Annotated in this window: 97 protein-coding genes, 2 tRNA genes, 2 rRNA genes and 12 pseudogenes (1 of these 113 only partly in view); 56 read left to right on the top strand and 57 right to left on the bottom strand. The window is 67.9% G+C overall.

Annotated features, from left to right (window positions below; all coding sequences use genetic code 11):
* The 4 genes from ASD25_RS13275 to ASD25_RS13290 all read left to right on the top strand — a co-directional run.
* The coding region (locus ASD25_RS13275; protein WP_056617469.1) for a cold-shock protein at positions 1–172 on the top strand (172 nt) is incomplete at its 5' end.
* A 216-nt stretch (positions 173–388) separates the two neighbouring features.
* Positions 389–982, top strand: a complete 594-nt coding sequence (locus ASD25_RS13280; RefSeq protein ID WP_056617472.1) for a fasciclin domain-containing protein — start codon at positions 389–391, stop codon at positions 980–982.
* Positions 983–1,204: 222 nt separating this feature from the next.
* Positions 1,205–1,417 carry a cold-shock protein gene (locus ASD25_RS13285; RefSeq protein ID WP_055828885.1) on the top strand — a complete coding sequence of 71 codons (213 nt, stop codon included), beginning with the start codon at positions 1,205–1,207 and terminating at the stop codon, positions 1,415–1,417.
* Between the two features lie 100 nt (positions 1,418–1,517).
* Positions 1,518–1,790 (top strand): hypothetical protein, encoded by a 273-nt coding sequence (locus ASD25_RS13290; RefSeq protein ID WP_056617475.1) that lies wholly within the window; start codon positions 1,518–1,520, stop codon positions 1,788–1,790.
* Between the two features lie 48 nt (positions 1,791–1,838).
* Here the strand turns inward: ASD25_RS13290 and ASD25_RS13295 are convergent.
* The 5 genes and pseudogenes from ASD25_RS13295 to ASD25_RS13310 all read right to left on the bottom strand — a co-directional run.
* The coding region (locus ASD25_RS13295; protein ID WP_156389348.1) for a PLP-dependent aspartate aminotransferase family protein at positions 1,839–2,891 on the bottom strand (1,053 nt) is incomplete at its 5' end.
* Between the two features lies 1 nt (position 2,892).
* Positions 2,893–3,109 (bottom strand): annotated as a pseudogene (locus ASD25_RS29425) (PLP-dependent transferase); the annotation flags it as partial.
* Entirely contained in the window at positions 3,109–3,855 is a 747-nt protein-coding gene (locus ASD25_RS13300; RefSeq protein WP_056617479.1) for a S9 family peptidase, read from the bottom strand. The gene ASD25_RS13300 and the pseudogene ASD25_RS29425, both read right to left, overlap by 1 nt.
* Positions 3,856–4,638: a S9 family peptidase gene (locus ASD25_RS13305; RefSeq protein ID WP_056617482.1), complete on the bottom strand. Its 783-nt coding sequence runs from the start codon at positions 4,636–4,638 to the stop codon at positions 3,856–3,858.
* Positions 4,635–6,038 (bottom strand): cystathionine beta-synthase, encoded by a 1,404-nt coding sequence (locus ASD25_RS13310; protein WP_056617485.1) that lies wholly within the window; start codon positions 6,036–6,038, stop codon positions 4,635–4,637. Before ASD25_RS13310 ends, ASD25_RS13305 begins: the two co-directional genes overlap by 4 nt.
* A gap of 110 nt (positions 6,039–6,148) precedes the next feature.
* On the opposite strand from ASD25_RS13310, the gene rnr reads away from it, so the two are divergent.
* Positions 6,149–8,467 (top strand): ribonuclease R, encoded by a 2,319-nt coding sequence (gene rnr, locus ASD25_RS13315; RefSeq protein ID WP_056617487.1) that lies wholly within the window; start codon positions 6,149–6,151, stop codon positions 8,465–8,467.
* Between the two features lie 169 nt (positions 8,468–8,636).
* Here the strand turns inward: rnr and ASD25_RS13320 are convergent, their stop codons facing one another.
* A complete protein-coding gene (locus tag ASD25_RS13320; protein WP_056617490.1) occupies positions 8,637–9,008 on the bottom strand; it encodes a VOC family protein in 372 nt (123 codons plus the stop codon).
* 88 nt (positions 9,009–9,096) lie between these two features.
* Between ASD25_RS13320 and ASD25_RS13325 the strand changes: the two genes are divergently transcribed.
* Positions 9,097–9,774, top strand: a complete 678-nt coding sequence (locus tag ASD25_RS13325; protein WP_235562723.1) for an NUDIX domain-containing protein — start codon at positions 9,097–9,099, stop codon at positions 9,772–9,774.
* A 157-nt stretch (positions 9,775–9,931) separates the two neighbouring features.
* Here ASD25_RS13325 and ASD25_RS13330 read toward each other — a convergent pair whose 3' ends face one another.
* The 3 genes from ASD25_RS13330 to ASD25_RS13340 form a co-directional block, all read right to left on the bottom strand.
* Entirely contained in the window at positions 9,932–10,552 is a 621-nt protein-coding gene (locus tag ASD25_RS13330; protein WP_056617496.1) for a glutathione S-transferase family protein, read from the bottom strand.
* 16 nt (positions 10,553–10,568) lie between these two features.
* Entirely contained in the window at positions 10,569–11,840 is a 1,272-nt protein-coding gene (locus ASD25_RS13335; protein ID WP_056617497.1) for a NupC/NupG family nucleoside CNT transporter, read from the bottom strand.
* A 78-nt stretch (positions 11,841–11,918) separates the two neighbouring features.
* Positions 11,919–12,797 (bottom strand): branched-chain amino acid aminotransferase, encoded by an 879-nt coding sequence (locus tag ASD25_RS13340; protein ID WP_056617499.1) that lies wholly within the window; start codon positions 12,795–12,797, stop codon positions 11,919–11,921.
* Positions 12,798–12,885: 88 nt separating this feature from the next.
* Here ASD25_RS13340 and ASD25_RS13345 point away from each other — a divergent pair, with 88 nt between their 5' ends.
* The 3 genes from ASD25_RS13345 (at position 12,886) to ASD25_RS13355 (ending at position 15,481) form a co-directional block, all read left to right on the top strand.
* Entirely contained in the window at positions 12,886–13,554 is a 669-nt protein-coding gene (locus ASD25_RS13345; RefSeq protein WP_200943629.1) for a response regulator, read from the top strand.
* A 7-nt stretch (positions 13,555–13,561) separates the two neighbouring features.
* Entirely contained in the window at positions 13,562–14,905 is a 1,344-nt protein-coding gene (locus ASD25_RS13350) for an ATP-binding protein (protein WP_056617503.1), read from the top strand.
* A gap of 81 nt (positions 14,906–14,986) precedes the next feature.
* Entirely contained in the window at positions 14,987–15,481 is a 495-nt protein-coding gene (locus ASD25_RS13355) for a hypothetical protein (RefSeq protein ID WP_056617506.1), read from the top strand.
* On the opposite strand, the gene proC is transcribed toward ASD25_RS13355, so the two are convergent.
* The 3 genes from proC to ASD25_RS13370 all read right to left on the bottom strand — a co-directional run bounded on the left by proC (position 15,478) and on the right by ASD25_RS13370 (position 17,082).
* Positions 15,478–16,278 carry a pyrroline-5-carboxylate reductase gene (gene proC / locus ASD25_RS13360; RefSeq protein WP_056617509.1) on the bottom strand — a complete coding sequence of 267 codons (801 nt, stop codon included), beginning with the start codon at positions 16,276–16,278 and terminating at the stop codon, positions 15,478–15,480. The two genes, ASD25_RS13355 and proC, sit on opposite strands and share 4 nt — an antisense overlap.
* Positions 16,279–16,283: 5 nt before the next feature.
* Complete coding sequence (locus ASD25_RS13365) at positions 16,284–16,730, bottom strand: YbjN domain-containing protein (protein ID WP_056617512.1); 447 nt, start codon at positions 16,728–16,730, stop codon at positions 16,284–16,286.
* A 64-nt stretch (positions 16,731–16,794) separates the two neighbouring features.
* Positions 16,795–17,082, bottom strand: a complete 288-nt coding sequence (locus ASD25_RS13370) for an accessory factor UbiK family protein (protein WP_056617514.1) — start codon at positions 17,080–17,082, stop codon at positions 16,795–16,797.
* Between the two features lie 190 nt (positions 17,083–17,272).
* Here ASD25_RS13370 and lgt point away from each other — a divergent pair, with 190 nt between their 5' ends.
* From lgt to pgeF, 3 genes are read left to right on the top strand one after another with little or no spacing between them, the layout of a single operon-like run.
* Positions 17,273–18,142 carry a prolipoprotein diacylglyceryl transferase gene (gene lgt, locus ASD25_RS13375; RefSeq protein WP_056617517.1) on the top strand — a complete coding sequence of 290 codons (870 nt, stop codon included), beginning with the start codon at positions 17,273–17,275 and terminating at the stop codon, positions 18,140–18,142.
* The gene (locus ASD25_RS13380; protein ID WP_056619095.1) at positions 18,142–19,215 is read left to right on the top strand and encodes a class I SAM-dependent methyltransferase; all 1,074 of its coding nucleotides are present in this window, start codon (positions 18,142–18,144) and stop codon (positions 19,213–19,215) included. Before lgt ends, ASD25_RS13380 begins: the two co-directional genes overlap by 1 nt.
* A gap of 2 nt (positions 19,216–19,217) precedes the next feature.
* Positions 19,218–19,988: a peptidoglycan editing factor PgeF gene (gene pgeF / locus ASD25_RS13385; protein ID WP_056617520.1), complete on the top strand. Its 771-nt coding sequence runs from the start codon at positions 19,218–19,220 to the stop codon at positions 19,986–19,988.
* A 12-nt stretch (positions 19,989–20,000) separates the two neighbouring features.
* Here pgeF and ASD25_RS29430 read toward each other — a convergent pair.
* The 15 genes and pseudogenes from ASD25_RS29430 to ASD25_RS13455 form a co-directional block, all read right to left on the bottom strand.
* A partial coding sequence (locus ASD25_RS29430) for a UDP-3-O-acyl-N-acetylglucosamine deacetylase (protein WP_235562724.1) occupies positions 20,001–20,294 on the bottom strand: 294 nt, incomplete at its 5' end.
* A gap of 1 nt (position 20,295) precedes the next feature.
* Positions 20,296–21,024 (bottom strand): annotated as a pseudogene (lpxC, locus tag ASD25_RS13390) (UDP-3-O-acyl-N-acetylglucosamine deacetylase); the annotation flags it as partial.
* 189 nt (positions 21,025–21,213) lie between these two features.
* A pseudogene (locus ASD25_RS13395) lies at positions 21,214–22,747 on the bottom strand (cell division protein FtsZ).
* Between the two features lie 259 nt (positions 22,748–23,006).
* A complete protein-coding gene (locus ASD25_RS13400; RefSeq protein WP_162252078.1) occupies positions 23,007–26,798 on the bottom strand; it encodes a TonB-dependent receptor domain-containing protein in 3,792 nt (1,263 codons plus the stop codon).
* A gap of 420 nt (positions 26,799–27,218) precedes the next feature.
* Positions 27,219–30,614, bottom strand: a complete 3,396-nt coding sequence (locus tag ASD25_RS13405; RefSeq protein ID WP_162252079.1) for a TonB-dependent receptor domain-containing protein — start codon at positions 30,612–30,614, stop codon at positions 27,219–27,221.
* A gap of 352 nt (positions 30,615–30,966) precedes the next feature.
* Complete coding sequence (gene ftsA / locus ASD25_RS13410) at positions 30,967–32,295, bottom strand: cell division protein FtsA (protein WP_056617529.1); 1,329 nt, start codon at positions 32,293–32,295, stop codon at positions 30,967–30,969.
* Between the two features lie 14 nt (positions 32,296–32,309).
* The gene (locus tag ASD25_RS13415) at positions 32,310–33,197 is read right to left on the bottom strand and encodes a cell division protein FtsQ/DivIB (protein WP_056617531.1); all 888 of its coding nucleotides are present in this window, start codon (positions 33,195–33,197) and stop codon (positions 32,310–32,312) included.
* Entirely contained in the window at positions 33,185–34,120 is a 936-nt protein-coding gene (locus ASD25_RS13420) for a D-alanine--D-alanine ligase (RefSeq protein ID WP_056617534.1), read from the bottom strand. The genes ASD25_RS13415 and ASD25_RS13420 overlap by 13 nt, the downstream gene beginning before the upstream one ends.
* A gap of 12 nt (positions 34,121–34,132) precedes the next feature.
* Positions 34,133–35,035 carry a UDP-N-acetylmuramate dehydrogenase gene (gene murB / locus ASD25_RS13425; RefSeq protein WP_056617537.1) on the bottom strand — a complete coding sequence of 301 codons (903 nt, stop codon included), beginning with the start codon at positions 35,033–35,035 and terminating at the stop codon, positions 34,133–34,135.
* Positions 35,032–36,403: pseudogene (gene murC, locus ASD25_RS13430) on the bottom strand (UDP-N-acetylmuramate--L-alanine ligase). The gene murB and the pseudogene murC overlap by 4 nt, the downstream one beginning before the upstream one ends.
* Positions 36,404–36,581: 178 nt before the next feature.
* Positions 36,582–37,241: an SMC-Scp complex subunit ScpB gene (gene scpB, locus ASD25_RS13435; protein WP_156389307.1), complete on the bottom strand. Its 660-nt coding sequence runs from the start codon at positions 37,239–37,241 to the stop codon at positions 36,582–36,584.
* Positions 37,238–38,056, bottom strand: a complete 819-nt coding sequence (locus ASD25_RS13440) for a ScpA family protein (RefSeq protein WP_056617540.1) — start codon at positions 38,054–38,056, stop codon at positions 37,238–37,240. Before ASD25_RS13440 ends, scpB begins: the two co-directional genes overlap by 4 nt.
* A 4-nt stretch (positions 38,057–38,060) precedes the next feature.
* A complete protein-coding gene (nagZ, locus tag ASD25_RS13445) occupies positions 38,061–39,110 on the bottom strand; it encodes a beta-N-acetylhexosaminidase (RefSeq protein WP_156389308.1) in 1,050 nt (349 codons plus the stop codon).
* Between the two features lie 7 nt (positions 39,111–39,117).
* Positions 39,118–39,882, bottom strand: a complete 765-nt coding sequence (locus ASD25_RS13450; protein WP_056617549.1) for an SPOR domain-containing protein — start codon at positions 39,880–39,882, stop codon at positions 39,118–39,120.
* Positions 39,883–39,958: 76 nt separating this feature from the next.
* A complete protein-coding gene (locus ASD25_RS13455) occupies positions 39,959–41,134 on the bottom strand; it encodes a deoxyguanosinetriphosphate triphosphohydrolase (RefSeq protein WP_056619107.1) in 1,176 nt (391 codons plus the stop codon).
* A 63-nt stretch (positions 41,135–41,197) separates the two neighbouring features.
* Between ASD25_RS13455 and erpA the strand changes: the two genes are divergently transcribed.
* From erpA to ASD25_RS13470, 3 genes are all read left to right on the top strand, one after another.
* The gene (gene erpA, locus ASD25_RS13460; RefSeq protein WP_082572406.1) at positions 41,198–41,575 is read left to right on the top strand and encodes an iron-sulfur cluster insertion protein ErpA; all 378 of its coding nucleotides are present in this window, start codon (positions 41,198–41,200) and stop codon (positions 41,573–41,575) included.
* Positions 41,576–41,653: 78 nt separating this feature from the next.
* Positions 41,654–42,328: a hypothetical protein gene (locus ASD25_RS13465; protein ID WP_156389310.1), complete on the top strand. Its 675-nt coding sequence runs from the start codon at positions 41,654–41,656 to the stop codon at positions 42,326–42,328.
* Positions 42,329–42,381: 53 nt separating this feature from the next.
* Positions 42,382–43,173: a LytTR family DNA-binding domain-containing protein gene (locus tag ASD25_RS13470; RefSeq protein WP_056617554.1), complete on the top strand. Its 792-nt coding sequence runs from the start codon at positions 42,382–42,384 to the stop codon at positions 43,171–43,173.
* On the opposite strand, the gene ASD25_RS13475 is transcribed toward ASD25_RS13470, so the two are convergent.
* Both ASD25_RS13475 and ASD25_RS13480 read right to left on the bottom strand, forming a co-directional pair.
* Positions 43,152–44,480, bottom strand: a complete 1,329-nt coding sequence (locus tag ASD25_RS13475) for a dihydroorotase (RefSeq protein ID WP_056619114.1) — start codon at positions 44,478–44,480, stop codon at positions 43,152–43,154. The genes ASD25_RS13470 and ASD25_RS13475 overlap by 22 nt on opposite strands.
* A gap of 143 nt (positions 44,481–44,623) precedes the next feature.
* Positions 44,624–45,583: a glycosyltransferase family 9 protein gene (locus ASD25_RS13480; RefSeq protein WP_056617557.1), complete on the bottom strand. Its 960-nt coding sequence runs from the start codon at positions 45,581–45,583 to the stop codon at positions 44,624–44,626.
* An 84-nt stretch (positions 45,584–45,667) separates the two neighbouring features.
* Here ASD25_RS13480 and ASD25_RS13485 point away from each other — a divergent pair, with 84 nt between their 5' ends.
* Positions 45,668–46,456, top strand: coding sequence for a folate-binding protein YgfZ (locus ASD25_RS13485; protein WP_056617560.1), 789 nt, complete (start codon positions 45,668–45,670; stop codon positions 46,454–46,456).
* A 59-nt stretch (positions 46,457–46,515) separates the two neighbouring features.
* Here the strand turns inward: ASD25_RS13485 and ASD25_RS13490 are convergent, their stop codons facing one another.
* The gene (locus tag ASD25_RS13490) at positions 46,516–46,788 is read right to left on the bottom strand and encodes a hypothetical protein (protein ID WP_056617562.1); all 273 of its coding nucleotides are present in this window, start codon (positions 46,786–46,788) and stop codon (positions 46,516–46,518) included.
* Between the two features lie 119 nt (positions 46,789–46,907).
* Here ASD25_RS13490 and ASD25_RS13495 point away from each other — a divergent pair, with 119 nt between their 5' ends.
* A complete protein-coding gene (locus ASD25_RS13495) occupies positions 46,908–47,558 on the top strand; it encodes a cyclase family protein (protein WP_056617565.1) in 651 nt (216 codons plus the stop codon).
* Between the two features lie 50 nt (positions 47,559–47,608).
* Here the strand turns inward: ASD25_RS13495 and ASD25_RS13500 are convergent, their stop codons facing one another.
* Positions 47,609–47,890, bottom strand: coding sequence for a DUF6289 family protein (locus ASD25_RS13500; RefSeq protein ID WP_056617568.1), 282 nt, complete (start codon positions 47,888–47,890; stop codon positions 47,609–47,611).
* Between the two features lie 146 nt (positions 47,891–48,036).
* Between ASD25_RS13500 and ASD25_RS13505 the strand changes: the two genes are divergently transcribed.
* A complete protein-coding gene (locus ASD25_RS13505; protein ID WP_056617571.1) occupies positions 48,037–48,636 on the top strand; it encodes a DNA-3-methyladenine glycosylase I in 600 nt (199 codons plus the stop codon).
* An 83-nt stretch (positions 48,637–48,719) separates the two neighbouring features.
* Positions 48,720–49,307, top strand: a complete 588-nt coding sequence (locus ASD25_RS13510) for a ribonuclease HII (protein ID WP_056619117.1) — start codon at positions 48,720–48,722, stop codon at positions 49,305–49,307.
* Here the strand turns inward: ASD25_RS13510 and ASD25_RS13515 are convergent.
* Genes ASD25_RS13515 through pyk form a run of 3 tightly spaced genes read right to left on the bottom strand, consistent with a single transcriptional unit; the run spans position 49,304 to position 52,115 of the window.
* On the bottom strand, positions 49,304–49,573 hold the full coding sequence (locus tag ASD25_RS13515) for a hypothetical protein (protein WP_056617574.1): 270 nt from the start codon (positions 49,571–49,573) through the stop codon (positions 49,304–49,306). The genes ASD25_RS13510 and ASD25_RS13515 overlap by 4 nt on opposite strands.
* 46 nt (positions 49,574–49,619) lie before the next feature.
* Positions 49,620–50,660: a DNA adenine methylase gene (locus tag ASD25_RS13520; protein ID WP_056617577.1), complete on the bottom strand. Its 1,041-nt coding sequence runs from the start codon at positions 50,658–50,660 to the stop codon at positions 49,620–49,622.
* A 15-nt stretch (positions 50,661–50,675) separates the two neighbouring features.
* Positions 50,676–52,115: a pyruvate kinase gene (gene pyk, locus ASD25_RS13525; protein WP_056617580.1), complete on the bottom strand. Its 1,440-nt coding sequence runs from the start codon at positions 52,113–52,115 to the stop codon at positions 50,676–50,678.
* A 153-nt stretch (positions 52,116–52,268) separates the two neighbouring features.
* Here pyk and ASD25_RS13530 point away from each other — a divergent pair, with 153 nt between their 5' ends.
* Positions 52,269–52,451 (top strand): DUF3606 domain-containing protein, encoded by a 183-nt coding sequence (locus ASD25_RS13530; protein ID WP_056617584.1) that lies wholly within the window; start codon positions 52,269–52,271, stop codon positions 52,449–52,451.
* Between the two features lie 4 nt (positions 52,452–52,455).
* Here ASD25_RS13530 and ASD25_RS13535 read toward each other — a convergent pair whose 3' ends face one another.
* The 3 genes from ASD25_RS13535 to ASD25_RS13545 all read right to left on the bottom strand — a co-directional run bounded on the left by ASD25_RS13535 (position 52,456) and on the right by ASD25_RS13545 (position 54,425).
* Complete coding sequence (locus tag ASD25_RS13535; protein ID WP_056617586.1) at positions 52,456–52,803, bottom strand: DUF1428 domain-containing protein; 348 nt, start codon at positions 52,801–52,803, stop codon at positions 52,456–52,458.
* 61 nt (positions 52,804–52,864) lie between these two features.
* Positions 52,865–52,949, bottom strand: a tRNA-Leu gene (locus ASD25_RS13540).
* Positions 52,950–52,997: 48 nt separating this feature from the next.
* Entirely contained in the window at positions 52,998–54,425 is a 1,428-nt protein-coding gene (locus ASD25_RS13545) for a M20/M25/M40 family metallo-hydrolase (protein WP_056617589.1), read from the bottom strand.
* A 145-nt stretch (positions 54,426–54,570) separates the two neighbouring features.
* On the opposite strand from ASD25_RS13545, the gene ASD25_RS13550 reads away from it, so the two are divergent.
* Complete coding sequence (locus tag ASD25_RS13550) at positions 54,571–55,341, top strand: META domain-containing protein (RefSeq protein ID WP_056617592.1); 771 nt, start codon at positions 54,571–54,573, stop codon at positions 55,339–55,341.
* A 2-nt stretch (positions 55,342–55,343) separates the two neighbouring features.
* On the opposite strand, the gene ASD25_RS13555 is transcribed toward ASD25_RS13550, so the two are convergent.
* Positions 55,344–55,583, bottom strand: a complete 240-nt coding sequence (locus ASD25_RS13555) for a DUF3297 family protein (protein ID WP_056617595.1) — start codon at positions 55,581–55,583, stop codon at positions 55,344–55,346.
* Between the two features lie 142 nt (positions 55,584–55,725).
* Here ASD25_RS13555 and ASD25_RS13560 point away from each other — a divergent pair, with 142 nt between their 5' ends.
* From ASD25_RS13560 to ASD25_RS13625, 15 genes and pseudogenes are all read left to right on the top strand, one after another.
* Positions 55,726–56,577, top strand: a complete 852-nt coding sequence (locus ASD25_RS13560; protein ID WP_056617597.1) for an aldo/keto reductase — start codon at positions 55,726–55,728, stop codon at positions 56,575–56,577.
* Positions 56,578–56,649: 72 nt separating this feature from the next.
* Entirely contained in the window at positions 56,650–56,898 is a 249-nt protein-coding gene (locus ASD25_RS13565) for a helix-turn-helix domain-containing protein (RefSeq protein WP_056617600.1), read from the top strand.
* Positions 56,898–57,548 carry a Pr6Pr family membrane protein gene (locus ASD25_RS13570; protein WP_056617602.1) on the top strand — a complete coding sequence of 217 codons (651 nt, stop codon included), beginning with the start codon at positions 56,898–56,900 and terminating at the stop codon, positions 57,546–57,548. The genes ASD25_RS13565 and ASD25_RS13570 overlap by 1 nt, the downstream gene beginning before the upstream one ends.
* Positions 57,549–57,558: 10 nt before the next feature.
* The coding region (locus tag ASD25_RS13575; RefSeq protein ID WP_156389349.1) for a UbiD family decarboxylase at positions 57,559–58,664 on the top strand (1,106 nt) is incomplete at its 3' end.
* Position 58,665: 1 nt separating this feature from the next.
* Positions 58,666–58,921 (top strand): annotated as a pseudogene (locus ASD25_RS33185) (UbiD family decarboxylase); the annotation flags it as partial.
* Position 58,922: 1 nt separating this feature from the next.
* A pseudogene (locus ASD25_RS13580) lies at positions 58,923–59,331 on the top strand (UbiD family decarboxylase); the annotation flags it as partial.
* Positions 59,332–59,502: 171 nt separating this feature from the next.
* Positions 59,503–59,847 carry a hypothetical protein gene (locus ASD25_RS13585; protein ID WP_056617607.1) on the top strand — a complete coding sequence of 115 codons (345 nt, stop codon included), beginning with the start codon at positions 59,503–59,505 and terminating at the stop codon, positions 59,845–59,847.
* Between the two features lie 200 nt (positions 59,848–60,047).
* Positions 60,048–60,665: a hypothetical protein gene (locus ASD25_RS13590; protein WP_056617610.1), complete on the top strand. Its 618-nt coding sequence runs from the start codon at positions 60,048–60,050 to the stop codon at positions 60,663–60,665.
* Between the two features lie 108 nt (positions 60,666–60,773).
* Entirely contained in the window at positions 60,774–62,549 is a 1,776-nt protein-coding gene (locus ASD25_RS13595) for a M14 family metallopeptidase (RefSeq protein ID WP_369816605.1), read from the top strand.
* Positions 62,550–62,552: 3 nt separating this feature from the next.
* Complete coding sequence (locus ASD25_RS13600; protein ID WP_200943630.1) at positions 62,553–62,975, top strand: MAPEG family protein; 423 nt, start codon at positions 62,553–62,555, stop codon at positions 62,973–62,975.
* 66 nt (positions 62,976–63,041) lie between these two features.
* Entirely contained in the window at positions 63,042–64,394 is a 1,353-nt protein-coding gene (locus ASD25_RS13605; protein WP_056617614.1) for a TldD/PmbA family protein, read from the top strand.
* Positions 64,391–65,203, top strand: coding sequence for a 3'(2'),5'-bisphosphate nucleotidase CysQ (locus ASD25_RS13610; protein WP_056617616.1), 813 nt, complete (start codon positions 64,391–64,393; stop codon positions 65,201–65,203). The genes ASD25_RS13605 and ASD25_RS13610 overlap by 4 nt, the downstream gene beginning before the upstream one ends.
* A 2-nt stretch (positions 65,204–65,205) precedes the next feature.
* The gene (locus ASD25_RS13615) at positions 65,206–65,454 is read left to right on the top strand and encodes a DUF4170 domain-containing protein (protein ID WP_235562726.1); all 249 of its coding nucleotides are present in this window, start codon (positions 65,206–65,208) and stop codon (positions 65,452–65,454) included.
* Positions 65,455–65,523: 69 nt separating this feature from the next.
* Positions 65,524–65,739 (top strand): hypothetical protein, encoded by a 216-nt coding sequence (locus ASD25_RS13620; RefSeq protein WP_056617621.1) that lies wholly within the window; start codon positions 65,524–65,526, stop codon positions 65,737–65,739.
* Complete coding sequence (locus ASD25_RS13625) at positions 65,736–65,966, top strand: hypothetical protein (protein ID WP_056617625.1); 231 nt, start codon at positions 65,736–65,738, stop codon at positions 65,964–65,966. The genes ASD25_RS13620 and ASD25_RS13625 overlap by 4 nt, the downstream gene beginning before the upstream one ends.
* 3 nt (positions 65,967–65,969) lie before the next feature.
* Here the strand turns inward: ASD25_RS13625 and ASD25_RS13630 are convergent, their stop codons facing one another.
* Positions 65,970–66,635, bottom strand: coding sequence for a beta-lactamase hydrolase domain-containing protein (locus ASD25_RS13630; protein ID WP_056617628.1), 666 nt, complete (start codon positions 66,633–66,635; stop codon positions 65,970–65,972).
* A gap of 160 nt (positions 66,636–66,795) precedes the next feature.
* Between ASD25_RS13630 and ASD25_RS13635 the strand changes: the two genes are divergently transcribed.
* Complete coding sequence (locus ASD25_RS13635; RefSeq protein ID WP_056617633.1) at positions 66,796–67,803, top strand: sensor histidine kinase; 1,008 nt, start codon at positions 66,796–66,798, stop codon at positions 67,801–67,803.
* A 16-nt stretch (positions 67,804–67,819) separates the two neighbouring features.
* Here the strand turns inward: ASD25_RS13635 and ASD25_RS13640 are convergent, their stop codons facing one another.
* A complete protein-coding gene (locus tag ASD25_RS13640) occupies positions 67,820–68,206 on the bottom strand; it encodes a response regulator (RefSeq protein ID WP_056617636.1) in 387 nt (128 codons plus the stop codon).
* A 128-nt stretch (positions 68,207–68,334) separates the two neighbouring features.
* Here ASD25_RS13640 and ASD25_RS13645 point away from each other — a divergent pair.
* The 4 genes and pseudogenes from ASD25_RS13645 (at position 68,335) to lpxK (ending at position 73,123) form a co-directional block, all read left to right on the top strand.
* Positions 68,335–70,142: pseudogene (locus ASD25_RS13645) on the top strand (ABC transporter ATP-binding protein).
* Positions 70,139–70,828: a lysophospholipid acyltransferase family protein gene (locus ASD25_RS13650; RefSeq protein WP_056617639.1), complete on the top strand. Its 690-nt coding sequence runs from the start codon at positions 70,139–70,141 to the stop codon at positions 70,826–70,828. The pseudogene ASD25_RS13645 and the gene ASD25_RS13650 overlap by 4 nt, the downstream one beginning before the upstream one ends.
* A 1-nt stretch (position 70,829) precedes the next feature.
* Positions 70,830–72,116 (top strand): 3-deoxy-D-manno-octulosonic acid transferase, encoded by a 1,287-nt coding sequence (locus ASD25_RS13655; protein ID WP_235562727.1) that lies wholly within the window; start codon positions 70,830–70,832, stop codon positions 72,114–72,116.
* Positions 72,113–73,123, top strand: a complete 1,011-nt coding sequence (gene lpxK, locus ASD25_RS13660; protein WP_056617645.1) for a tetraacyldisaccharide 4'-kinase — start codon at positions 72,113–72,115, stop codon at positions 73,121–73,123. Before ASD25_RS13655 ends, lpxK begins: the two co-directional genes overlap by 4 nt.
* Here lpxK and ASD25_RS13665 read toward each other — a convergent pair.
* Entirely contained in the window at positions 73,120–74,415 is a 1,296-nt protein-coding gene (locus ASD25_RS13665) for an amidohydrolase family protein (protein ID WP_056617648.1), read from the bottom strand. The two genes, lpxK and ASD25_RS13665, sit on opposite strands and share 4 nt — an antisense overlap.
* Positions 74,416–74,557: 142 nt before the next feature.
* On the opposite strand from ASD25_RS13665, the gene ASD25_RS13670 reads away from it, so the two are divergent.
* A complete protein-coding gene (locus ASD25_RS13670) occupies positions 74,558–75,271 on the top strand; it encodes a murein L,D-transpeptidase catalytic domain-containing protein (protein WP_056617651.1) in 714 nt (237 codons plus the stop codon).
* A gap of 1 nt (position 75,272) precedes the next feature.
* On the opposite strand, the gene ASD25_RS13675 is transcribed toward ASD25_RS13670, so the two are convergent.
* From ASD25_RS13675 to ASD25_RS31250, 3 genes are read right to left on the bottom strand one after another with little or no spacing between them, the layout of a single operon-like run.
* On the bottom strand, positions 75,273–75,932 hold the full coding sequence (locus ASD25_RS13675; protein WP_056617654.1) for a hemolysin III family protein: 660 nt from the start codon (positions 75,930–75,932) through the stop codon (positions 75,273–75,275).
* Positions 75,925–77,202: a phosphoribosylamine--glycine ligase gene (gene purD / locus ASD25_RS13680; protein ID WP_056617657.1), complete on the bottom strand. Its 1,278-nt coding sequence runs from the start codon at positions 77,200–77,202 to the stop codon at positions 75,925–75,927. The genes ASD25_RS13675 and purD overlap by 8 nt, the downstream gene beginning before the upstream one ends.
* 46 nt (positions 77,203–77,248) lie before the next feature.
* Complete coding sequence (locus tag ASD25_RS31250) at positions 77,249–77,410, bottom strand: hypothetical protein (RefSeq protein WP_200943631.1); 162 nt, start codon at positions 77,408–77,410, stop codon at positions 77,249–77,251.
* A gap of 74 nt (positions 77,411–77,484) precedes the next feature.
* On the opposite strand from ASD25_RS31250, the gene ASD25_RS13685 reads away from it, so the two are divergent.
* The 7 genes from ASD25_RS13685 to ASD25_RS13715 all read left to right on the top strand — a co-directional run bounded on the left by ASD25_RS13685 (position 77,485) and on the right by ASD25_RS13715 (position 82,356).
* Positions 77,485–77,904, top strand: a complete 420-nt coding sequence (locus ASD25_RS13685; protein ID WP_156389311.1) for a hypothetical protein — start codon at positions 77,485–77,487, stop codon at positions 77,902–77,904.
* A 36-nt stretch (positions 77,905–77,940) separates the two neighbouring features.
* Positions 77,941–78,390: a hypothetical protein gene (locus tag ASD25_RS13690; protein WP_056617666.1), complete on the top strand. Its 450-nt coding sequence runs from the start codon at positions 77,941–77,943 to the stop codon at positions 78,388–78,390.
* A 68-nt stretch (positions 78,391–78,458) separates the two neighbouring features.
* Entirely contained in the window at positions 78,459–78,965 is a 507-nt protein-coding gene (locus tag ASD25_RS13695; RefSeq protein ID WP_235562728.1) for a cytochrome C, read from the top strand.
* 57 nt (positions 78,966–79,022) lie between these two features.
* Entirely contained in the window at positions 79,023–80,630 is a 1,608-nt protein-coding gene (gene xseA / locus ASD25_RS13700; RefSeq protein ID WP_056617672.1) for an exodeoxyribonuclease VII large subunit, read from the top strand.
* Positions 80,631–80,678: 48 nt separating this feature from the next.
* Positions 80,679–80,879 (top strand): DUF2093 domain-containing protein, encoded by a 201-nt coding sequence (locus ASD25_RS13705; protein WP_056617675.1) that lies wholly within the window; start codon positions 80,679–80,681, stop codon positions 80,877–80,879.
* On the top strand, positions 80,876–81,730 hold the full coding sequence (locus ASD25_RS13710) for a M23 family metallopeptidase (RefSeq protein ID WP_235562729.1): 855 nt from the start codon (positions 80,876–80,878) through the stop codon (positions 81,728–81,730). The genes ASD25_RS13705 and ASD25_RS13710 overlap by 4 nt, the downstream gene beginning before the upstream one ends.
* 110 nt (positions 81,731–81,840) lie before the next feature.
* Positions 81,841–82,356, top strand: a complete 516-nt coding sequence (locus ASD25_RS13715) for a response regulator (protein ID WP_056617679.1) — start codon at positions 81,841–81,843, stop codon at positions 82,354–82,356.
* Here ASD25_RS13715 and ASD25_RS33190 read toward each other — a convergent pair.
* The 3 genes and pseudogenes from ASD25_RS33190 to ASD25_RS13725 all read right to left on the bottom strand — a co-directional run bounded on the left by ASD25_RS33190 (position 82,323) and on the right by ASD25_RS13725 (position 83,961).
* The gene (locus ASD25_RS33190; RefSeq protein WP_369816592.1) at positions 82,323–82,742 is read right to left on the bottom strand and encodes a lysophospholipid acyltransferase family protein; all 420 of its coding nucleotides are present in this window, start codon (positions 82,740–82,742) and stop codon (positions 82,323–82,325) included. The genes ASD25_RS13715 and ASD25_RS33190 overlap by 34 nt on opposite strands.
* 121 nt (positions 82,743–82,863) lie before the next feature.
* Positions 82,864–83,142, bottom strand: a pseudogene (locus ASD25_RS33195) (lipid A biosynthesis acyltransferase); the annotation flags it as partial.
* A gap of 76 nt (positions 83,143–83,218) precedes the next feature.
* Positions 83,219–83,961: pseudogene (locus ASD25_RS13725) on the bottom strand (SDR family NAD(P)-dependent oxidoreductase).
* 108 nt (positions 83,962–84,069) lie between these two features.
* On the opposite strand from ASD25_RS13725, the gene ASD25_RS13730 reads away from it, so the two are divergent.
* Entirely contained in the window at positions 84,070–85,338 is a 1,269-nt protein-coding gene (locus tag ASD25_RS13730) for an EAL domain-containing protein (RefSeq protein ID WP_056617682.1), read from the top strand.
* A 118-nt stretch (positions 85,339–85,456) separates the two neighbouring features.
* Positions 85,457–85,663: a hypothetical protein gene (locus ASD25_RS13735; RefSeq protein WP_056617685.1), complete on the top strand. Its 207-nt coding sequence runs from the start codon at positions 85,457–85,459 to the stop codon at positions 85,661–85,663.
* A gap of 4 nt (positions 85,664–85,667) precedes the next feature.
* Here the strand turns inward: ASD25_RS13735 and ASD25_RS13740 are convergent, their stop codons facing one another.
* On the bottom strand, positions 85,668–86,024 hold the full coding sequence (locus tag ASD25_RS13740; protein WP_056617688.1) for a glycine zipper domain-containing protein: 357 nt from the start codon (positions 86,022–86,024) through the stop codon (positions 85,668–85,670).
* A 112-nt stretch (positions 86,025–86,136) separates the two neighbouring features.
* On the opposite strand from ASD25_RS13740, the gene ASD25_RS13745 reads away from it, so the two are divergent.
* The 3 genes from ASD25_RS13745 to ASD25_RS13755 are packed head-to-tail and all read left to right on the top strand — an operon-like array spanning position 86,137 to position 88,428.
* On the top strand, positions 86,137–87,006 hold the full coding sequence (locus ASD25_RS13745; protein ID WP_056617692.1) for a TIGR01459 family HAD-type hydrolase: 870 nt from the start codon (positions 86,137–86,139) through the stop codon (positions 87,004–87,006).
* Between the two features lie 29 nt (positions 87,007–87,035).
* Positions 87,036–87,497 (top strand): MaoC family dehydratase, encoded by a 462-nt coding sequence (locus ASD25_RS13750; protein ID WP_056617695.1) that lies wholly within the window; start codon positions 87,036–87,038, stop codon positions 87,495–87,497.
* Position 87,498: 1 nt separating this feature from the next.
* The gene (locus tag ASD25_RS13755) at positions 87,499–88,428 is read left to right on the top strand and encodes a bifunctional riboflavin kinase/FAD synthetase (RefSeq protein ID WP_056617697.1); all 930 of its coding nucleotides are present in this window, start codon (positions 87,499–87,501) and stop codon (positions 88,426–88,428) included.
* Here the strand turns inward: ASD25_RS13755 and ASD25_RS13760 are convergent.
* Together ASD25_RS13760 and ASD25_RS13765 are read right to left on the bottom strand one after the other, a co-directional pair.
* Entirely contained in the window at positions 88,421–88,969 is a 549-nt protein-coding gene (locus ASD25_RS13760) for a DUF3828 domain-containing protein (RefSeq protein ID WP_056617700.1), read from the bottom strand. The genes ASD25_RS13755 and ASD25_RS13760 overlap by 8 nt on opposite strands.
* Positions 88,969–89,520: a hypothetical protein gene (locus ASD25_RS13765; protein WP_056617703.1), complete on the bottom strand. Its 552-nt coding sequence runs from the start codon at positions 89,518–89,520 to the stop codon at positions 88,969–88,971. Before ASD25_RS13765 ends, ASD25_RS13760 begins: the two co-directional genes overlap by 1 nt.
* A 266-nt stretch (positions 89,521–89,786) precedes the next feature.
* Here ASD25_RS13765 and ASD25_RS13770 point away from each other — a divergent pair.
* A pseudogene (locus ASD25_RS13770) lies at positions 89,787–91,839 on the top strand (isoleucine--tRNA ligase); the annotation flags it as partial.
* Between the two features lies 1 nt (position 91,840).
* A pseudogene (locus tag ASD25_RS29440) lies at positions 91,841–92,801 on the top strand (class I tRNA ligase family protein); the annotation flags it as partial.
* A gap of 164 nt (positions 92,802–92,965) precedes the next feature.
* Here ASD25_RS29440 and ASD25_RS13780 read toward each other — a convergent pair.
* The 7 genes and pseudogenes from ASD25_RS13780 to ASD25_RS13805 form a co-directional block, all read right to left on the bottom strand.
* On the bottom strand, positions 92,966–93,295 hold the full coding sequence (locus tag ASD25_RS13780; protein ID WP_056617709.1) for a hypothetical protein: 330 nt from the start codon (positions 93,293–93,295) through the stop codon (positions 92,966–92,968).
* Between the two features lie 203 nt (positions 93,296–93,498).
* Positions 93,499–93,891, bottom strand: a complete 393-nt coding sequence (locus tag ASD25_RS13785) for a DUF2589 domain-containing protein (RefSeq protein WP_200943632.1) — start codon at positions 93,889–93,891, stop codon at positions 93,499–93,501.
* A 25-nt stretch (positions 93,892–93,916) separates the two neighbouring features.
* A pseudogene (locus ASD25_RS33200) lies at positions 93,917–94,057 on the bottom strand (DUF2589 domain-containing protein); the annotation flags it as partial.
* Between the two features lie 71 nt (positions 94,058–94,128).
* Positions 94,129–94,665, bottom strand: a complete 537-nt coding sequence (locus ASD25_RS13790) for a DUF2589 domain-containing protein (RefSeq protein WP_056617712.1) — start codon at positions 94,663–94,665, stop codon at positions 94,129–94,131.
* 168 nt (positions 94,666–94,833) lie between these two features.
* Positions 94,834–94,910, bottom strand: a tRNA-Met gene (locus ASD25_RS13795).
* 12 nt (positions 94,911–94,922) lie between these two features.
* Positions 94,923–95,037: ribosomal RNA gene (gene rrf, locus ASD25_RS13800) — 5S ribosomal RNA — on the bottom strand.
* Between the two features lie 82 nt (positions 95,038–95,119).
* Positions 95,120–97,500 (bottom strand): 23S ribosomal RNA (locus ASD25_RS13805); it runs 408 nt beyond the window's last position.

A 97,500-nucleotide genomic window follows, 5' to 3' on the forward strand; every position in this document is an offset into this window, starting at 1 on the left:
CTACGGCTTCATCCAGCCTGACGACGGCGGCAAGGACGTCTTCGTCCACATCTCGGCCGTCGAGCAAGCGGGCCTGCGCGGCCTGGATGAAAACCAGAAGGTTTCCTACGAAATCGAGCGCGACAAGCGTTCGGGCAAGGAATCGGCTGGTCAGCTGAAGACCGAAGGCTGAGTTCACGCGTCGGGCTTTACCGACGCATGATTTCGACGGCGGCGCAGGCGAAAGCCCGCGCCGCCGTTTTTCGTTTCCGGGCGCGCTACGTGCCGACCGACGCCGCGGTTTCAACCCGTGGCCAGACGCCGCAGTTCGGCGAAATCCTGCATCTCCCCGGTCGCTGTCCCCGTCTCTGAGCGGAGCCGTATCGACGGCCGCTCAGGAGAAAAGCCAATGAAACTGATCCAGACGCGCACCGCGCTGATGGCCGCCCTCGCCGTCGGCGCTCTCGCAGCCGCCGGCTGCACCTCGATGGCCGGCATGGACGCCGGCGCCGGCGCACAGGGGACCGTCATGGTCGGCGGCGCCCCGATGTATCCGACAAGGAACATCGTCGAGAACGCCGTCAACTCGCGCGATCACACGACACTGGTTGCGGCCGTGACCGCAGCCGGTCTGGTCCCGACCCTGTCCGGCCCCGGCCCGTTCACCGTCTTCGCCCCGACCAACGCCGCCTTCGCCAAACTGCCGGCGGGAACGGTCGAGAGCCTCGTCCAGCCCGCCAACAAGGCGACCCTGACCAAAATCCTGACCTACCATGTCGTGCCGGGCCGCGTCAGCGCCTCGGACCTGATCGGCCAGATCCGCGCCGGCGGCGGCCGCGCTCGTCTGACGACCGTCGAGGGCGGCACCCTGACGGCCTCCCTGCGCGGCGACTCCGTCATCCTGACCGACGAGATGGGCGGCGTCGCCACAGTGACCCAAGCCGATGTCTTCCAGTCCAATGGCGTGATCCACGTCACCGACACCGTCTCGATGCCAAACTAGGGAGTGCCGGCGGAGACTGCGTTTGCGGCCTCCGCCGGTCCCCTCTCGAATCATCGCCCTTGCTATTGGCCCGGAAAGCGCCCACTTGAGGCTTCGTCGATCTCTTGCGAAACGCTGCTGCCCCTTTGCATCGCGCACCGAGGTCCAAAGCCGATCCCATCCAGACCCGACAGGCCGACCCGGAACCTCTTCCGGCGGTCAACGCCTAACGGAGGTCTCAAAATGGCTACCGGCACTGTTAAATGGTACAACTCCACCAAGGGCTACGGCTTCATCGCTCCCGATGATGGCGGCAAGGACGTCTTCGTCCACGCCTCGGCCGTCGAAACGTCCGACCTGGGCACGCTCAACGAAAATCAGAAGATTTCCTACGAAGTCGAACGCGACTCGCGTTCGGGCAAGGAATCGGCCGGTCGCCTGAAGGCCGCCGAATAGTTTCCGACAAGCGACCCTGCTGAGCTCAAGGCTCAGCTGACGGAAGGGCCGGCTGCCGAACAGGCGCCGGCCCGACTGCTTTTCACTCAAGGAGACTTCGATGACCCCGCTTGCCGACATGATTCCGACCATGAGCGACCCCGACCTGAAGGCCCTGCGCCTGAACGCCCTGCGCCTCTCCGCCTCGACCACCGCCTCGCTGACGCAGATTGCGTCCGCCACCGACGTCATTCCGCTGATCGACGACGAGATCGCCCGCCGCGCCGCCGACAAGACCGCCACGGCCGTCAAGAAGCCCCGCGCCCCGGCCAAGAAGAAGGTCGTCCCGGCGTCCGGTCACCAGACCGCCCTGCCCGACAGCAAGGCCGCCTGAGACCCCTCCCGTCACCCTCGGGTTTGACCCGAGGATGACGCCGCTGGTTCATCCCAGAGCCTGATCCAGATCCGCGATCAGGTCCTCGGTTTCCTCCACGCCGACCGACAGCCGGATCAGGTTGTCGGTCACGCCGCCGGCCTCGCGCACCTCTTTCGGCACCGAGGCGTGGGTCATGATCGCCGGGTGATTGACCAGGCTTTCGACGCCGCCCAGCGACTCCGCCAGGGTGAAGACCTGAACCCGCTCCAGAACCCGCTTGGTCCGCTCCAGATCGCCGTCGATCAGGACGGTGACCATGCCGCCGTACTGGCCGTTCATCTGGCGTGACGCCAGTTCGTGCTGCGGATGGCTGATCAGCCCCGGGTAGATGACCTTGGCCACACCCGTCTTGCGATCCTCCAGCCAGCGGGCGACCGCGAGCGCGTTCTCATTGTGCGCCTTCATGCGCAGGCCCAGCGTCTTCAGGCCCCGGTTGGCCAGGAAGGCGTCGAACGGCCCCATCACCCCGCCGATGGAATTCTGGAGGAACTTTATTTCCTTGGCCAGGTCGGGGTTCGCCGTCACCAGCGCCCCCCCGATGATATCCGAGTGGCCGTTCAGGTATTTGGTCGCCGAATGCATGACCACGTCGGCGCCCAGTTTCAGCGGCTGCTGGCTCCAGGGCGTGGCGAAGGTGTTGTCGACGATCAGCAGCAGGCCGTGCTTCTTCGCGATCCGCGACAGGCCCTCGATGTCAGCCAGTTTCATCAGCGGATTGGTCGGGGTCTCGGCCCAGATCAGTTTCGTCTTCGGCGTGATGGCCGCCTCGACCTTCGCGAGGTCGCTCAGGTCGACATAGGCGAAGTCCAGTCCCATGGACCGGCGCCGCACCCGCTCGAACAGCCGCCATGAGCCGCCGTACAGGTCGTCGCCGGTGACGATGTGCGACCCGGCGTCCAGCAGCTCCAGCGCCGTCGATGTGGCGGCCATGCCGCTGGCGAAGCCGAAGCCGTGGGTCCCGCCCTCCAGATCGGCCAGACAGGCCTCGAACGCCTCGCGCGTCGGGTTCTTGCCGCGGGCGTATTCATAGCCCTTGTTCACGCCCGGGCTTTCCTGGGCNTCCCGCCCTCCAGATCGGCCAGACAGGCCTCGAACGCCTCGCGCGTCGGGTTCTTGCCGCGGGCGTATTCATAGCCCTTGTTCACGCCCGGGCTTTCCTGGGCGTAGGTCGAGGTAGCGTAGATTGGCGTCATCACCGCGCCCGTCGTCGGGTCGGGCCGCTGACCGGCGTGGATCGCGCGGGTCGAGAAACCCTGGCTGTTCTTCAGCTTGGTCATCAATTGTCCTGGTCAGGGCGGCCGATATTGCCGGCGTAAAAGGTTGAGGCGCGGGTGAAGATTTCCGCCCACTCCGGCGGTCTGAACAGATGGCCGGCCCCTTCGATCACTTCAACCCGCGTATTGATTTCGTGTTCGCGCAGGAAGGATACCCAGGTCGCCGTATTGCGGGGCAGCACATGGGTGTCGTTCTCGGCCCGGATGATCAGCACCGGTACGCGCCGCCGGGGCACGCGAGGCGTATAGACATCGACCCCGCCGGCCAGTCCGACGGCCGCCGCCGCCCGGCTGTTGCCCAGTGCGCCGTCGACCGCCACATAAGATCCCAGCGAATAGCCGAACATGGCCGTGCGTCGCCGGTCGACGCCGCGCTCGATGAACCAGTCGATGGCGTGTTCGCCGACATCCCGCCAGGCTTCCATCATGCGCTCGGGGCGCACGCCGTCGTCGGGGAAGGCGTCGGTGAAAAGCGGCGTCAGCACCTGATAGCCGTCCGCCGCGAACCGCATCGCCAGCTCGTGCCACGGTCCCCGGTTGGTGATCCGCGCGCCCGAGCCGTGCATCATCACGATCGCGGCCCGCCGCCCTTCGCCGACCGGTCGGTAGTGGATGGCGCGGATCGGTTTGCCGTGGCTCTCGAAGGTCATCCCCTCATAGGCAGGCAGGGGCGCCGACGGCTCCTGCGCCCGTGTTGCGCCGGCGACGCCTGCGAAGGCGGCTCCCGCCAGCAGACGACGCCGATCCATTCACCGCCCCCGATGAGTTTCCAGAAACGCGCGCGTGCGCCCCATCACAGCGCACCATGTCGGCAGGTCGTACTGATGCCCGTCGAAGTCGAGCTCCTGCACCTCGACCCCGGCGCCGGCCTCGCGCAGATCATCCGCCAGCTGCCGGGTCGCGCGGACCGGCACGGCCTCGTCGCGCCGGGCGTGGAGCAGCAGGAACGACAGGTCGCGCCCGGACAGACTCTCGTCGGCCGACCCTCCGCCGGCCACAAGGATGGTCGAGTGAATGGTCGCATCCGGCTCTGTCGTCGCGCCGAGCGCCACGCCTGCGCCGCGCGAATAGCCCCACAGCGCAACCCGATCGGCCGCCACGCCCGGTTTCGCCGCCAGCTGCGCCGCCGCGTCCAGCGCCGCCCGCCGCCAAGCCCGCGCCGTCACCACCGGCCGACGCCGGTCGGGCGCGGCGGCGTCGAAATAGGCCGGCAGCATCACCCAGTAGCCGCGCGCCGCCAGCTGGATCGCATGGGCGTCGAACAGGATGGAGTTCATCTCGAACCCCGTGCCGCCGTGCAGCATGACCACGCCCGCGCCGTTCACCTCGCCCCGCGGCGTATACAGATAGGCCCGGATCGGACGCCCCCGGCTTTCGAAGGTCACCAGTTCCCGGGAGGCCCGGACCGCCACGTCGTCTGCGCATCCCGGCACCCCCGTGACCACCTGCGCCGACGCCGAACCGCCCGCCAATGCGGCCGCCAGACCGATCAGCGCGATACCCGCCAGCCGGAACCGGGCGGCCTGTCTCATCGATTGAGGCTCAGATGGTTGATCAGATCGGTGCGGGTGATCAGGCCCACGAACTTTTCGCCGTCCAGCACGATCGCCACCCGGTCGCGGTCGAACAGCGGAATCAGGGCGTCGAGGCTCTCGCCGACCTGCACCGTGTCGAGGTCGCGGGTCATGGCGGACGACACCGGCTTGGCGAAGCGATCCCGCCGGGTGATCTCGTCGGTGTTCATCACATGGACCAGATCGCTCTCGTCCAGAATACCGACCAGACGGCCGTCCTGGATGATCGGCAGCTGGGAGACGTCCGCCCCGCGCATCCGCTTGAAGGCGGTGTCCAGGGTGTCGTCCGGCCCGGCCACGACCACGTCGCCCTTCTCGTATTTGCGCGAGATCAGGTCCGACAGGTCGCCGTGCAACGGCTGGTCGCCCAGCCCCTGATCCGCCAGCCAGGCGTCGTTGTAGACCTTGGACAGGTATTTGGCGCCGGTGTCACAGACGAAGGTCACGACCCGCCTCGGCTCCGTCTGTTCGCGGCACCAGCGCAGGGCGCTGGCGATAAGCGTGCCCGACGACGACCCGGCCAGCACCCCCTCCTTAAGCAGCAGCTCGCGCACGGTGGCGATCGCCTCGGCGTCGGGGATGGAATAGGCCTTGTCGATCAGGCTCATGTCGGCCGTGTCCGGCACGAAATTCTGGCCGATGCCCTCGACGGTGTAGCTGCCCTCCGGCCCCGGAACGCCCTCGTTGACGATCCCCGCCAGCGTCGAGCCGACCGGATCGGCGAGAATGACCTTTGCGTCCGAGCCGACGCTCTTCAGATAGCGGGCGATGCCGGTGATGGTCCCGCCCGAGCCGATGCCGGCCACGAAGGCGTCGAGGTCGCCGCCCATCTGCTCCCAGATCTCCGGCCCCGTCGTCTTGAAGTGGGCCTCGGAGTTGGCGTCGTTGGCGAACTGGTTGACGTAGAAACCGCCCGGGATCTGCTGCGCCAGCCGCTCGGCCATGTCGGTGTAATATTCCGGATGCCCGTGCGGCACGTCCGAACGCGTCAGGCGAACATCGGCGCCCATCGCCCTCAAATGCTGGATTTTTTCCTTGGACATCTTGTCCGGGATGACCAGAAGCACCTTATATCCCTTGGCCTGACCCACCAGCGTCAGCGCCAGACCCGTGTTGCCGGCCGTCGCCTCGACGATGGTGCCGCCGGGTTTCAGAAACCCCTCCGCCTCGGCCGCTGCGATCATCGACAGGGCGATGCGGTCCTTGATCGACCCGCCCGGGTTCTGCGCCTCCAGCTTCAGGAACAGACGGCACGGGCCGGTGTCGATCTTCGTCACCTCCACCATCGGCGTCTTGCCGATCAGGTCCAGCAACGAGCCGGTAGGACCGGACAGGACGGGCGTGGCGGCCAACGACATTCAAACAACTCCAGAGGTTCGGGCCGGAAGCTAGGCGCAGCCTCTTTCCATCACAAGCCGCGCACGATTTCGCCTCCGATGAGACGAGTCGTGCGTTATCAAGGACACAAATGAGCAAATCACCCCGCCGGCCCGTCGCCGGACTCCCCGACGAAGAAACGCTGATCGCCTTCCTGCGCGAAGCCGGTTCAGCCGAAAAAACCGATATCGCCCGCCACTTCGGCCTGAAGGGCGGCGAGCGCCGCGCCCTGCGCGAAATGATCCGCGCCCTCGAAGAGGCCGGCAAACTGGGCAAACGCGGCCGCAAGGGCTTCGCCGAGGTCGGCGCCATGCCCGCCGTCGGCGTCGCCGACGTGGTCGAACGCGACGTGGACGGCGAACTGTACGTCCGTCTGGTCGAGGCCTCGGCCGACGCCCCCCGCGCCCTGCTGGTCCCCGACAATGGCGGCAAGACCGGTCCCGCCCCCGGCATGGGCGACCGCGTCCTGGCCAAATTCACCCGCACCGAGGACGGCTGGGAAGCCCGGCTGATCAAGAAGCTCGACGCCGGCGCCAACAAGGTGCTGGGCGTCATCCGCAAGTCCAACAAGGAGGTCCGGGTCGAACCCGTCGACCGCAAGTCGAAGGACGTCCTGCTGGTCCCCCACGCCCAGGCCGAGGGCCTGCGCGACGGCGATCTGGTTCTGGCCGCCATCGAGAAGGGCGACCAGCGCTACGGGCCCAAACGCGGCAAGATCCTCGAAAAGATCGGCCACGAGGGCGACGCCCGCGCCGCCTCCCTGATCGCCATCGCCGCCCACAACGTCCCGATGGGCTTCTCTGAGGCCGTCGAGAAGGAGGCCGAGGATCAGGAGCTGCCCTCGCTGAAGGGCCGCGAGGACCTGCGCGACCTGCCCCTGATCACCATCGACCCCGCCGACGCCCGCGACCACGACGACGCCGTCTATGCGATGCGCGACGACGATCCGAAGAACCCCGAAGGCTGGGTCGTCTGGGTCGCCATCGCCGATGTCGCCGCCTACGTCCGGCCCAATACCGCGCTGGACCGGGAGGCCCGCGAGAAAGGCAACTCGACCTACTTCCCCGACCGCGTCGAGCCGATGCTGCCCGAACGCCTGTCCAACGGCCTGTGCAGCCTCAAGGAGGGCGAGAACCGCGCCTGCATGGCCGTGCGCATGGTCTTCGACAAGGACGGCAAAAAGACCGGGCACAAGTTCGTGCGCGGCCTGATGCGGTCGCACGCCAAGCTGTCCTACGAACAGGCCCAGTCCGCCATCGACGGCCAGACCGACGACACGACCGGCCCGATCATGGAGGCCATCCTCTATCCGCTCTGGAACGCCTACCGGACCATGCTCAAGGGCCGCCTTAAGCGCAGCCCGCTGGCCATCGAGAGCCCGGAACGGCGCATCCGCATGAACGCCGAGGGCCAGATCATCTCGATCGAACCCCGCGTCAGCCTCGAGGCCCACCGGCTGATCGAGGAGATGATGATCCAGGCCAACGTCTGCGCCGCCGAAACGCTGGAGCAGAAGAAGACGCCCCTGCTGTACCGCGTCCACGACGCGCCCAGTCAGGAGAAGCTCTTCAATCTCGGCGACTTCCTCCAGACCATCGGCAAGCCCTGGACCAAGGGCGAGCCGGCCACGACCAAGCGGTTCAACAAGCTGCTGGACGAGACGCGCGGCGGCGACCACGCCGAGGTCGTCAACGAGGTCGTCCTGCGCAGCCAGATGCAGGCCATCTATTCGGCCGAGAACGTCGGCCACTTCGGCCTGAACCTCGACCGCTACGCCCACTTCACCTCGCCGATCCGGCGCTATTCCGACCTGATCGTCCACCGCGGCCTGATCCGCGCGCTGGGCCTCGGCAAGGACGGGCTGACCGACCGAGAGGTCGCGGAACTGCCAGCCATCGCCGAACAGGTCACCATGACCGAGCGCCGCTCCATGGCCGCCGAGCGCGCCGCCATGGACCGCTACATGGCCGCCTTCCTGCAGGAGCGGGTCGGCGCGACCTTCGGCGGCCGCATCACCGGCGTGACGCGCTTCGGCCTGTTCGTCCGGCTGGAGGAAACCGGCGCCGACGGTCTGGTCCCGGTCTCGTCGCTGGGCGGCGAATACTTCACCCACGACGAAAAGCAGCACGCCCTGATCGGCGAACGCACGGGCCAGCGCTGGACGCTGGGCCGCACCGTCGAGGTCAGGCTGAAGGAGGCGACGCCGATCACAGGCGGGCTGGTGTTCGAGATGCTGTCCGAACCGGCGCCGCGCGACCCCAACGCGCCCGCGCCCCGGCTGGGTGCGCGGGGCCGCGGCGGCGGCGACTTCCCCAAACGCGGCGGCGGCCGTCCCGGCGGACCCAAACCGCCCAAGGGCGGCCGGCCCTCGGGCGGGTTGAAGGGCGTCCGCAAGGGCAAGCGGAAGTAACCCCTATGTCCGATCATCCCGGCGAAAGCCGGGACCCAGTGCTCTGGGTGATCAGCAGATTGGAATTGGGCGGCGAACATCGTCCTGAAGCGCCTGCGCCAGGCGGGACAGAACTGGGGCCCGGCTTTCGCCGGGATGCACGGAGTTCAGTGCGGCGCGACAGCGCCCGTCAGCTGCCCGCGAACAGGATGAGGTTTCCCGACGGATCGGCGACGATGAAGGTCCGCGCGCCCCAAGGCTCGGTCCGCAACGCCTGATGGAAGGCGACGCCCATGTCGGCGATCTCGGCGTACAGGCCCTCGATGTCGTCTGAGGTCACGGTGGCGGAGAGGACCTCGCCTTCCGCCTGCCGCAGGGCGTCGGAAAACACCGGCCCGTCGACGTGGCGCAGGTTCAGTTTCGCGCCATCCCGGACCACCTGCGCATAGAAGGCCGGCTCGCCCCAGACGAAGGCGACGGTGAAACCGAGGCTGTCGGTATAGTGCTGCAGCGCCGCCTGCATGTCGGTGACGAACAGCTGGGGTTCGGCGGTCAGTTTCATCGTCCGCTCTCTGGGTGAGGACCCGGTCCGATCCTCATGCTATGCCCCCGGCGTGCGAACACCAGAACCATTTGACGGCGACCAGGACGTGCGCGACGCCCCGCGCGTCGGCGGCGTTCAGCGGCCGAAAGACGCGTCTACCCTGATCCTGACGCGGGTCCGCAAGGGCGCGCCCGAAGTGCTGATGGGCCGCCGTGCGCCCGGCCACGTCTTCATGGCGGCGAAATGGGTCTTCCCCGGCGGCCGTATCGACCGCTCGGACTTCGCAGCGGCCTCGGCCACCGACCTTCCGGCCGCGGAGCTGGCCCGCCTGACCCGTGAAACACCCGCCCGCCGCGCCCGCGCCCTCGCCCTGACCGCCGTGCGCGAGACCTTCGAGGAAACCGGCCTGCTGCTCGCCGAGCCCGCGCCTGTCGCCTCGGTAGCCGGACCGTGGCGTGAATTCCGGGCAGTGGGCGCCCTGCCCGATCTGGCCGCCCTGTCCTACATCGCCCGCGCCATCACCCCGCCCGGCCGCACCCGCCGCTTCGACGCCCGCTTCTTCATGGCCGACGCCAGGGCTCTGCTGCATCCCGAGCCGACCGCCGGCTCTGGCGAACTGGACGAAATCGCCTGGCTCCCCCTCGAAGAGGCCCGAGCCGTAGACCTGCCCGCCATCACCCGCTTTGTTCTCGGCGAGGTGTCAGAGCGGCTGGCCAATCCCGCCCGCCCCCTGCCCTTCGTCCGCATGGTGCGGGGGCGGCATGTGGTCGAACATCAGGACTGACCGTCCCTACGTCCAGAATTGACGCAGGCGCATGCTTCATTGGCCGACGCCCTTTCGGCACCGGTCTTTGACAATCGAATTCAGCTGCTTTCGCCGACCAACCCTCGGGACGGATGAGACTCATGAGACTCTTGAGACTGTTTTTTGACCGTCCCGGTCAGGCCCCGGCCTTCGCCCCCGGCCGTGACCGGCAGGTCTCCAGCCAGCGCGCCAGATGGGTCAGCTCCTCGGGCGGCCGGTATTTGATCAGTCGCGCGAAATCCAGACCGACCACGGCGACGATGTCGGCGATGCTGAACCGGTCCTCGGCGAGGAACTCATGCTCGGCGAGCCGGCGGTCCAGGGTCTTCATGAATTTCTCGGCCGCGACCCGGTTGTAGTCGGCCAGCTGGGGCATCTGCGTTGCTTCCAGCGCGGCTAGCGCCGGATGGGAATGCCTGACGCTGAGCATGATGGGATTGGCGAGGTAGAACTCGCACCGCCGGGTCCACATCTCGATCACCGCCTGCTCGCGCGCATCGACGCCGAACAGGTTGGGCTCCGGATACAGCGCCTCCAGATACCGGCCGATAGCGATCGATTCCGAGATCGTCGTGCCGTCGTCCAGCTCCAGCGCCGGCACATGCGGCACGCCTACACGGGCCCGGTATTCCGCCGTCTTGTGCTCGCCGACCATGATGTCGATCTCGACCAGTTCGACGTCCGCGATGCCCTTCTCCGCCATGACCCAACGCACGCGGCGGGGATTGGGGGCGCGGTGCGAGGTGTAGAGCTTCATCGGGCTGTCTCCGGCGTCAGCGGAATATGGCGGCGGGCATCGCGCCCACAATGGCGGCCGTCATCAGCGTGGCCAGAAAACCGGCGAACAGCCCCTTCCACACCAGACCCAGCACCTCCTCGCGCCGCTCGGGCATCAGCACGCTGAGGCCGGTCACCGTGATGCCCACCGAGCCGATGTTGGCGAAGCCGCACAGGGCGTAGGTCATCAGCATCCGCGTCCGTTCGCTCATCTCGCCCGCCGGCACCTTGCCCAGTTCGATGAAGGCGACGAACTCGGTCAGGGTCAGCTTGACGCCCAGCAGCCAGCCCGCCTTGCCCGCCTCCGACCACTCCACGCCCGTCAGCCAGGCCACCGGCATGAACGCCCAGCCCAGCAGCCGCTCGACCGTGACGTGATCCCCGAACAGCCAGAAGCCGCCCAGCATGACGTTGACCAGGGCGACCAGCGCCACGAACACGATCAGCACCGCCGAGATGTTCAGCACCACCATCAACCCGTCGGCGGTGCCCTTGACGATAGCGTCGATGGCGCTGTCGTACTTCAGCGCCGAGTCATAGTCGGCCACCGCCCCGCCCTCGCCGGGCTTTTCGGGGATCATGATCCGGGCCAGCAGCACGCCCGCTGGCGCCGAGACGATCGAGGCCACCAGCACATGGCCGGCGGCGTTGGTCATCACCGGCGACAGGATGGCGGCATAGGCCACCATCGTCGAACCGGCCACCGTGGCCAGGCCGACGACCATCATCAGGAACAGCTCCGACCGGGTCAGCTTGTCCAGATAGGCGCGGATCACGATAGGGCTCTCGATCATGCCCAGGAAGATGTTGGCCGCCACCGCCAGCGCCGAGGCCCCGCCGAGACCCATGGTGCGCTGGAACAGGATACCGAAGCCGTGGGTGATCCACTTCAGGATCTTCCAGTGCCACAGCAGGGCGGACAGGGCCGAGATCACGAGGATCAGCGGCAGGACCTGGAAGGCGAAGGTGAACAGGGCGCCGTCGTTCTGCACCGCATAGGGCTGGTCGCCCCCGGCCAGATAGCCGAACACGAACTGGGTGCCCCGGTTGGTCGCGGTCGCCAGCCCGTCCACGGCCCCCGTGATCGCCGCAAGCACGTTCTGCGAGCCCGGAATGGCGAACAGGGCCAGCACGAGCGCCGCCTGCACCGCTATCGCCCCCAGCGTCAGCCGCCAGGGGAAGGCCCGCCTGTTCTCGGACAGCGCCCAGCAGGCCGCGATGATGACGACAAGCCCGAGCAGGCTCTGGAGATTCAGCAGGCTGAACATGGACGACCTTCCCCGACCGGCTCCCCGCCGGTCATGGTCCGTTCAACGCCACGCGGGCCCGTCTGGCAATAGTCCGGGCTAGAGCCCGCGCACCAGCCGGCTGTACTCATCCATCAGGCTGAGGCTGATCTCGCCCGGGGTGAAGCGTTCGTCGCCGATCTCGCTCACCGGCGTGATCTCGGCCGCCGTGCCGCACAGGAAGCATTCGCTGAACCCGGCCAGCTCCTCGGGCATGACGTGGCGCACCTCGACCTCGAGGCCGCGGGCGGCCAGCATCTCCAGCACGGTCTGGCGGGTGATGCCGTTCAGGATCGCACCGTCGGCGGGCGGCGTGATCAGCCGGCCGTCCTGCACGAAGAAGACATTGGCGCCGGTCGCTTCGGCCACATAGCCGCGCCAGTCCAGCAGCATGGCGTCGGCGTATCCGCGCGCCTCGGCGTAGTGGCGGTTGATGGTGCCGATCATGTACAGGCCCGCGGCCTTGGCCTCGGTCGGGGCGGTTTCCGGCGAAGGCCGCTTGTAGGGCGCCCAGCACAGGCGGATGCCCTTCGCCTTGGTCTCAGGGTCGAAATAGCTGGGCCAGTCCCAGACCGCGATGGCCACGCGGGTGCGCGTCTGCTGCGCCGAAACGCTGACCTGTTCCGAGCCGCGGAAGGCGATGGGCCGGACATAGGCGTCGGTCAGACCGTTTCGCGCGCAGGTCTCCTTGCAGGCGTCGTTGATCTGCGCCACCGTGAACGGAATCTGGAAGTCGAGCACCTCGGCCGAACGGAACAGGCGGTTCGTATGCTCCGTCAATTTGAAGATCTGGCCATTGTACATCCGCTCGCCCTCAAAAACCGACGACGCGTAGTGGAGCGCATGGGTCAAAACGTGCACATTGGCTTCGCGCCAGGGCACGAAATCGCCGTCCAGCCAGATCCAGCCGTCACGATCGTCGATAGGAACGAAGGCCATTGAATAACGTCTCCCGCGCAAGTCACCGGGTTAGAGCCCTCCGAACCGCTCAGGTCAACGCCTGGAGCAGCGGCCGGATCACATCCGCATGAGCGACGCGCGTCCCTATGGCCGGTCTGGCCCGATCGCGGGGCCGGGCGCCGGGCGGCACCTGCTGGTCGTCGATGACGATGACCGCATCCGCGAGCTGCTGAAGGAGTTCCTCGCCCGCGAAGGCTATCGCGTCACCGGCGCCGCCCACGCGGCGGCCGCCAAGCGCATGATGGAGCTGATCGAATTCGACCTCGTCGTGCTGGATGTCATGATGCCGGGCGAAAGCGGTTTCGACCTGACAACCTGGGTCCGGTCCAAGGCCGAGACGTCGAAGACCCCGGTTCTCCTTCTGACCGCGCGCGGCGACCCTGACGACCGGATCGAGGGCCTGTCGCGCGGCGCCGACGACTATATGTCCAAACCCTTCGACCCGCGCGAACTGGCGCTGCGGGTCGACGCCATCCTGCGCCGCCGGCTGGAGCTGTCGAAGGACGGCAAGCCCCAGCGCCTGACCGAGGCCGAGGCCCAGCTTCTCAAGACCCTCGCCATCCACGCCCATTCGGCGGTCGAGCGCATGAGCCTGTCGCCCGACACCGCCGACATCACCGGCCGCGCCGTCGACGTCCAGGTCACCCGCCTGCGCCGCAAGCTGGAGGCSGACCCSAAGAACCCGCGCTATCTCCAGACCGTGCGCGGCGTSGGCTAYATGCTGGCYCCGGACTGATGCGCCGATGAGGCTGCTTCCCGCCAGCCTCTGGCCGCGTTTCCTGAAGCGGCGTCTGCCGACCTCGCTGTGGGGCCGGTCGCTGCTGATCATCGTCCTGCCGGTGCTGGTCATGCAGGTGGCCGTCACCTGGGCCTTCTTCGACATGCACTGGCAGACGGTGACCGCCCGCCTGTCCGACGGTCTCGCCGGCGACGTCGCCTGGGCCGCCGAGAGCTACGCCGACGACCCGACCCCGCGGAACATGGCCGTCATCTCCGAGCGGGCCCAGCGGTCGATGTCCCTGTCCATCGCCCTGCAGGACGGCGCGGCCCTGCCCGCCGAGAGCCGTCGCGGCCCGGTCGGGGTCGTGGACCGCACGCTGGAGAAGGCCTTGGCCGCGCGGCTGGACCAGCCCTTCTGGTTCGACACCACCCGCTACCCCGCCTACGTCGACATCCGGGTGCAGCAGCCGCAGGGCGTATTGCGCATCATCGCCCCGCGCGAGCGCGCCGTCGCCACCCAAGCCCACATCTTCGTCCTGTGGCTGCTGATCGCCACCGTCCTGCTGATGGGCGTGGCCATCCTGTTCATCCGCAATCAGGTCCGCGCCATCGAACGCCTGGCCGAGGCGGCGGAAGCCTTTGGCCGCGGCGAAACCCAGGAGCGGTTCAAGCCGCATGGCGCGCGCGAGGTTCGCGCCGCCGCCGTCGCCTTCCTCGCCATGCGCGAGCGAATCCAGCGCCACATCGACCAGCGCACGGCCCTGCTGGCCTCGGTCAGCCACGACCTGCGGACGCCCCTGACCCGCCTGCGGCTCGAACTCGCCCTGGCGCCCCCGTTCAAGCGCGCCGACGCCATGCGCGGCGACATGGACGAGATGGAGCATATGATCGACGAATACCTCGCCTTCGCCCGGGGCGAGGCCGGCGAGGCGGCGCAGCCCGTCTCCCTGTCCGATCTTCTGACCGCCGCCGGCGAGGACGCCCGGCGCGGCGGGGCCGAGGTCGAGGTGATCGCGCCCGCCGACCTGACGGCGTCCCTGCGTCCCCTGGCCTTCAAGCGCGCGCTTGCCAATCTGACCGGGAATGCGGCGGCCCACGGCGAACACGTCAGGCTCAGCGCGCGCGCCCTCCCTTCAGGCGGCCTCGAGATCGCGGTCGAGGACGACGGCCCGGGGATCCCCGAGGACATGCACGAGGAAGCCTTCCGGCCTTTCTCGCGCCTCGACGCCTCGCGCAACCAGAACCACAAGGGCGTCGGTCTGGGTCTGGCCATTGCACGCGACGTCGCCCGCGGTCACGGCGGCGACATCACGCTGGAGCGCAGCGACATGGGCGGACTGCGGGCGCTGATCCGGCTGCCCGGCTGATCAAATTTTGCGACTGCGCTGGCAAAGCGTGGCCATAAGAGTCATCTTCCGTACCGACCGGGGGGGTCAGTGAGGATCAAGATGACCAGACTCGCTCTCCTTGCCCCCTTGGCCGCCGGCCTCGCCCTGTTTGCGGCGCCCGCCATGGCCGACCCCGCCTCCGTCAACATCACGCTCGGTCCCGACGTGCTCCGCTCTGCACGCGACCTGGGCGAGGTCGACGTGGAGCAGCAGGCTTCGCGCCTTGCCGACATTGTGCGTCAGACCTTGGCGCGGCGCGGCGCCCTCGACGGGGCCGAGGTCAATCTGACCCTGACAGATCTGAAGCCGAACCGCCCCACCTCGCAGCAGATGGCCGCTGAACCCGGCCTGGACGGGATCCGCAGCATCTCCATCGGCGGCGCGACCATCACCGGGCACGTCACGACAGCCGACGGCCTGATCCATCCGGTCGCCTACGACTGGTATTCGAATAATATTGCGGACGTGCGCGGCTTCACCACCTGGCAGGACGCGGACCGGGCCTATCGCCGTCTGGCCGACAATCTCGCCGAAGGCCGCTACGAGACCCGCTAGAGCGATCGCGCTCGTCGGACAGCGGCGGTGACCGCGGAGGTCGCCGCTCGCTCCAGTTCTCCGGTGTCCGACATGGCGTCCAGACCCGCGCGGGTCGTGCCGCCCGGGGAAGCGATGCGGGCGATCAAGGCGTCAAGCGTTTCGTCCGTCTCGACCCCGGCCCCTGCAGAACGCAGGGCGCCCCGGGCCAGCCGCGACGCCGCCTCAGCCGACAAACCCTCCCCCTGCCCCGCGTCGGCCAGCGCCTGTACGAAGGCGTAGATGAAGGCGGGAGCCGAGCCGGCTACGGCTGTCGCGGCGTCGACCTGCGCCTCGGCATCCAGATCCACGACGTCGGCCACGGGCGAGAACAAGGCGTGCGCTGTCTCCCGCGCTTGTGGCTCGGACGACCATACGGCCGCCACGCCGCGCGCCTGTGCCACTGCTGTCGTGGGCATGACCCGCGCCGCCGGCCGACCCGAGGCTGCAGTTATGTCAGCGGCTGGCACGCCCGCCATGACCGAAACCAGCTGCGTGCGGCGCCCCAGATGAACGATCAGCGGACCGAGGGCGGCCCGCCACATCGCGGGCTTGACCGCCAGCACCAGAACCCGCGCGGCTTCCAGCGCCTCCAGTGGCGGATTGACCCGCGCGCCGAGGGCCCGCGCCTGTTCGGCGACGGGCTTCTCCGACGGCGTGAGGATGATGAGGTCCGACGGCGCCACCGCGCCTGTCTTCAGCCAGCCCTCGACGATCGCAGAACCCAGCCGACCGCAGCCCAGAAGGACGACGGGGCCGGAAGTTGCAGAGGGGATCATGGCCGTCAGGCCGTGCCGACGGTCTCGAACAGGCAGGCGTCGATCGCCTCCTGCGGCTTCTTCGATCCGCGGATCATGAAGTCGAAGGCCGGGTAGTAGCGGTCGGCGGCCTCGACTGCGGCGTCGATCATCGACGCGGCCTGGGCGAGGGTCGGGCGCTCGCCCATCGGCAGGGCCAGCGAATGCCGGAAGACGATCTCGCCGTCCTCGGCCCAGACCTCGAAATGGCCCATCCAGGTACGCTGGTTGATCAGACCGACCAGTTCATAGGCGGCGGCGCGGCGCGACTTGGACGCCTGCAGGTCGAGAGCGCAGCACAGCTGCAGGCAGTCGCCCTCGGGCCGCCAGGCGAACCACAGCTCATAGTCCTTCCAGTCGCCAGCCAGGACGTGTTCCACGACATCCAGCGGATCGTAGGGAACATCGACTTCTTCGGGCCGTACAGCGTCCATCAGGCACTCTCCGGGCGCGACTCACGCCCTGTCATCAGACGGTAGGCGGGTTCGCAGATTCGGCTCAACCGGCTGCGTCCTGAGGGGGAACCGACGCTGTGGACGTTCCCGTGGCAGGCTTTTTTCCAGCCTTTGCAGGGGCTTTCAGCGTCGCGACCTCGGCCCGCAGGGCGGCGATCTCGGCTTTCAGGGCGTCGAACTCGTCACGGCGGACCAGGTCCATTTCCGCGACCATGCGATCGGTCTGGGCGCGGAAGGCGGTCTTGGCCTCTTCTCCCGCGGCCTGGGCCAGACCCATGGCGCCGGTCGTCAGTTTGGCGAACTCGTCAAGGATGGGGTTGCGCGTCTGCATGGGATGCACTCCGGCCCGCACTCGCGAGCGTGGTTAACCGAGGTTCCGCCGATATGGTGAACGAAACCTTGCTGTCGGTGCGATCTATGGCCTGATTTGGGCGCGCGTGAATGACGTGTTGCTGAAATTTCAGGGACGCACGCGGCGACGCTTGCTAAACCGCATGCTGGAACACCCGTCAGGAGCGCCCGTGCAATTTCCCGAGTTCGATCCGGTGCTGCTCAGCATCGGCCCGCTGGATATCCGCTGGTATGCGCTGGCCTATGTCGCCGGCATCGTGCTGGGCTGGTGGTACGCCTCGCGTCTCATGAAGGCCAACGCCCTTTGGCAGCCCGCCAAGCCGCCGGTCACGACGCTGCAGCTGGACGATCTGGTCCTCTACATCACCCTCGGCATCATCCTCGGCGGCCGCCTCGGCTACGCCCTCTTCTATCAGCCCGAGTTGTACGGCCGGCTGTTCACCGGCGCCGACTGGGGCGAACGGCTCTCGCTGTTCCGGCTTTGGGACGGCGGCATGTCCTTCCACGGCGGCCTGATCGGCGTCTCGATCGCGATCGTCTGGTTCGCATGGCGGCACAAGGTGGGGCTGCTCAGCCTCGGCGATCTGGTCGCTCCCGCCGCGCCGATCGGCCTGTTCTTCGGTCGTCTCGCCAATTTCATCAACGGCGAGCTGTGGGGCCGCGAGACAACCGTCCCCTGGGCCGTCCGCTTCTGCAACGACCGGATTTACCGTCTCTACAACGGCTGCCCCGCCGGAGACGTGCCGCGCCACCCCAGCCAGCTGTACGAGGCCGGTCTGGAAGGTCTGGCGCTCTTCGCCGTCCTTTGGTTCGCCGTCCACAAGGCGAAGCTGCTTGGCAAGCCGGGCTATGTGACGGGCATCTTCCTGTTCGGCTACGGCCTGTCCCGCGCCCTGCTGGAGAATGTGCGCCAGCCTGACGCCGGTCTGGACAACCTGCCGCTCGGCCTGACCATGGGCATGATCCTGTCGATCCCGATGATGATCATCGGAGCCGTCCTGATCTGGCGCGCATGGAGCCGGCCGCCCGCCGCCGCCTGATGTCGCTTGCGGACAGACTGTCGCGCGAAATCGCCCTGACCGGGCCGATGACGGTCGCCGATTACGTCGCCCGCTGCCTGCACGACCCCGAGGGCGGCTACTACGCCACCCGCCCCGCCATCGGCGCGACCGGCGACTTCGTCACCGCGCCCATGATCAGCCAGATGTTCGGCGAGCTGATCGGCCTGTGGGCCATCGAGCTGTGGCAGAGGCTGGGTGCGCCCGAGCGCGTCCGGCTGGTCGAGGTCGGGCCCGGCGACGGCACCCTGATGGCCGACGCCCTGCGCGCGGCGAGGCTGGCGCCGGACTTCCTCGCCGCCGTCGATCTGGTCCTGATCGAGCCCAGCCCGCCCCTTCGCGCGGCCCAGGCGCGGATGCTGAACGACAGCGACGTCCACCCCCGCTGGGTCAAGGATTTGAACAGCGTCGAGACCGACGCCCCCGTCATCCTGATCGCCAACGAGGTGCTGGACTGCCTGCCCGCGCGCCAGTTTGTGAAAACGGAGGACGGCTGGGCCGAGCGGCGCGTCGGCGTCACCGACGCGGGCGGGCTGACCTTTGGTCTGGTGCGGATCACCGGCGGCTTCACCCGGCCGGCCTTCGAGGTTGAGCCGGGCCAGACGGTCGAGATTTCGGAGCAGCAGGCCGCCTTCGGCCGCGACGTGGCGAGCCTGATCAAGGCGGCCTCGGGCGCGGCCCTGTTGATCGACTATGGCCGGGCCAAGCCCGAGGCCGGCGACACGCTTCAGGCCCTGAGGCGGCACCAGAAGGTCGATCCGCTCGCGACGCCCGGCGAGGCCGACCTGACCCAGTGGGCGGACTTCCCGACCGTGCAGGAGGCCGCTATCCGCGCAGGCGCTGATGTGACCGGCGCCGTCGGTCAGGGCGAATTCCTGCGGCTTCTGGGGATCGAAGCCCGCGCCGACCGGTTGAAGTCGGGACGGCCGGACGCGGCGCCCGTCATCGAGCGCCAGTTGGCCCGTCTGACCGCCGAGGACCAGATGGGGACGCTGTTCAAGGCCTGCGCGGTCTTCTCGCCCCGCACCCTGGTCGTCCCGGGCTTCGAGGACTGAGCATGACGCTGGAACCCATCACCCATCCGCTGCTCGACAAGGCGGGCGTGCGCCACGGCTTCTTCACGCGTCAGGGCGGCGTCTCCATTGGCATCTACGACAGCCTGAACACCGGCCTCGGGTCCACCGACGACCCTGCCGCCGTCGCCCAGAACCGACAGCGTGTGGCGGCGTATATGGGAGGGCGTCCCGACGACTTCGCCGCCTGCTACCAGATCCACTCCAGCCTCGCCCGCGTCGCCGTGGCCGGCTGGAAGGGCGATCGGCCCGAGGGGGACGCCACCGTCACCGCCACGCCGGGCGTCATCTGCGCCGTCCTGACCGCGGACTGCGCGCCCGTGCTGCTGGCCGATCCCGAGGCCGGGGTCGTCGGCGCCGCCCACGCCGGCTGGAAGGGCGCGCTGGGCGGGATCGTTTCATCCACGGTTGCGTCCATGCAGGCTCTCGGCGCCGAGCCGCGCCGCATAGTCGCTGTCGTCGGCCCCTGCATCGCCCAGGCAAGCTATGAGGTGGGCGCGGACTTCGAGGAGCGGTTCGACCACCACGATCCCGGCGGCGGCCGCTTCTTCGCGCCCGGGGCGACCGCAGACAAACGCTTGTTCGATCTGCCCGGCTTCGTGCTGTGGCGGCTGGAGCAGGCCGGCGTCGGCGACGCGGCATGGACCGGTCACGACACGCGCACGGACGAGGCGCAGTTCTTCTCGAACCGCCGGGCGTTTCTGAACGGGGAGCCGGACTTCGGCCGGCTGATGAGCGCGATCAGCCTGCGCTGATCACAGGCTGGCTCAGCCCGCCATCGCCAGTTCGGGCGCGCTGGTCACTTCACGCCATGCCTGCGGATTGGCCAGCAGTTCGCGGACCAGCAGGTTGTTGATGGCGTGCCCCGCCTTGACGCCCTCATATCGGCCCAGCAGGGGAGCGCCGAGCACATACAGGTCGCCGATGGCGTCCAGCGCCTTGTGCTTGACGAACTCGCGCTCCATCCGCAGGCCGCCGGGGTTCAGGATCTGGTCGCCGTCGATGACCACAGCGTTTTCCAGCGAACCGCCGCGGGCCAGACCGAGAACGACCGCGCGGCGNCTTGTGCTTGACGAACTCGCGCTCCATCCGCAGGCCGCCGGGGTTCAGGATCTGGTCGCCGTCGATGACCACAGCGTTTTCCAGCGAACCGCCGCGGGCCAGACCGGCGCGCCGCAGGGCCTCGACCTCATGGGCGAAGCCGAAAGTGCGGGCGGCCATGATCTCGCTGCGGAAAGTTTCCTCGTCGACGACGAAGTCCACCACCTGATTGCCGATGACCGGCGTGTCGAAGTCGATCTCGAACCGCATCTCATAGCGGTCGCAGGGCAGCAGGGCGGCGGACTTGTCGCCTTCCTGCACCCGGATCGGCTCGAGGATCTCGATATAGCGGACAGCCGCTTCCTGACGGCGGAAGCCGGCGCGGTCCAGCAGCTGGACGAACTGCAGCGCCGAACCGTCGAGGATCGGCAGTTCGGGTCCATCCACCTCGACCACGGCGTTCGACACGCCCAGAGCGGCGAAGGCGGCCATCAGGTGTTCGATGGTCGACAGGCGCACGCCGGCGGCGTTCTCGATCATGGTGTTCAGGCGGGCGTCGACGACCGCCTCGCCCGAGACCGGAATACGGTTGTCGCGGTCCTTGATGTCGGTGCGCACGAAGACGATGCCCGTACCGACCGGGGCCGGACGCACGGCCAGACGCACCCGGTCGCCCGTGTGCACGCCCACGCCCGCGATGATCGCGGGGGCGACGGTGGTCTTCTGGCGATGGTCGTAGCTGACCGGCAAACTCGAACTCTCAACAATTACAGCGCTCGCCGCGTGTGCGGATTGCGCCCCAGCAACCGTCTAGCGGGGGCGTGGCAACAGCGAAATGAAAGTAGGGTTTCCGATTGTTTCGGTTTCGGTAACCGTGCCGGACAAGAAAAAGCCCCGAAGCGACAGCTCCGGCGCCTTCCTCAGGTCAGTCGAACAGCCTCAGTTGGCGAGGCGGCGCAGGAACGACGGGATTTCCAGATCGTCTTCCGCGGGGCCCAGCTCGGGCTCCGGCGACGGCTGGACCTGGGTCGTGGGACGCATTTCGGTCATGCGCGACTCGGTCTGACGCGACTGCGGATAGGTCGGTTGCGCGGGCTGGCGCTTGCCGCGGCCGAACAGGCTCCAGCCCGACTTGCGATGGTCGCGGTCGTCGTATTCCTCGTACGCCGGCTCTTCGCGGCGCGTTTCCGGTTCCGGAGCGCGGTCGGCCGAGCGGTCCATATACAGGTCGCCCTGGGCCACGGGCGCCGTGGTTTCCGCGGCCGTGCGGGCGCGCGGCGAGGATTCGTATTCCTCGACCCAGGGATCGACGATCGGCTCCAGCGCGCGGTCCTCGGCGACGTGGATCACGGGTTCCGGGCGCGGCTCGGGAGCGCGGACCGCAGTCCCGTAGGTCGGCTGGGCGGACTGAAAGGTCGGGACGATCGGCGCGGCCTCGGTCTGGCGCGGGGCTTCGGCGCGAACGGGTTCGCTGCGGGCCGGCTCGTGACGGACGGGCTCGGCGCGCGAGGCGGCGTAGGGCGCGGCGGGGCGGCGGTCGAAGGCCGAGGTTCCGGTCGAGGGCGCGCCCTTGGCGGCGGCCAGATCTTCCATGCCCGTGGCCACGACCGAGACGCGGATCTTGCCGTCCAGGGCCGGGTCGAAGGCGGCGCCGAAGATGATGTTGGCGTCGGCGTCCACCTCGCCGGCGATGGCGTTGGCGGCCTCGTCGACTTCCAGCAGGGTCATGTCCATGCCGCCGGTGATGTTCACCAGCACGGCCTTGGCGCCCTTCAGCGAGGTCTCGTCGAGCAGCGGGTTGGCGATGGCGTTCTGGGCCGCCATGAGGGCGCGGTCGTCGCCCGTGGCCTCGCCCGTGCCCATCATCGCCTTGCCCATTTCGGACATGACGGCGCGGACGTCGGCGAAGTCGAGGTTGATCAGGCCCGGCAGGATCATCAGGTCGGTGATCGAGCGCACGCCCGAGTGCAGSACCTGGTCGGCCATGCCGAAGGCGTCGGCGAAGGTCGTGCGTTCGTTGGCGACGCGGAACAGGTTCTGGTTCGGAATGACGATCAGGGTGTCGACGTAGCGCTGCAGCTCGGCGATGCCCGCATCGGCCAGACGCATGCGGTGGCGGCCTTCGAAGGTGAAGGGCTTGGTCACCGCCCATGCCGGCCGTGATGAAGACCATGTGGGCGCCGTCCAGGTGCCCGTAGATTTCTTCGGCGGATTCCTCGGCGGCGTTCATGCCGACCTCGGGATGGGCGCCGGCGCCCAGGCCTTGCGTGATGGTCTCGCCCAGTTGGACGCGGCGGTCGGTCTTGGCGAACGACAGATGCTGCGCGTCTGTGTTGGCGACGACGAACTCGACCCCTTCAAGGCCGGCGTCGATCATGTTGTTGACGGCGTTCCCGCCGGCTCCACCGACGCCGAAGACGACGATACGGGGCTTCAGTTCCGTGTGTTGCGGACGCACCAGCGAGAGAGACATAATTTTATCCGACCTTATCCGACCCTGCCCTTGCCGTACCCCGATGCGATTCCCCGCCGATTCGCATTGGTTATGAGCGCGTTAAGGAAACACCTGAACTGCTTAAGGGAGTGTTACCCGATAGGCTGAGTCGGGCCCGAGGCCACGGATTTCGTTAACCTTCACCACAGTTTTCCATGTGGATGGATGATCTTCGTCGCAACGACAAAGGGCCGGGCGCATGTGCGCCCGGCCCTTCCCGTTCAGATGTTCTGACCGACTAGAAGCGCATTTGCAGCGACGCAGTCCAGCGCCGACCGATATTGTCGATGATGTTGTTGGTGTAGTAGCCGTTCTGCCCCAAGGCCTTTTCGTTGGTCACATTGTCGATGACCAACTGAGCGCGCGTGCTCTCGGTGATATCGTAACCCACCGACAGGCTATGCTGCATATAGCCCTCGTAGCCCAAAATGTTCTGGGTTTCGAAGTTGATCGGGGTCCCCGCCGACTTGATAACCGTCTCGTCCTGGATTTCCGTGGTCCAGCGCGCGTTGAACGGCCCCTTGTTCCAGAGCGCGGTCAGCTGCGTCGACCAGACCGGATTGGCCAGGGTGTCTTCAGCCGAAACGGTGTCGTCGAACTCACCGCTACCCGAAGTCGAATACTCGAGCAGGTAGTAGACGTTCCCGCGCAGGCCGAAGGTGCCCAGGTCCTGATCAGCGCCCATGACATCCGCGATGTCCACGGAGTAGCTGAAGTTGGAGTTGATCGCCTTCACGCGGGTGCCGCCCAGGTTGAAGAAGGGCAGCTCGAAGCCGTCGTTGAAGTTGAAGCTGGCGTCGCGGCGGATGCCCGCGCAGCTGTTGACGCCGATCGTCCCGCTGTTGTCGGGCGCGGTCGGAGTCGCGAACGCGTTGGGATCGTCGTAGCAGTACTGCGCGGCGGGCGTCGCCAGCAGCGGGCCCAGAGCGTTGGTGACGGTGATTTCCAGATAATCGGCGGCGAAGATCAGGCCGGGAATGAAGGACGGCGTGGCGACGAACCCGTAGGTGAAGGAGTCGCCTTCCTCCGGCACAAGCGCCTGGGTGCCGGAGATCAGACCCGTGAACGACGCACCGGAGGGCGTGAACTGGGTGTTCAGGAACGCCTCCGCCGTGGCCCGGTCGGTAATCGACACGGGACCCGTGGCGGTGTTCAACTGGCCGCCGTTCGCGGTCGCCCTTCGCAGCACATCGGAGATGCAGTTCGAGCGGCGAGCAGCGGGCGCCGGGCCGGCGCCGATGTTGGCCGTGGAGCACGGATCGGTCGCCGTGGTGAAGAACGGTTGTCCACCCAGGAACAGTTCAACGATGCTGGGCTGCCGGACCGACTTCGAGATGTTGCCGCGGAGCAGCAGACCGTCCATCGGCTCCCAGGTTGCGGCCAAGGTATAGATTTCCGCGACATCCCCATCATAGCTGGGGCTGCGCAGGGCGCCGGTGGTGTCACGGAAGTCAGGCGCGGACCCGTCCATCTGCGAGTAACGGATCGACGGATTGAGCTCGAGCGACTTGAAGAACGGCATTTCGAACCCGTTGCCGAAGACGGGAATCCGAAGCTCGAGACCGCCCTCCTTCGTCTCGACTTCGGCGAAGGTCGTCGCGGAAGGCGCAGAGCGCGTGGCGCCGATGCGAGTGATTTCGTCGACCGTGTAGGCCAGCTCTTCCTTGCGGAGTTCGCCGGAGACAGCGAACTGCAAGGGGCCTGCGGGCAGATCGAACACTTCCCCGGTCAGGATCGCCTGCGTAAAGTTTTGCGTGGACACGTTGGTGAACAGGTTCCGGACGCTGACGTAGTCCTTGGCCGCCTGGGACGCACGCCCCTCGCCAAAGATGTTCAGCGGCTGGCAGGCATCGACCAGCGCCTGGGTTGCGTTGGTCTGGAACACCACCTGCTCGCGGACGCCATCCGTACCGACGCGGCTGATGACGTTCGCCTGTGTCCCCGGGATCTGCCCGCCATAGGAGGCGAGATAGGCTGACAGACCATCCCGCTGGGCGCGGCATCGGACCGTTCCGCCCACATCAACGGCGTCGATGGCGAGCGCGAAGGCGACGTCGTTGATACCGGTGAACTCGACGTTCGTCTCGGCCTTGCCGTAGGTGTGAGACAACTCCCAGGTGAAATCCCGGTCGAGCATCGAGAACCGCCCGTTGAAGCCGTTCACAGACCGGATCGTCTCGTTGGTGCTGATCTGGCTGAGGTCGTTGACGATGTCCTCGTTGTAGCGCGACACCGTGAAGTTTCCGGTGATGCCGGCCGCCTGAAGCGCGGACCGGTTCTGCGCGGACAGGAACGGGTGGTTGATGTTGACGAGGATCGCCGCGTTCTCGGTCGAGGCCGACGAGACCCCGTTGAAGAGCCCCCCGTTCCCAACCGGGTTGGTCACCTTGATGTCTGAATAGAGGTTTTCCGTGAAGAACCGGATGTCATCAGTGATCTGGTAGTTCGCGATCGCATTGGCGACGTAGCGCTGTTGCTCGACGCGAAGGATGGCGGCGTCAGCCCTGTTCGCACCGTCCCCGCCGACGGAAGTCGCGAAGGTTCCGCCCGTCGTCGGCGTGGTGTCTCCGTACTCGAAGGTTTCGAGGTTTCCGTCGCGGTTGAACCGAAGCGGCACTGCGAGACGGGTCAGCATTCCCGCACCCACGCCCGTGTTCGCGATGTCCGGCAGACCCGCCAGGAAGCTCCCGAGGAAGGCGTTCAGCGGCGTGTTCGGGTTGGCGGCGTAGTACTCGCGCGCCGTCGGGTTGCGTTGCTGGAGAATGGCGAGTGCGGCCGCGCGCCGTTCGGCAGCCGTCCCGGTCGGAGCGGCAACGCCGTAGAAGGCGAACACCCGGTCAGCGTTGGCGTCCTGTTGCGCGGTGGTCGTGCCGGGAAGACTGGCGGGTGCGAAATTGCACACGCGCGAGTTGGCCGCCGCGGCAGCTTGCGCCTGGGCGCCGGAGAATGCGCCTGCGTTACACAGGTTGGGCGCACCCGGAATTTGCTGGAACGTGCCGGTAATGTTGGAGGACGCCGCCGGGGCAATCCGCCCGAAACCGGGCTGCGTGATCGTCGCTTCGGAGGCGCCGCTGCCGGCCACCGTGTTGAACACCACACCGCCATACCACTGGTTCACCTGGCGAAGGGAGCGGTCGAAAATGGTGCCGCTGATACCGTCGGCGTTGCCCGGGAGAAATGCGGTAGAGCCGATGCGACCCGGCACAAAAGCCGGATTCCGCACCCCGCCGTTTGCGAAGTTCGACAGCCCGCCCTGACTGTCAGCCCGGAAATCCCGTGCAGTGCCCTGAACGCCGTCGATGTCGCTGTATTCGCCGGACACGGCCACATTCAGTCGGTCATCCAGGAAGTTCGAGCCTGCCGTGGCGTTGATGGAGAACCGGCCTGCGTCCTGATACTCGAATGTCTGTCCGCCGAGGATCGTGACCTCGGCGCCTTCATAGTCATCGTTCAGGATATAGTTCACGACCCCCGACACGGCATCGGCGCCGTAGGCGGCCGCGCCGCCGACCGTCAGGATGTCGACGCGATCAATCAGGGCGACGGGGATGGTCGAAGCGTCGACCTGGGATCCCGTCTCGTTCGCGTTCACGAAGATCGTCGCGGAGTTGTTGGAAACGAAACGTCTGCCATTGACGAGGGTCAGCGTCCGCGCCGTGCCGAGGTTCAGCAGGTCGATATAGGTAACCCCCAGCGACGCCGTCTGGCCGCCGTTGGTGCCGTTCAGGTTGGCCCCACCCCCGACAAGCGGCACGTCGTTCAGAATGTCGCCGGCGTTTGTGAACAGCCGCTCTTCGATGTCCTGGTCCGTGACCTGCACGCCTGGAATAACGCCGTCGTACTGGGGACGTGCGATGCGAGAACCGGTGACGATGACCTCTTCCAGTTCCGCCGCTTCGTCATCGGCCTCTTGCTGGGCCGGAGCCGTCGCCTGAGCGGGCGCCACCGTCTGGGCGAAAGACGGCGCGGCCAGGGCCAAGGCCCCCGCCAGGATTGTCGTGCCGAAAAGAAGTTGGCGTGCGGTTCGCATTTTGAAGTCCCCCAAAGGTGAAAGCAGCAGCCGATCCGGACACCGCATATTTCGCCTTACGCACCAGGGGGCCTCGTTCGCGCAACCGTGTTCGTCACATTTTCGTCGACATTGGCGCCGGTGTTCTTCTTCGGTCACACCATTGTAATTGCGTAATTATTTATTGGATCAGACTATCCCGGGGGAGACTGCGGATGCCGGGAGCGCTTGCCCTGATAGGAGCAGCCCGATGGCCGCGGCCCGCATCGCCCCCGCGCGGAGAACCCGGCCTGAACCCACGAAAGATCAGGTTGCGACTTCACGACGCCACAGCCTTCAGCGGTTTAGGAACGAGTCATAGCTGGCAGGCCCAGTGCCCACCCCGCAAAGGAAAAGGGCGGCTCTTGCGAGCCGCCCTTCCCTGTTCCGGACTGCCGAAGCTTACTGGAACTTGTAGTTGAGACCGATGTTGAAGCGACGGCCGTAGGGGTCGAAGTTCGAGTAGAGCGTCGTCCCCAGCCACGGCGACTGCTCGGCGTCGAAGATGTTGGTGACGCCGAACCGCAGTTCCGCCTCATCCGTCACATTCCACCGGACCGTCAGGTCGTTGCGCACGTAGTCGTCGGTGCGCAGGTATTCGACCGGGCGGTTGTCCCCGTCGCTGACGAAGTTGCGGTACTCGACGATGTCCTGCGCCGACTGCCAGTCCGCCAGCCAGGTGATGGCCAGATTTTCCGTCGGAGCCCAGGTGAGGCGCGAGGTGAAGCGCACACGCGGGTAGAACAGGCTCGAGCCCAGCGGGGTGTAGATGTTCGGGCTCGCGGTGCTGGTGAAGTTGTCCTGCTGGATCAGCCACAGACCGCCGATCGAGTAGGTGAACGTGCCCCAGTTGCGGCCGAAGGTTTCTTCGGTGTCGAGCTGGTAGCGCGCGCTGAAGTCCAGACCGCGGGTTTCCAGTCGGGCGAAGTTGATCGGGATCTGCAGGAAGCCGCCCTGCGGAGCCGGACCGCCGACGCGGAACTGGTTGGTGGCGCCGGCGCCGCCCGAGTCGCGGAAGACCAGGGCGCAGGCGATCGGGTTGAGCACGGGACCCGAGCTGACGCACTGTTCAGCCAGACCTTGGGCGCTCGGGAAGCCGATCGCGTCGGTGATCTCGATCTCGTAGTAGTCGAGGACCATGCTGAAGTTCGGAATGAACCGGGGTTCGATCACCGCCGAGATGGTGAAGGATTCCGACGTTTCCGGGCTCAGGTTCGGGTTGCCGCCGATGTTGCCGGACACGCCCGAGGTGTAGCTGGGACGGAAGTCGTCGGCCGTGGTCGTCGTCGCCCCGCCGAAGTCGAAGACACCCGCGAAGCCGTCAGCGGCTGCCAAGGTCTGGCAGTTAGCGATGCGATAGCCGCGGATTTCCGGGTCAAGCAGAGCGGTAATCTGGCGCGTGTCGCACGGATCGGTGAAGGCGTTGGCGAAGGTCTCGCCGGGGGGCGAGAAGTTTTCGCCGAGGTCCGGCACCCGGATCGAGGTGTTGAAGCTGGTCTTGAAGGTGATGTCCTGGATCGGACGGTAGACCAGGTTCACGCCATAGACGTCCGTCTCGCCGACGGTCGAATAGTCGGCCCAGCGGTAGGAACCGCTCAGTTCGGCGTATTCACCCATCCAGCTGTCGCGGAACAGCGGCAGCGACAGTTCGGCGAACAGTTCGTTGCTGGTGTACTCGACGCCCGTGAAGTCGGGGCCGGTGTTCAGGAACAGGTAGCGGCCATTGGTGGTGGCGTCACGACCGATGGCTTCAGTGTATTCGCGGCGATGTTCGCCGCCGACGGCGACGCCGATCGCGCCGGCGCCGAAGAGATCCCACAGCTGACCCGAGACCGAGCCGATGAACTGCTCCTGTTCGTTCTTCTCGGTGATGGCGATGGACGCGTCGATGTAGTCCAGCGCTTCCTGACTCTGGTTCCCGGCGCCGAACACGTTCAGCGGGCGGCAGTCGTCGATCGCCGCCTGGCCGTAGCCCTGGATGTTGCGGATGTCCTCGCCCGAGAACTGCTGGCCCACCGCGTTGTAGGTGGTCGGCAGACCCAGGGCGTCGATCAGCTGGGCGCGGCAGACAACCTGGCCCGGCGTGCCGTTGACGACGCCGGCGGTGTCGAAGACGGCGTCGGCTGCGAGGCCGAAGCGCAGGACGTCGACGCCACGCTCCACGTTCTCAACCTCGACCTGGCCGTAGGTATAGCCCAGATCCCAGTTGATATCGTTGATGAAACCGAGGGTGTCGAACGAGCCGCGCAGACCCGCAACGTAGCGCTGCACGATGCGCTCGTTCGTCTGCGTGCGGTCCGGGCCGAACATCGAGTGACGAGCAAGTTGCGCAGCGGAGCCCGGTCCGGTGATCGGAGTTCCACCGGTCGACGTGCTGCCCGTGGTGTTCGTCGGATCGCTGTAGCGAATGAGGATGTTGTTCGCGATCGCGGCCTTGACGTTGGCGGGCAGGAAGGCGTTGTCATCCCAACGCAGATCCTGACCGGACGTGCTCCAGACCGAGTTCAGCTGGGTCGGCGAGTACGAGGTGTTGTCCAGATCGATGTCGAAGAAGGTCGGCTGCGAGACGTCAAAAGTGTCTTCGCTGACGTATTTGGCTTCGAGGTAGGCTTCGACGCTGTCGCTGACGTTGAAGGTTGCGCCGAACTGGAAGCGGGCCGATTCAGACTCCGGAACCCGCGAACCGGTGGAGAAGTCGGCCGCGTTCACACCATCGCCGCCAATGTTGTAGGGGCGACTGATGCCGGTTCCGCCGACGCGCGTGCCGAAGTTGGCCGGACGGGCAGTGTTGCCTTCGTACCAGAACGTCTTGCCCGGCTCGACCGCATAGCAGCTCGCCGCGTAGGTGAACGTACAGGCGTCGCGGTTCAAGCCGTTGGAGAAGGCAGCTTGGTCGGGATCGTTCAGAGGGCTTAGAGCGGTGCCGTGCACGAGCGTGGTCTGGCCCCACCGAGGCCGATCCATGCGGCGAACGTTGGTGAACAGCGCGGAGTCCAGCATGCCGTCAAAGCGCGGCCCGATCGTCGCGTTGGTCGGATCCGCGTCGATTCCCAGCAGGTACTTGCCATTGCGGATCCAGTCGATGTCCAGCGACGTGACTTCTTCCTGCAACTCGTACTCGCCGTGAGCGTAGACGTTCAGGCGGTCGTCGAAGAAGTTGTGACCCACCAGGGCCGAGATCCGGTAGGAGGCCTGACCGTCTTCGTTGATCATGGCGTAGTTGGCGTCGATTTCGGCGCCTTCGTAGTCCTTGCGCAGGACGAAGTTCAGCACGCCGGAGACGGCGTCAGCGCCGTAAACCGACGACGCGCCGCCGGTGACGATCTCGATGTTTTCGATCAGCAGACGCGGGATGGTGTCGACGTCGACGGCCAGCGAGCCGCCGTTCGAACCAACGTGACGACGGCCGTCAACCAGCGTCAGGGTGCGGTTGGAACCCAGCGAGCGCAGGTTGGCCAGCGACAGGCCGCCGTCGCCCAGACCCGAACCCGTCGTGTCCGAAGGAACGACCGAGTTGGACAGGGCCGGGATGGTGGCCAGGTAGTCGATGACCGTGGACTGGCCGGTCTCAAGCAGTTCGTCGCGCGAAACCTGGATCAGCGGGGTCGGAGCGTTGGTGGGGTCGCGGCGGATGCGCGAACCGGTAACAACGACTTCACCGATGTCTGTGGCGTCCTGGTCAGCCTGACCCTGGACGTTCACGGCCGGCAGCTGGCTCTGGGCGAACGCCGGAGCGGTGACAGCCATGACGCCCGCGAGGATCGTCGAGCTAAAAAGGAACTTGCGCTTGAGTAGCATGGTGCTTTGGCCCCAACCAAGGAATGGATGCAATAGGCAACGCCCGCCGTGGAGACGGATTCTGCTTCGGACTTCCACGCTAACAGCAAAGACCCGCGCAGCAAGCATTGTGGCCGCTTAGCGTCCAATCCGGGCCCCGGTTGTTACAATCTGGACACAGTCCCGACACTCAAGCTACAAGCGGAAATCGCCCGTCAGGACCGCCAATTCGCAGGACTCAAGGCTTCCCTCACGGCAGGCTCGCACGTGCGAACACGCCCGCAACGCTGACCGCCGCAGACATCTGAAGCCATGACCTCTCCGTTCGAGGCGGCGCCGCCCGACTGGCCGCGCACGCTCGTCGCCGGACCTTTCAGAGGTTTTCGCGCAGCCAGCCTGCAGCGCGCGCCACAATCCCGCCCTGATGGATGCGCGGAGCATCTGCAGCCGAAAGTTGTCGGGACATCAGCTTGCGGGCCGAAACCGCTTCGCGCGGCCCGTAGGCGGCGCGCAGGAGGACGCCGGCGGCGGAACAGAAGGCCGGGCCTGACGCGGCGTCGGCCAGGTGGGGCGCGCGCTGGGGTTTGCCCAGACGCACGGGACGGTCGAACACGCGGACAGCCAGTTCGCGCACGCCATTCAGCTGGCTGGCGCCGCCGGTCAGGACCAGACCAGCGCCGGGCTCCAGGCCAACGCCGGCGTTGCGCAGGCGGTCACGCAGCAGTTCGAGGGTTTCCTCAACCCGCGGGGCGATGACGGTTTTCAGCATGGCGCGCTGGACGAAGATGGGACCGGCCGACGGGTCCTCGCCGCGCGGCGGGGCCTCCAGCATCTCGCGGTCCTCGTTGGCGCTGGCCATGGCCGAGCCGTGCAGGGTCTTGAGGCGTTCGGCGCCCGCCTTGGAGGTGGACAGGCCGCGCGCGATGTCGGCGGTGACGTGATCGCCGCCGACGTTCAGGGATTCGATGTGCAGCAGGGAGCGCCCGCCCCAGACCGCCGCCGAGGTCGAGCCGCCGCCCATGTCGATGCAGACGCAGCCGAGATCCATCTCGTCGTCTTCCAGCGCCGCCAGCGACGACACCACCGGCGCCGAGGCGACGCCCTGAAGGTCGAGATGCGCCAGTTCGAGGCAGTGACTCAGGCCGTTGAACGCGCCCTCGGCCATGGAGACGACCAGCAGGTCGAGGCCCAGCGAATGGCCCTTCATCGAGCGGGGGTCGTGCACGCCGCGCGCGCCGTCCACCGACCAGGCGATCGGCAGGACGTGGATCGGGCGGCGGTTGGGCAGGCGGATCTGGGCCAGGGCCATGGCGATGGCGCGCGCAAGATCGGCGTCGCCGACCGGCGTGGCGCCCAGCGAGACCCGGGCCTGCACGCGGTGGCTGGCCATCTGGCCGATCGCCGTGGTGACGACCACGCCAGAAACCGGTGAGCCGGCGGCGCGCTCGGCGCGCTCGACGGCGTGGCCGATGGCCTGCGCGGCCTCATCCATATTGACGATGCCGCCGCCGCGCACGCCGCGAGACTGGACGTGCCCGGCCCCGGCGACGCGGATGGTGCGGTCGGCGTGACGGACGCCCTCCGGCTTCATGATGAAGCAGGCGACCTTGGACTGACCCAGATCAAGCGCCGCCACAACGGGCGCGCGTCCAGCGGCGCCCTTGGCGCCGTCCACGGTTTTATCGACAGACCGTCCGGCCATATAAGTCCCCTACCCTACGCGGCGCCGGCGGAGGGCCGGACGGCGACCTCCCCCGGCGTTCTCAGATCAATGCGGTCGAAACCGAGCTCCAGCAGCCGTTCGCGCTGGTCCAGCGCGTCGAGCTGGATCAGGGCGGCGTCCTGGTCGGTGGCGGGCAGCTGGATCAGGCTGCCGTCCTTCAGTCTCAGGTCCCAGCGGCGTTCATCGACACGCACCAGCGCCTCGACCCGCGCCTGCAGGCCGGGCCGTTGCGCGATCAGCGGCAGGACCTCGGAGGCGGCCTGTTCGGCGCCCTTGCCGACGACCAGCGGAAGATTGGGATAGCGGCCGGCGTCGGCCCCGGCGATGACCGAGCCATGGCTGTCAATCACCATGTTGCGCCCGCCGGCCTGCCAGACGGCCAGACGGTCATGCTCGGTGACATGGACGATCAGGGTGTTGGGCAGCAGGCGCACCACGCGCGCGCCCTTGACCCAGCCCACCGCCTCGACCCGCTTGCGCACGGCGTCGAGATTGATCGAGGTCATGGGCTGGTCGGCGTACAGCTGAACGGCGCGCTGGATGGTGGCGGTCGCCTCGGGGGACTCCCCCTCGATGAAGACCTTCTCGAGCTTCAGCCCCATGCCGGCTGCGGCGCCGTCGACGCCATGGCTGAACGAGGCGCCGATGCGTTCGGCGCGCGCTCCGGTCGCCAGAACGCCCGCGAGAAGGGCGACGCCGGCGACGATGGAGATGATGACCGCGCGCGGAGACAGGTCGAGGCGGCCCAGCGCCGCCATCTTGCCCGGCGTGGCCGGAGCGTTGCGGGGCGCGCGTCCGCGCCCCTGTGACCGGGGAGCCGCGCCGCGTTTTGCAGGCTGGTTCGAACTCTGTCGCCGACCGCCGCGAACTACCGCGGGCATGAGGCGTCCTCCACCATCCACCGCACCAATGCTTTATAGTCCATTCCGACGAACGCGGCCTGCTCGGGACTGAGCGAGGTCGGCGTCATGCCGGGCTGGGTGTTGACCTCCAGAAGGACCAGATCGTCCTTAATATCGTCATAACGAAAGTCCGATCGCGACACGCCGCGACAACCCATGGCCGTGTGCGCCAGCTCGGATTCCCGGAGCGCCTTCTCGAACACATGCGGCGGAAGAACCGCCGGCAGCACGTGGCTGGAGCCGCCCGGAGCGTATTTGGCCTCGTAGTCGTAGAAGCCCTTGTGCGGCGTGATGTCGGTTACCGTCAGCGCCCGCGGCCCCGTTTTCTCCCCAAGCACCGTGACGGCCAGTTCCTTGCCGGCGATGAAGGGCTCGACCATCACCTGTTCGCCATACGTCCAGGCGGCCTCGCCGGGAGCGGCGCAGGGGTCTTCGCCCTCCCGCACCAGATAGACGCCGACCGAGGAGCCCTCGGCGTTCGGCTTGATGACGTAGGGCGGGGCGATGACGTGACGGCGGGCCACCTCATGCCGGTCGAACAGACCGCCGCCGGGTACGATGACGCCGGCGGCGCGAAGCACGGCCTTGGACTTGTCCTTGTCCATGGCGAGGGCCGAGGCCAGCACGCCCGAGTGGGTGTATGGAATGCCCAGCGTTTCCAGCACGCCCTGGACGCAGCCATCCTCGCCCCATTCGCCATGCAGGGCGTTGAAGACGACGTCGGGTTTCAGATCCGCCAGCACCTGGGCGAGGTCGCGTCCGGCATCGACGCGGGTGACCTTCGCCACCTGCCCTTCCAGGGCGTCGGCGCATTTGTTTCCCGAACTCAGGGAGACCTCCCGTTCGGACGACAGCCCGCCCATCAGGACGGCGACGTGCAGGTCTGCGAACGGGCGGGTCATCGGGGGATCAACTCAAAGCGGGCGGCCGATCCTCTTGATCTCCCATTCGAGGTTTACGTTCAGTTTACTTTGAACGTCCGCGCGCACGGTATCGCCCAAGCCCTCGATATCGGCGGCGGTCGCCTCGCCCGGGTTGATCATGAAGTTGCTGTGCAGCTCGCTGAACATGGCCCCGCCGCCGGTGGCCCTGAACAGCTTGCCTCGCCAGCCCGCTTCGTCGACCAGTTTCCAGGACGAATGGCCGGGCGGGTTCTTGAAGGTCGAGCCGCCGGTCTTCTCGCGGATCGGCTGGGTCTGTTCGCGGCGCGAAGTGATCTCGGCGATCTTCGCCGACACGGCCTCTGGATCGGCGGGCGTGCCGCGATAGGTCGCCTCCAGCCAGATGATGTCGGCCGGCGCCTCGGAGTGGCGGTACGTGTAGCCGAAGTCGGCCAGCGCATATTCGACACGCTCCCCCGACCGCCTTACGCCGCGGGCCGAAACGAGGATGTCCCTGGTCTCGGCGCCATAGCAGCCGGCGTTCATGGTCAGGGCGCCGCCGATGGTGCCGGGGATGCCGGCGTAGAACTCCAGGCCCGCCAGTCCGGCCCTGGCCGAAGCCTTGGCCACCATCGAGTCCAGCGCGCCCGCGCCAGCAAAGACCCGTTCTCCTGCGGTGGTGATCCCGGCAAAAGGCCGCCCGGCCAGCCGCACGACCACCCCCTCTACACCGCCGTCGCGAACGATGACGTTGGAGCCGACGCCCAGCACCGTGACCGGTACGGCCGGGTCCAGCGCTCGCAGTAAGTAGACGAGATCGTCGGCGTCGGCCGGAATGAACAGCACGTCCGCCTTCCCGCCCACCCGGAACCAGGTGAACGGCCCCAGCGGCTCATCGCGCAGCAGCTTGCCGCGCACTTCAGGCAGAGCGATCAAGCCAGCGCCTCCAGCTGACCCGGCAGGGCGTACGCCCAGGCGGTAATGTCGCCGGCGCCCAGCAGGACGACGAGATCGCCCGATTTCGCCTCGGCCGCGATCACGCCCGGCAGGGCCTCGACGCTCTCCAGCGGCTGGACCGAGCGGTGGCCGAAGCGGCGGACGCCGTCGACCAGTGCATGTTTGTCGACGCCCTCGATCGGCACCTCGCCCGCCGCATAGACGTCGGCGACATAGACCACGTCGGCGTCCGAGAAGCAGGTCGAGAACTCCTCCATCAGGGATTCCAGCCGGGTGAAGCGGTGCGGCTGGACGACGGCGATGACCCGGCCCTCCGCCACCTGACGCGCGGCCTTCAGCACGGCGGCGATCTCCACCGGGTGGTGGCCGTAGTCGTCGACGATCCGCACGCCGCCGACCACGCCCGTGGTGGTGAAGCGCCGCCGCACGCCGCCGAAGCCGGCCAACCCCGCCTTGATCGCCTCGTCCGAGACGTCCAGTTCGCGCGCCACGGCGATGGCGGCGAGGGCGTTGGCGACGTTGTGCCACCCGGCCATCGGCAGATGCAGACCCTCGATCCGAAGCGGCTCCTCAAGGGCGGCGAGGCCCTGTTTCTGGATCACCACGTCGAAGCGGCAGCCGTCTGGCATCATCTGGCAGTTGTCGGCCCGGACCATGGCCTGCGGGTTGATACCGTAGGTCACCAGCCGCCGGTTATCGATCGAGGCCACCAGCCGCTGGACCTCGGGATGGTCCAGGCAGACGGCGGCGAAACCGTAGAACGGGATGTTTTCGACGAAGTCCACGAACGCCTTCCGCACCCGTCGACTTGAGGCGCAGGAAGCTGCCGTCGCTCTCGTCGGCCTCGACCACGATCCAGTCGCCGTCGCCGACCTTGGCGTTGGTGCCGTAGGCGTTGATGATGCCGCCGTTGACCACTGTCGGGTCCAGCCCGCCGGCGTCGAGGATGGCGGCGACCATGGAGGTCGTCGTCGTCTTGCCGTGGGTGCCGCCGACCGCGATCGAGAACTGCAGGCGCATCAGCTCGGCCAGCATCTCGGCGCGGCGCACCAGCGGGATGCGGCGCTCGCGGGCCGTGACCATCTCCGGGTTGGTCGCCTTGACCGCCGTCGAATAGACCACCGCCGAGACGCCGTCGCCGATGTGGGCGGCGTCATGGCCGATGAAGATGCGCGCGCCCAGCCGCTCCAGCCGTTCGGTATTGGCGCTGGCTTTCGCGTCCGAGCCCTGAACCGAATAGCCGATCTTGAGCATGATCTCGGCGATTCCGCTCATCCCGATGCCCCCTATGCCCACGAAATGGACGGGGCCGAGGTCGAACGGTACGGGGCGAAGGCGAGCGATCATCCCAGCGGATTAGCAAGGGTTCGGAGGGATTGCATCACCCCGTTTTCACCCCTCCACCCCTTCGGGGTCCCCCTCCCCGCGGAGCGGGGCGGAGACAGGTCGCGGCGCCCGTCTCCTCCCTGTCGCGAAGCGATGGGGAGGGGGACCGCGAAGCGGTGGAGGGGCGGCCGCCGGGAACTCAGTCCTCAGCCACGAAATCCTGCGCGAACTCGGGCGCGTCCTCGACGCCGTCCAGCAAGGGCGCGTCATCGTCGTCGCCGGCGCGTGACGGGTCGGGAACCTCGAAGCCGACCGGGATGGACAGGTCCAGCAGACCCGCCGCCTTCATCTCCTGCACGCCCGGCAGATCGTACAGGCTGGCGAGGCTGAAATGCTCGAGGAATTTGTCTGCTGTCGCGTAGGTGACGGGGCGGCCCGGCGTGCGGCGACGGCCTTTCAACCGGACGAAGCCCATCTCCAGCAGCAGGTCCAGCGTGCCCTTGGACAGGGAGACCCCCCGCACGCTCTCGATCTCGGCGCGGGTGCAGGGCTGGTGGTAGGCGATGATGGCGAGTGTCTCGAGCGCGGCCCTGGATAGCCGGCGCGGCTCCTCACGCTCCTCGGTCATCAGGAAGCCGAGGTCGGCGGCCGTGCGGAACCGCCAGCGGTCGGCGACGCACTCCAGCTCGACGCCCCGGCCCTGATACCGCTCGCGCAGGGCGGAGATGGCGCCGCCCACGTCGGCGCCCTCGGGCAGGCGGCGCGCCAGTTCGGCCGCCGACAGCGGGCCGGCGGCGGCGAACAGCAGGGCCTCGACGCGGCGTTCGATCTCTCCGTGATCGGGGGTGAACTGGATCACGGCATCAACTCCAGCGGCTGACCGCGCCCGCGCCGTTTCAGATACAGCTCGGCGAACGCCTCGGCCTGTTTCACATCCATCGCCCCCTCCTTCACCAGCTCCAGACTGGCCGACAGGGTGGAGGCGGTAAAGCTGGACTGGGTCGGGCCCTCCGTTCCGCTATGGGCGGGCGCGACCTGGTCCAGCGGCGTCCACTGATCCAGCCGGGGCAGGATGTCTCTCAGCCAGTCCCGCGCCGCCTCAAGGCCGAAGGCCTCCACGCGCTGGCCGGGATTGTACTGGCGCAGGCCCTCTCGGCGGCGCTGGGTCACATAGGCGGCCATCAGCTCGTACAGGCTGGCGTCGATCTGGTCCGAAGGCACGATCATGATTGCCTCGGGATCGCCGCGCGTGAAGACGTCGCGCTTCAGCCGTGGCCGGGCGGTGATGGCCTCGACCGCCTTGCGCATGGCCTCCAGCTTCTGGAGGCGGAAGGCCAGGGCGGCGGCCATTTCCTCGGCGGGCGGTTCGTCGCCCTTCTTGTCGGTGCGTGGCAGCAGCAGCCGCGACTTCAGATAGGCCAGCCAGGACGCCATCACGAGATAGTCGGCCGCCAGCGAGAAATTGCGCCGCCGCGCCTCGTGGACGAAGGCGAGATACTGTTCGGCCAGTTTCGTGATCGACAGCTTCAGCAGGTCAACCTTCTGCGTCCGCGCCAGAGCCAGCAGGACGTGCAGCGGGCCCTCATACCCCTCCAGATCCACCACGAACGCCTCGCGCTCGTCGACCTGTTCGGCGGCGGTGAAGTCCAGATTGGGCTGGAAGGCGTCGGTCATCGGATCAGGCCTGCGCCTCGCCGACGTCCGGACCGCGCGCGGCGTCCAGCTTTCCCTCCAGCAGGGCCGCGAACCGGGTCCGGGCCTCGGGTTCGTCGAGCGGTTCGGGCGTGTGGACGATGCGCGCCATGGCCGCGGCGGCGCGCTTCGCCCCCTGCCCCTTCAGCTTGCCGGCTCCCTCGGCGACCAGCCGCATCTCGTCCAGATCGCCATTGCAGTGCAGGACCACATCGCAGCCCGCCTTCAGCGAGGCCTCGGCCCGTTCGCGCAGGCTGCCGGACAGGGCCTTCATGGACAGGTCGTCGGTCATGATCAGCCCGCCGAAGCCCAGATGATCCCGCATCAGGCGCACGGCCTTCTTTGAGGTGGTGGCCGGCCGTTTCGGATCGATGGCGTCGAACACCACATGGGCGGTCATCGCCAGCGGCATGTCCGACAGGGCCTTGAACGGGGCGAAGTCCCAGCCGTCCAGCGTCTCGAAGTCGGCGTGGACCACCGGCAGGTCATGGTGGCTGTCAGCGAAGGCCCGGCCGTGGCCCGGCATGTGTTTGATCACAGGCAGGACGCCTCCGGCCAGAAACCCTTCCGCCGCCGCCCGCCCCAGCTGCGCCACTGTCGCCGGATCATGGGCGTAGGCCCGATCGCCAATGATGTCGTGGGCGCCGGGCACTGGTACGTCCAGCACCGGGGCGCAGTCGACGTTGACCCCGACCGCCCGCAGGTCATGCGCGATCAGCCGCGCGCCCAGCCGCGCCAGTTCACGCGCCGCCAGAGGATCGTTGGTCGCCTTCAGATAGGCCTCGCCGGGCGGATATTTGCGCCAGTGCGGCGGGCCCATCCGCTGCACCCGTCCACCCTCCTGATCGATCAGAATCGGGCAGGCCGGGTCGCCGATGCAGTCGCGCATCTCGCCGGTCAGGGCCCGCATCTGCTCGGGACTGTCGACGTTGCGCCGGAACAGGATGAAGCCCCACGGCCGGACGTCGGCGAAGAAGGCCTTCTCCGCTTCCGTCAGCCGATGGCCGCTGCAGCCGTAGATCGCCGCGGAGGTCACCGGTCGGTCAACGCACGAAGCAATCGCCGCCGCCGGCCTTGATCGCATTGCAGAGGCCGGTCGCCTGTTCGCGGCTGAGGCCCGTAACGGTGGTGCGATAGACGGTCGCGCCGCTGGAGGCGGTCACTTCCTGCACGCGCTTGTCGGCGCCGCGGGTGAACTGCGGATAGCGGGCGACGATGGCGGCGAACTCGCGGTCGGCGAGGCTGGGGGTCGAGAAGGCGCCGATCTGGACGCCCGAGCTTCCGCCGGCGGCGGGCGCGGGATCCGCCTTCGGAGCCGGCGTGACGGCGGGGACCGTCGGTGCGGGGACTGGCCGGGGCGTCGTCGCAGCGGGCGCTGGCAGCGGCGCCGGCGCCGGTCGCGGCTGAACGGCCTCGGGCGGCGGGGTGAAGACCGGTGCGGCTGTCGGCGCCTCGGCGTTGGAATAGACGTCGATGCCGGCTTCCGGGTCGACGGGTTGGGCGTCCAGCGGCGCCTCGGCCTTCATCTCGCCGACGGGCGCGCCCACCGCGGGCGGGGCGTCGCTCGAGGAGCGCGGGCCGGCGCGGTAGTAGACCACCACGGCGATGATCAGCAGGAGGAGCACCACGGCCGAAATGATCAGGGTCATCGGCGGCGCCTTGGCCCCGCCCCCTCCGCCGCCGCCACGGCGCGGATCATAGCCGCCGCGGTTGAATGGCAGGTCGTCGTCCGTCGGCGGCGTATAGGCGCCGCGGTCGTGGCCGGGATCGCGACCCGGGTTCGGACGATAGGGATCTTCGTGGGACATGACCGCGCCTTCCAGCCGGGCCGCGCGAATCGGCGCGCCCGAACCTCATCCTAACCCGCCCAGCGAACTCTTCGAATCACAGATCGAGAGCGAGGTCGAGGCTGAACAGCTTCTTGTGTTCCTCGATCGCGTAGCGGTCCGTCATGCCGGCGATGTAGTCGCACACCGCCCGCGCCCGTTTCGCCTGATCCGCCGTCGCGGCCTTGCCCGACCATTCGGGCGGCAGGGTCGCGGGTTCCGCCATGAACAGCTGGAACATCTCGGCCAGGATGCGGCGCGCCTGACTGCGCGTGCGGTTGACGCGATAGTGGCGGTACATCCGCTCGAACAGGAATTGCCGCAGCACGCCCAGATCGGCCAGCATGGCGGGCGAGAAGGCGACCAGCATCCGGTCGGCCATGCGCACATCCTCTGACGAGCGGATCTTCCCGGCCTCGATCCGACGTTCGGTCTCGGCCAGCACGTCCTCGACCATGACCCCGATCATGCGGCGCACGGCCTCGATGCGGATCATTCGCTCGTCGATAGTCGGCCAATCCCTGCGCACGCTGTGCAGCACAGGACCGATCAGCGGCACCTGCGACAGGTCGTCGAGGGTGAACAGCCCCGCCTGCACTCCGTCGTCGACATCGTGGTTGTTGTAGGCGATGTCGTCGGCGATGGCGGCCGCCTGCGCCTCCAGCGAGGCGAAGGTGCCCAGCCGCAGGTCCCAGCCGGGGGCGTAGTCGGCGATGGCCTTCCACGCCGGCTCGTGCAGACGGTGCGACACCGGGCCGTTGTGCTTGACCACCCCCTCGACGGTTTCCCAGCTGAGGTTCAGCCCCTCGAACTGAGGATAGCGGTGTTCCAGCCGGGTCACGACGCGGAAGGTCTGGACGTTGTGGTCGAACCCGCCCCACGGCTCCATCTGGGCCTGAAGCTCGTCCTCGCCGGCGTGGCCGAACGGGGGATGGCCGAGGTCGTGCGCCAGGGCCACCGTCTCGGCCAGATCGGTGTCCAGCCGCAGGGCGTGGGCGATCGATCGCGCGATCTGCGCCACTTCCAGACTGTGGGTCAGGCGGGTGCGGTAGTGGTCACCTTCGTGCGCGACGAAGACCTGGGTCTTGCCCTTCAGGCGGCGAAAGGGGGTGCAATGGATGATCCGGTCGCGGTCGCGGGCGTAGGCGTTGCGCGTGCGGCTGATCGGTTCGGGCGTCAGCCGGCCGCGGCTGTGCTCGGGATATTCGGCGTAGGCGGCGCGCTCGGGGATCAACGTCGGCTGCTCATTCGGCTGCGGGCCTTTGCGAACGGCCACCCGCGCCTCATATAGGCCCCTGTGAGCACCGTCCAATCCGCCCCCGCATTCCAGATATCGCCGTCCGCCGGCGGTCACGGCCTGACCCTGTCCGAAAGCGCCGCGCGGCGGCTGGAGACGCTGGGCCGGGACGAGGGCCATCCCGTCATGCTGCGGGTCGCCGTAGACGGCGGCGGCTGCTCGGGCTTCCAGTACCGGCTCGAACTGGTGGACGCCGCAGAAGCCGACGACATCCGCATCGAAGCCGAGGGTCAGACCGCGCTGGTCGACCCCGTCTCCCTGCCCTTCCTCAAGGGCTCCGAGATCGCCTTCGTCGATGATCTGGCGGGGGCGCAGTTCGTGGTGCGCAACCCGAACGCCGCCTCCAGCTGCGGCTGCGGCGTCAGCTTCTCAATCTAGACCCGCGTTTCGTCCCGGCGGGCCGCGACTGGTCCCGCGCGCCGTGACCGACCCGGCGCTCGGCGGCAACCTCAGGGGATGGAAGCGCTCTTCACCCCCACACTGATCCTGCACATCACCTGCGGCCTGGCGGCATCGCTGGTCGGCCTCGCGCCGATCTTTACCCGCAAGGGCTCCCGTCTGCATCGGCTGTCAGGCCGGCTGTTCGCCGGGCTGATGGCGACGCTGCTGGCGGCGGCGTGGTTGATGACCGCCTTGCACTTCAGCCCCTACTTCCTCGCCCTGTCGGCGACGGCGACCATGACGCTGTTCTCCGGCGTCCGCGTTCTGGGGAGAAAGCGGCCGGACATTCGGCGAGAGGATCGGGCGAAGCCGCTCGACTGGATCGTCACCCTCGGCGTGGTCGGCGTCGGACTCTGGGTGCTGTTCCTCGTCGTGACCGGACAGACGGGCGATCTGGCGGCGGTGTCTTCCGCCCTCGCCTATGGCGCTCTGGTCTACGGCGGCTGGGACCTGTGGCGGTTCGCGCGGCCGACCGACTGGCCCTTCTCGCCCAACCTGTGGAACTATGAGCATCTGGCCAAGATGCTGGGAGCCTATGGCGCGGTGCTCTCGGCCTTCTCGGGCAATTTTCTCACCTTCATTCCCACGCCATGGAGCCAGCTCTGGCCCAGCTTCCTGTTCCAGACGGTGACCGTGATCTGGATCGCCGTCCTGATCGTGCGCCGTCGCCGCTCGACGGCGTTCGCCTGAGCCGGGTCACGACCGCAGAGTGGGTCGGGGTCTTCACGGCCTACAGCTATGGCATGACCACCATCTGCGCCGCCTGGTTCATGCGCCGGGCGGTCGAGGCGAAGGGCGGACATCTGGGCGTCGCCGAGTCCCTGATGTGGCAGGGCGCGACCTTCGCCGTCTGGTTGCCGGTCGGGATCGTCGTCTGGCTGATCATCCGCCGCTTCGGCGCCGGACTGGCCGCACTGGCCGCCCTGACGGTCGCCGGCCTCGCCATTGTACCGCTGGCCGCACTCGCGGGGGCCGCCATCGATCTGGCCTTCGCCGCGGGTCCGGCTTCGAAACTGGCCGGGCGGACGCTGGGTCGGACCCCGGTGGCCATCCTGCTCTACACCGCCATCTGCGCCGTCGGAGCGGCGGCAGCACACCGGAGCCGCGCCGTCGAGGCGCAGGCCCACGCCCGCACGCTGGAGGCCGCCCTTCGCGCCGCCCGCGAGGCGCTGGCCGGATCGGACGCGCCGGTCGAGCGGGTAATGGTCATGATGGGGAACCGGCGCGCGCCGGTCCTGCTGGACGAGGTCGAATGGTTCGCCTCCGCCGGCAACTATGTCGTCGTCCACTGGGGCGACCGCGAAGGCCTGATCCGGGAGCCTTTGAAGGCGCTGGAGGCGCGGCTGGACGGTCGCGTCTTCGCCCGCAGCCACCGTTCGACCCTCGTCAATCTGGCGCGGGTGCGCGAGACGCGATCCCTGTCCGACGGCTCATGGCAGCTGACCATGGCCAGCGGGACGGAGCTGGTCGCCAGCCGGACCTATCGCGACGCCGTGATGGCGCGGCTGGGCCGTCAGGACGCCAGCGTCTCCTGAAAACGCACCGGCCGCCCGTGGGCCGCGCCGATCAGTTCGCCGTCCTTCATCACCACCCGCCCGCGCACGATGGTGGCGACGGCCTTGCCGGTCGCCTCGAACCCGTCGAACGGCGTCCAGCCCGCCCGGCTGGCCATGTCGGCGTGGGCGATCGTGTGTTTCGCCTTCAGATCGACGATCGTCAGGTCGGCGTCATAGCCCTCGGCCATCCGGCCCTTGCCGGCGATGCCGAACACCCGGTTGGCGCCGTGCGAGGTCAGGTCGATGAACCGGTCCAGCGACAGCCGTCCGTTCGCAACATGCGTCAGCATCACCGGCACCAGCGTCTGAACCCCCGGCATGCCCGAGGGCGACGCCGGATAGGGTCGGGCCTTCTCCTCGATCGTGTGCGGGGCGTGGTCCGAGCCCAGCACGTCGAAGACCCCCTGCTCGATCCCGGTCCACAGCCCCGCGATATGATGGGCGTTGCGGATCGGCGGGTTCATCTGGGCATAGCCCTTGAGCCGGGCGTAGGCCTCGTCGCCATCCAGCGTCAGATGCTGGGGCGTGACCTCGGCGGTGGCGACATCCTTGTGGTCGGCCAGGAAGCGGACCTCCTCGGCGGTGGAGACGTGCAGCACATGGATGCGGGCCCCGACCTCCCGCGCCAGTCGGACGAGCCGGCGGGTCGACATGATGGCGCTCTCTGCGTCGCGCACCTCGGGGTGGCTGGTCCAGTCGCCGGTGCGGGCCAGCGGGCGGCGCTCGACCAGCCGATATTCGTCCTCGGAATGGAAGGTGGCGCGCCGTTTCACATGGGACAGCACCTTGCGCACGCCCTCGTCGTCCGCGACCAGCAGGGTGCCCGTCGAGGCCCCCATGAAGACCTTGACCCCGCAGCAGCCGGGCAGCCGTTCCAGCTCCGCCAGATACTCGGCGTTCTCGTGCGTGCCGCCGATATAGAAGGCGTGGTCGGTCCACATCCGGTCGCGGGCGCGGGCCAGCTTGTCGGCGAGGGTGTCGGGATCGGTGGTGTTGGGCTCGGTGTTCGGCATCTCGAACACGGCGGTGACGCCGCCGAGGGCCGCTGCGCGGGAACCGGTCTCGAGGTCTTCCTTCCACTCCAGCCCCGGCTCGCGGAAATGAACCTGGGTGTCGATGACGCCGGGCAGCACGGTCAGGCCGGTCGCGTCCACGACCTCGCCGGCGCTGGCCTGCGACAGGTCGCCGACAAAGACGATCCGGCCGTCGGTCACACCGACGTCGGCCATGCCGCGCCCGGCGTGGTTGGCCACCTCGCCGCCGCGGACGATCAGGTCGTAGTTCATCTCATCACCGTCATCCTCGGGCTTGTCCCGAGGACCCATTTCTGCGGTCGCATGGTCAATCGTGGTTCGAGACCGGCGATCAAAATCATCCGCTCGCTTATGCGGACGGATGGGTCCCCGGGACAAGCCCGAGGATGACGGTTTTAAGAGTTGTTCCGCTCCGCCAGCAGCTTCGTCGCCGCCTTCAGCACGCGATCCGCGGGCAGGTCGTTCATATGCTGGATGGCCTGGTTCAGATTGGGGTCGATCTTGCGATATTCCTCGACGGAGCGCGGGCCACGCACGGCGACCCCGCCCCAAGGTCCGTGCTCGACCTCGTCAGAGGGTCCGAAGGCGGCGACCACAGGAACTCCGCTGGCGACGGCCAGATCGGTCCAGATCGTATCCGCCCCGACATAGAGCGCCGCCCGGCCGAGCGCCGCGACGGTCTCCAGCCGGCCCAACCGCCCCTGCAGCTCGGTGACGCGGTTGCGGGGCAACGACAGCCGCACGGTGTGGGCGGCGTCGCGGGCGTTGTCGTCCCCGACCACGATCACCCGCCCGCCCTGCAACGGACCGCCGTCGCCGACGAGGGAAACCGCGATCTTGGCGTAGCGTTCGGACGGCCAGATTTTGCCCATCCAGTCCGCGCCGGGGCCGATGGCAAGGATCGGAACCGCCTCGTCAGGTATGAGGGCGTCGGCCTTTGCCTGCGTCGCCTGAGACACGAACAGCTTCGGAGCGGGAATGTCCTCGAGCTGCAGCACCCGCGCAGCCTGTTCCACGGCATGGACTCCGGCCTCCCAGGCGCCGCGCACCGCCCGCTTCTGGCGTTTCAGCTTGCTGGACAGGGTCGTGCCGCGCATGTCGACCACCAGCCCCCAGCGGGTCTCCCGCACCTTGTTCCACAGGCCCAGCCAGTCCAACCGGCTATCGCGCTCCAGCACGATCAGGCGATCGAGGCGCGGCGTGTCGGCGAACAGCGGCGCACTCTTCGGCGACCCGACCACGGTGAAGCTCGCCGCCGGCATGGCCTCGACCAGATACGCCAGCACGCCGGACGACAGGATCGCGTCGCTCGCGTCGGCCTCGGCGATGTACAGAATTGGAAACCGGCTCGCCATGGATGCACCGTATACGGATTCTCTCCTCGCATCAGGCGCGTCTCAGGTGTGGTCCACAGACGCGCGCGGCCCTATCTAGGCCTCATGGCCCCTCGCATCGCCCGACTCGACAGCCGCGCCCTGATCCGCGTGACCGGGCCCGACGCCCGGCCCTTCCTGCACAATCTGCTGACCCAGGACGTCGAGACCCTCGCGCCCGGCCAGCTGCGGTTCGGCGCCCTGCTGTCGCCGCCGGGGCGTCTGCTGTTCGACCTGTTCCTGATGGGGCTCGAGGACGGAGTCCTGCTGGACGTCGCTGCAGAGCGCCGTGAGGCCCTGCTGCAGCGGCTGGCCATGTACCGGCTGCGGGCACAGGTCGCGGTCGAGGCCGACGACAGCGCGGTGTTCGCGCTCTGGGACGGCGACGCAGAGGGCTTCGCACCCGACCCGCGCACGCCCGCGCTCGGCGGTCGCCGCTACGGCGACGGCGTCGAGGCCAATGCGTCAGAGGACGACTGGCAGGCGCATCGCCTCGCCGTCGGCGTTCCGGACCCGGCCGCCGATGCGCCATCAGACAAGACCTATCCGATCGAGGCCGATTTCGACCTGCTGAACGGCATCGATTTCCAGAAGGGCTGTTTCGTCGGTCAGGAGACCACCTCGCGCATGAAGCGGCGCGGGGCGATCAGGAACCGGATGCTGCCGATCGCCTTCGACGGCCCCGCACCGGCCTTCGGGGCCGAACTGCTGAACGGCGAACTGCGCGCGGGCGAGGTGCTGAGCGGGCGGGACGGCGAGGCCATGGCGCTGGTCCGACTGGACCGGATCGAGGGCGAGCTGACCGTGGACGGCCGCCCGGTGACGGTCAGACGACCGGACTGGACCACGCCCTGAAACGGAAAACGCGCCCGGGGTCGACCCCGGGCGCGTCTCCGATTGGCAGAACCCGTCGACTACTGGGCGGGGGTCTCGGCGGGCGTCACGATGGCGGCGTCGACGTTCTCGGCGGCCTGGTTGGTCGCAGCGGCGGTGTTCGCGGCGGCTTCGTTGGTGGCGGCAGCGGCGTTGTCCGCTGCGGCTTCGGCGTTGACGGCGGTGTCCTGGGCGGCCGAGGCGGCCGTGGCGCCGGCGGCGTCAGCGGTGGCGGCGGCGTTCTCTTCGGTCTGCTGCGAGCAGGCCGTCAGTGTCAGGGCGGCCGCGGCGGCGGCGAACAGGGCGATACGCATGGGGGAAGTCCTTCCTTGTTGGAAGAATGCTTGTTCAACCTGCGCCGTGACTTGTCCAGCGCTTTACCCCCCCGTAGAGCGGTCGCGCATCATCGCCTTCCCCGGAACCGGAGCCGCCCATGCCCCTGATCGACCTCAGCCACACGATCGAGGACGGCATGATCACCTACAAGGGCCTGCCCGCGCCGCTCATCTGCGACCACCTGAGCCGGGAGGCGTCGCGCGCCAACTATGAGGCCGGGACCGAATTCCAGATCGGCCGCATCGAGATGGTCGGCAACACCGGCACCTATCTGGACACGCCCTTCCACCGGTACGCCGACGGCGAGGACCTGAGCGATGTCGGCCTGGACCGCGTCGCCGGCCTGCCCGGCCTGGTGGTGCGCGTTCCCGACGTGCAGGCGGTGGACGCCGACCGGTTCGCCGGCCTCGACGTGCGCGGCAAGGCCGTGCTGGTCCACACCGGCTGGGCCCGCCACTGGCGCACCGACGCCTATTTCGAAGACCACCCGTTCCTGACCGAGGCCGCCGCTGCCCTGCTCGTTCAGGCGGGCGCGGCGCTGGTCGGTATCGACTCCCACAACATTGACGACACCCGCACGCGGTTGCGGCCGGCCCACACCGTGCTGCTCGGCGCCGGCATTCCGATCTGCGAACATATGCGCGGGCTGGAGCTGCTGCCGGACAGCGGTTTCCGCTTCACGGCGGCGCCGCCGAAGGTGAAGGCATTCGGGACGTTTCCGGTGCGGGCGTTCGCACAGCTGGGTTAGCGTCGACAAAGGCCCGCCTCCGGAAGAGACGGGCCCGATATGCCTTCGGATCACCATTCAATGGGCGGATCGTTCCAGCCCGGGAACGGGGGATCGCGCTCGCATTTCTCCCCTTGGACGAATTTGGCGTACTCGGTCTGGACGCCCCAGCGCCCTCCATTCCCGGAGCACGAGATCGTCCGCCCTCCGACGATCTCGTTATAGGTGGCGTCGCTATAGTATTCCCAGTTGATCTCATACTGGGGCAAGGCGGCGGCTGGGCCGCTCGCGACGACAGCGCCAAGCGCCACGAGTGCGGCGGCTATCTTGCCGCCCGGGATACGTCTTTGCATGATGACTCTCCGGTTGTTGGGGCCACCACCTTGGGTCGCACAAATACAGATCGGCAAGTAACTAAGCCGTGTAGTTTATTGGATCGCAACCTTAACGGTCCGACTTCGGCGCCTCGGGATCCTTCGGATTGCGCTAGCCTCCCCCCATGCCCGACTCACTCCACCGCTGCGCATGGTGCGGGACCGACCCGTTGTACGTCGCCTATCATGACGAGGAGTGGGGCGTGCCCGAGTATGACGCCCGCGCCCTGTGGGAGAAGCTGGTGCTGGACGGCTTTCAGGCCGGGCTCGCCTGGATCACCATCCTGAGAAAGCGCGAGGGGATGCGCGACGCCTTCGACGGCTTCGATCCGGCCAAGGTGGCGGCCTATGGCGAGGCGGACATCGAGCGGCTGCTGGGCGACGCTCGCATCATCCGGTCGCGGGCCAAGATCAACTCGGCCATTAAGGGCGCGAAAATCTGGCTGGAGATGCAGGAGCAGGCCAGTCCTGGGGGCAAGGACTTCAGCGAATGGCTTTGGTCGTTCGTCGGCGGCGCGCCGATCCAGAACCACTGGCCCGACAGCGGCGGCCGTCCGGTCGCGACGCCTGAATCCGAGGCCATGGCAAAGGCGCTGAAGAAGCGCGGCTTCACCTTCTGCGGGCCGGTCATTGTGTACGCCTTCATGCAGGCTGTGGGCATGGTCAACGACCACGGCGTGGAATGCTTCCGTCACGGGCAGGTTCGTGCGATGGCCGACACGTGAAGTCTCCGGCGAAAACCTCTGCAAAGGCAAAGCTCAAGGCAGCGCCCAACGTCGCGCGCGTCTTTCCGACGCTCGGCCTCGAACTGCTGCTGATCCAGTCCAGCGGCGGGCCTGTGTGCGGCGTCGACGAGGCCGGACGCGGTCCCTGGGCCGGGCCGGTGTCGGCCGGAGCGGTGATCCTGAATCCCGACGACCTTCCCGAGGGCATCGACGACTCCAAGGCCCTGACCCATGCCCGGCGCGAGATGCTGGAGATCGAGATCAAGGCCCGCGCCGTCGCCTGGGGCGTCGGCTTCGCCTCGGTCGAGGAGATCGCCGAGCTGAACATCCTGCACGCCACGGGTCTGGCCATGTGCCGGGCGATCGAGGCGCTGTCGGTCCAGCCCGTCGCGGCGCTGGTCGACGGCAACTACCGCTTCAAACTGCCGTGCGACGTCCAGACGGTGGTCGGCGGGGACGGCCTGTCACTGTCGATCGCGGCGGCCTCGATCCTTGCCAAGACGGCGCGGGACCGGCTGATGGTCGAGCTGGATGCGGAATATCCGGGCTACGGCTTCGCCGGTCACAAGGGCTACAATGCGCCGGTGCATCAGGCGGCGCTGAAGACGCTGGGTCCCTGCCCCGCGCACAGGCGCAGCTGGGCCCCTATCCGGGCCCTGCTCGAAGACTAGATGTGCAGGGCGCCGCCCAGCAGCGCGCCCATCAGGGCCGCAGCGACGCCGCCGCCCACGATATGGACCCACGCGGGAAGGCCGGCGAACTCTTCGGTCCCCGTGGGCTTGGCGCGGTGCGACCGGTAACCGTCATTGGCCGGGCGGGCGTCGATCCGGCGAGCGACAGGCGGTCGCCAGGACACGGTCTCGAACGCATCGGTCGTGCGGCTGTAGGCGTTGTGCGCGTACTGGCGGCGGGCGGGGGTCAACGACAGCTGTTCCATGCCGCCCTAACGGCTCAGGAATCCGTCAGGTTCCGTACGCTGGCGGTCAGGCCGCGTCGGCCAGGCTGACGGGCCGCTCGCTGACCACAAACAGGTATTCGACGTTCCTCAGCCGGCCCACGGCGCCGACCTTTTCGCCCTTCGGATTGTGGATGCCGATGCGGGCGCCGACGTAGCGCGGACGGGCGATCTCGATCACCTGCACCTCGCCCCGGCCGGACAGCATGCGGACCAGCTGATCGCGGTCCAGATAGCCCTCGTCATTGAACGAGACGATCAGGTTCGGCGCCTTCAGCCCCTCGATCACGGCCTGCAGCGCCGGGGCGATGCCGGGCCGGCTGTTGAAGGCGCTCTTGCGGGTGCGGACGTCGATCCGCTTGTTGGCCACGCCATAGGTCTCGGGCCGGTCCCACAGGATCAGGCTTTCCCAGCAGTGGTAGTTTCCGAGATAGGAATGCTGGTTGTAGGGCGGATCCAGATAAACGAGGTCGGCCTCGACCTGCGGGGCCAGTTCGACGGCGTCGGCGTGGGTCGCCTTGCACGGCCCCGCCGCGACACCGGGCAGGATGTCGGGCATCCGCAGCTCCAGCGGCTTCAGCGCCCGCGCCGCCCACTGTTTCATGTACGCCATCTGCAGACCGGCCGTGGAATCCACCCGGTCGGCGGCCTCCATCAGACTGACGAGCGCGATCGCCTCCAGCTCGGGCTCCAGCGCCATGGCCGCGATCCGGTCGCGCATGGCGTCGATGATCGCGCCGTTTGCCGGCGTGAAATAGCGGGCGTCCTCGCAGAAGGCCTTGGTGAACCAGCCCGCCTCGGGCGTCACGGTCCGCAGTTCGGCCAGCACCGCCTCCGCCTTGTCCAGCCAGCGTTCGCGGTCGGCCTGCACATAGGCGGTGGCCAGGGTGTGGGCGTAGGCGTTGTGGTCGTTTGACCAGACCTGAAACCCTTCACGCTTCAGGGCGTGGCCGACGCGGGCGCTGCCGGAGAACAGGTCGCACACCGTGCCGCCGTCGGGCAGGCCGGCGCGGACCGCGGTCGCGATCTGCGTCAGCAATGCCCGCTTCGACCCGATGTATTTGATCATGCCGACCCTTGAGGATCAGGCGCGCGACTTGCCGCCCTTGGTCGGAGCATGGGCCAGTCGCAGCAGATTCGCAGCCCCCGGCGCGCCGAAGGGCGTTCCGGCCAGGATCAGGATGCGCTGGCCCGGCTGGGCCATGTCGTAGGCGACGGCGCTGTTGACCGCGTCCTCGGTCACGTCCTCCAGCGACGCCGGCTCCTTGCCCAGCCGTGTCTCCAGCCCCCAGACGAGGGCCAGCCGCCTCGCCGTGTCGGGATTGGGCGTCAGGGTCAGGATGGGCTGCAGCGGCCTCTCGCGCGCCATCCGCCGCGCCGTTCCGCCCAGCGTTGTGAACACCACGATACAGGCCGTCGACTGCGCCTCGGCCGCCTTGCGCGCCGCGGCCACAAGGGCGTCGGCGTCGATGTCGTCCATGCCGGCGTGTTCGGCGTCCATCAGGCTGGGCCACATCGGGTCCTGCTCGACCCGCTCGATGATCCGGCTCATCACGCCCACGGACTCCAGCGGATAATCGCCCGACGCCGTCTCGGCCGACAGCATCAGGGCGTCGGCGCCCTCATAGGCGGCGTTGGCCACGTCCGAGGCCTCGGCCCGGGTCGGAGCCGGCGACGACGTCATCGACTCCAGCATCTGGGTCGCCACGATCACCGGCACGCCGCGCTGGCGGGCGGCGCGGATGATCTGCTTCTGCGCCACCGGCACCTCTTCGGGCTCCAGCTCCACGCCCAGATCGCCGCGCGCGACCATGACGCCGTCGCAGTAGTCGAGGATGCTCTCCAGCTGGCTCAGCGCCTGTGGCTTCTCGATCTTGGCCAGACAGGCGGCCCGGCCCTTCACCAGTTGCTTCAGCTCGGCCATGTCCTCGGCCTTCTGGACGAAGCTCAGCGCCACCCAATCGACGCCGATGCGCAGGGCGAAGGCCAGATCCTCGCGGTCCTTGGGCGTCAGGGCCGAGACCGGCACCACCGCCTCGGGCACGGCGACGCCCTTGCGGTCCGACAGTTTCGAACCGCTCTCGACCGTCACATCAGCCCATTCATCGGTCCGCTCGCCAACGCGCAGACGCACCCGACCGTCGTCGAGCAGCAGCAGCATGCCGGTGCGCAGGGCCTTGAAGATCTCGGGGTGCGGCATCTGCACCCGCGTCGCGTCGCCCGGCGTCGCGTCGAGGTCGAAGCGCATTTTATGGCCCGGTTTGACGTCGATCTCGACGTCCTTGAACCGGCCCAGCCGCAGCTTCGGTCCCTGCAAGTCAGCCAGCACCCCGAGCGGGCGTTTGAGCGCCAGTTCGGCGCCACGCACCGCTTTCAGCGCGGCGGCGTGATCCTCGTGCGAGCCGTGGCTGAAGTTCAGACGGAAAACGTCCACCCCCGCCTGGGCCAGGGACTTGACCATGCCGGGCGCCCGGCTGGCGGGTCCGAGGGTCGCGACGATGCGGGCGCGCCGGGCTCTTTTCATCGAATATCCATAGGGCCTGAGGGGCGATTCCTCCTTGTGCCCATGAAAAGCTTACCGGGTAAGGGCGGTTCTTTGCGAGAAACACGAAGTTATGCCGACCTGTCGCGCACGACCGCGTTTCGCGCTACCTCAGCCCAAGCAACGGAGCGGACCATGGCGGGCCTGAAGGACAAGCGCGGCTTTATCGACCGGGACCGGCTGGACCTGTCCGAGCGTCAGGCCGTCGAACACTGGATGAAGCGCTGGGGCGTGACCCGCGACCAGCTGACCGCCGCCCACCGCAAGGCCGGGCGCAACATCAAGGACATCGCCGCCGAACTGGGCAAGAAGCGCTGAGGCGTCAGCCGTCCAGCATGACGTCGAAACCGCCCCAGATCATGCGCTGACCGTCGAAAGGCATGTCCGGGTCCTGCATGCGCGGATCCTCCATGACCTTCTTCTGGCCGGCGTCACGGGTGGCCTTGTCCGGCCATTCGACCCACGAGAAGACCACGACCTCGTCGCCGTCCGCCTTCACCGAGCGCTTGAAGTCGGTGACCTTGCCGTCGGGCACGTCGTCGCCCCAGCATTCGACCACCCGGGTCGCGCCATGGTCCCTGAAGACCTGCTGGGCCTTGGCGGCCGCAGTCCTGTACGCCTCCTTCTTGCCGGCCGGGACCGGCACCACGAAACCATCGACATAGCTCATGACGTGTCTCCTCTGACGGAGACACAACGCGCGGATGCGCCGCCGGTGTCAAAAACGGCCGTGGTGCGAGCGGCGGGGGTCGAACCCGCATGACCGAAGTCGCGAGATTTTAAGTCTCGTGCGTCTACCAGTTTCGCCACGCTCGCAGCCTGCGCGTGATCTAGCAGCGCCCGGCGGCTTCGGCCATGCGGCCGTTAGTGGGCCGCCGCCGCCGCAGGCCGCATCGCCCGGAAGTCGACGTCCGAATCCGCGATCAGCCAGACCAGAGCGGCCCAGGCGGCGACGTTCTGGTCCAGTTGCTTCGGATCGATCTTGTCGAGCGTGTCGTCGGCGGTGTGGTGCAGGTCGAAATAGCGGGTCCCGTCCTGGTTCAGGCCGAACACCGGCACGCCGGCGCCGGCCAGCGGGCCGATGTCCACGCCGCCGTGCAGTTCCGGCCGGGGCGACGGCAGCACGCCCAAGGGATAGAGGACGGTCGCGGCCGCGCGGGCGAAATCAGAGGTCTGCGCGCCCGGCGGCAAACCAAGGGCATAGATGCGGTCCGCGCCGAAATCGCTCTCGCCGGCGATGATGTGCTTTTCGACGGCTGTCCCGATATTGCGCAGATAGGCCCCGCCGCCGTTGCCGGTGTCGGTGGGCTGGGCGACCTCTTCCGAGCCGTACAGCACGACCCGGATCGTACGAGCGGGACGTCGCCCGCTTTCGGCGATGGCCTTGGCCGCCGCAAGCGTAATGCCACCGCCGGCGCCGTCGTCGATGGCGCCTGTGCCGAGGTCCCAGCTGTCCATGTGCGAGCCCAGCACGATGATTTCGTCCGGATGCGTCCGACCCCGGATTTCGCCGATGACGTTCTGCGACACCGTCTCATAAGTGTGGGCGGTGGAGGACAGGCGGACGCGCGGCGCGGCGCCCAGACCGATCAGCCGCGACAGCTGATCGGCGTCCGGCGCGCTTAAGGCGAAGCCCGGCAGGGGCACGCGGCCCTCGACATAGCGGGTCGTGCCGGTGTGCGGCATGCGATGCTCGTCCGAACCGGCCGAGCGCATCAGGAAGGCCACCGCACCCTTCGATGCGGCCGCGGCGGGTCCCGCCCCACGAATCCGCGACAGCGGACCGTAACCCGAGCCGTCCTGCATCCGCACCATCTGGCCCGCGTCGACATAGGCGATCTTGCCCGCCAGTGATCCGGCCGGGGCGGCGTTCAGCGCCTCAAGGCTGTCAAAGCGCACGACCTCCGCCTCGATCACCCCGTTGGTGCCCGGCGAATGGCCGAGGGCGGCGACCACCAGATTTTGCGGATGATCGCCGACGATGGAGGCGCTCTCCACGCCGCGTTCCCAGCCGACCAGCGGGAACTGTTCGATGCGGACGTTCTGGAAGCCTTGGGCCCGCATGTAGTCGGCGGCCCAGGCCGAGGCGTCCTGCTCGGACTTCGAACCGGCCGGGCGCGCGCCGAAGCGGGTCGTCAGCTGGGTCACATAGTCGAGGGCGATGTTCTGGCTCATCGCCGCGTCGCGGATCGTCGCCGCCCGCTGGATGGTGGCGGCGTCCTGCGCCAGGGCGGGCGGGGCGAGGCTGAGCGCAAGCGCGCTGGCGGCGAGGAGGCGGACGGACAGACGCATGACGGCTCCGGGACTCAGAAGGGAGCGGGACCGTAGACTGCGCGATGGCCGTGGTGAAGCTGGACAGTCCCGAGTTTTCTCGCTGCTGCGACAAGCAGCGGATCGGCGACATCAAACGGCCATCCTGACGGATGGAAATCCCGCCATGCGCATCCTTCTGGCCGCCCTCTGCCTCGCCGCCTGTTCGCCCGCCCCGGCGACGCCGCCGCCCGTCGCGACGGCCCAGCCGCAGGCTTCCCCTTCCAGCCCCTCCGACCTGACCGGCGAATGGAAGCTGATCGAGATGAACGGCCGCCGGCCCGGCGAGGCGGGCGAGGACTCTGCTGTCCCCGTCACCATGACGGTCGGAGACTTCAGCTTCCGGGCCCAGTCCCAGTGTATCGCGATCTGGCGCCGCTATGAGCGCAGCGGCGACAAGCTGACGGTCAGTCCGCTCAACCCCGGCGCCATGTGCGCGCGCGGCCTGTCGCCATGGGAGATCGAGTTCGGGCGGACCCTGTCAGCGGTCGACAGCGCGGTCCGCGCCGGCGACGTCCTGCGTCTGGGCGGCGGTGCGGGCGACCTGGTCTTCGAGCCCGCCCCGCCGGCGCCGCGCGAATCCTTCACCGGCCGCTGGCGGCTGCGCTTCGCGCATGGAGCTTCGCCTCCGGCCGACGGCCCGCCGCTGGAGATCACGGTGACGGACGACCGTATCACCGCAAACGCCTGCGTCTTCGCCGGCTGGCGCTACCGTCAGGACGGACGGCTGCTGGAAGTCACGCCGCTGCAGGAACCGGTATGTGAACGGACCCTGACGCCGTTCGAACAGCGGTTCGCCGCCTTCATGCGCGGCCTGAACCGGGCGACCATCATCCAGGACGGCGCCCTGATCCTCGACAGCGCGGCCGAGCAGTTCGAGTTCAGACGGGTGGAGTAGGCTTACTCGCCCTTGATGTACGGCTCGACCGGACCCTGAAGCTTGACGGTCAGGGCCTTGCCGCGGCGGTCGACGCGGTTGCCGACGGCCAGACGCACCCAGCCTTCCGAGACGCAGTATTCCTCGACATTGGTCTTGTCCTCGCCCTTGAAGCGGACGCCGATCCCCTTCTGCAGCAGTACGCCGTCGTGGAAGGGGCTGTCGGGATCGACGGACAGGCGGTCGGGAAGGACGTCGGACATCGTGGGGCTCGTTCGCAAAACTCAGGCAGCGGCCTTTAGCGGAACCGCGCGCCGCCTCCAAGGCTTTCGCGGCGCCGGTCGGGACCGAAGCCTTGATCGCCGCCCCGCGCGGCATAGGTAAGCCGCCCGACAGGAGCCTCTCATGACCGACCAGCCCGCCATCACCGTCGACGGCCACGCCATTCCCTTGCTGGGCTTCGGCACCTGGATGCTGACGCCGGAGGACGCCCGGCGCATGGTCGCCGAGGCCCTGCGCATCGGCTATCGCCACATCGACACGGCGTGGATCTATCACAACGAGGCCGCGGTCGGAGACGGCATCCGCGACGCCCTCGAGGCCGGACATGTCGTCCGCGACGACATCTGGCTGACCACCAAGATCTGGACCGGCCATTTCGGGCGCGACGCCCTGCTGAAACAGGCGCGGGAATCGGCTGCCAGCCTCGGCTTCACGCCCGACCTGTTGTTGCTGCACTGGCCCAAGGCCGAGCCGTCGCTGGAGGAGACGATCGGCGCGCTCAATGAAGCGAAGGATCGGGGCCTGACCCGGACGATCGGCCTGTCCAACTTCCCGTCTGCGGAATTGCGCCGCGCGCAGTCCCTGTCGAAGGCGACGCTCGTCACCAACCAGGTCGAATACCACCCCTACCTCAAGCTCTCGAAGCTCAAGGCGGCGGCGAAGGAGCTCGGCGCTTCCATCACTGCATGGTCGCCGTTGGCTCAAGGGAACATCGCCGACGACGCGACCCTGATCGAGATCGGCAAGGCCCACGGCAAATCGCCCGGACAGGTGACGCTGCGCTGGCTGATCCAGCAGAACGTCATCGCCATCCCGCGCACGACAAAGGTCAGCCGGGCCGAGGAAAGCTTCGACATCTTCGGCTTTGAACTGTCCGGCGAGGAGATGGACCGCATCCACGCTCTGGCGCGTCCCGACGGGCGTCTGGGCGACTGGCTCGACAATTCGTTCAGCTGGGACGAAGAATGGGCGTGAGGCGCGGCGACCGAGATCGCGTCCAATGCGCTCAGGCAGGCGACAGCCGGTAGCGCAAAAGGAGGACGTCCCATGGGTTCGGTGCTGGGTTTTCCCGGCGTCGATCCGCTCGACGCGGCGGTCGGCGCGAGGCTGAAGCGGTGGCGCGAGACGCGCGGCCTGTCGATCGAGGACGTCGCCGCCCTGCTGCATATGTCCGCTGAAGAGACCCGCCGCGCCGAGGCCGGCCGCGCCCACCTGACCACCGCCCAGATCGGCGCCGCCACCAGCGCCCTGCACCTGCCGCTGTGGGCGCTGGTGTCCGACACCCGGGCGTATTGATGAGCCGCGTCGCCCTGATCTGGCGGGCGGCGTTCGCGTCTACCGGCTGGTTCGGGCTGGCCCTGCAGTACTGGCTGCTCACCGCCACGGGCCATTCGCTGGCGGACATTCCGGCCCGGACGCTGAACTACTTCAGCTATTTCACCATCCTGACCAATCTGCTGGTCGCCCTGATCCTGACCCTGCCGGTCGTCGCGCCCGCCAGCCGCGCTGGCCGCTGGGCGCTGCAGCCGTCGGTGCGCGCCCGGGCGACGATGTATCTGGTCGTCGTCGGCCTCGGCTATCACCTGCTGCTCAGCGCCAGCTCGACGCTGCAGGGCCTGGCCGCCTTCGGCAATATCATCGTCCACTACGTCATGCCGGTCGCCATCCTGCTGGACTGGCTGCTGTTCACGCCAAGGGGCGGACTGCGCTGGACCGACCCGTTCAGATGGCTGCGCTATCCGCTGATCTATTTCGCCTGGACCGTCATTCACGGCTACGCCGCTGGCTGGTGGCCCTACTGGTTCCTGAACCTGCCGCAGCTCGGTCCCGTGCGCTCCGCCCTCGCGGTCGCCGCCCTGCTGATCGCGCTGCTGATCGCCGGCTTCGCCTTCGTGGCGATCGACCGCACCCTGACCCGGCGTGACAGGACGCCCGCGCCCGCTTAAGCCTCGGCGCATGGCCTACAAATCGCTTCGCGACTTCATCGACATCCTCGAAGCCGAGGGCGAACTGGTTCGCGTCTCCGAACCCGTCTCCACCCATCTGGAGATGACCGAGATCCAGACGCGCCTGTTGCGCAACGGCGGTCCGGCGGTGATCTTCGAAAAGCCCGTCATGCCCGACGGCTCGATCAGCCCCATCCCCTGTCTGGCCAATCTGTTCGGCACGGTGAAGCGCGTGGCCATGGGCGTGACCATGGAGAAGAAGACCCGCACCACCGCCGCAGAGCTGCGCGAGGTCGGCGAACTGCTGGCCTTCCTGCGCAATCCGACGCCGCCCCGCGGTCTGGGCGACGCCATGGAGATGCTGCCGCTGGCCCAGACGGTGATGTCGATGCGGCCCAAGGTGGTGAAGACGGCCCCGGTGCAGCAGGTCGTGCTGAAGGGCGACCAGATCGACCTCACGGCCTTCCCCGTCCAGGGCTGCTGGCCCGGCGAGCCCGCGCCCCTGATCACCTGGGGCCTCGTCGTCACCAAGGGTCCGTCCGACGACCGCGAGGACGATTTCAACCTCGGCATCTACCGCATGCAGGTGCTGGGCAAGGACAAGGCCATCATGCGCTGGCTGGCCCACCGCGGCGGGGCCCAGCACTACGCGCGGCACAAGAAGGCCGGAAAGAAAGGCCCCCTGCCCTGCGCCGTCGTGCTCGGCGCCGACCCGGGCACCATCCTCGCCGCCGTGACCCCGGTGCCGGACACGCTGTCAGAATATCAGTTCGCCGGCCTGTTGCGCGGCGCCAAGGCCGAGTTGGTCCCCTGCAAGACCATCCCCCTGATGGTCCCGGCCAACGCCGAGATCGTGCTGGAAGGCCACGTCCTGTTCGACGAGCACGCGCCCGAGGGACCGTACGGCGACCACACCGGCTACTACAACTCGGTCGAGACCTTCCCCGTCTTCCAGGTCACCGCCATCACCATGCGGAAAGACCCCATCTATCTGACCACCTTCACCGGCCGTCCGCCTGACGAGCCCTCGGTGCTGGGCGAGGCGCTGAACGAGGTCTTCATCCCCCTGCTGCGCCAGCAGTTCCCAGAGATCACCGACTTCTGGCTCCCGCCCGANCGGCGGTGACACCGGCGAACGCTTTCACCGGCCGTCCGCCTGACGAGCCCTCGGTGCTGGGCGAGGCGCTGAACGAGGTCTTCATCCCCCTGCTGCGCCAGCAGTTCCCAGAGATCACCGACTTCTGGCTCCCGCCCGAGGGCTGCAGCTACCGCATCGCCGTGGTGTCGATGAAGAAGGCCTACCCCGGCCACGCCAAGCGGGTGATGCTGGGCGTCTGGAGCTATCTGCGCCAGTTCATGTACACCAAGTGGGTNCATCGCCGTGGTGTCGATGAAGAAGGCCTACCCCGGCCACGCCAAGCGGGTGATGCTGGGCGTCTGGAGCTATCTGCGCCAGTTCATGTACACCAAGTGGGTCATCGTCGTGGACGACGACATCGACGCCCGCGACTGGAAACAGGTCATGTGGGCCATCGCCACCAAGATGGACCCGGCGCGCGACATCACCGTCATCGAGAACACACCGATCGACTACCTCGACTTCGCCAGCCCCGAGAGCGGCCTCGGCTCAAAGATCGGCCTCGATGCCACCGACAAATGGCCGCCCGAGACCAAACGCGAATGGGGCGAGGAAATCCGCATGGATGAGGCCGTCGTCGAGCGGGTGTCGGAGATGTGGGACCGCCTTGGATTGCCCGGTAACGGGACGCCGATCTGGAAATAGGGTGACTGCTCACTGACGCCGGGTGGCGGATGAGCGCGTTCGCGGGCCCGAGCCGCTGGCAAAGGCCTCCGTGCCGGTTCTTTCCGTATTGTGACCAAAAAGCGCTTCCCAGATGACGAAACTGTAATCTAACGTCGCGGTTCGCCTGACCTCCCCCAAGGAACCGCCCCGATGAAATCTGCTCTCGTGCTCGCCGCCGCCATTGTCATGGCCATGCCGGTTGTGTCGGTCCCCACAGTTTCGGACGCCCAGGTGCTCACTGGTCGCGCCCGCGCTGCGCCCGCCCGCCGCGCCCGCCCGGCTCCGCCGCGTCTCAGCGAGGCCGAGGAAAACCAGCTGTGGGACGCCCAGAGCGAGATCGGAACCGTAGACGAGCAGATCGCCGCCGTTCAGGCCGCGGGACAGGCGCAAGGCGCACTGACCCCTGAACAACAGGCCCAGCTGAACGCCCACAACGCACGGCGCACCGAGCTCCAGGCGGTCGTCACCCGGCTCGAGGCCAAGCAGAACCGCTGATCGCGGTCACTTCAGTCCCGGTACATCGCCGCCATACGCCGGGCGGTGTCGCGCATGGCTGAACGCAGATCCTGCGGCGCGACCCCTTCAGCCTCCGCGCCGCCCGGGCGGCCGCATGACCCTCCAGGTTTCCTGATGGCGGGTGACGCCCGAAGGCCGCGCGCCTAGGGTAGAGCCTGGAATCGCGATCGGGGGGCCGCGTGAGCGCGTTCGAATTCTTCTTCAGCTTCTACGGCCTCTTGCTGGGACTGTCGGTCGCCGAGTTGGTCGGCGGTTTCGCCCGCGTGCTGCATGAACGCCACCGGATCCGGTTCGGCTGGCTGACCCCGATGCTGGCCGTCTTCGTGGCCATGGATGTCGCGACCTTCTGGTCCCAGGCATGGGTCATCTTTCGTGGCGCGCCCTTCAACCTGTCGCTCCTGTTCCTCGGGCTGGTGGTCGCCGCCACATTCTATGTCGCGGCCAGCGTCACCTTCCCCCCCGTGACCGCCGAAGGCGTCAGCGACCGCATTGATCTGGACGAGCATTTCTGGGCCCAACGGCGGCTGGTCTTCACCTGCGTCATGGCGGCCAACGCCATCGTCGCCTTGGTGTTTTCGGGGCTGATCGCCGTGAACGCCGGCTTCGCAGATCTGGCGACGCCCCGGCTATGGATCGGCATGCTCATCTTCGTCGTCGGGACCGCCACGGCCGCCTTCGCCCCGTGGCGTCGGGTCGCCGTGGCCGCCCTGCTGCTGGTTCTCGTCTACAGCGCCTGGAATGTCGCGAGATCGGCGGCGAGCCTGATCGCAGCGGGCGGCTGGTCCCCGCCCGCCTGAAGCCATCCCGCGGAACGGCTTGTCGGCGGTTCACATTTGGCCGAGGAAGGCATCATGCGCCCAGCCCTGATCATCGCCGCGTTCGCCGCGCTCGCATCGAGTCCCGCCATGTCCCAGTCTCCGTCCGTCCCCAACGCCGCGCCCTGGGATCAGCCCTTCCTGCCGCCCGCGCCCGAGTGGAATGGCGCCAGCCGCGCCCTGCTGCGGGGAGCCTCCGATCCGTGGGTCACGGCCTTCGAGACTGACCCGGCGCATGACTTCAGCCCGAACTACGTAGACACCCGCGCCTGGTTCGATCGTCTGGACGCCGCATCGGACCTGATCCGCATCGAACAGTTCGGCGTCTCGCCCGAGGGCCGGCCCATCTACGCCGTTATCGCCTCGAAAGACGGCGCCGCCTTCGACCCGTCCAAGCCCGTGCTGCTGGCGCAGGCCGGCATCCATCCGGGCGAGATCGACGGCAAGGACGCGGGCATGATGCTGCTCCGCGACATCGCCTTTAACGGCAAGGACGAGCTGCTGGACCGGGTCAATCTGATCCTGATCCCCATCCTGTCGGTCGACGGACATGAGCGGGCCAGCGCCTACAGCCGCCCCAACCAGCGCGGCCCCCGGATACAGGGCTGGCGTAACACGGCGACCAACCAGAACCTCAACCGCGACTACCTCAAGCTGGACCAGCCCGAGATGCGGGTCGTGCGCGGCCTGATCCTGAAATACAAACCTGACCTCTACGTCGATATCCACGTCACTGACGGCATGGATTATCAGTACGACGTAACCTACGGATTCAACGGCGAGAACGGCGCGTATTCCCGTTCACCGGCCACCTCGCAGTGGCTCAACGACGTGTTCAAGCCCGCAATCAACGCCGGGCTGGAGGCGCAGGGCCACATCCCCGGCGAACTGGTCTTCGGCGTCGACGACGCCAACCCCCGCGCCGGCCTGTCTGACGGCGGTCTGGGCGAGCGCTTCTCGAACGGCTGGGGCGCGGCGGCCCACGTCCCGACCATCCTCATCGAGAACCACAGCCTCAAGCCCTACGAACAGCGTGTGCTCGGCACCTATGTCTTCCTCGAGGACGCCATGCGCCTGCTGGCCCGTGACGGCCGCGCCCTGCGCGCCGCGATCACCGCCGATAGCGCCCTGCGGCCCGCGTCGATCCCTGCGAACTTCCAGGCGGATCCGACGCCCGCCTACACCCGCGCCTTCAAGGGCATCCGCTACGAGACCTATGACAGCCCCGCCTCGGGTCGCCGCGAGATCCGCTGGCTGGGTCAGGCCGATCCCGAGATCTGGTCCCTGCCCTTCTTCGGCTCGAAGCCGACCCTGACCCTGACCCGCCCCGAGGCCTACTGGGTGCCGTCCTACCGCACTGACATCATAGAGCGCCTGCGTATCCACGGTGTCTCGATGGAGACGCTCGACGCCCCGCGCACCGTCTCTGTCGAAATGCTCGGCCTGGACGATCCCAAGGTCGCGCCGCGCCACAACGAGGGCCACGTCGCCGTCACGGTCGCGTCGGTCGCGCCGCGTCGCCGCGACTGGACCTTCCCCGCCGGGTCCGTCCGCGTCTCCACCGACCAGCCCCTGGGCGACATCGTCGTCCTGCTGCTCGAGCCGCAATCCAGCGAGAGCTTCTTCGCCTGGGGCATGTTCCCCGAGGTGCTCAGCCGCGTCGAATACATCGAGGGCTACGCCATCGCCCCGCTGGCCGAAGCCATGATGGCCGCCGACCCGGCCCTGAAGTCCGAGTTCGAGGCGAAACTGGCCGCCGATCCCGCCTTCGCCGCCGACGGCGACGCGCGTTTGCAGTGGTTCTATGAGCGAACCCCGTTCTATGATGATCGCTACCGGCTCTATCCGGTGGGGCGCGAGACCTGATCCATGAACATCCTGACCGACATGACCCACGCCCAGGCCGCCGCTCTGTGGAGCGGCCTGATGATCCTGCTGTTGGTGGTGCTGGGCGCGCGGGTCGCGATGGCGCGGCGGGGGAACCGGGTCGTGCTGGGCGACGGGGGCAACGCCCAGGTCCTGCTCGCCTCGCGGGTCTTCGGCAACGCCGCCGAATACATCCCGGCCGGGATCGGCGCCCTGGCCGTGCTGGCCATGCTGGGTATGCCCGCTTACGTCCTGCACATCCTTGGCGCAGCCCTGTTCTTCGGCCGCTTGATCCATGCCGTAACCCTGAGCGACACCCGCCCGACGGTTGGCCGGGTCATCGGCATGAGCCTGACCTGGCTGTCATTGCTGCTCGCCGGCCTGATGCTCATCGTCCACGCCTTCGTAGGCTCCGCGCACGGCTGACGGTCCTGTAACAGCCGACAATGCCGACCCGGTTGCGCGACGCGGCCGGCCCGGCCATATCGGGGCATGCCTGACCGTACCGCGTCCGCCTCCCCCGACATCCTGCCAGAACTGGTCGCCGCCGCCCTGAAGGCGGGCGCCGACGCCGCCGAAGCCGTCTCGGCCGAGCGCGCCTCCCTGTCCATAGGCGTCCGCAACGGAGCCCTCGAGGACGTGGAACGCGAGGAAAGCCGCGACCTCGGCCTGCGCGTCTTCATAGGCACGCGTCAGGCGACCGTCTCCGCCTCCGACCTGTCCGACGCGACCCGCGCCCGGCTGGTCGAGCGCGCCGTGGCGATGGCCCGCCTCGCACCGGAAGACCCTTACGCCGGTTTCGCTCCCCAGGACCGTCTGGCCCGCGGCCCCTTCCCGGATCTCGACCTGTACGACCCCAGCGAACGCAGCGCCGCCGAGCTGGAAGGCGCCGCCGCCGAAGCAGAAGCCGCCGCCCTCGCGGTGCCCGGCGTCGCCAAATCCGAAGGCGGCCACGCCTCCGCCTCGTCCAGCCGCTGGCGGCTGGTGACCTCGCACGGCTTCGACGGCGCCTATCACGGCTCGGCCTTTTCGCTGGGCGTCGGCGTCATCGCCGAGAAGGACGGCGCAATGGAGCGCGGCGGCGAAAACCGCGCCGTCCGTCACCTCTCCGACCTGCCCGCCGCCGACCTCATCGGACTTGAGGCCGGCCGCCGCGCCGTCGCCCGCACCGGCCCGCGCAAGATCGCCTCGACCACCTCGTCGGTCATCTTCGAGAACCGGGTCGCGGGTCAGGTCCTGTCCCCGCTTCTGGGCGCCATCTCGGGCCCGTCGGTCGCGCGCGGCACCTCCTTCCTCAAGGACAGGCTGGGCCAGCGCGTCCTGCCCGCCGGCGTCGATCTGATCGACGATCCCTTCCGCCCGCGCGGCCTCGGCTCGACCCCGTTCGACGACGAGGGGGTCGCAGTGACCCGCCAATCAATCATTGACGACGGCGTTCTGACGACCTGGCTGCTGAACAGCGCCGCCGCGCGCCAGCTGGGCATGGCTTCGACGGGCCACGCCTCGCGCGGCCTGGCCGGCCCACCCGGGGTCTCGACCCACAACCTGCATCTGGAGCCGGGCGAGGCCGATCTGGCCGGCCTGATGGGGGGCGCGAAGACCGGCCTGCTGGTCACCTCCATGTTCGGCCCGTCGCTGAACGCCAACACCGGCGACTGGTCCGCCGGGGTGTCGGGCTTCTGGTTCGAGGACGGCCAGATCGCCTACCCGGTCAGCGAGGTCACCGTCGCCGGCAAGCTGCTGGATCTCTACGACCGGATGCAGCGCGGATCGGACCTTGAGTTCCGCAGCTCGTTCAACAGTCCGTCCCTGCTCTTCGACGGCGTCGCCATCGCCGGCAAATGACCGATCTCGCAGCCGACCTCGCCCTGATCCGCGACGCGGCCCTCGCCGCCGGCGAACTGGCGCTGGCGGAACGCGAGGCCGGGCTGAAGATCTGGTCCAAGTCCGGCGGCTCGCCCGTCACCTCCGCCGACATGGCCGTGGACCAGCTGCTGAAGGACACCGTCCTCGCCGCCCGTCCGGACCACAGCTGGCTGTCCGAGGAGACCGCCGACACCGACGCCCGGATCGGACAGCGCCGCCTGATCGTGGTCGACCCCATCGACGGCACCGTCGCCTATATGAAGGGCAAGCCCTGGTGGTGCATCCCCATCGCCATCGTCGAGGACGGCCAGCCCGTCGCCGCCGTCATCCACGCCCCGGCGCTGGGTGAGACCTTCACCGCCACGCGCGGCGGCGGCGCCTTCCTGAACGGCCGGCCGATCACGGCTTCCGACACCACCGATCTGGACGACGCCTCGGTGCTGGCCGACGCCCGGCTGATGGAGGGGCCGCACTGGCCCGAGCCCTGGCCCGCCATGCGGTTCGAGAAGCGCAACGCCATCGCCTACCGCATGGCCCTGGTCGCCGCGGGAGCCTTCGACGCCGCCATCGCCCTGACGCCCAAATGGGACTGGGACGTCTGCGCCGGCGCCCTGATCGTCGAAGAGGCGGGCGGCCGCGTCAGCGACCACCACGGCGTCGCATGGCGCTTCAACCAGCCCGATCCGCGGCAGAACAGCCTGATCTGCAGCGCCCCGGCGCTTCACCCGTTGATCGTGCGCCGCACAGCGCCTATTCCGCTTGCGCCCCGCCAGACCGACCGGACCTGATGATGACCACCGAAACCGATGCCCCCCAGCTGCTGCACCTCGTGATCGGCGGTGAGCTGCGCCACCTCGACGCCCCGGTGTTCCGCGACCTGTCCCAGGTCGAGTTCGTCGGTGCCTATCCGAACTACGAAGAAGCCCGTCAGGCGTGGAAGGCCCGGGCCCAGGCGACCGTCGACAACGCCCACATGCGCTACTTCATTCTGCACGCGCACCGGATGATCGACCCGCGCGGCGACGACCACGCGCACTAGCAGGGAACCGCCCCTCGGTCCGGGGCGCTTTCAGGCGTATACTGCCACGCCTGAAAGCGGAGAGATCCCATGTCTTCAGCCCTGATCATTTTGCTCCTGCTCGCCATCGCTGCCGGCGTTGTTGTGGTGATCGTCCGCCGCCAGCCGGCCGCGCCTCCCGCCGGCCCGCAGGAAGGCGACACCGCCTGGAACGACCCCGTCACCCCCGGCGAGCCCGCCCGCCCGACCGGCCGGCCTGATGCGTTCGCCGCCGACGCGCCTCCAACCGGCGACCCGCGCCCATGACCCTGTTCGGACGCACGCTTGAAGGGCCCGAGATCGCCTCGCTGATCTCGCTGCTGCTGGTTCTGGTCCTGTGGATCAGCGCCTGGCGCGGCAATCGCGACTGGACCAACTGGTTCCGCGGCTGGGAGGCCGACCGCAAGGAACGCCGCGACGCTGAACGGGCGGCCGAAGAAGGCGGCGACCCCGCCAACCGGCGTCCGGGCGCGCCGCGCGGCCCGTGGGGCTGAGAGCTACTCCCGCTTCAGCAGTTTCTCGGTCAGGACCGTGCCCCACCAGCCGGCCTTGAACTCGGCCCGGATGGCCTTCGGGTCGTAGGCGTCGCTGTCCACCCAGTCGATGAAGCTGACGCCCGTCGGCTCGACCTCGCGCAGGTATTTCTCCAGCGTATAGTCCAGCACCCCGGTCAGCCCCTCGCGATGGTGCAGGTATTTCTTCGACAACTGGTCGATGGCCACGCTGATCGGTTCGCCCAGATGGAAGTGGCGATAGAAGACCGCCATCATCCCCGCCCGGTCTGCACCTGACTTGCAGTGGATCAGCACCGGATATTCGATCGTCCGGAACAGCTCCCGCGCCCGATGCACCCGATCCCTCTGCGGCGGATCGCGGCTATCCAGCGGCGCATCGATCAGCGTCAGCCCCAGCCGCGCGCACGCGTCCTTCTCAAGCGCATAGTAGGCCTCGTCCCGCGCCCCGCGCAGGTTGATGACGGTCTTGATCCCCTTCGACTTCCAGTACGCGAGCTGCCGCGGCGACGGCTGGTTCGTCCGGACCAGATCCGGCCCCAGCCAGTGGGCGTTCGAGAACCACCGCCGCAGGAAGGCATGATCCTTCCAGACATAGTCCCACCGCGCCTTGAAGCGGCCGCCGGGGGTGGTGAGGTCGTAACGCGCCATGGGAGGTGAGATAGAGGTTCCGAGGCGGCCCGTCATCGGGCGCAGGCCGCCCTCTGTGTCGAAAGGTGCATACCCGGGACGCAATACCCCTGTATGAGACCTGCAATCCCGATCTGGCGCTCCGCCAGCGCGTCGGGCCGGCATTGGTACAATCAGACAAATGAGCGCCGACCACGCGACACCCGAACGCCCCGTCTGGGACGACAAACATGTCCGGCTGGGCGTCGAAGCCGCGGGCGTGGCACTCTGGTCTTGGGACGTCGATACGGATCAACTGACCATGGACCATCTCGGCTATCGGCTCTGGTCCGTGCCCGAGGGCGAGGGCGTCACCTTCGAGGACCTGTCCGCCCACATTCACCCCGCTGACCGGGATCGCGTCCGGGCCGGGTTCAGCGCCACACGCGGCATCGTCGGGCCCTACGAAATCGACTTCCGCATCATGGTGGGGGACGACGTCCGCTGGATTTCCGCCCGCGGGCGGGGTGATGACGAGGGCATCGTCAATCGCGTCATGTTCGGCATTTTCCTCGACGTCACGGGCCGCAAACAGGCCGAGGAAGCCAACGAACTGCTCGCAGGCGAGATGAGCCACCGGGTCAAAAACCTGATCTCCATCGCCGGCGCCCTGACCACAATGACCTCGCGCTCCACCGAGACCAAGGAGGATATGGTTCGCGACCTCACCCATCGCCTGACCGCTCTCGGCCGCGCGCATGACCTCGTTCGACCCGTTCCCGGTCATACGGAAGACGGAGCCCTTCTCGGCGATCTGCTGTCGGTTTTGCTAACCCCTTATGACGACCTCGGCGCTTTCAGCGGACGGGTGCGCGTTGCGGTCCCGAGAATGGGGATCGGCGAAAACGCCGCGACCAACCTCGCCCTCGTCCTGCACGAACTCGCTACAAACTCGGTCAAATACGGCGCGCTGTCTGTGCCAACCGGGCTTCTGGACGTGGCCTGCGTGGTGGAAGACGACGAGGCTGTCATCGTCTGGACAGAGCGTGGCGGTCCGCCGGTCGTGGCGCCGAGGTCCGAAGCCGGATTCGGCAGCAAGCTCCTCGGACGGATCGTGGCCAACCAGTTCGGCGGGTCGATCACCTATGACTGGCCGACTGAAGGCGCGATCACGACGCTGCGGCTCAAAACATCTAAGCTTGCAGCCTGAACGCCAGTCGCTGCGGTCAGAGCGTTCCTGTCGCCGAGCCTTCGAGCAAACCGGTCACGGCGCGGACGATCTGATCAGGCACAAACGGCTTCGCGATCAGCAGGCTTCCGGGCACGCCCTGGGTCCGCCAGGCCTCCATACTGTCCCCGGTAATATAGACCACGTGGATCGCCGGATGGCGCCGGCGTGCTTCTGCGGCGACGATCCAGCCGTCAGGGCCGGGCTCCATCCGGATATCGGTAATCAGGACCTGGAACGGAGTGTCGGCCTCAAGAGCCGTCAGCGCCTCCGCTCCTGAGGATGCGACAGTGGGCGTGAGAGCTTCGTCGATCAGGGTGATTTCGATCAGGGACGCGATGAGTCCCTGGTCCTCCGCGATGAGGACGTGGACGCTATCTGACATTACTGGATTGTCCCGGAGCCGCTGGAGTCTCCAGACCGGCGCGTGACTAACCTCCCCCCGCCGGCTTGGTTCCGAAAGGAGCAGCCTCCCCGCTTGACTTCCCCCCCAAGCCGTCCGACCTCGGACGCATGACGCCGCCCGCCCCCGCCGACGAAGAGAACGAGTCCCTTCGCCCCCTGCTGGCGCGGATCTGGCGCGACTATCTCTCGCATCACAAGGCGGCGCTGTTCCTGTCGATCGCCTGCGCCGCCGTCGTCGGCGTCATGGCGGCCACCGTGCTACAGCTGCTGGAGCCGGCCATCGACGGCCTGTTCCTCGGCAAGCCCGTGACCATCTGGGGCGTACTCACCGTCGCGCCCGAAAACGCCCTGCTCGGCATCCCCCTGATCATCATCGGCGCGGGATTGATCTGGACCGCCGCGGCCTTGGGTCAGGCCGCCCTCGTCAACCGGCTGGGCCACGGCATTGTCGGCGACATCCAGGTCCGACTCTTCGGGGCCATGATCCGCGCCGACCTCGCCCGGCTGCGCAGCCAGCATTCGGGCGGTTTCGTCTCCTCCGTCCTGTTCGACGCCAACCTCGTGCGCGAGGCCTTCACCAACGGCGTGGTCAACTACACCCAGCACGGCCTGACCCTGATCGCGGTCATCGGCTACATGGCCTGGACCGACTGGCGGCTGACCCTGATCGTCCTGCTCGGCGCGCCGCTGATCGCCGTCGTCCTGAGCCGGTTCGGCAAACGGATGCGGAAGGCCACCACCGGCGCCATGGTCGAAACCTCCAACCTGTCGACCGCCCTGATGGAAAATCTGGACGGCGTCCGCCTGATCAAGATCGAGAACCGCGAGGCCGCCGAGGAGGCCCGGGTCGGCGAGGTCGTCAGCCGACGCCAGCGCCACGTAATCAAATCGGCGGACTCCAGAGCCTTCGCCGGTCCCTTCTCCAATCTTGTGGCCATGATCGTGGTCGCCGCCGTCATGGCCTATGCCGGCTGGCAGGCGCGCGACGGCAATATGAGCGTCGGCTCGTTCGCGGCCTATATCGGCCTGCTGATGGCGGCGGGCCAGTCCCTGCGGCAGGTGACCAACCTCCAGACCGTCATGGCCGAGGGTTTGACCGCCGCCCGCCGTCTGTTCGCCTCGCTCGATATCGAGCCGGAAATCCGCGAGACCCCCGACGCCGCGCCGCTGGCGGCAGGCCCGGTCACCGTCGCCTTCGACCGCGTCTCCTTCGCCTATGCGCCGGCCGCCGAAGGCGGCGTCCCGACCCTGTCCGACGTCAGCCTGACCGTCGCCCCCGGCGAGACCGTCGCCCTCGTCGGGCCGTCCGGCGGCGGCAAATCGACCATTCTCAGCCTGCTGCCGCGCTTCTATGACGTGACCGGCGGCGCCGTCACCCTGAACGGCCGCGACATCCGCGAGCTGAAGCTGCACGACCTGCGCGCCTCGATCGCCCTGGTGACGCAGGAGCCCTTCCTGTTCGACGACACCATCGCCGCCAACATCGCCTATGGCCGCCCCGGCGCCTCCGAAGACGAGACTTCATCACCGCCCTGCCCGAGGGCTACGCCACCCGCGCAGGCGAGGCCGGCCTGCGCCTGTCCGGCGGCCAGCGCCAGCGCATCGCCATCGCCCGGGCCTTCCTCAAGGACGCGCCCATCCTGCTGCTGGACGAAGCCACCAGCGCCCTCGACACCGAAAGCGAAGCTCTCGTCCAGGCCGCCCTGGAACGGCTGATGCAGGGTCGGGCCACCTTGATGATCGCCCACCGCCTGTCGACCGTGCGCAACGCCGACCGCATCCATGTCATCGAGGCCGGCCGCGTCGTCGAAACCGGATCCCACGCCGCGCTGGTCAGGAAGGGCGGCCTCTACGCCCGCCTTGCGAAACAGCAGTCGCTGGATGGCGACCCCGTGACCGTCGCGACGGTGTCATGAGGCCGCTGCGCAATCCCGTCATCCAGGCCGTGCTGGCGTGGCTGCTGGCCCAATGGATGCGGTTCTGCTTCGCCACCATCCGCTGGACCCACGTCAATCAGGCCGTGGCCGAGAAGGTCTGGGCCGACGGCGGCGGCGTGTTGTGCGCTTTCTGGCATTCGCGGATTGGCCTGTCCCCCGCGTGCTGGCCGCTGGACCGCGCCCAGCCCGCCAAGGCCCTGATCTCGCTCAGCCCCGACGGCCAGTTCATCGCCAGGGCGGTCGCACGACAGGGTTTCCCCGCCATCCGCGGCTCCTCGTCCAACAAGGACAAGGCCGACCGGGCGAAGGGCGGATCCCAGGCCCTGCGCGACGGTCTGCGTCAGATTCGGGACGGCGGCGGTCTCGCCATTACCCCCGACGGCCCGCGCGGTCCGATGCGGGAAATGGCCGAGGGGATGCCCCTTCTCGCCAGGCTCTCGAAAGCCCCGGTGCTTTTCATCGGTCTGTCCTGCAATCCCGCGATCCGGCTCAACAGCTGGGACCGGGCCCTTCTTCCCCTGCCGTTCGGACGCGGCGCCATCGTCTGGGACATGGATCGCTTTCCCGAGGGCGCCGATCTGGCCGATGTCGCACGCGACTGGGCCGCGCGGCTGACCGCGGTCGAGGCCGAAGCCGATGCGCTTGTCGGTCTGGAGCGCGTCTGACGTGAGCCTCGCCCTGACCGCTTATCGCCTGCTGACACGGCTGCTGGAGCCGCTGGCCCCGCGCCTGCTCGACGCCCGCGTCAAACAGGGCAAGGAAGACCCCGCGCGCGTCGACGAACGCCTCGGCCTCGCCTCCGTCGCCCGGCCGGCCGGCGACCTCGTCTGGCTGCACGGCGTCAGCGTAGGCGAGACCCTGTCCCTGCTGCCCGTGGTCGAGCGTCTGCGCAAAGCCCGCCCCGACCTGACCGTGCTGGTCACCTCGGGCACCCTGACCTCGGCGACCCTGCTCGCCCGGCGCCTGCCGGACGGCGTCATCCACCAGTTCGCCCCGGTCGACGCGCCCGGCGCTGTGGCCGCCTTCCTCGATCACTGGACGCCATCGCTGGCCGTCTTCGTCGAGAGCGAGTTGTGGCCCAACCTGATCCTCGAAGCCCGGAAACGGGGCGTGAAACTGGTCCTCGCCAGCGCCCGCATCACCGAGAAGACCGTCGAGGGCTGGCGCCGTTTCCCCGGCGCGGTCCGCCAGATCCTGTCCGCCTTCGACCGCATCCTGCCGCAGGACGAAACCTCCGCGGGCCGGCTGGAAAGCCTCGGCGCCCGCATCGACGGCCATGTGAACCTGAAGCTGGCGGGCGAGGCGCCGCCTCACGATCCCGCCGCCTTCACCCGTCTCAGCGCCGCCATCGGCGACCGGCCCGTGGTCGTCGCGGCCAGCACCCATGACGGCGAGGAAATCGCCATCGTCCGCGCCCTCGACAAACTGGCCGACCGCCTCTGCCTGATCATCGTCCCGCGCCACCCCGAACGCAGCGCCGGCATCGCCGCCGCCCTGACCCGCGACGGCTACGGCTTCGCGGTCCGCTCCCAAGGGCGTGACCTTGATCGCGACACCGACCTCTATGTCGCCGACACCCTCGGCGAGATGGGCCTGTTCCTGCGCCTCGCCGATGTCGTGGTCATGGGCGGCTCCTTCTCCGCCGCGCTCGAGAAGCCCCCCGTCGGCGGCCACAACCCGCTTGAGCCCGCCCGCCTCGGCAAGCCCGCCGTCACCGGCCCCGACATGACCAACTGGGCCGCCGTCACCGACGCCCTGGTCAGCGCCGGCGGTCTGACCATCGTCGAGGCGCCGTGGGACCTGCCCGCCGCCCTCGCCCCCCTGCTGGCTGATGAGGCCGAGGCCAGACGCATGGGCGAACGCGGCCGACGCGCCGCCGCCGAGGCCGGCTCGGGCCTCGACCGTCTCTGGGATGCGATCACGCCCCTGCTGCCGCCGCGGGCGCGCAAATGAAGCTCAACACCCCCCGCTGGTGGTACGCCCGCGAGCCGCGCCACGCCTCGGTGCTGCGTTTCGTGCTCAAGCCGGTCTCATGGATCTGGGCCGCCGCCACCGCCCGCCGCCTTGCCAACACGACACCGGTCGATCCCGGCGCGGCCGTCATCTCCATCGGCAACCTGACCGTCGGCGGTTCGGGCAAGACCCCGGTCGCCCGCGAGGTCCTTCGCCTGCTCCGCCGTGCGGGGATCGAGGCCCACGCCCTGTCGCGCGGCTATGGCGGCAGGCTTGAAGGTCCGACCCGGGTCGACCTGTCCGTCCACACCGCCGCCGATGTCGGCGACGAACCCCTGATGCTGGCGCTGGACAGCCCCGCCTGGATCGCCCGCGACCGCGTCGCCGGCGCCCGCGCCGCCGCACAGGCCGGCGCAGAGGCCCTCGTCCTCGACGACGCCCACCAGAACCCGGCCCTGAAGAAGACGCTCAGCCTTATCGTTGTCGACGGCGAGACCCGCGACGGCGAATGGCCTTTCGGCGACGGCTCGGTCTTCCCCTCGGGCCCCATGCGCGAGCCGCTGAAGGCCGGCCTGTCGCGCGCCGACGCCGTGGTCATCCTGCTGCCCGCCGACCTCGCGGAGGCCGATCCCGAACTGGTCGAGACCTTCGGCGCCCTGCCCGTCTTCATCGCCCGGCTGGCAGCCGCCGCGCCGCCCCCGCCCGGTCCGCTGCTCGGCTTCGCCGGCATCGCCAAGCCGTGGAAGGTCGAGCGCTCGCTGAAGGCCGCCGGAGCGGATCTCGCCGACTTCGCCCCCTTCCCCGACCATGCCGAATTTCGCGAGGAGGACCTGCGCTTCCTCGCCGACCGCGCCGACCAGTTCGGCGCCCGCCTGATCACCACCGAAAAGGACTGGTCCCGCCTGCCGCCGGCGTGGCGGGCGCGCGTGGTCTCATGGCCCGTGAAGGCGACGTTCGCGGACGAGGCGGGGTTTGCAGCGCTGTTGCGGAACGCCGCCCGGTCCTAGTCCGCCCGGTAGACGGTCCCGCCCTTCATCACGAACCGCACATTCTCCAGCACGGTCACGTCCGTCAGCGGGTCGCCGCTGACCGCGATCAGGTCCGCCGGCATGCCCGTGGCGATCCGCCCGGCTTCGTTCGAGATGCGCAGGTGCGCCGCCGCATTCACCGTCGCCGCCTGGATCGTTTCCAGCGGCGTCATCCCGGCCCGCACCAGCAATGCGAATTCCCCGGCGTTGTCCCCATGGGCTGACACCCCGGTGTCCGTGCCGAACGCAATGCGCACGCCGCCAGCATGGGCCCGGCGCACCATGTCCATCATCTTCGGTCCGGCCTCCAGCGCCTTGGCCGTCTGCGCCGGGGTGAAGAAATTGTTCGGCCCCGAGGCGATCCGCCCCACGAAGTCGCCGGCCATCAGAGTCGGCACCAGGTAGGTCCCCTCGCGGCGGAACAGTCGGATCGACTCCTCGTCCAGATAGGTGCCGTGCTCGATCGAGTCCCCGCCCGCGCGCAGGAAGGCGTTTATCCCGTCCACCCCGTGGGCGTGAGCCGTCACCTGCCGCCCCATCCGGTGCGCCGCACCGACGATGGCCGCCAGCTCGTCATCCGAGAACTGCTGCCCCAGCCCCGCCGCAGTGTTTGACAGCACTCCGCCGGTCGCGGTGATCTTGATGATGTCGGCGCCCGAGCGGACCTGCAGCCGCACCGCCCGCATGCAGTCGTCCACGCCCGAACAGACGCTCTCGTCCGAGAGCAGGTGCATGACGTCTTCGCGGTAGCCGTTGATGTCCCCGTGCCCGCCATGGACCGACACCGCCGATCCCGAGGCGATGATCCGCGGACCCGGCACGTCGCCGCGCCGCACCGCGTCGCGCAGGGCGAAGATGGACTCGTTGGTCGCGCCGAGATCGGCCACCGTCGTGAAGCCCGCCATCAGGGTGCGCCGCGCGTAGCGGGCGCCGACCATGGCCTGTTCGGCGTTGGACTGGGTGACCGCCTCCAGCCGTCCGTTCGGGTTCTGCTCGCCGGTCAGATGGACGTGGCTGTCGATCAGGCCCGGCAGCACGAATGAGTCGTGCAGATCGACAATCCGGCCCTCTCCGACGAAGCCGTCGCGGATTTCGACGATCTGGTTCCCTCTGATCACGAGAGTTTTATCGCGCTGCACAACGCCGGTCGCAGGATCGGCCAGAAGTCGCCCGACTTGAACGAACGTCGTCGCCTCGTTCGAAGAAACAGACGGGGCTGCGGGCGTTTGCGCCGCAACGCTCGTGGCCAGCAAAATGGCGCTCGCCGCCATAAATGATGTGATCGACTTCACGAAACCCTCCCGGAAACAGGCGCGCACCTTAGACCTCCGGGCCATTTCGCCAAGGCTCAGGTTGATCCGGCGGAAACGAACTGAAACAACCCGTGCTCCATAAACGTGCGAGGGGCGTCGCATGCGGCTTGCGAGACGTGGATTCATACTGGGCGGCGCTGCGCTGCTGTCGGGCTGCGCCACCGCTTCTGCGACCACGCAGACGGCGACGTTCCGGCCCCTGCCTGGTCTGGCCCAGACGCCGGTTCCGACCATCGTCATCTCGCAGCCGCCCGAGGTCATTACGGCCGAGTTGAACACCACGCGCCCGCTCGATCCTCGCGGCGAGATCCGCAAGGATCTCCTCGATCGCGCCATGGCCGCCCTCGACATCCACAAGGGCAAGATCACCCAACGCGACCGCATGTATCTGGTCGACTTCCAGAAATTCTCGGGCGACGAGCGGCTGTACGAGGTCGACCTGCACGGCGGCGCCGTCACCCTGATGCGCACCGCCCACGGCCGCGGCTCCGATCCGGGGCACAGCGGTTACGCCCGCGAGTTCGGCAATACGCCGGAAAGCTACAAGTCCTCGGTCGGCGCCTACGCCACCGCCGGCCCCGGCTTCGGCGCCCAGCAGGGTCCGAACGTCCTGCTGGACGGGCTGGAGTACTCCAACGACCGGGCCCGCGAGCGCGCCATCATCATCCACGGCGCCGATTACGCTGATCCGGCCTTCCTCGCCCGCGAGGGCAAGCTGGGCCGCTCGTACGGCTGCTTCTCCGTCGCCCACGCCGACCTGCCCCGCCTGCGCGAACGCATGGGCGAGGGCCGGCTGCTGTTCGCCTGGGCCTGATCTACTTCAGCACGGCCAGCAGGACGGCCACCCAATGGACCGCGGCGGCCACAACCACGTGGCCGTGCCAGATCGCCCGCCGGAAGCGCATGGCCTTGTTGGCGTAGAAGATCACGCCGACGGAATAGAGCACGCCCCCGATCGCCATGAGGATCAGCGGCGCCAGACCCAGACTCTGCATGATCGGCTGTATGGCGATGACCATCAGCCACCCCAGCGCCAGATAGACGACGATCCAGAACCCCTTGCCGAGGCCCGGCAGGAACAGCTTGGCCAGGGCCGCGAACACCGCGATCCCCCACACCGCCGACGTCATTCCCCACGCCCAGGCTCCCGTCAGATGCTGGGTGGTGAAGGGCGTGTACGAGCCCGCGATCATGACGAAGATGCCCGCGTGGTCGAACCGCCTGAGCAGCGGCTGATAACGGGCGGGCGCGAAATTATAGGCCGTCGAAAGGCCCAGCATGGTCAGCAGGCCCACGGCGTAGATCGCCGCCGCCGTCAGCCGGCCGATATGGCCAAACCCGATCGCCAGCCCCAGCAGCATCCCGCCGCCGACGAGGGCCAGCGCCAGACCGGTCAGATGCACGATCAGGTCGGCGAGCCGCTCCGCCCGGTCGCGATAGTGGCTCGGCGGCTCCGGCGGCAGAACGTCAGTCACGGGGTTCCATCGCCCGCCAGCCGATGTCCGTGCGGTGGAAGCCGCCCGGCCAGTCGATCTTCTTGACCGCAGCGTACGCCCGCTCACGCGCCTCGGCGATGTCCTTGCCGCGCGCGCAGACGTTCAGCACCCGCCCACCGGCCGCCGCCAGCTGCCGGTCCGCCCGCCGCCGGGTCCCGGCATGGAAGACCTGCACATGCGGGCCGAAATCCTGTTCGGCGCCCCGGATGATCGACCCCGTCAGCGGGCTGTCGGGATAGCCCGACGCCGCCAGCACGACGCAGATCACCGTCTCGTCGCGGAAGGCCGGCAACGGCGCCCGCGTCAGGTCGCCGCGCGCGCAGGCCAACAGCAGGGGCACGATGTCCCCGTCCAGCCGCATCATCAGCACCTGACATTCGGGATCGCCGAAGCGGGCGTTGAACTCGACGACCTTCGGACCCTCGTCCGTCGCCATCAGCCCGGCGTACAGCACCCCGCGATAGGGCGCGCCCTCGGCGGCCATGGCCGCCACCACCGGCTGGACGATGTCGCGGTCCGCCGCCTCGACCAGCTCCGGCGTGAACACCGGCGCGGGGGAATAGCTGCCCATCCCGCCCGTGTTCGGGCCCAGATCGCCGTCATAGGCCCGCTTGTGGTCCTGCGCCCCGCCCAGCAACACGGCGCGCTGGCCGTCGCAGACGGCGAACAGCGAGCCCTCCTCGCCGGCCATGAACTCCTCGATTACTACCCGCGCCCCGGCCGTGCCGAACCGGCCGCCCAGCATCCGCTCGATCTCGGCCTCGGCCTCGCGCTTGTTGGGGCTGATGGCCACCCCCTTGCCGGCCGCCAGCCCGTCGGCCTTGATCACATAGGGCGGCTTGAACACCGTCAGCGCCTGCCGCGCCTCATGCAGCCGCTCATAGACGCCATAGCCGGCCGTGGGAATCTCGTGTCGCTCCATGAAGGCCTTGGAGAAGGCCTTGGAGGTTTCCAGCTGCGCCGCCTTCTTCGTCGGCCCGAAACAGGGGATGCCCGCGGTCGCCAGGCGATCGGCCAGACCGGCCTCCAGCGCGGTCTCGGGCCCGACCACCACCAGATCGGCCTTCATCTCGCGCGCCAGGGCGCACAGCTTGTCCGCTTCGGTGACCTTGATCGGCGCAAGCTGGCCCAGCTTCTCCATGCCGGGATTGCCGGGCGCGATGACCAGTCGCCGCAGCAGCGGCGACTGGGCGATCTTCCACGCCAGGGCGTGCTCTCGCCCGCCTGATCCGACCAGCAGGATATTCATGCCCGCGCAATGACCGGACCGGGCGGGCCGGTCAAGTCGCGCGTGGTTACGACCCGGTCATCGCCGAGAGGACATAGACCACCGCGCCCAGCAGAATGATCGCCCCTATGACCAGCCACGGACTGACCGCCGGCGCGGCGCTGCGCCGTTCCAGGCCGCGTTCGCGGGGGTCCTGATCGTCGGGGTCGGTATCGCGGGGGTCTGCCATTCAGGGGCAACGGCGGCGAAGCGCAGCGGTTCCGGCCCCATTGCCGACGACGGTTTTCGAACTAGGCTTGGGTCATGAGCCTCCCTGAATTCCACGAGCTTTATCCGAACTCCCCGGCCTTTCGGGACATGCAGCCGCTCCGCATTCCGGCCGGATGGCTGATCGGCTGGAACCAGCTCGACGTCGGCATGGCCTCAGACCTCTCCGGCGTCGGCGGTTCCTCGGTTTTCCACGCGACGAACGAGGGCCGCCGGTTCAACATCGATGTCGAGTTCAGGCCCGAGTTCGACCCTGAGGGGTCTTTCCATCTGACAGTCCTCTACCAGCCCTGGCCCCGGACCGGGCGCGGCCACAGGCGGCAGGACGTCCCCTTCGCCTTCGGCATCGACGCAGAAACGGTCCACACCTTCGAAACGCGCTCATACGCCGCCCTCATCGCAGAATTGGAGCACTGGATCGCTCGTTGCTCGATCTGGCAGCGGGAAGGGCGCTAGGAGACGGCGTCCGACGGAGACGAAAGGGACACATCAATGAAGCATCTGCATGCTGTTCTGACCCTGACCGCGGCGCTCGCCGTGTCGTCGGCTTTGCGGGCAGAGCCCGTCACGCCGTCGCTCTCGGCCTGCGAGGCCGCGCCCTTCGTTCCCGCCGGCGAGGCGCCCGACCTTCAGGGCCAGTGGGATTTCCTGATGCAGGTCGGCGAGCGGACCTCGCCCGGCCTCATGGCTCTGGGCCCCATGGACGGCGCCTACGCCGGTTCTCTGACGCCCTACGCCACCAACACGGTCGCCGTCCGTCGCCTGACCCTGACCGGCGGAGCCGTCAGTATGTCGGTCGCATCCCGCGAGGGCGAGGTGCGCTTCGAAGGCCATCTCACCGGAAACGCAGACACCATGTGTGGAACGGTTCACTACCACGGCGGTCAGACCCTACCGATGGTGGCCGTCCGCCGGCCGTCGAGCTATGTGGCGCCGCGATAGACAGGACTACCGGCTTGACGACCCCGGTCCGGCAGTGCCTCCTTCAGCGAACGGGGGATTCCTGAATGATGCGGACTGCGACCATCGCGCTCGGCGCGGCGTTTCTTACGGCCTTGGCCGCCTGTCAGCCCGGCGACGCCGCCAATACCGTCGAGGTGGACCTTGCCGGCGGCCCACGCGTGGTCGCTGCCTCCGATATCGAGGCTGGCCGCTACATCGTGGCCACCAGCGGGTGCAATGACTGCCATACGCCGATGTACGCCCGAACGGGCGGCGCCCAGCCCCCGGAAGCGGAATGGCTGAAAGGCAGCCCGGAGCCTCACACCGGTCCCTGGGGCACAAGCTATGGAAAGAACCTGCGGCTGACCGCCGCCGCCAACTCAGAAGACGAATGGGTCGAGTTGCTGAGCACAGGATCGAGCCTGCCTCCGATGCCCTGGCCGAGCGTCCGTAACATGTCGGACTACGACAAACGCGCCATCTACCGGTACATCAAGTCCATGAAGGGCGATCGCGGCCAGCCCGCTCCAGACCCGCTTCCCGCGGGCGCCGCGCCCGTTGCGCCGACCGACTAGGCGCTACGACACCGCAAACCCATTCCCGACGCCCCCTCTCCCCGCTACCCTGCCCGGATGAGCGACGACTCCTACGTCTTCGAGGGCCCGGCCGACGAACCGCCGCCGCCCGCGCGGGACAACAATCCGCCCCAGACGGTCTCGGAACTGTCGTTCGCCCTCAAGCGCACGCTCGAGGACCGGTTCGGCCACGTCCGCCTGCGGGGCGAGATCTCCAAGGTGAACCACCACGCCTCGGGCCACGTCTATCTGACGCTCAAGGACGACAAGGCCGCCATCGACGGCGTCATCTGGAAGGGGTCCGTCCGCGGCCTCGGCGTCCGCCCGGAGTCGGGCCTCGAGGTCATCGTCACCGGCAAGATCACCTCCTACCCCGCCCGCTCCTCGTACCAGATCGTCATTGAGACCATGGAGGCCGCCGGCGCCGGCGCCCTTCTGGCCCAACTGGAGCGGCTGAAAGCCAAACTGGCCGGCGAGGGTCTGTTCGAACCGGGCCGCAAGCAGCCCATCCCGACCTTCCCCGCCGTGGTCGGCGTCATCACCAGCCCGACCGGGGCGGTGATCCGCGACATCCTGCACCGCATCGCCGAGCGCTGGCCCTGCCGCGTCATCGTCTGGCCGGTCGTGGTCCAGGGCGACGCCGCCTGCGGTCAGGTCTCCAACGCCATCCGCGGCTTCGACGCCATGAAGCCCGGCGGTCCCATCCCTCGCCCCGACATCCTGATCGTCGCCCGCGGCGGCGGCTCGGTCGAGGATCTGTGGTGCTTCAATGACGAGGGGCTGGCCCGCACCGTCGCCGCCGCGACCATCCCGATCATCTCGGCCGTGGGGCACGAGACCGACACCACCCTGATCGACTTCGTCTCCGACCGTCGCGCGCCCACGCCGACGGGCGCAGCCGAGATCGCCACCCCGGTGCTGGCCGACCTGCGCTACGCCGTCGCCGATCTCGACCGCCGCCTCGCCCGCGCCGGAGGCCGCATCCTCGAGGACCGCCGCACCCGCCTGCGCGCCGCCGCCCGAGGCCTGCCCGCCCGGCCCGAGGACGTCCTTGCCCTGCCGCAGCAACGGCTGGACCACGCCGGCAGCCGGCTGGCTTCGGGGCTCACACGCAACGTCGCCTTGCACGAGCGCAAACTGGTCGGCGTCACCGGCCGCCTGTCCCCCGCCCTCCTCGACCGGGCCATGGAGCGCCGCAGGGACCGGCTGGAGTCGGTCTCCGCCCGCCTCGGCTCTGGCCTGACCGCCAATGTGAAGGCGCATGAGCATCGCCTGCTGCGCGCCCTCGCCCGCCTGTCGCCCGAGCCGCTGCATCGCCGCCTCGACCAGCGCGCCGCGCGGCTTGAGGCGGTCGGGACCCGGCTCGTCGCCCTGCCTCGCCGCCTCGAACGCGACGAGGCCCGCCTCGCGGCCCTCTCCCGCGCCCTGACCAGCCTGAACCCCAAAACGCCCAAGCCCGGCTTCGCCCGCGTCGAAAGCGAGGACGGCGCCATGATCGCCGCCGCCGCCGCCCTGCACGACGGTCAGGCCGTCCGGCTGGTCTTCGCCGACGGATCGAAGGGCGCGCACATAGACGGCGACGGCGCTCCCCCGATCGCGCGCCCGAAACCTGCCGCGCCGCCAAAACCCAGGGCGCCCGCGCCCGGTCAGGGCGACCTCTTCTGACACGGGAAATCCGTGGCGCGGCCTGCGCGCCCACGCTAGCCTGACGCCATGGCCAAACCTTCCTCCGACACCGCGACCCTCCACTACGGCGACGGCGAGTTCGCCGTCCTCAAGCCGGGTCGGGCCGTGATCTGCGCCGTCAGCGGCAAGCGCGTCCCGCTGGAGACCCTGCGCTACTGGTCGGTCAGCAAGCAGGAAGCCTACGCGGGCCCGAACGAGGCCTTCCAGGGCCTGGGCCAACAGCCTTGATCCTGCCGCGCCGCCAGATCCTGATCGGCGGCGCGCTCGCTGGTCTGGCGCCGACAGCGGCCTGGGCGCCCGCGGCAGGGCGGCCCCCGGCGTCGGACGATTTGCCCCTGACCGGCCGCTTCGTCCAGGGCGGCCACGCCATCGGCCGGACCTGGCCCCGGGCCCTGATCTTCGTTGACGGGGAGTCCCTGACCACCGCCTCGGCGGATGGAACCTTCATCGTCGGCTTCGACCGCGACGCGCCGGGCAGCGCCCGGATCGAGGCCCGCCTCGACGGCCGATCCGCGATGCGGACCCTGACCATCGCCCCGGGCCAGTTTCCCGAGAGCCGCATCGACGGCCTGCCGCCCTCGACCATCGAGCCCACCGACCCCGTCCTTCTGGCCCGTATCCAGCGCGAGGTCGCCCTCAAGACCGAGGGCTTCGCCAGCCGCATCGACGCCGACCATTTCAGCCAGGCCTTCATCTGGCCGCTGGAGACTTTCCGCGTCACCAGCCGCTGGGGCAGCCAGCGAATCCTGAACGGCACGCCCGCCCGGCCCCACTACGGAATCGATCTCGCCGCGCCGCAGGGCGCGCCCATCCGCGCGCCCGCCGACGGGCGCGTGACCCTGGCTCAACCCGGCCTGCATTTCGAAGGCGGCCTCGTCCTGATCGACCATGGTCAGGGCCTGATCACCGCCTATCTCCACCAGTCGCAGATCGACGCCCGTGAAGGTCAGGACATCCGCCGCGGCGACCCGATCGGGCGGGTCGGAATGACCGGCCGGGCGACCGGTCCGCACCTGTGCTGGCGCATGAAATGGCGCGATCGAAACCTCGATCCGTCACTCATGGTTGAAACTGCATAGCCGTAACCGATTACCGCCAAGGTGATCACTGATCGGTCATGGACGGGAAAGGAATCCGTCCGTAGAGCGGCGTTATTCCCGGTCCTGGCTGGACTGTAAGACAACGATCCATGGCCTCGCTCAGCGCCCTCAAAATCCTCCTCGTCGACGACAATCCACACATGCGGACCATCGCCACGGCGGTGCTCCAGTCGGCGGGAATCCGTATGGTTCGCGAGGCGTCTGACGGCGCCGCCGCGCTCGAGATGTTGCGCGACTATCCCGCCGATCTGGTGATCATCGACTTCAAGATGTTCCCGCTGGATGGCGTCGAGTTCACGCGCATGGTCCGCAACAGCCCGGACACCGCCAACCCCTATCTGCCGATCATCATGATGACCGGCCACTCCGAGAAGCGCCGCATCGTCGAGGCGCGCGACGCCGGGGTCACCGAATTCGTGGTCAAGCCGATCACGGCCAAGGCGATCCTCGACCGCATCCAGGCGGTGATCTTCCATCCCCGCCCGTTCGTGAAGACCGACGAATATTTCGGACCCGATCGCCGCCGCACGCAGTCGGCCGATTACAAGGGACCGATGCGCCGCGCCCGCGATCAGTCCCGCGCGCCGGACTCCAGCGCCGCATAGACCTTGGCGGGCCACCGCTTGTGGACCCAGAACCAGTCGACCGGGCTTTCCCGAACCCGCTCCTCGACGAAGGTCGTGATCGCCTGCACCCCGCGCAGGATGTCGGCGGACCGGTCGCCGGTCCGTTCCAGCTCGATCGGGTCATAGACTGTCAGCCGGAACCGAACGCCGGGCAGCCTCACCACCGACATCGGCTGCAGCACGGTCCCGAACCGCAGCGCCAGCCGGCTGGGCCCCGGCGCGGCGTTCACCGGCTGGCCGAAGAACATCACCTCGGGCCCTTCCGAGAATTTCTGGTCGTTCATCAGGGCCACGGATTCGCCCCGCGCCATCCCCGCCAGAAGCTCCCGCGCCCCGTCCCCGCCCTTGGGCGCGAACAGCTTCACGCCATACCGCGCCCGCGCCGCGATGATCKGCGCGATAGGTGATCTGGCACGGCACGCCCGAGCCCGTGATCGTCGCCGCCAGCGTCTCGATATTGGCGAAATGCCCGCCCGCGAAGACCACCGGCCGGCCGCTGTCCCGGATCGCGTGCAGCCGCTCCAGCCCCACGACCTCGATCCGGTTCTGCTTCACCAGAATGTCCATCACCGCCGTCTCGGCGAATGACCGGCCCGTCTGTTCCCACTGCGCCACCGCCAGCGCCTCGCGCTCGCCCTCGCTCATCTCCGGGAAGGCGATGCGCAGGTTCCGCATCACCGTCTTCTGCGTCCCTGTCTTCGGCCCCAGCGTTCGCAGCGCCCAGCCACCGAACGCCGACGCCCGCTCGACCCCCAGCAGCCGCATCAGGCCCACGAAGCCGGCGAAGCCGACCGCCTCCAGCCGCCAGATCAGGTCCTGCCGCAGACCGATGCGCTTTTCCTCACCAGGCAATGGTGATCCCGCCGTCCACCACCAGCGTCTGGCCGGTCATGTAGGCCGAGGCCGGCGCCGCCAGATACACGGCCGCCCCCGCGATCTCGTCCGGCTGGCCGATCCGCTTCAGCGGCGCGGGCTCCGTCACCTGTTTCAGCAGCTCGGGGTTCTCCCAAAGATATTTGGCGAAGTCGGTCTGCACCAGGCCCGGAGCGATGGTGTTCACCCGAACGTTCGACGGCCCCCACTCCACCGCCAGATTGCGCGCCAGCTGCATGTCCGCCGCCTTGGAGATGTTGTAGGCGCCGATCAGGGCGTTGCCCCTCAGGCCGCCGATCGACGAGACGATGATCACCGACCCGTCCTTTCGCTCCAGCATCTGCGGCGCGACCATCTGGATCAGCCAGTGGTTCGAGACGACGTTGTTCTGAAGGATCTTGCCGAACTGCTCGTCATTGATCCCCGCCATCGGGCCAGCATAGGGATTGGTCGCCGCGTTGCAGACGAGGATGTCGATCTTTCCGAAGGCCGCATTGGTCTCGTCGACCAGCCGCTGAAGATCTTCTTTCGAGGCGATATTGGCCGGCACGACCATGGCCCGACCCTCGCCGTGCCTCGCATTGATCGCGTCGGCGACCTCCTGACACGGCCCGGCCTTGCGCGAACTGATCACCACCCGCGCRCCTTGCCGATCCCCTTCGAGGAGCCGGTGATCACCGCGACCTTGCCGGTCAGATCGAACAATTCCATCGTTAACCTCGAAGAAGTGGGGAGAATCCGCGCGGAAGCCTAGGCGTTCTGCTCTGATACCCCGATACTCGGGCGATTCCATCCGGGAAGACGGACGATCCGTTTCCAATGCGCGCACTCACCCAGGGCTTCCTGTTCTTCACCTATCTGTTCCTGGCCATGACGGCCGGGGCTTTTCTGTGGAGCTCCAATCTCGGCGCCGGCGCCGGCGTGGCCGCGGGCTTCGGCGTGCTCGGCCTGTTTCTGGCTGGCCATACCCTGATCACCGCCAAGGCCGACAAGGCCGCGCTGAAAAAGGAAATCGACAGCGTCCGCGAGGCCCACCGCCTGCTGGCCGACGCCATGGAGTCGACCCAAGGCGCGCTCACCGAACTGGCCCAGGCCATCGAGTCCGGCGCCGTCACTTCCAACGAGGCCCTCTCCGGCGAAGTCCGCATGCTCGAGACCCTGATCTCGCAGATGAGCGAGTCGCTCGACCACCGCATGGCCCAGCCCGAGCCTGCCAGCCCCTTCGAGGCCCGTCACCGCGATCAGGCCAACGTCCTTCTGGCCACCATCCACGACGCCCTGGCCGAGAACCGCGTCGACCTCTACCTCCAGCCGGTCGTCTCCCTGCCCCAGCGCCGGACCATCTTCTACGAAAGCTTCACCCGTCTGCGCGCCGCCGACGACCGGGTGATGATGCCGTCCGAATACCTCTCGGTCGCCGAGGGCGAGGGTCTGGTCCCCGCCATCGACAACTTGCTGCTGTTCCGCTGCGCCCAGATCGTTCGCCGTCTGGCCCGTCAGGACCGCAAGGTCGGCGTCTTCTGCAACGTCGCCCTGTCCTCGCTCGGCGACGAGACCTTCTTCCCCCAGTTCCTCGAATTCCTGTCCGAGAACCGCGACCTGAACCAGGCCCTGATCTTCGAACTGGGTCAGGCCACCTTCGACGCCCGCGGCGCCGCCGAGGCCCGCAACATGGCCAAGCTGGCCGACCTCGGCTTCCGCTTCTCGATCGATAAGGTCCAGACGCTGGACCTCGACTTCGCCGACCTCCAGCGTTCCGACGTCAAGTTCATGAAGGTGGCGGCCGACCTGCTGATCGAACAGCTGCTGGACGCCGACGGCGCCTCGGCCCTGCCCAGCCTGCGCGACATCTCGGCCGCCGACTTCGCCGGCCTGACGCGCCGCTACGGTATCGAGCTTATCGCCGAGAAGTGCGAGAGCGAGCGCCAGATCGTCGACATCCTCGAACTCGACATCGGCATGGGCCAGGGCCACCTGTTCGGCGAGCCTCGCGCCATCAAGGAAGCCGTGCTGGCGGAAACAGATCCCCCCGCCGGCTTCATCCGGTCGACGCTGCGCAGCGCCGACCAGCGACGCCGGGCCGGCTAGATGCGGTTACCGGGGCCTTAACACCTCGCTCGCCCGACGCCGTTACGATACCTGCACGATGTCCGCCGCCGAAGACCCTCCCCCCGACCCCCGCCGCCGACCTCGGCCTCGCACGGCCATGAGCGGCCAGATCATCCATGGCTTCCACGGAGAGGTCATCGACGTGGTGGTCCGCAACCTCACCGACGGCGGGGCCAAGGTCCGGCTGACCTCCACCGTCGGCGTCAAGGTGCAGGGCAGGATCGTCCTCCGCCTCGCCGCCGGGGACCGTCAGGGCGTCGTCGCCTGGCAGTCAGGCGACGAGATCGGGATCAGGTTCGACTGAGGTCTCAGTAGCCGTAGGGATAGGACCCGTAGTCCCCGGGCCGCGGCACGCGCGAATAGCCATAGCGGCCGTCGGTGTTGTAACCGCCGAAGCCGTAGCCGCACGGATCGTCCCGCGCCGACAGCTGGTTGCCCAGCAGCCCGCCGGCCACGGCCCCGATGGCCGCGCCGCGCTCGCGGTCGTTCTCCCCGGCGATCGCCGCTCCGACCGCCGCGCCCAGCAGCGCGCCGCTCGCGGTCGCATACTGCCGGTTCCGCTCATAGTCGCGCTGACAGGCCGACGCATAGTTGTCGGTCGTGGCGCAGCCCGTCAGGGTCAACGCAGAGGCCGCGACCGCCCCCAATTTCCAGATGCCTTGCATGCCTTGTCTCCTCGCAGCCCCGTGGTCCAACGACGGAGGGGCGAGGTGTGTTCCGGGCGGAGCGTATCTGACGCCCTTCACCCCCACTCCCGAACCCGCTATCTCCGCCCCCATGACCCTCCCCCACGCCCTGACCGGCCTGTCCGAGATCGCCGCGGACTACGACATCCTGCTCTGCGACGTCTGGGGCGTGGTCCATAACGGGCGAGAAAGCTGGCCCGCCGCCTGCGACGCCCTGACCCGCTTCAACCGCGACCACGGCAAGGTCGTGCTGATCTCCAACTCGCCGCGTCCGGCGCCGGGCATGATCCTGCAGATGGACGATCTGGGCGTGCCGCGCAGCGCCTGGGGCGCCGTCGTCACTTCGGGCGACGCCACCCGCGTGGAGCTGGCCCGCCGCGCGCCCGGCCCCGCCTGGATCATCGGCCCCGAGCGCGACAACGCCCTCTACGACGGCCTTGGTCTCATGACAGCGCAAGGCGCCGGCGACGCCGCCTTCATCTCCGTCACCGGCATGATCGACGACGAGGTGGAGACTCCCGAAGACTACCGCGACCGCCTGTCCGCCGGCGCCGCCCGCGATCTGGAGATGATCTGCGCCAACCCCGACCGCGTGGTCCAGCGCGGCGACAAACTCATCTACTGCGGCGGCTCGCTGGCCGACCTGTATGAAGCGCTCGGCGGCCGCGTCACCATGGCCGGCAAGCCGTTCGGCCCGATCTACGACCTGGCCCTCAAGGAGGCCGCCGACCTGCTGGGCCGACCCGTCGACCGCTCACGCGTCCTGTGCATCGGCGACGGTGTGATCACCGACGTGCTCGGCGCCAACAAACAGGCGCTAGACTGCCTGTTCATCGCCCAAGGCATCCATGGCGACGCCGCCCGCGGCCCCAACGGCCGCCTCGACCCGGCCCGCGCCGCCGACCTTCTGAAGGCCGAAACCACCTGGGCGCGCCACGCCATGCTCGATCTGGCGTGGTGAGCGGAGGCGATTCACGCTAAGGCCCTTGCATGGTTGAACTTGTCTCGAAACACCCCTCCGGCGGCTACATCCTGGAGGAACTCCACGTCGGCATGACCGCCGTGAAGCCCATCCTGGTCACCGAACAGCGCATCCAGCAGTTCGCCGAGGCGTCCGACGACTTCAATCCCGTCCACATGGACGAGGCCTTCGCCGCCAAGACCGCCTATCGCGGCCGCATCGCCCACGGCCTGCTGTCGGCCTCGTTCGGCTCGGCCGTGGTCGGCACCATCCTGCCCGGCGCCGGCGCCATCTACATTTCCCAGACCCTACAGTTCCATGCCCCCGTCCGGATCGGCGACGAGGTCGAGGTCCGCATCAGCGTCGTTTCGGTCGATCAGGAGAGCGCCCGCGTCGAGCTGGACTGCGAGGGCTTCGTCGACGGCAAGCTGATCATGGGCGGCGTCGCCACCGTGCGCGTGCCCCGCCGCCGGCGTCCCGCAAAGGACTGACTTGACCGCGATCGTCACCGACTGGCGCGCCCTGCCCGACGGGCTGAAAGGCGCCGCCGTCGCGATCGGCGCCTTCGACGGCGTGCACCGCGGCCATCAGGCCGTGATCGCCAATGCGCGCGAGGCGGCGCACCGGCTCGGCGCCCCGCTCGGCGTGGTCAGTTTCGATCCCCACCCGCGCCGCTGGTTCCAGCCCGACGCCGCCCCCTTCCGCCTGATGACCCCCGGCCAGATGGCCCGCGCCCTCGGGCCGCTGGGCGTGGACACGCTCTACCTCCTGCCGTTCGACGCCGACATGGCCGCCATGTCTGATGAGACCTTCGCCCGTGAAGTGCTCGCGGACGGCCTGGGCATTACCCACGCCGCCGTCGGCTTCGACTTCACCTACGGCAAGGGCCGCACCGGCTCGCCCGAGGGCTTGCGCCGCCACGGCGAGGCGCTCGGCTTCACCGTCGGCGTCACCGACCGCGTCGACGATCCCGACGGTCTGAAACTGTCCTCCTCCGCCGTCCGGGAGGCGCTCAAGGCCGGCGACATGGCCCGCGCGGCCGCCATCCTGGGCCGCCCCTTCGCCATCGAGGGCGAGGTCGTCCATGGCGACAAGCGCGGCCGAACCATCGGCGTCCCGACCGCCAACATCCGTATGGGCGACTACATGCGTCCCGCGTACGGCGTCTACGCCACCCGCACCCGCCTCCCCGACGGCCGCGTCATCGACGGCGTCGCCAACCTCGGCGTCCGCCCCATGTACGAGTTGCCCGAGCCCCTGCTCGAGGTCTGGCTCTTCGATTTCGACGAGGATCTCTACGGTCAGACAGTCGAGACCGACCTGATCGCCTTCCTGCGCGGCGAAATGGCCTTCGACGGCCTCGACGCGCTGAAGGTCCAGATCGACACGGATGCGGCTGCGGCGCGCGCGGCCCTCAGCTGATCGCCGCCATCAACTGCTCGGTCAGAGGCTTTTCGCCGGGCGCGAGGACGTCGTTGACCTTCCACATCGGCCCCTCCTTCACCAGCTTCAGGGTCTGCCGCTTCGTCTCCCCCATGTTGGAGAACACCACCGCCACGTCTGCCTTGCGCGCATCCGCCCCCGGCAGGACCGTGACGGACTCCACGGCGAAGTCGCCGCTGTCCTGACAGGCGCAGATCGGGTCATGGTTCAGCGTCGGAACCTCGCCGCCAGCCTTGCGGAAGTCCTCGCCGATCATGGCGTTCAGCATCCGGTCGTAAATCGGATCCCGCCCGGGCGCCGGCGGCTCGCCCTGCGGTCCGCCATTGACGTACTGGGCGTAGAGCGCCCGCACGAAGGGCTCCGGCCCCTCCCTGGCAGCGGCATAAACCGCGTCCCGGCCCACCAGCGCGGTGGGCGCGGCAGCCGCCGAGGTCTCCGGCGCCCTGACCTCGTCGTTCGAACAGGCGGACAGCGTCAGCGCCGAAACCGCCATAGACGTCAGGACCAGCCGAACCTTCATCACTCTCTCCCCCATGCGTCCGGATCCGCTTTTACGTCCGCGATAAAGCTGTTGAACCCTTCGACCAGGCCCGGCTGTTCGCCACCGAACAACATATCGTCCAGCCGCCACCGCCCCTCCTCCTTCACCAGTTTGAACACCCGGTTCACCCGCGTATCCGGCCTGGTGAAGGCCAGAACCAGCGCTACATCGGCGCGATCGGGCCCGTGCCGCGTCGTAACGACATCGTCCAGCCGCAACGACCCGAACTCTTCGTACTCCACCAGCGGATGACCTTCGGGATAGCCGATATACCCCGGCGGGGTCAGCGCCTTGGCTTCCGCAAACAGGGCCGCCGTACGGGCAGAACTGACGATCTCGAGGTCGCCGTCGTACGCGGGCAGCTCGACCTCGCCCGTGCCGCCCGCCTCTACGCTGTAGAGCGACCGTACAAAGGCTTCAGGCGTCTGCGCCTCGGCGGTCGCGGCGTTCGCGGGTCCCGTCACCGCGGCCTCGGGCGATGAACAGGCGGACAGGACCAGCACGGCGGCGGCTATCAGAATATGGCGCATAGGCTCGCCCCTCCCCGGGACGGCCGACTATTGAGCCCTCCGCCCCGCGTGGCAATCCCGGCTGGCGTCCGGCCCCCACGGTCTGCTAGACCGTACCCACCATGACCGTCCGCGTGTTTCGCCCGATTTCGATTAGCCGCCCGGCGTAGCGCCGCAGGGCTCTGGCCCCGTGCACGCCGGGAAAACGACACGCGCTCCAGCAGCCCTCCGGGCGATAGCGCATCGAAATCTACGCGAACGATCACCTAACGACGAGACGAGACTTCATGGCCGACGCCGCCGACACGCCCTCCACCGCTCGCGACTACCGCGAAACGGTCTTCCTGCCCGAGACGCCCTTCCCCATGCGCGGCGGCCTGCCGCAGAAGGAACCGGCGATCATCGAGCAATGGGGCGACCTCTATTCCGCCCTGCGCAAACAGCGTCAGGCCGAGGGCGCGCCCCTCTACGTCCTGCATGACGGACCGCCCTACGCCAACGGCGACATCCACATCGGCCACGCCCTGAACAAGACGCTGAAGGACTTCGTCGTCCGCAGCCGCTTCCTGCTGGGCAACGACGTGGACTACGTCCCCGGCTGGGACTGCCACGGCCTGCCGATCGAGTGGAAGATCGAGGAGCAATACCGCGCCAAGGGTCGCCGCAAGGACGAGGTCTCCAAGGCCGAGTTCCGTCAGGCTTGCCGCGAATACGCGACCGGCTGGATCGACGTGCAGCGCGAGCAGTTCAAGCGGCTGGGCGTGCTCGGTGACTGGGACCACCGCTACGCCACCATGGACTTCACCACCGAGGCGGCGATCGTCGGCGAGTTCCACAAGTTCAAGAACTCGGGCCAGCTGTACCGCGGCTCCAAGCCCGTCATGTGGTCGCCGGTCGAGCGCACGGCCCTGGCCGACGCCGAGATCGAATACCACGACCACGTCAGCCCGACGGTCTGGGTCAAATTCCCCGTTACCGGCGCCACCGACGACCATCCCGACGACCTTCTGGCCTTCCGCCACGCCAATCCGTCTGTCGTCATCTGGACCACGACGCCCTGGACCATCCCGGCCAACCGCGCCATCAGCTACGGCCCCGAGATCGCCTACGGCCTCTATGAGGTCACGGCCATGGAAGAGGGCCTTGAGTTCCAGCCATGGGCCAAGCCCGGTGATCGGCTCATTGTGGCGGACAAGCTGGCTGAGGACGTCTTCAAGGCCGCGAAGATCGCGACCTGGACGCGGATCGACGACCTGAACCCGTCGGGTCTGGAATGTGCCCACCCGCTGGCGGCCCTGTCGCCCGGCTACGGCTTCTCCGTGCCCCTGCTGGCCGGCGACCATGTCACCGACGACGCCGGCACCGGCTTCGTCCACACCGCCCCGGGCCACGGCGCCGACGACTTCGAGGTCTGGAAGGCCCACGGCCATCACGAGGTGCCCGACACCGTCGATCCCGACGGCGCCTACTATGACCACGTCCCGCTGTTCGCCGGCCTCAAGGTGCTGGAGACCGAGGGCAAGAAGACCGGCAAGTTCGGCCCCGCCAACGCCGCGGTGATGGACAAGCTGATCGAGGCCGGCAATCTGCTGGCGCGCGGCCGGATGGAGCATTCCTATCCGCACAGCTGCGCCGCTGAAGGGCGACGGCACCCTGCGCGAGCGGGCGCTGGACGCCATCGACAAGACCGACTTCCACCCCGAGGCGGGCCGCAACCGCATCCGCTCGATGGTCGAAGGCCGTCCCGACTGGCTGATCAGCCGTCAGCGCGCATGGGGCACGCCACTGGCCATGTTCGTCGACAAACAGACCGGCCAGCCGCTGGTCGACGCCGAGGTCGACGCCCGCATCACCGCGGCCGTGGCCGAAGGCGGCGCGGACGCATGGTTCACCCGCCCCGACGCCGACTTCCTCGGTCACCACGACGCATCGCGGTTCGAAAAGATCGAGGACATCCTCGACGTCTGGTTCGACAGCGGCTGCACCCACGCCTTCACGCTGGAAACGCGCGATCCGGCCCACGGCTACACGGGCGACCGCCCGTCGCACTGGCCGGCGGACCTGTATCTCGAAGGCTCGGACCAGCATCGCGGCTGGTTCCAGTCCAACCTGATGGAGGGCGCCGGCACCCGCGGCCGCGCCCCCTATGACGCCGTCCTGACCCACGGCTTCACCCAGGACGAGAACGGGGAGAAGATGTCCAAGTCGCGGGGCAACACCACCGACCCCGCCGTCGTCATCAAGGAATCCGGCGCCGACATCCTGCGCCTCTGGGTCTCGCTGGTGGACTACGCCGAGGACCAGCGGATCGGGAAACAGAGGGACGTCCCATGGGTTCGGNCGGGGAGAAGATGTCCAAGTCGCGGGGCAACACCACCGACCCCGCCGTCGTCATCAAGGAATCCGGCGCCGACATCCTGCGCCTCTGGGTCTCGCTGGTGGACTACGCCGAGGACCAGCGGATCGGGAAACAGATCCTGCAGACCACGGTCGATGCCTATCGCAAGCTGCGCAACACCGTCCGCTATCTGCTGGGCGCCCTCGTCGGCTTCGACGAGGAAGAGCGCCTGCCGCTCGACCAGATGCCGCCGCTCGAACTGTTCATCCTGCACCGCCTGTGGGAACTCGATCGCGACGTGCGCAAGGCCTACGCCGAATACCGCTTCCAGGACGTGGTGCGGCCGGTGCTGGAGTTCTGCTCCAACGACCTGTCGGCCCTGTATTTCGACATCCGCAAGGACAGCCTCTACTGCGACCGCCCCGACGCGATCCGCCGCCGCGCGGCCCGTACCGTGATGGACGAGGTGTTCATGCGCCTTACCGCCTGGCTGGCGCCGCTGACGCCCTTCACCATGGAAGAAGCCTGGGGCACCCGCTTCCCTGACGGCGGGTCGAACTGCGCCCGGGTGATCCCGGAGACGCCGGGGGAATGGCGGAATGACGTCGAGGCCGCCCGTTGGGCCAAGGTCCAGACCGTGCTCGAAACCGTCAACGAGGCGCTCGAAGCCTCACGGCGCGAGAAGGTCATCGGCGGCGCCCTGGACGCCTGGCCCGTGGTCACCGGACCGGCGGAGGCGTTCGCGCCCTTCGACGGCCTCGACCCGGCCGAGGTCTTCCGCACCTCGGGTGCCGAGCTGGCTTCGGGCGGCGACGCGGTAACCGTCGACGTGCGTCTGGCTGAGCACGCCAAATGCGCCCGCTCGTGGCGTCGGGTACCGGATGTCGGCTCCGACCCCGCCTATCCCGAGCTCAGCGCCCGCGACGCGGACGCCGTCCGTTGGTGGGATTCCCGGAACGCCTGACCCGCCTACGACCGGAATTGACGCAGGCGCATGCTTCATTGACCGGGTCCTTCGGGGTCCGGTCTTTGACAACTGAACCAGATGCCCTCCACGAACAGGTGGACGGATGAGACTCATGAGACTCTTGAGACTGTTTTTTTCCGGTCCCGGGCTGTCGCGGAAACTCACCCGCGGCGCTGATGGGCCGCCCGTCCGGGTCGCGTCACGATATCGATGTCAGGCCGTCCGTCCGGGCCTTCGGTGACCCTCACCGTGACGCGGACCGACGGAGACAGCCGCCGCCGCCGCCGCGTCGCGCCCAGAAGCCGGACCAGCCAGCGGAAACAGGCCGGCTCCATCCACGGCGCGCCGACCGGCTCGCGCCACCGGACCTGAACGAGGGCGACGGTCAGGCCCGCCGGCCCCAGCCGGGCGCGTCCGGCCTCGAACGCCGCGACCAGACCGGGCGTGACCCGCCCGGCCCAGACGCTGTCCGGTCCATTCACTCCAGCCATGGCGGCTTCCGCGAAAAGCCGACGTGATAGACCGTGTACTGCAGCACCACCTGATGCTCGCCGATGTTGAGCAGGGAGAAGCTCCTCCTCCTCCGACTTGATCGGCGACGGGTTCTGGCTGCCCGCGACGATGCGCTTCACAAACCGCATGTCGGAGAGCTGGAACCGGTCGTCGGCCAAGGCGGTGCTCCTTCAGTTCGGGATCAGGCCGCCTTCGGCAGGGCCTTGGGCACGATCGCCGAGTTCATGATGTCCATGACCCGCGCCAGCCCTTCAGGCATCCCCTTGTCCGAGGCGTGAACCTCGACATGGTATTTGGCCGAGTTGTCGGACGAACGGGTGTTCTCCTTGTGGGTCGCCACCGAGCCCTCGACATGGACCTTGATGCTGAAACAGCCCCAGCCGGCCTCCATGTCGGCGGCGAACTTGCCTTCCTTGTCCTCCGACTCCTTCTGCGAGCTCGAGGATTTCACCTCCATGTCGAAGGTGATGTCGACCGTGTCGATGAACAGGGATGGCACCTTGACGATGGCCAGCAGGGGCACGTCCATGACGACGTCCTCGTCCTCGGATGTCGCCCACGGCGTTCGCATCATCGCCCGTCGCCGGCGGCTTGAAGCCCACCACCTTGACGAAGGTCGCCGTCGCATTCGCCAGGGCGATCTGGGCGTCGCACGCCGCCCGCAAGGGTCCGCCGATCAGATCGGCCATCGGCAATCCCTTGAATTGGGACGCCATATCAATCAGTTCACCATCCGCCATCGTCTCTACTCCCGCATCAGGGCCGCACAGCGCGACCCTCTCCCAGCGACGCCGCCGCGGCGGCGCGCATGTCAGGTCGGCTCGATCGGCGGCGCCTGCCGCATGCCGTGCATCTTGTTCAGTTCGGTCAGCAGCCGGGCCAGCCCTTCAGGCACCTCGGCGTCGCGGACCTTGATCATGACGTGGGCCTTGGGCCCCTTGGCCGAGGCCGCGCCATTGAAGGCGTCGGCCAGGATCCGGCGCACCTTGGGCTGGGGCGCCACCTTGTCGTGAGCGTCGTCCGTCTCCTGGATGACGCTGGGGGCCTCCAGCTCGCCGCCGTCCTCGACCCCGCCCAGCTCTATATCGAACTCGACCTGGGCCTCGCTGATCCGCAACGGATTGTGCGGCAGCAGGGTCAGCAGGGGGATGTCGACCAGATCCTCGGTCCCCGGATCGACCCCGTGCCGCAGCGACGGCAGGCGCAGGCTCATCATGAGCGGCCCCAACGCCTGATCGAAGAACGCCCCGAGATTGAGGATCTGCTGGCGCTCGATCTCCTGCTGGGCGCTGGCGATCGCGCCGGCGATGCCCTGGATCAGAGACCGCAGTGTCGTCCGTTCCGCCATGGCGCGTCCTCCGTCGAGGAGACACCTATACCGAGTGTGTCAGGGCTGAGTCAATACCTATGGTTGTATTGCGGGGCAAGCTTGCACGGCTGAGTTGGCCAAGGGGCCCGACAGGCCCGGAACAGCAAAAAGCCCCGCCGGCGGGAGCCAGGCGGGGCTTTGAGATCTTGGGTGCGGGAGCAGGATTTGAACCTGCGACCTTCAGGTTATGAGCCTGACGAGCTACCGGGCTGCTCCATCCCGCGGCAGTCTGGTAGACCCGGCGGCGACCTACTCTCCCGCGCCTTAAGACGAAGTACCATCGGCTCTGGAGGGCTTAACGACCGAGTTCGGAATGGGATCGGGTGGGGAACCTCCGACATAGCCACCAGGTCAACCAGGCGGATAGACGATTGTGAGAAGACATTGTCAGTTCAGCAGTAAAGCTGAAAAATCGTATGAGTTTTGCTGAGAAACGATCAAGCCGATCGGATTATTAGTACCAGTAAGCTTCATGGGTCGCCCCACTTCCACACCTGGCCTATCAACGTGGTAGTCTTCCACGATCCTCAGCGAAGCCTTGTTTTGAGGTTAGTTTCCCGCTTAGATGCTTTCAGCGGTTATCTATTCCATACATAGCTACCCTGCTGCGCGGCTGGCGCCACGACAGGTCCACCAGAGGTATGTCCATCCCGGTCCTCTCGTACTAGGGACAGATCCTCTCAAGCTTCGAACACCCACGGCAGATAGGGACCAAACTGTCTCACGACGTTCTGAACCCAGCTCACGTACCACTTTAAATGGCGAACAGCCATACCCTTGGGACCTGCTCCAGCCCCAGGATGTGATGAGCCGACATCGAGGTGCCAAACTTTGCCGTCGATATGGACTCTTGGGCAAAATCAGCCTGTTATCCCTAGAGTACCTTTTATCCGTTGAGCGATGGCCCTTCCACGCGGGACCACCGGATCACTATGGCCGACTTTCGTCTCTGCTCGACTTGTCAGTCTCGCAGTCAGGCGGGCTTATGCCATTGCACTCGACGACCGATTTCCGACCGGTCTGAGCCCACCATCGCGCGCCTCCGTTACACTTTAGGAGGCGACCGCCCCAGTCAAACTACCCACCACGCCATGTCCCGGGACCGGATAACGGCCCTCGGTTAGACGTCAACGACAGTAAGGGTGGTATTTCAAGGATGACTCCACCAGAGCTGGCGCCCCGGTTTCATAGTCTCCCACCTATCCTACACATACGGTCGCTAACGCCAAGGCGAAGCTATAGTAAAGGTTCATAGGGTCTTTCCGTCTGACCGCGGGAACCCCGCATCTTCACGGGGAATTCAATTTCACTGAGCCTGTGCTGGAGACAGTGGGGAAGTCGTTACGCCATTCGTGCAGGTCGGAACTTACCCGACAAGGAATTTCGCTACCTTAGGACCGTTATAGTTACGGCCGCCGTTTACCTGGGCTTCAGTTCGTCGCTTTCACAACTCCCTTTAACCTTCAGGCACCGGGCAGGCGTCAGACCCTATACGTCGCATTGCTGCTTCGCAGAGCCCTGTGTTTTTGCTAAACAGTCGCTACCCCCTGGCTTGTGCCACTCAGTCTAGCTTGCGCTAGGTGAGTCACGCTTATTCCGAAGTTACGCGTGCAATTTGCCGAGTTCCTTCAGCACAGTTCTCTCAAGCGCCTTGGTATACTCTACCTGACCACCTGTGTCGGTTTCGGGTACGGTCTCTGCTGGAGTTATTTCCAGGGACAGCTTCGCTGCCAGGACAATCCAATAAGCCCTGACAACTTACACCATCCGTCACTTCCAGCTGGTGCAGGAATATTTACCTGCTTCCCATCGACTACGCTTTTCAGCCTCGCCTTAGGGGCCGACTAACCCTGCGCAGATTAGCTTTACGCAGGAACCCTTGGTCTTTCGGCGACAGTGTTTCTCACACTGTTTATCGTTACTCATGTCAGCATTCTCACTTCCGATACCTCCAGCCAGGCTCACGCCTGACCTTCACCGGCTTACGGAACGCTCCGCTACCGCATGCACATAAGTGCACACCCATACCTTCGGCGACTGGCTTGAGCCCCGTTACATTTTCCGCGCAGGATCGCTTGATCAGTGAGCTGTTACGCTTTCTTTAAAGGATGGCTGCTTCTAAGCCAACCTCCTGATTGTCAAAGCAATCCCACATCGTTTCCCACTTAGCCAGTACTTGGGGGCCTTAGATGATGGTTAGGGTTGTTTCCCTTTTCACGACGGACGTTAGCACCCGCCGTGTGTCTGCCCGATAGTTCTCTCAGGTATTCGGAGTTTGGTTAGTATTGGTACCGCTCGCGCAGCCCGCAACCATCCAGTGCTCTACCCCCTGAGGAATTCGTCGGACGCTCTACCTAAATAGATTTCGCGGAGAACCAGCTATGTCTAGGTTTGATTGGCCTTTCACCCCTATCCACAAGTCATCCCAGAATTTTTCAACATTCACGGGTTCGGACCTCCAGTTGGTGTTACCCAACCTTCATCCTGCTCATGGATAGATCACCTAGTTTCGGGTCGTCATACGTCGAACTTAGCGCCCTATTCAGACTCGCTTTCGCTGCGCCTACACCTAACGGCTTAAGCTTGCTCGACACATGAAGTCGCTGACCCATTATACAAAAGGTACGCCGTCACCCCGCATGGGGGCTCCGACTGCTTGTAGGCTTCCGATTTCAGGATCTGTTTCACTCCCCTCGTTGGGGTGCTTTTCACCTTTCCCTCACGGTACTTGTTCACTATCGGTCGTAGAGGAGTACTTAGGCTTGGAGGGTGGTCCCCCCATGTTCAGACAGGATTTCACGTGTCCCGCCCTAC

It is taken from the genome of Brevundimonas sp. Root1423 (genome assembly GCF_001426805.1).

Coding starts and splice junctions, on each gene's coding strand:
- ASD25_RS13280 (WP_056617472.1), top strand. CDS start 389: ATGAAACTGATCCAGACGCGCACCGCGCTGATGGCCGCCCTCGCCGTC.
- ASD25_RS13285 (WP_055828885.1), top strand. CDS start 1,205: ATGGCTACCGGCACTGTTAAATGGTACAACTCCACCAAGGGCTACGGC.
- ASD25_RS13290 (WP_056617475.1), top strand. CDS start 1,518: ATGACCCCGCTTGCCGACATGATTCCGACCATGAGCGACCCCGACCTG.
- ASD25_RS13300 (WP_056617479.1), bottom strand. CDS start 3,855: ATGGATCGGCGTCGTCTGCTGGCGGGAGCCGCCTTCGCAGGCGTCGCC.
- ASD25_RS13305 (WP_056617482.1), bottom strand. CDS start 4,638: ATGAGACAGGCCGCCCGGTTCCGGCTGGCGGGTATCGCGCTGATCGGT.
- ASD25_RS13310 (WP_056617485.1), bottom strand. CDS start 6,038: ATGTCGTTGGCCGCCACGCCCGTCCTGTCCGGTCCTACCGGCTCGTTG.
- rnr (WP_056617487.1), top strand. CDS start 6,149: ATGAGCAAATCACCCCGCCGGCCCGTCGCCGGACTCCCCGACGAAGAA.
- ASD25_RS13320 (WP_056617490.1), bottom strand. CDS start 9,008: ATGAAACTGACCGCCGAACCCCAGCTGTTCGTCACCGACATGCAGGCG.
- ASD25_RS13330 (WP_056617496.1), bottom strand. CDS start 10,552: ATGAAGCTCTACACCTCGCACCGCGCCCCCAATCCCCGCCGCGTGCGT.
- ASD25_RS13335 (WP_056617497.1), bottom strand. CDS start 11,840: ATGTTCAGCCTGCTGAATCTCCAGAGCCTGCTCGGGCTTGTCGTCATC.
- ASD25_RS13340 (WP_056617499.1), bottom strand. CDS start 12,797: ATGGCCTTCGTTCCTATCGACGATCGTGACGGCTGGATCTGGCTGGAC.
- ASD25_RS13350 (WP_056617503.1), top strand. CDS start 13,562: ATGAGGCTGCTTCCCGCCAGCCTCTGGCCGCGTTTCCTGAAGCGGCGT.
- ASD25_RS13355 (WP_056617506.1), top strand. CDS start 14,987: ATGACCAGACTCGCTCTCCTTGCCCCCTTGGCCGCCGGCCTCGCCCTG.
- proC (WP_056617509.1), bottom strand. CDS start 16,278: ATGATCCCCTCTGCAACTTCCGGCCCCGTCGTCCTTCTGGGCTGCGGT.
- ASD25_RS13365 (WP_056617512.1), bottom strand. CDS start 16,730: ATGGACGCTGTACGGCCCGAAGAAGTCGATGTTCCCTACGATCCGCTG.
- ASD25_RS13370 (WP_056617514.1), bottom strand. CDS start 17,082: ATGCAGACGCGCAACCCCATCCTTGACGAGTTCGCCAAACTGACGACC.
- ASD25_RS13380 (WP_056619095.1), top strand. CDS start 18,142: ATGTCGCTTGCGGACAGACTGTCGCGCGAAATCGCCCTGACCGGGCCG.
- pgeF (WP_056617520.1), top strand. CDS start 19,218: ATGACGCTGGAACCCATCACCCATCCGCTGCTCGACAAGGCGGGCGTG.
- ASD25_RS13400 (WP_162252078.1), bottom strand. CDS start 26,798: ATGCGAACCGCACGCCAACTTCTTTTCGGCACGACAATCCTGGCGGGG.
- ASD25_RS13405 (WP_162252079.1), bottom strand. CDS start 30,614: ATGCTACTCAAGCGCAAGTTCCTTTTTAGCTCGACGATCCTCGCGGGC.
- ftsA (WP_056617529.1), bottom strand. CDS start 32,295: ATGGCCGGACGGTCTGTCGATAAAACCGTGGACGGCGCCAAGGGCGCC.
- ASD25_RS13415 (WP_056617531.1), bottom strand. CDS start 33,197: ATGCCCGCGGTAGTTCGCGGCGGTCGGCGACAGAGTTCGAACCAGCCT.
- ASD25_RS13420 (WP_056617534.1), bottom strand. CDS start 34,120: ATGACCCGCCCGTTCGCAGACCTGCACGTCGCCGTCCTGATGGGCGGG.
- ASD25_RS13440 (WP_056617540.1), bottom strand. CDS start 38,056: ATGACCGACGCCTTCCAGCCCAATCTGGACTTCACCGCCGCCGAACAG.
- ASD25_RS13450 (WP_056617549.1), bottom strand. CDS start 39,882: ATGTCCCACGAAGATCCCTATCGTCCGAACCCGGGTCGCGATCCCGGC.
- ASD25_RS13465 (WP_156389310.1), top strand. CDS start 41,654: ATGGAAGCGCTCTTCACCCCCACACTGATCCTGCACATCACCTGCGGC.
- ASD25_RS13470 (WP_056617554.1), top strand. CDS start 42,382: ATGACCACCATCTGCGCCGCCTGGTTCATGCGCCGGGCGGTCGAGGCG.
- ASD25_RS13475 (WP_056619114.1), bottom strand. CDS start 44,480: ATGAACTACGACCTGATCGTCCGCGGCGGCGAGGTGGCCAACCACGCC.
- ASD25_RS13480 (WP_056617557.1), bottom strand. CDS start 45,583: ATGGCGAGCCGGTTTCCAATTCTGTACATCGCCGAGGCCGACGCGAGC.
- ASD25_RS13485 (WP_056617560.1), top strand. CDS start 45,668: ATGGCCCCTCGCATCGCCCGACTCGACAGCCGCGCCCTGATCCGCGTG.
- ASD25_RS13490 (WP_056617562.1), bottom strand. CDS start 46,788: ATGCGTATCGCCCTGTTCGCCGCCGCCGCGGCCGCCCTGACACTGACG.
- ASD25_RS13495 (WP_056617565.1), top strand. CDS start 46,908: ATGCCCCTGATCGACCTCAGCCACACGATCGAGGACGGCATGATCACC.
- ASD25_RS13500 (WP_056617568.1), bottom strand. CDS start 47,890: ATGCAAAGACGTATCCCGGGCGGCAAGATAGCCGCCGCACTCGTGGCG.
- ASD25_RS13505 (WP_056617571.1), top strand. CDS start 48,037: ATGCCCGACTCACTCCACCGCTGCGCATGGTGCGGGACCGACCCGTTG.
- ASD25_RS13515 (WP_056617574.1), bottom strand. CDS start 49,573: ATGGAACAGCTGTCGTTGACCCCCGCCCGCCGCCAGTACGCGCACAAC.
- ASD25_RS13520 (WP_056617577.1), bottom strand. CDS start 50,660: ATGATCAAATACATCGGGTCGAAGCGGGCATTGCTGACGCAGATCGCG.
- pyk (WP_056617580.1), bottom strand. CDS start 52,115: ATGAAAAGAGCCCGGCGCGCCCGCATCGTCGCGACCCTCGGACCCGCC.
- ASD25_RS13530 (WP_056617584.1), top strand. CDS start 52,269: ATGGCGGGCCTGAAGGACAAGCGCGGCTTTATCGACCGGGACCGGCTG.
- ASD25_RS13535 (WP_056617586.1), bottom strand. CDS start 52,803: ATGAGCTATGTCGATGGTTTCGTGGTGCCGGTCCCGGCCGGCAAGAAG.
- ASD25_RS13545 (WP_056617589.1), bottom strand. CDS start 54,425: ATGCGTCTGTCCGTCCGCCTCCTCGCCGCCAGCGCGCTTGCGCTCAGC.
- ASD25_RS13550 (WP_056617592.1), top strand. CDS start 54,571: ATGCGCATCCTTCTGGCCGCCCTCTGCCTCGCCGCCTGTTCGCCCGCC.
- ASD25_RS13555 (WP_056617595.1), bottom strand. CDS start 55,583: ATGTCCGACGTCCTTCCCGACCGCCTGTCCGTCGATCCCGACAGCCCC.
- ASD25_RS13560 (WP_056617597.1), top strand. CDS start 55,726: ATGACCGACCAGCCCGCCATCACCGTCGACGGCCACGCCATTCCCTTG.
- ASD25_RS13565 (WP_056617600.1), top strand. CDS start 56,650: ATGGGTTCGGTGCTGGGTTTTCCCGGCGTCGATCCGCTCGACGCGGCG.
- ASD25_RS13570 (WP_056617602.1), top strand. CDS start 56,898: ATGAGCCGCGTCGCCCTGATCTGGCGGGCGGCGTTCGCGTCTACCGGC.
- ASD25_RS13585 (WP_056617607.1), top strand. CDS start 59,503: ATGAAATCTGCTCTCGTGCTCGCCGCCGCCATTGTCATGGCCATGCCG.
- ASD25_RS13595 (WP_369816605.1), top strand. CDS start 60,774: ATGTCCCAGTCTCCGTCCGTCCCCAACGCCGCGCCCTGGGATCAGCCC.
- ASD25_RS13600 (WP_200943630.1), top strand. CDS start 62,553: ATGAACATCCTGACCGACATGACCCACGCCCAGGCCGCCGCTCTGTGG.
- ASD25_RS13605 (WP_056617614.1), top strand. CDS start 63,042: ATGCCTGACCGTACCGCGTCCGCCTCCCCCGACATCCTGCCAGAACTG.
- ASD25_RS13610 (WP_056617616.1), top strand. CDS start 64,391: ATGACCGATCTCGCAGCCGACCTCGCCCTGATCCGCGACGCGGCCCTC.
- ASD25_RS13615 (WP_235562726.1), top strand. CDS start 65,206: ATGACCACCGAAACCGATGCCCCCCAGCTGCTGCACCTCGTGATCGGC.
- ASD25_RS13620 (WP_056617621.1), top strand. CDS start 65,524: ATGTCTTCAGCCCTGATCATTTTGCTCCTGCTCGCCATCGCTGCCGGC.
- ASD25_RS13625 (WP_056617625.1), top strand. CDS start 65,736: ATGACCCTGTTCGGACGCACGCTTGAAGGGCCCGAGATCGCCTCGCTG.
- ASD25_RS13630 (WP_056617628.1), bottom strand. CDS start 66,635: ATGGCGCGTTACGACCTCACCACCCCCGGCGGCCGCTTCAAGGCGCGG.
- ASD25_RS13635 (WP_056617633.1), top strand. CDS start 66,796: ATGAGCGCCGACCACGCGACACCCGAACGCCCCGTCTGGGACGACAAA.
- ASD25_RS13640 (WP_056617636.1), bottom strand. CDS start 68,206: ATGTCAGATAGCGTCCACGTCCTCATCGCGGAGGACCAGGGACTCATC.
- ASD25_RS13650 (WP_056617639.1), top strand. CDS start 70,139: ATGAGGCCGCTGCGCAATCCCGTCATCCAGGCCGTGCTGGCGTGGCTG.
- lpxK (WP_056617645.1), top strand. CDS start 72,113: ATGAAGCTCAACACCCCCCGCTGGTGGTACGCCCGCGAGCCGCGCCAC.
- ASD25_RS13665 (WP_056617648.1), bottom strand. CDS start 74,415: ATGGCGGCGAGCGCCATTTTGCTGGCCACGAGCGTTGCGGCGCAAACG.
- ASD25_RS13670 (WP_056617651.1), top strand. CDS start 74,558: ATGCGGCTTGCGAGACGTGGATTCATACTGGGCGGCGCTGCGCTGCTG.
- purD (WP_056617657.1), bottom strand. CDS start 77,202: ATGAATATCCTGCTGGTCGGATCAGGCGGGCGAGAGCACGCCCTGGCG.
- ASD25_RS31250 (WP_200943631.1), bottom strand. CDS start 77,410: ATGGCAGACCCCCGCGATACCGACCCCGACGATCAGGACCCCCGCGAA.
- ASD25_RS13685 (WP_156389311.1), top strand. CDS start 77,485: ATGAGCCTCCCTGAATTCCACGAGCTTTATCCGAACTCCCCGGCCTTT.
- ASD25_RS13690 (WP_056617666.1), top strand. CDS start 77,941: ATGAAGCATCTGCATGCTGTTCTGACCCTGACCGCGGCGCTCGCCGTG.
- ASD25_RS13695 (WP_235562728.1), top strand. CDS start 78,459: ATGCGGACTGCGACCATCGCGCTCGGCGCGGCGTTTCTTACGGCCTTG.
- xseA (WP_056617672.1), top strand. CDS start 79,023: ATGAGCGACGACTCCTACGTCTTCGAGGGCCCGGCCGACGAACCGCCG.
- ASD25_RS13705 (WP_056617675.1), top strand. CDS start 80,679: ATGGCCAAACCTTCCTCCGACACCGCGACCCTCCACTACGGCGACGGC.
- ASD25_RS13715 (WP_056617679.1), top strand. CDS start 81,841: ATGGCCTCGCTCAGCGCCCTCAAAATCCTCCTCGTCGACGACAATCCA.
- ASD25_RS13730 (WP_056617682.1), top strand. CDS start 84,070: ATGCGCGCACTCACCCAGGGCTTCCTGTTCTTCACCTATCTGTTCCTG.
- ASD25_RS13735 (WP_056617685.1), top strand. CDS start 85,457: ATGAGCGGCCAGATCATCCATGGCTTCCACGGAGAGGTCATCGACGTG.
- ASD25_RS13740 (WP_056617688.1), bottom strand. CDS start 86,024: ATGCAAGGCATCTGGAAATTGGGGGCGGTCGCGGCCTCTGCGTTGACC.
- ASD25_RS13745 (WP_056617692.1), top strand. CDS start 86,137: ATGACCCTCCCCCACGCCCTGACCGGCCTGTCCGAGATCGCCGCGGAC.
- ASD25_RS13750 (WP_056617695.1), top strand. CDS start 87,036: ATGGTTGAACTTGTCTCGAAACACCCCTCCGGCGGCTACATCCTGGAG.
- ASD25_RS13760 (WP_056617700.1), bottom strand. CDS start 88,969: ATGAAGGTTCGGCTGGTCCTGACGTCTATGGCGGTTTCGGCGCTGACG.
- ASD25_RS13765 (WP_056617703.1), bottom strand. CDS start 89,520: ATGCGCCATATTCTGATAGCCGCCGCCGTGCTGGTCCTGTCCGCCTGT.
- ASD25_RS13780 (WP_056617709.1), bottom strand. CDS start 93,295: ATGGCTGGAGTGAATGGACCGGACAGCGTCTGGGCCGGGCGGGTCACG.
- ASD25_RS13785 (WP_200943632.1), bottom strand. CDS start 93,891: ATGATGCGAACGCCGTGGGCGACATCCGAGGACGAGGACGTCGTCATG.
- ASD25_RS13790 (WP_056617712.1), bottom strand. CDS start 94,665: ATGGCGGAACGGACGACACTGCGGTCTCTGATCCAGGGCATCGCCGGC.